The 109,274-nt window shown below is 69.3% G+C and carries 115 protein-coding genes (2 of these 115 running past the window's edge); 47 read left to right on the top strand and 68 right to left on the bottom strand.

Translation table 11 applies throughout. The annotated features are described in order from the left end of the window. The 8 genes from rpsG to QY917_RS15195 all read right to left on the bottom strand — a co-directional run. Positions 1-254 carry the 5' portion of a 30S ribosomal protein S7 gene (gene rpsG / locus QY917_RS15230; protein WP_011803739.1) on the bottom strand. It extends 220 nt beyond the left edge of the window, so the window shows 254 of its 474 coding nt (coding positions 1-254); the start codon lies at positions 252-254; its stop codon lies beyond the left edge, outside the window. Positions 255-424: 170 nt separating this feature from the next. Then, positions 425-802: a 30S ribosomal protein S12 gene (gene rpsL / locus QY917_RS15225; protein WP_003059441.1), complete on the bottom strand. Its 378-nt coding sequence runs from the start codon at positions 800-802 to the stop codon at positions 425-427. Between the two features lie 150 nt (positions 803-952). Next, positions 953-2,116 (bottom strand): D-alanyl-D-alanine carboxypeptidase family protein, encoded by a 1,164-nt coding sequence (locus QY917_RS15220; RefSeq protein ID WP_123675260.1) that lies wholly within the window; start codon positions 2,114-2,116, stop codon positions 953-955. A gap of 79 nt (positions 2,117-2,195) precedes the next feature. Further along, positions 2,196-2,843 (bottom strand): alpha/beta hydrolase, encoded by a 648-nt coding sequence (locus tag QY917_RS15215; protein WP_123675564.1) that lies wholly within the window; start codon positions 2,841-2,843, stop codon positions 2,196-2,198. 83 nt (positions 2,844-2,926) lie between these two features. Then, positions 2,927-3,268 (bottom strand): ferredoxin, encoded by a 342-nt coding sequence (locus QY917_RS15210; protein WP_011803736.1) that lies wholly within the window; start codon positions 3,266-3,268, stop codon positions 2,927-2,929. A 9-nt stretch (positions 3,269-3,277) separates the two neighbouring features. Beyond that, the gene (locus QY917_RS15205; RefSeq protein ID WP_123675261.1) at positions 3,278-4,375 is read right to left on the bottom strand and encodes a VanZ family protein; all 1,098 of its coding nucleotides are present in this window, start codon (positions 4,373-4,375) and stop codon (positions 3,278-3,280) included. A gap of 97 nt (positions 4,376-4,472) precedes the next feature. Further along, positions 4,473-4,901: a CopD family protein gene (locus tag QY917_RS15200; RefSeq protein ID WP_011803734.1), complete on the bottom strand. Its 429-nt coding sequence runs from the start codon at positions 4,899-4,901 to the stop codon at positions 4,473-4,475. A gap of 233 nt (positions 4,902-5,134) precedes the next feature. Continuing rightward, positions 5,135-5,965, bottom strand: coding sequence for a ligase (locus tag QY917_RS15195; RefSeq protein ID WP_302077788.1), 831 nt, complete (start codon positions 5,963-5,965; stop codon positions 5,135-5,137). Positions 5,966-5,988: 23 nt separating this feature from the next. Here QY917_RS15195 and hemB point away from each other — a divergent pair, with 23 nt between their 5' ends. From hemB to QY917_RS15165, 6 genes are all read left to right on the top strand, one after another. After that, a complete protein-coding gene (gene hemB, locus QY917_RS15190) occupies positions 5,989-6,999 on the top strand; it encodes a porphobilinogen synthase (RefSeq protein WP_123675262.1) in 1,011 nt (336 codons plus the stop codon). A gap of 36 nt (positions 7,000-7,035) precedes the next feature. After that, positions 7,036-8,241 (top strand): magnesium transporter CorA family protein, encoded by a 1,206-nt coding sequence (locus QY917_RS15185; RefSeq protein ID WP_123675263.1) that lies wholly within the window; start codon positions 7,036-7,038, stop codon positions 8,239-8,241. Between the two features lie 103 nt (positions 8,242-8,344). Next, positions 8,345-8,860: a MarR family winged helix-turn-helix transcriptional regulator gene (locus QY917_RS15180; protein ID WP_123675264.1), complete on the top strand. Its 516-nt coding sequence runs from the start codon at positions 8,345-8,347 to the stop codon at positions 8,858-8,860. Between the two features lie 58 nt (positions 8,861-8,918). Beyond that, complete coding sequence (locus tag QY917_RS15175) at positions 8,919-10,472, top strand: efflux transporter outer membrane subunit (RefSeq protein ID WP_123675265.1); 1,554 nt, start codon at positions 8,919-8,921, stop codon at positions 10,470-10,472. Positions 10,473-10,509: 37 nt separating this feature from the next. After that, positions 10,510-11,718 (top strand): efflux RND transporter periplasmic adaptor subunit, encoded by a 1,209-nt coding sequence (locus tag QY917_RS15170; protein WP_123675266.1) that lies wholly within the window; start codon positions 10,510-10,512, stop codon positions 11,716-11,718. A gap of 10 nt (positions 11,719-11,728) precedes the next feature. Next, on the top strand, positions 11,729-13,297 hold the full coding sequence (locus QY917_RS15165) for a DHA2 family efflux MFS transporter permease subunit (RefSeq protein ID WP_088887842.1): 1,569 nt from the start codon (positions 11,729-11,731) through the stop codon (positions 13,295-13,297). An 87-nt stretch (positions 13,298-13,384) separates the two neighbouring features. Here QY917_RS15165 and QY917_RS15160 read toward each other — a convergent pair whose 3' ends face one another. Beyond that, the gene (locus QY917_RS15160; protein WP_011803726.1) at positions 13,385-14,074 is read right to left on the bottom strand and encodes a dienelactone hydrolase family protein; all 690 of its coding nucleotides are present in this window, start codon (positions 14,072-14,074) and stop codon (positions 13,385-13,387) included. 107 nt (positions 14,075-14,181) lie between these two features. Here QY917_RS15160 and QY917_RS15155 point away from each other — a divergent pair, with 107 nt between their 5' ends. Together QY917_RS15155 and QY917_RS15150 are read left to right on the top strand one after the other, a co-directional pair. After that, entirely contained in the window at positions 14,182-14,928 is a 747-nt protein-coding gene (locus QY917_RS15155; protein ID WP_088887843.1) for an SDR family oxidoreductase, read from the top strand. Next, complete coding sequence (locus tag QY917_RS15150) at positions 14,928-15,566, top strand: MarC family protein (RefSeq protein ID WP_011803724.1); 639 nt, start codon at positions 14,928-14,930, stop codon at positions 15,564-15,566. Before QY917_RS15155 ends, QY917_RS15150 begins: the two co-directional genes overlap by 1 nt. A 3-nt stretch (positions 15,567-15,569) precedes the next feature. On the opposite strand, the gene QY917_RS15145 is transcribed toward QY917_RS15150, so the two are convergent. The 8 genes from QY917_RS15145 to QY917_RS15110 all read right to left on the bottom strand — a co-directional run bounded on the left by QY917_RS15145 (position 15,570) and on the right by QY917_RS15110 (position 22,087). After that, positions 15,570-16,502, bottom strand: coding sequence for a sensor domain-containing diguanylate cyclase (locus QY917_RS15145; RefSeq protein ID WP_012655348.1), 933 nt, complete (start codon positions 16,500-16,502; stop codon positions 15,570-15,572). A gap of 179 nt (positions 16,503-16,681) precedes the next feature. Next, entirely contained in the window at positions 16,682-17,188 is a 507-nt protein-coding gene (locus tag QY917_RS15140; RefSeq protein WP_123675267.1) for a hemerythrin domain-containing protein, read from the bottom strand. 148 nt (positions 17,189-17,336) lie between these two features. Continuing rightward, positions 17,337-17,915 carry a hypothetical protein gene (locus QY917_RS15135; protein WP_123675268.1) on the bottom strand — a complete coding sequence of 193 codons (579 nt, stop codon included), beginning with the start codon at positions 17,913-17,915 and terminating at the stop codon, positions 17,337-17,339. Positions 17,916-17,991: 76 nt separating this feature from the next. Further along, positions 17,992-18,207 (bottom strand): CsbD family protein, encoded by a 216-nt coding sequence (locus QY917_RS15130; RefSeq protein ID WP_088887846.1) that lies wholly within the window; start codon positions 18,205-18,207, stop codon positions 17,992-17,994. 244 nt (positions 18,208-18,451) lie between these two features. Further along, positions 18,452-19,129, bottom strand: a complete 678-nt coding sequence (locus tag QY917_RS15125) for an ABC-type transport auxiliary lipoprotein family protein (protein ID WP_088887847.1) — start codon at positions 19,127-19,129, stop codon at positions 18,452-18,454. A gap of 17 nt (positions 19,130-19,146) precedes the next feature. Further along, positions 19,147-20,124, bottom strand: coding sequence for an MlaD family protein (locus QY917_RS15120; RefSeq protein WP_088887848.1), 978 nt, complete (start codon positions 20,122-20,124; stop codon positions 19,147-19,149). Continuing rightward, complete coding sequence (locus tag QY917_RS15115) at positions 20,124-20,966, bottom strand: ABC transporter ATP-binding protein (RefSeq protein ID WP_012655342.1); 843 nt, start codon at positions 20,964-20,966, stop codon at positions 20,124-20,126. The genes QY917_RS15120 and QY917_RS15115 overlap by 1 nt, the downstream gene beginning before the upstream one ends. 2 nt (positions 20,967-20,968) lie before the next feature. Then, positions 20,969-22,087, bottom strand: coding sequence for an ABC transporter permease (locus QY917_RS15110; protein WP_123675269.1), 1,119 nt, complete (start codon positions 22,085-22,087; stop codon positions 20,969-20,971). Positions 22,088-22,421: 334 nt separating this feature from the next. Here QY917_RS15110 and QY917_RS15105 point away from each other — a divergent pair, with 334 nt between their 5' ends. The 7 genes from QY917_RS15105 to QY917_RS15075 all read left to right on the top strand — a co-directional run bounded on the left by QY917_RS15105 (position 22,422) and on the right by QY917_RS15075 (position 29,662). Next, positions 22,422-24,116 (top strand): GMC family oxidoreductase, encoded by a 1,695-nt coding sequence (locus QY917_RS15105; RefSeq protein ID WP_041835849.1) that lies wholly within the window; start codon positions 22,422-22,424, stop codon positions 24,114-24,116. 299 nt (positions 24,117-24,415) lie between these two features. Next, entirely contained in the window at positions 24,416-25,174 is a 759-nt protein-coding gene (locus QY917_RS15100) for a TSUP family transporter (RefSeq protein ID WP_012655339.1), read from the top strand. Between the two features lie 37 nt (positions 25,175-25,211). Beyond that, positions 25,212-26,132 (top strand): arginase, encoded by a 921-nt coding sequence (rocF, locus tag QY917_RS15095; RefSeq protein ID WP_123675270.1) that lies wholly within the window; start codon positions 25,212-25,214, stop codon positions 26,130-26,132. A 165-nt stretch (positions 26,133-26,297) separates the two neighbouring features. Further along, a complete protein-coding gene (locus QY917_RS15090; protein ID WP_012655337.1) occupies positions 26,298-27,059 on the top strand; it encodes an ABC transporter substrate-binding protein in 762 nt (253 codons plus the stop codon). A 39-nt stretch (positions 27,060-27,098) separates the two neighbouring features. Beyond that, positions 27,099-27,881 carry an amino acid ABC transporter permease gene (locus tag QY917_RS15085; protein ID WP_011803711.1) on the top strand — a complete coding sequence of 261 codons (783 nt, stop codon included), beginning with the start codon at positions 27,099-27,101 and terminating at the stop codon, positions 27,879-27,881. Beyond that, complete coding sequence (locus QY917_RS15080) at positions 27,878-28,630, top strand: amino acid ABC transporter ATP-binding protein (RefSeq protein WP_011803710.1); 753 nt, start codon at positions 27,878-27,880, stop codon at positions 28,628-28,630. Before QY917_RS15085 ends, QY917_RS15080 begins: the two co-directional genes overlap by 4 nt. Positions 28,631-28,762: 132 nt before the next feature. After that, complete coding sequence (locus QY917_RS15075; RefSeq protein ID WP_088887852.1) at positions 28,763-29,662, top strand: DMT family transporter; 900 nt, start codon at positions 28,763-28,765, stop codon at positions 29,660-29,662. A gap of 16 nt (positions 29,663-29,678) precedes the next feature. On the opposite strand, the gene mrdA is transcribed toward QY917_RS15075, so the two are convergent. From mrdA to QY917_RS15055, 4 genes are read right to left on the bottom strand one after another with little or no spacing between them, the layout of a single operon-like run. After that, positions 29,679-31,619, bottom strand: coding sequence for a penicillin-binding protein 2 (gene mrdA, locus QY917_RS15070; RefSeq protein ID WP_103736823.1), 1,941 nt, complete (start codon positions 31,617-31,619; stop codon positions 29,679-29,681). 27 nt (positions 31,620-31,646) lie between these two features. Continuing rightward, the gene (gene mreD / locus QY917_RS15065) at positions 31,647-32,168 is read right to left on the bottom strand and encodes a rod shape-determining protein MreD (RefSeq protein WP_011803707.1); all 522 of its coding nucleotides are present in this window, start codon (positions 32,166-32,168) and stop codon (positions 31,647-31,649) included. Continuing rightward, positions 32,165-33,082 carry a rod shape-determining protein MreC gene (mreC, locus tag QY917_RS15060; protein ID WP_123675271.1) on the bottom strand — a complete coding sequence of 306 codons (918 nt, stop codon included), beginning with the start codon at positions 33,080-33,082 and terminating at the stop codon, positions 32,165-32,167. The genes mreD and mreC overlap by 4 nt, the downstream gene beginning before the upstream one ends. Positions 33,083-33,111: 29 nt before the next feature. Further along, positions 33,112-34,155 (bottom strand): rod shape-determining protein, encoded by a 1,044-nt coding sequence (locus tag QY917_RS15055; RefSeq protein ID WP_012655332.1) that lies wholly within the window; start codon positions 34,153-34,155, stop codon positions 33,112-33,114. Between the two features lie 205 nt (positions 34,156-34,360). Between QY917_RS15055 and gatC the strand changes: the two genes are divergently transcribed. The 3 genes from gatC to gatB are packed head-to-tail and all read left to right on the top strand — an operon-like array spanning position 34,361 to position 37,633. Further along, the gene (gatC, locus tag QY917_RS15050) at positions 34,361-34,660 is read left to right on the top strand and encodes an Asp-tRNA(Asn)/Glu-tRNA(Gln) amidotransferase subunit GatC (RefSeq protein WP_012655331.1); all 300 of its coding nucleotides are present in this window, start codon (positions 34,361-34,363) and stop codon (positions 34,658-34,660) included. 10 nt (positions 34,661-34,670) lie between these two features. After that, positions 34,671-36,173, top strand: coding sequence for an Asp-tRNA(Asn)/Glu-tRNA(Gln) amidotransferase subunit GatA (gene gatA, locus QY917_RS15045; RefSeq protein WP_123675272.1), 1,503 nt, complete (start codon positions 34,671-34,673; stop codon positions 36,171-36,173). Between the two features lie 2 nt (positions 36,174-36,175). Then, complete coding sequence (gene gatB, locus QY917_RS15040; RefSeq protein ID WP_123675273.1) at positions 36,176-37,633, top strand: Asp-tRNA(Asn)/Glu-tRNA(Gln) amidotransferase subunit GatB; 1,458 nt, start codon at positions 36,176-36,178, stop codon at positions 37,631-37,633. Positions 37,634-37,703: 70 nt separating this feature from the next. On the opposite strand, the gene QY917_RS15035 is transcribed toward gatB, so the two are convergent. Further along, positions 37,704-38,387, bottom strand: a complete 684-nt coding sequence (locus tag QY917_RS15035) for a hypothetical protein (protein WP_049756442.1) — start codon at positions 38,385-38,387, stop codon at positions 37,704-37,706. Between the two features lie 65 nt (positions 38,388-38,452). Beyond that, a complete protein-coding gene (pyrE, locus tag QY917_RS15030; protein WP_011803700.1) occupies positions 38,453-39,163 on the bottom strand; it encodes an orotate phosphoribosyltransferase in 711 nt (236 codons plus the stop codon). A 10-nt stretch (positions 39,164-39,173) separates the two neighbouring features. On the opposite strand from pyrE, the gene QY917_RS15025 reads away from it, so the two are divergent. Continuing rightward, positions 39,174-39,977 carry an exodeoxyribonuclease III gene (locus tag QY917_RS15025; RefSeq protein ID WP_011803699.1) on the top strand — a complete coding sequence of 268 codons (804 nt, stop codon included), beginning with the start codon at positions 39,174-39,176 and terminating at the stop codon, positions 39,975-39,977. Positions 39,978-40,081: 104 nt separating this feature from the next. Here the strand turns inward: QY917_RS15025 and QY917_RS15020 are convergent, their stop codons facing one another. The 3 genes from QY917_RS15020 to QY917_RS15010 are packed head-to-tail and all read right to left on the bottom strand — an operon-like array spanning position 40,082 to position 43,079. After that, a complete protein-coding gene (locus QY917_RS15020; protein WP_123675274.1) occupies positions 40,082-41,122 on the bottom strand; it encodes a phosphotransferase in 1,041 nt (346 codons plus the stop codon). Then, positions 41,119-41,892, bottom strand: coding sequence for an SDR family NAD(P)-dependent oxidoreductase (locus QY917_RS15015; protein ID WP_123675275.1), 774 nt, complete (start codon positions 41,890-41,892; stop codon positions 41,119-41,121). Before QY917_RS15015 ends, QY917_RS15020 begins: the two co-directional genes overlap by 4 nt. Further along, positions 41,889-43,079, bottom strand: a complete 1,191-nt coding sequence (locus QY917_RS15010) for an acyl-CoA dehydrogenase family protein (RefSeq protein WP_123675566.1) — start codon at positions 43,077-43,079, stop codon at positions 41,889-41,891. The genes QY917_RS15015 and QY917_RS15010 overlap by 4 nt, the downstream gene beginning before the upstream one ends. A gap of 121 nt (positions 43,080-43,200) precedes the next feature. Here QY917_RS15010 and QY917_RS15005 point away from each other — a divergent pair, with 121 nt between their 5' ends. After that, positions 43,201-43,902 (top strand): GntR family transcriptional regulator, encoded by a 702-nt coding sequence (locus QY917_RS15005; protein ID WP_123675276.1) that lies wholly within the window; start codon positions 43,201-43,203, stop codon positions 43,900-43,902. Between the two features lie 28 nt (positions 43,903-43,930). Here the strand turns inward: QY917_RS15005 and QY917_RS15000 are convergent, their stop codons facing one another. The 9 genes from QY917_RS15000 to QY917_RS14960 are packed head-to-tail and all read right to left on the bottom strand — an operon-like array spanning position 43,931 to position 52,332. Beyond that, complete coding sequence (locus QY917_RS15000) at positions 43,931-44,854, bottom strand: SMP-30/gluconolactonase/LRE family protein (protein ID WP_123675277.1); 924 nt, start codon at positions 44,852-44,854, stop codon at positions 43,931-43,933. Positions 44,855-44,866: 12 nt separating this feature from the next. Next, positions 44,867-45,727 carry an amidohydrolase gene (locus tag QY917_RS14995; protein WP_123675278.1) on the bottom strand — a complete coding sequence of 287 codons (861 nt, stop codon included), beginning with the start codon at positions 45,725-45,727 and terminating at the stop codon, positions 44,867-44,869. Continuing rightward, positions 45,724-46,713, bottom strand: coding sequence for a tripartite tricarboxylate transporter substrate binding protein (locus QY917_RS14990; RefSeq protein WP_302077748.1), 990 nt, complete (start codon positions 46,711-46,713; stop codon positions 45,724-45,726). The genes QY917_RS14995 and QY917_RS14990 overlap by 4 nt, the downstream gene beginning before the upstream one ends. 13 nt (positions 46,714-46,726) lie before the next feature. Then, positions 46,727-47,716 carry a tripartite tricarboxylate transporter substrate binding protein gene (locus QY917_RS14985; protein ID WP_123675280.1) on the bottom strand — a complete coding sequence of 330 codons (990 nt, stop codon included), beginning with the start codon at positions 47,714-47,716 and terminating at the stop codon, positions 46,727-46,729. Positions 47,717-47,740: 24 nt separating this feature from the next. Beyond that, complete coding sequence (locus QY917_RS14980) at positions 47,741-48,658, bottom strand: NAD(P)-dependent oxidoreductase (protein WP_123675281.1); 918 nt, start codon at positions 48,656-48,658, stop codon at positions 47,741-47,743. Beyond that, positions 48,655-49,341, bottom strand: coding sequence for an RraA family protein (locus tag QY917_RS14975; RefSeq protein WP_123675282.1), 687 nt, complete (start codon positions 49,339-49,341; stop codon positions 48,655-48,657). The genes QY917_RS14980 and QY917_RS14975 overlap by 4 nt, the downstream gene beginning before the upstream one ends. A gap of 28 nt (positions 49,342-49,369) precedes the next feature. Next, positions 49,370-50,368 (bottom strand): tripartite tricarboxylate transporter substrate binding protein, encoded by a 999-nt coding sequence (locus QY917_RS14970; RefSeq protein WP_123675283.1) that lies wholly within the window; start codon positions 50,366-50,368, stop codon positions 49,370-49,372. Positions 50,369-50,389: 21 nt separating this feature from the next. Beyond that, a complete protein-coding gene (locus QY917_RS14965) occupies positions 50,390-51,277 on the bottom strand; it encodes an amidohydrolase (protein ID WP_123675284.1) in 888 nt (295 codons plus the stop codon). 50 nt (positions 51,278-51,327) lie between these two features. Beyond that, on the bottom strand, positions 51,328-52,332 hold the full coding sequence (locus tag QY917_RS14960; RefSeq protein ID WP_123675285.1) for a tripartite tricarboxylate transporter substrate binding protein: 1,005 nt from the start codon (positions 52,330-52,332) through the stop codon (positions 51,328-51,330). Between the two features lie 137 nt (positions 52,333-52,469). Between QY917_RS14960 and QY917_RS14955 the strand changes: the two genes are divergently transcribed. Further along, positions 52,470-53,288, top strand: coding sequence for an IclR family transcriptional regulator (locus QY917_RS14955; RefSeq protein ID WP_123675286.1), 819 nt, complete (start codon positions 52,470-52,472; stop codon positions 53,286-53,288). A gap of 184 nt (positions 53,289-53,472) precedes the next feature. Here the strand turns inward: QY917_RS14955 and QY917_RS14950 are convergent, their stop codons facing one another. Further along, entirely contained in the window at positions 53,473-53,928 is a 456-nt protein-coding gene (locus tag QY917_RS14950) for a DUF2269 domain-containing protein (protein ID WP_287965259.1), read from the bottom strand. 308 nt (positions 53,929-54,236) lie between these two features. Between QY917_RS14950 and QY917_RS14945 the strand changes: the two genes are divergently transcribed. Further along, positions 54,237-54,587: a KGG domain-containing protein gene (locus QY917_RS14945; RefSeq protein WP_123675287.1), complete on the top strand. Its 351-nt coding sequence runs from the start codon at positions 54,237-54,239 to the stop codon at positions 54,585-54,587. A 249-nt stretch (positions 54,588-54,836) separates the two neighbouring features. Then, a complete protein-coding gene (locus QY917_RS14940; protein ID WP_123675288.1) occupies positions 54,837-55,475 on the top strand; it encodes an MBL fold metallo-hydrolase in 639 nt (212 codons plus the stop codon). A gap of 161 nt (positions 55,476-55,636) precedes the next feature. Here the strand turns inward: QY917_RS14940 and QY917_RS14935 are convergent, their stop codons facing one another. After that, positions 55,637-56,542: an AraC family transcriptional regulator gene (locus tag QY917_RS14935; RefSeq protein ID WP_302077739.1), complete on the bottom strand. Its 906-nt coding sequence runs from the start codon at positions 56,540-56,542 to the stop codon at positions 55,637-55,639. Positions 56,543-56,833: 291 nt separating this feature from the next. On the opposite strand from QY917_RS14935, the gene QY917_RS14930 reads away from it, so the two are divergent. The 9 genes from QY917_RS14930 to QY917_RS14890 all read left to right on the top strand — a co-directional run bounded on the left by QY917_RS14930 (position 56,834) and on the right by QY917_RS14890 (position 65,505). After that, positions 56,834-57,949 (top strand): ABC transporter substrate-binding protein, encoded by a 1,116-nt coding sequence (locus tag QY917_RS14930; protein ID WP_123675567.1) that lies wholly within the window; start codon positions 56,834-56,836, stop codon positions 57,947-57,949. After that, complete coding sequence (locus tag QY917_RS14925) at positions 57,946-58,914, top strand: alpha/beta hydrolase (protein ID WP_123675290.1); 969 nt, start codon at positions 57,946-57,948, stop codon at positions 58,912-58,914. The genes QY917_RS14930 and QY917_RS14925 overlap by 4 nt, the downstream gene beginning before the upstream one ends. Then, positions 58,911-59,948, top strand: a complete 1,038-nt coding sequence (locus tag QY917_RS14920) for an iron ABC transporter permease (RefSeq protein WP_123675291.1) — start codon at positions 58,911-58,913, stop codon at positions 59,946-59,948. The genes QY917_RS14925 and QY917_RS14920 overlap by 4 nt, the downstream gene beginning before the upstream one ends. Continuing rightward, the gene (locus QY917_RS14915) at positions 59,945-60,754 is read left to right on the top strand and encodes an ABC transporter ATP-binding protein (protein ID WP_123675292.1); all 810 of its coding nucleotides are present in this window, start codon (positions 59,945-59,947) and stop codon (positions 60,752-60,754) included. Before QY917_RS14920 ends, QY917_RS14915 begins: the two co-directional genes overlap by 4 nt. After that, a complete protein-coding gene (locus QY917_RS14910; RefSeq protein ID WP_123675293.1) occupies positions 60,751-61,059 on the top strand; it encodes a DUF2218 domain-containing protein in 309 nt (102 codons plus the stop codon). Before QY917_RS14915 ends, QY917_RS14910 begins: the two co-directional genes overlap by 4 nt. 45 nt (positions 61,060-61,104) lie before the next feature. After that, entirely contained in the window at positions 61,105-63,255 is a 2,151-nt protein-coding gene (locus QY917_RS14905; RefSeq protein WP_123675294.1) for a TonB-dependent siderophore receptor, read from the top strand. Positions 63,256-63,324: 69 nt separating this feature from the next. Beyond that, on the top strand, positions 63,325-63,597 hold the full coding sequence (locus QY917_RS14900) for a hypothetical protein (RefSeq protein WP_123675295.1): 273 nt from the start codon (positions 63,325-63,327) through the stop codon (positions 63,595-63,597). Further along, positions 63,578-63,877, top strand: a complete 300-nt coding sequence (locus QY917_RS14895; RefSeq protein ID WP_123675296.1) for a hypothetical protein — start codon at positions 63,578-63,580, stop codon at positions 63,875-63,877. Before QY917_RS14900 ends, QY917_RS14895 begins: the two co-directional genes overlap by 20 nt. Continuing rightward, positions 63,874-65,505, top strand: coding sequence for a PepSY domain-containing protein (locus tag QY917_RS14890; RefSeq protein WP_123675297.1), 1,632 nt, complete (start codon positions 63,874-63,876; stop codon positions 65,503-65,505). Before QY917_RS14895 ends, QY917_RS14890 begins: the two co-directional genes overlap by 4 nt. Positions 65,506-65,559: 54 nt before the next feature. Here QY917_RS14890 and QY917_RS14885 read toward each other — a convergent pair whose 3' ends face one another. From QY917_RS14885 to QY917_RS14870, 4 genes are all read right to left on the bottom strand, one after another. After that, entirely contained in the window at positions 65,560-66,435 is an 876-nt protein-coding gene (locus QY917_RS14885) for a M48 family metallopeptidase (RefSeq protein WP_088888628.1), read from the bottom strand. Positions 66,436-66,520: 85 nt separating this feature from the next. After that, on the bottom strand, positions 66,521-66,856 hold the full coding sequence (locus QY917_RS14880; protein WP_012655318.1) for a hypothetical protein: 336 nt from the start codon (positions 66,854-66,856) through the stop codon (positions 66,521-66,523). A 116-nt stretch (positions 66,857-66,972) separates the two neighbouring features. Beyond that, entirely contained in the window at positions 66,973-67,878 is a 906-nt protein-coding gene (locus tag QY917_RS14875; protein ID WP_123675298.1) for a DMT family transporter, read from the bottom strand. Positions 67,879-67,976: 98 nt separating this feature from the next. Next, positions 67,977-68,678, bottom strand: a complete 702-nt coding sequence (locus tag QY917_RS14870; protein ID WP_012655316.1) for a helix-turn-helix domain-containing protein — start codon at positions 68,676-68,678, stop codon at positions 67,977-67,979. A gap of 61 nt (positions 68,679-68,739) precedes the next feature. Between QY917_RS14870 and QY917_RS14865 the strand changes: the two genes are divergently transcribed. The 5 genes from QY917_RS14865 to QY917_RS14845 all read left to right on the top strand — a co-directional run bounded on the left by QY917_RS14865 (position 68,740) and on the right by QY917_RS14845 (position 73,539). Next, the gene (locus QY917_RS14865) at positions 68,740-70,074 is read left to right on the top strand and encodes an MFS transporter (protein WP_123675299.1); all 1,335 of its coding nucleotides are present in this window, start codon (positions 68,740-68,742) and stop codon (positions 70,072-70,074) included. A 120-nt stretch (positions 70,075-70,194) separates the two neighbouring features. Further along, positions 70,195-70,911: a response regulator transcription factor gene (locus QY917_RS14860; protein WP_047350236.1), complete on the top strand. Its 717-nt coding sequence runs from the start codon at positions 70,195-70,197 to the stop codon at positions 70,909-70,911. A gap of 28 nt (positions 70,912-70,939) precedes the next feature. Further along, positions 70,940-72,166: an ATP-binding protein gene (locus QY917_RS14855; RefSeq protein ID WP_123675300.1), complete on the top strand. Its 1,227-nt coding sequence runs from the start codon at positions 70,940-70,942 to the stop codon at positions 72,164-72,166. 84 nt (positions 72,167-72,250) lie between these two features. Beyond that, on the top strand, positions 72,251-72,814 hold the full coding sequence (locus QY917_RS14850) for a redoxin domain-containing protein (RefSeq protein WP_103736839.1): 564 nt from the start codon (positions 72,251-72,253) through the stop codon (positions 72,812-72,814). Next, positions 72,811-73,539 carry an MOSC domain-containing protein gene (locus tag QY917_RS14845; RefSeq protein WP_123675301.1) on the top strand — a complete coding sequence of 243 codons (729 nt, stop codon included), beginning with the start codon at positions 72,811-72,813 and terminating at the stop codon, positions 73,537-73,539. The genes QY917_RS14850 and QY917_RS14845 overlap by 4 nt, the downstream gene beginning before the upstream one ends. Positions 73,540-73,546: 7 nt before the next feature. On the opposite strand, the gene QY917_RS14840 is transcribed toward QY917_RS14845, so the two are convergent. Then, complete coding sequence (locus QY917_RS14840; protein WP_123675302.1) at positions 73,547-74,815, bottom strand: YbfB/YjiJ family MFS transporter; 1,269 nt, start codon at positions 74,813-74,815, stop codon at positions 73,547-73,549. 79 nt (positions 74,816-74,894) lie between these two features. Here QY917_RS14840 and QY917_RS14835 point away from each other — a divergent pair, with 79 nt between their 5' ends. Beyond that, positions 74,895-75,797 carry a LysR family transcriptional regulator gene (locus tag QY917_RS14835; protein ID WP_123675303.1) on the top strand — a complete coding sequence of 301 codons (903 nt, stop codon included), beginning with the start codon at positions 74,895-74,897 and terminating at the stop codon, positions 75,795-75,797. A gap of 4 nt (positions 75,798-75,801) precedes the next feature. Continuing rightward, positions 75,802-76,866: a nitronate monooxygenase family protein gene (locus tag QY917_RS14830; RefSeq protein ID WP_123675304.1), complete on the top strand. Its 1,065-nt coding sequence runs from the start codon at positions 75,802-75,804 to the stop codon at positions 76,864-76,866. Between the two features lie 68 nt (positions 76,867-76,934). On the opposite strand, the gene QY917_RS14825 is transcribed toward QY917_RS14830, so the two are convergent. The 8 genes from QY917_RS14825 to radA form a co-directional block, all read right to left on the bottom strand. Then, complete coding sequence (locus tag QY917_RS14825) at positions 76,935-77,921, bottom strand: glycosyltransferase family 32 protein (protein ID WP_123675305.1); 987 nt, start codon at positions 77,919-77,921, stop codon at positions 76,935-76,937. Positions 77,922-77,924: 3 nt separating this feature from the next. Then, on the bottom strand, positions 77,925-78,992 hold the full coding sequence (locus QY917_RS14820; RefSeq protein ID WP_123675568.1) for a glycosyltransferase family 2 protein: 1,068 nt from the start codon (positions 78,990-78,992) through the stop codon (positions 77,925-77,927). Positions 78,993-79,000: 8 nt separating this feature from the next. After that, positions 79,001-80,158 (bottom strand): glycosyltransferase, encoded by a 1,158-nt coding sequence (locus QY917_RS14815; RefSeq protein WP_123675306.1) that lies wholly within the window; start codon positions 80,156-80,158, stop codon positions 79,001-79,003. A 9-nt stretch (positions 80,159-80,167) separates the two neighbouring features. Next, the gene (locus QY917_RS14810) at positions 80,168-81,475 is read right to left on the bottom strand and encodes an O-antigen ligase (protein WP_123675307.1); all 1,308 of its coding nucleotides are present in this window, start codon (positions 81,473-81,475) and stop codon (positions 80,168-80,170) included. Between the two features lie 102 nt (positions 81,476-81,577). After that, on the bottom strand, positions 81,578-81,784 hold the full coding sequence (locus QY917_RS14805; RefSeq protein ID WP_123675308.1) for a zinc-finger domain-containing protein: 207 nt from the start codon (positions 81,782-81,784) through the stop codon (positions 81,578-81,580). A 4-nt stretch (positions 81,785-81,788) separates the two neighbouring features. Next, the gene (locus QY917_RS14800; protein WP_123675309.1) at positions 81,789-82,727 is read right to left on the bottom strand and encodes a branched-chain amino acid transaminase; all 939 of its coding nucleotides are present in this window, start codon (positions 82,725-82,727) and stop codon (positions 81,789-81,791) included. Positions 82,728-82,773: 46 nt separating this feature from the next. Next, a complete protein-coding gene (locus tag QY917_RS14795) occupies positions 82,774-83,214 on the bottom strand; it encodes a glycerate kinase (protein ID WP_088887885.1) in 441 nt (146 codons plus the stop codon). Positions 83,215-83,283: 69 nt separating this feature from the next. Next, complete coding sequence (gene radA / locus QY917_RS14790; RefSeq protein WP_011803649.1) at positions 83,284-84,666, bottom strand: DNA repair protein RadA; 1,383 nt, start codon at positions 84,664-84,666, stop codon at positions 83,284-83,286. A gap of 109 nt (positions 84,667-84,775) precedes the next feature. On the opposite strand from radA, the gene QY917_RS14785 reads away from it, so the two are divergent. Continuing rightward, entirely contained in the window at positions 84,776-84,958 is a 183-nt protein-coding gene (locus QY917_RS14785) for a hypothetical protein (protein WP_012655300.1), read from the top strand. A 147-nt stretch (positions 84,959-85,105) separates the two neighbouring features. After that, complete coding sequence (locus QY917_RS14780) at positions 85,106-85,720, top strand: glutathione S-transferase family protein (RefSeq protein WP_123675310.1); 615 nt, start codon at positions 85,106-85,108, stop codon at positions 85,718-85,720. 106 nt (positions 85,721-85,826) lie between these two features. Here the strand turns inward: QY917_RS14780 and QY917_RS14775 are convergent, their stop codons facing one another. From QY917_RS14775 to alr, 3 genes are all read right to left on the bottom strand, one after another. Further along, positions 85,827-86,846, bottom strand: coding sequence for a cytochrome-c peroxidase (locus QY917_RS14775; RefSeq protein ID WP_123675311.1), 1,020 nt, complete (start codon positions 86,844-86,846; stop codon positions 85,827-85,829). A 237-nt stretch (positions 86,847-87,083) separates the two neighbouring features. Beyond that, a complete protein-coding gene (locus QY917_RS14770) occupies positions 87,084-87,908 on the bottom strand; it encodes a hypothetical protein (RefSeq protein WP_123675312.1) in 825 nt (274 codons plus the stop codon). An 8-nt stretch (positions 87,909-87,916) separates the two neighbouring features. After that, entirely contained in the window at positions 87,917-89,014 is a 1,098-nt protein-coding gene (gene alr / locus QY917_RS14765; RefSeq protein WP_123675313.1) for an alanine racemase, read from the bottom strand. A gap of 140 nt (positions 89,015-89,154) precedes the next feature. Between alr and lplT the strand changes: the two genes are divergently transcribed. From lplT to QY917_RS14750, 3 genes are all read left to right on the top strand, one after another. Beyond that, the gene (lplT, locus tag QY917_RS14760; RefSeq protein ID WP_088887891.1) at positions 89,155-90,432 is read left to right on the top strand and encodes a lysophospholipid transporter LplT; all 1,278 of its coding nucleotides are present in this window, start codon (positions 89,155-89,157) and stop codon (positions 90,430-90,432) included. A 151-nt stretch (positions 90,433-90,583) separates the two neighbouring features. After that, entirely contained in the window at positions 90,584-91,525 is a 942-nt protein-coding gene (locus tag QY917_RS14755) for a DMT family transporter (protein ID WP_123675314.1), read from the top strand. Continuing rightward, positions 91,522-92,007, top strand: coding sequence for a glutathione peroxidase (locus QY917_RS14750; protein ID WP_123675315.1), 486 nt, complete (start codon positions 91,522-91,524; stop codon positions 92,005-92,007). Before QY917_RS14755 ends, QY917_RS14750 begins: the two co-directional genes overlap by 4 nt. 263 nt (positions 92,008-92,270) lie before the next feature. On the opposite strand, the gene QY917_RS14745 is transcribed toward QY917_RS14750, so the two are convergent. The 11 genes from QY917_RS14745 to QY917_RS14695 all read right to left on the bottom strand — a co-directional run bounded on the left by QY917_RS14745 (position 92,271) and on the right by QY917_RS14695 (position 101,991). Beyond that, the gene (locus QY917_RS14745) at positions 92,271-92,999 is read right to left on the bottom strand and encodes a YafY family protein (RefSeq protein ID WP_123675316.1); all 729 of its coding nucleotides are present in this window, start codon (positions 92,997-92,999) and stop codon (positions 92,271-92,273) included. A gap of 77 nt (positions 93,000-93,076) precedes the next feature. Next, positions 93,077-93,547 carry a GyrI-like domain-containing protein gene (locus QY917_RS14740; RefSeq protein WP_123675317.1) on the bottom strand — a complete coding sequence of 157 codons (471 nt, stop codon included), beginning with the start codon at positions 93,545-93,547 and terminating at the stop codon, positions 93,077-93,079. 92 nt (positions 93,548-93,639) lie between these two features. After that, on the bottom strand, positions 93,640-94,029 hold the full coding sequence (locus QY917_RS14735; RefSeq protein ID WP_162844524.1) for a VOC family protein: 390 nt from the start codon (positions 94,027-94,029) through the stop codon (positions 93,640-93,642). A gap of 99 nt (positions 94,030-94,128) precedes the next feature. Next, the gene (locus tag QY917_RS14730) at positions 94,129-94,998 is read right to left on the bottom strand and encodes a ProQ/FINO family protein (RefSeq protein ID WP_123675319.1); all 870 of its coding nucleotides are present in this window, start codon (positions 94,996-94,998) and stop codon (positions 94,129-94,131) included. 61 nt (positions 94,999-95,059) lie between these two features. Further along, entirely contained in the window at positions 95,060-96,298 is a 1,239-nt protein-coding gene (glcF, locus tag QY917_RS14725) for a glycolate oxidase subunit GlcF (RefSeq protein WP_123675320.1), read from the bottom strand. Positions 96,299-96,323: 25 nt separating this feature from the next. Beyond that, entirely contained in the window at positions 96,324-97,121 is a 798-nt protein-coding gene (locus QY917_RS14720) for a YoaK family protein (RefSeq protein ID WP_123675321.1), read from the bottom strand. A gap of 2 nt (positions 97,122-97,123) precedes the next feature. After that, positions 97,124-98,233, bottom strand: coding sequence for a glycolate oxidase subunit GlcE (glcE, locus tag QY917_RS14715; RefSeq protein ID WP_123675322.1), 1,110 nt, complete (start codon positions 98,231-98,233; stop codon positions 97,124-97,126). Between the two features lie 103 nt (positions 98,234-98,336). Further along, positions 98,337-99,287, bottom strand: coding sequence for an SMP-30/gluconolactonase/LRE family protein (locus QY917_RS14710; RefSeq protein WP_123675323.1), 951 nt, complete (start codon positions 99,285-99,287; stop codon positions 98,337-98,339). Between the two features lie 139 nt (positions 99,288-99,426). Then, positions 99,427-100,854 carry an ammonium transporter gene (locus QY917_RS14705; protein ID WP_123675324.1) on the bottom strand — a complete coding sequence of 476 codons (1,428 nt, stop codon included), beginning with the start codon at positions 100,852-100,854 and terminating at the stop codon, positions 99,427-99,429. 46 nt (positions 100,855-100,900) lie between these two features. After that, complete coding sequence (glnK, locus tag QY917_RS14700; protein WP_011803632.1) at positions 100,901-101,239, bottom strand: P-II family nitrogen regulator; 339 nt, start codon at positions 101,237-101,239, stop codon at positions 100,901-100,903. A gap of 20 nt (positions 101,240-101,259) precedes the next feature. Continuing rightward, on the bottom strand, positions 101,260-101,991 hold the full coding sequence (locus tag QY917_RS14695; RefSeq protein ID WP_088887901.1) for a TorF family putative porin: 732 nt from the start codon (positions 101,989-101,991) through the stop codon (positions 101,260-101,262). Between the two features lie 219 nt (positions 101,992-102,210). Here QY917_RS14695 and QY917_RS14690 point away from each other — a divergent pair, with 219 nt between their 5' ends. Continuing rightward, on the top strand, positions 102,211-103,749 hold the full coding sequence (locus tag QY917_RS14690) for a YifB family Mg chelatase-like AAA ATPase (protein ID WP_123675325.1): 1,539 nt from the start codon (positions 102,211-102,213) through the stop codon (positions 103,747-103,749). Between the two features lie 45 nt (positions 103,750-103,794). Continuing rightward, a complete protein-coding gene (locus QY917_RS14685; protein WP_088887903.1) occupies positions 103,795-105,528 on the top strand; it encodes a methyl-accepting chemotaxis protein in 1,734 nt (577 codons plus the stop codon). 128 nt (positions 105,529-105,656) lie between these two features. Here QY917_RS14685 and QY917_RS14680 read toward each other — a convergent pair whose 3' ends face one another. Further along, on the bottom strand, positions 105,657-106,466 hold the full coding sequence (locus tag QY917_RS14680; RefSeq protein WP_123675326.1) for an SDR family NAD(P)-dependent oxidoreductase: 810 nt from the start codon (positions 106,464-106,466) through the stop codon (positions 105,657-105,659). A gap of 108 nt (positions 106,467-106,574) precedes the next feature. Here QY917_RS14680 and QY917_RS14675 point away from each other — a divergent pair, with 108 nt between their 5' ends. Next, on the top strand, positions 106,575-107,492 hold the full coding sequence (locus tag QY917_RS14675; RefSeq protein ID WP_123675327.1) for a LysR family transcriptional regulator: 918 nt from the start codon (positions 106,575-106,577) through the stop codon (positions 107,490-107,492). 30 nt (positions 107,493-107,522) lie between these two features. Here QY917_RS14675 and QY917_RS14670 read toward each other — a convergent pair whose 3' ends face one another. The 3 genes in view from QY917_RS14670 to QY917_RS14660 are tightly spaced (each overlapping or abutting the next) and all read right to left on the bottom strand, a layout consistent with a single transcriptional unit that may run on beyond the window. After that, a complete protein-coding gene (locus QY917_RS14670) occupies positions 107,523-108,302 on the bottom strand; it encodes an ABC transporter ATP-binding protein (protein ID WP_123675328.1) in 780 nt (259 codons plus the stop codon). Next, positions 108,299-109,057, bottom strand: coding sequence for an ABC transporter ATP-binding protein (locus QY917_RS14665; RefSeq protein WP_123675329.1), 759 nt, complete (start codon positions 109,055-109,057; stop codon positions 108,299-108,301). The genes QY917_RS14670 and QY917_RS14665 overlap by 4 nt, the downstream gene beginning before the upstream one ends. Then, positions 109,054-109,274, bottom strand: the 3' end of a protein-coding gene (locus QY917_RS14660; RefSeq protein WP_123675330.1) for an ABC transporter permease. The gene runs 1,687 nt beyond the window's last position; 221 of the gene's 1,908 nt are visible here — the last part of the coding sequence; its start codon lies off the right edge, out of view; it ends in the stop codon at positions 109,054-109,056. Before QY917_RS14660 ends, QY917_RS14665 begins: the two co-directional genes overlap by 4 nt.

The following is a 109,274-nucleotide window of genomic DNA, read 5'->3' as shown; positions in this document are numbered from 1 at the left end:
TTCGCACCGCCCACACGGCGGGACTTCACTTCGACCATCGGCTTCACGTTGTTGATGGCCGTGACGAACACTTCCAGAGCATCCTTTTCAGGCTGCTTCTGGGAGATCAGATCCAGGGCGCCATAAATGATGCGCTCTGCAACTGCTTTCTTGCCGCCTTCCATGATCACGTTCATGAATTTGGACAGCTCGACATTGCCGAACTTGGGATCCGGCAGGATTTCACGTTTGGGGACTTCGCGACGACGTGGCATTTTTTACCTCTATCTTTGCTTCAGTTGGCACCGTTCCCGGCACCGCGAGAGCCATTCAGGACTCCCACTTACTCGACCCGCGCAGAACACCTGCGTTTAGGGTCACTACGCTGTGTCACCGCGCCACGCGGGAACAGCACCGAAAAATCTCAGACCGAAAGGTCCAAGGCTTACTTAGCCTTGGGCTTCTTCGCGCCGTACTTGGAGCGGGCCTGCTTGCGATCCTTGACGCCTTGCAGGTCAAGCGAACCGCGCACGATGTGGTAACGCACACCGGGCAAGTCCTTCACACGACCGCCGCGCACCAGCACCACGCTGTGCTCTTGCAGGTTGTGGCCTTCACCGCCGATGTAGGAGATCACCTCGAAACCGTTGGTCAGGCGCACCTTGGCGACCTTACGCAGAGCGGAGTTAGGCTTCTTCGGCGTCGTGGTGTACACACGGGTGCACACGCCACGGCGCTGGGGGCAGTTTTCCATAGCAGGGCTTTTGGATTTGACAACTTCGACCGTGCGGCCCTGACGCACGAGTTGGTTAATGGTTGGCATTAATACGTCCCTAAACGTGAATTGCTATAAAAAGCGAAAACGTGAAACCCTTCGGAAATTCCGAAAAGCCTTCTAATGTACCAGTTTGGAAGCGGACAGGCAATCCGGGGACGATGAACCCCCGGCTGAGCCGCCTCCAAAGCGTGGCGATTACTTGATCCAGAGGCGAATGGCGTCCCAGGCGCGGCCGAAGATGCCGGCCTGTGCCACATCCTCCAGCGCCACCAGGGACACCTCGGCCACCTGCTGCTCACCCAACTTCACCTTCAGCGTGCCGATGGCCTGTCCCTTGGTGAAGGGTGCGACCAGCGGGTCCTTGCGCACGATCTCGGTCGTGACCTTGCCCGCGCTGCCCGAAGGCACGGTGATCAAGATGGCTTCGGGGCGGCCGATCTTGAGGGTGCTCTGCGTGCCCTTCCACACGGCGGGCGTGGCGGCGGCCTGGCCAGCGTCGAACAGCTTCACCGAATCGAACGCCGTGTAGCCCCAGTTCAGCAGCTTCTGGCTCTCGTTGGCGCGGGCGTTCTCACTCGCGGCCCCCAGCACGATGGACAGCAGGCGGCGCTGCCCCACATTAGGAAACTCGCGCTTGGACGTGGCGACCAGGCAATAGCCCGCGGCGGCGGTATGGCCGGTCTTCAGGCCGTCCACCGATGGATCGCGGAACAGCAGCATGTTGCGGTTGTTGCTGTTGGAGGCGGGCGTGCCCTCGTAGCGGTACTGCTTGGTCGAGTAGTAGTGCATGTACTCGGGGAAGTCCTGCATCAGCCGGGTGGCCAGCGTGGCCAGGTCGCGCGCGGTGGTGGTGTGGCCGGGCTCCGTCAACCCCTCGGGGTTCTTGTAGGCAGTGTTCGTCATGCCCAGCGCCTTGGCCTGCTCGTTCATCAGGCGCACGAAGTTCTCCACCGTACCGCCCACACCTTCGGCCAGGGCCACGGTGGCGTCGTTACCCGACTGCACGATCATGCCCTTGAGCAGGTCGTCCACCGGAACCTGCATCTTGGGATCGATGAACATGCGCGAACCCGGCATCTTCCAAGCACGCTCGCTCACCGGCAGGCGCTGCTCCAGCGTGATCTTCTTGGCGCGCAGTGCGTCAAAGACCAGATAGCCCGTCATGAGCTTGGTCAGCGAAGCCTGCTCCACCGGCGCGTCGATGTCCTTGGTCGCCAGCACCTGGCCGGCCGTCACGTCCACCAGCATGTAATTGCGGGCGGCGATCTCCGGCGGTTGGGGCACCTGCGCCCAGAGGATGGCGGGGGCCATCAGGGCGGCGCAGGCAAAGGTTCGCAGGGAGGACAAAAGAGACTTCATGGTGGGAACAGGCACTCGGGAAACGGGAGAAGAAACGGCCCGACCGCATGGCCGGGACAAGAGAAATGGTGCCGCGCCGTCAGGGCGCGGATTGCAGGTGGCGCATGACCAGGCCCTTGAGCAGCGGCAATTGTCCGTGAAAGAAATGACCGCCCCCAGGCACAACCGTAACCGGCAGTGTCTGCGGGCGCGCCCAATCCATCACAGCGGACAAGGGCACGGTGTCATCGGCTTCGCCGTGCACGACCAGGGTGCGCAGATGGGCCTCGGCGGGTACGTCGGCCACGTTGAACCGGCTGGCCGCCGTGCCCACGAGCACGGCGCGCTCCACCGGGCGCTCGGGCCACAGGCGTGCCAGCGCGTGGCTGGTGACGAAGGCGCCGAAGGAGAAACCCGCGAGGGCAATCGGCACGGCGCCAGGCCCCTCGGGCGCCACCTGGCGGATGACGGCCAGCAGATCCTCCAGTTCACCGCGCCCTTCGTCATGCACGCCAGCGGTACCGCCGACGCCGCGGAAGTTGAAACGCACGGCCGTCCAGCCGCAGGCCACGAAGGCCCGCGCCAGGGTCTGGACCACCTTGTTGTCCATGGTGCCGCCGAAGAGCGGGTGGGGATGGGCGATCACCGCCACGCCGCGCGGCGGTACGCCGTCGGCCGCGGCATCGCGCGCAGCCTCGATGGCGCCCGCGGCGCCCGCGAGGGTCAGGCGTTCGGTCTGGGCATTCACGTTGCTATCCAATCAAGAGCTGCCCGCGCTGGATGGGAAAGCGCTGGAGCCCAAAACACTACAAAGAGGATAGTGAGCGCAAATCAGCGGCCAAGTTCCGGCGGCGTGAGCAAGCGCTCGACCACCACGCCGTTCTTGAGGTGCGACTCCACGATCTCGTCGATGTCGCTCTCATCCACGTAGGTGTACCAAGTCCCTTCGGGATAGACCACGGCGATGGGGCCGCCGGCGCAGCGGTCCAGGCAGCCCGCCTTGTTCACGCGCACCTTGCCGGGGCCCATCAGGCCTTGCTGCTTGACCAGCATCTTGCAGCGGTCAAACGCCTGCTGGGCGCCATGGTGGGCGCAGCAGTTCTCGCCGTTCGTGCGCTCGTTCAGGCAAAAGAAGATGTGGCGCTGGTAGTACTGGGGGGTGGTGTCGCTCATGGCACGATTCTAGGAGTCGCCATCGCGGCGCGACACCCGCAATACCACATAGACGAGTGCCCCATAGGGCCAGAGCCAGCCCAGCCACTGCCCCAGGCCGTAGAAGCGGATGAAGCGCCCCTGCTCCCAGGCCTGCAGCGTCTGTGCGAAGTAGGCGCTGGTGGGCGCCTGGTTGAGCAGGTTCAGGTGCAGCATCAGCGCCAGCAGCAGCAACGCCGCGCAGCCGCGCCGCGGCACGGCCGCCATCGCCAGGGCCGCCCCCAGGGCAACAAGCACGCCCATGCGGGCCGGCAGCGTGAGCCACTCCCAAGCGTGCGTGGGCCCGTAGCTCAGCAGCGACGATAGCGCCGTCACGCCCACGCCCACGGCGGCCGTCGCCAGTGCAAAGGCCATGCGGCGCCCCGCATGGCGCATGACGCAGTAGCCCAGCAGGCAGGGGATCAGCAGCCCCAGCGCGACGGCCATGAGCTCGGCGCCCGGCGACAGGGGCTCCAGCGGCGCCTCGCGCACGGGCAGCCACTGCAGAAACGGCGTGTCCTGCAGCGCCTCAATGAGCGCGGCCTCCAGCCGCTCCCACATCTGCCCCAGGCCAAAGGGCAGCGCCGCCGGGAACAGCAGGGCCCAGGGCCACAGCGCCAACAGCACCAGCGCGCCGCGCGCATGCGGAACGAACCAGCGCTCGCGAAAGCGGCTCCAGCGCGCAATGGCCCCGAAGCGCTCCAGCAGCGCGGCCACCAACGCTCCCAGCAGCGCACCGGTCGCGTTGAGCGCGAAGTCCATGTTGGACGGCACCCGCCGCGGCAGGAAGATCTGCAGGTATTCCATGCTCAGCGACAGCAGCGCACCCGCCAGTGCCGCCAACGGCACGGCCGCGCGCGGCCAGCCAGAACGCAGGCCCGCCAAGGCCAGCAGGAACCCCAGCGGGGCATAGCCCGCGATGTTCATGTTGACGTCGAACCAGGTCCAGTACGGCGGCGGGATGCGCGCCGAGAAGAACACCCAGGGCGAGATTCCCTGCTCGCGCCACCCGTCGAACGGGAACAGGCTGGCGAAGACGATCAGCGCCGCGTAGATGAGCGCCAGAGGCCAGGCGGACGTCTTGTGCATGCCCTCTCAATCACCTCGCGCCGTGGCCGCTGCCGCCCGCCACGCGCCGCCCCCATTGCGAGGGAACGAAGCCGGGCAACGCTGCAGCCGCTGCATCTCAGAACGGCTTGACGACCACCAACACCACGGCGACCAGCAGCAGCAGCACCGGCACCTCGTTGAACCAGCGGAACCAGCGGTGGCTGTGCTGGTCCGCGTTGGAAGCCAGCCTGCGCAGCAGTACGGCGCAGGCGTGGTGGTAGCCCACCACCAGCAGCACCACGGCCAGTTTGGCGTGCAGCCAGCCGTTGCCCGGCCCCTTACCGATGCCGTAGCCCAGCCACAGCCACAGGCCCAGCGCGATGGCGGGGACCGACAGCAGCGTGGTGAAGCGCAGCAGCTTGCGCGCCATGAGCAGCAGGCGCTCCCGCTCGGCCACCGACCCGGGCGCCACCATGGCCAGGTTGACGAAGATGCGCGGCAGGTAAAACAGGCCAGCAAACCAGCTGGCGACGAAAACGATGTGAAAGGCTTTGACCCAGAGCATCGGCGCAGTGTACGTGGCGGTGCCGGTGCTGCATTACCCGGTCGGGACACGGAACCGCCATGAGGCAAAAAAATGCCCGGAAATCCGGGCGGAAAACCCCGCCGCGTCGCAGGCAGCGGGGCCCGCTCAGGGAGGTGAAGCGGGGGGCGGAGGGGCCGCCCAGGGCCAATCTAGCACCCACCGCCAGGGTACGCAAGATGGAGCGTCCGCTAGGGACGGTTCGGCGCCGTTGCCTAGCGCGCGGAGTCGTCCGCCGCCTCGCCCGCGCCGTCGCCCGCTTCTTCACCCAGCGTCTGTGTCAGCGCCACGCGCAAGGCGCTGGCCATCTGCTGCGCATCCGGCGCACGGGCAATGAGTTCGGCGCACGAAACGGTGCGTGCGCGCAGTGCAGCTTCGTCGCCCTGCTGGTCCAGCGCCTGGCACAGCAGCGCCCAGTCCGGGGGCGTGACCAGGGTGCCCGCCACCAGCAGCACGCCGGCGCGCTGGCGCCGCTGGGCCAGGCCGACCAGCTTGCGGCCGGCCGCATCCACCACTTCCCACGGTGCAAGGCTGCCGTAGCAGGCCCAGGGCACCACCGGCCCGCCGCGGGCGTTGGCAGCGGCAACCTGATCGGGCGGCAGCGCCCGCGCCGCCACACCCCACGGAGCCAGTACCTGCGCATGCAATTGGCCCAGCCCCTGGTAGCTGTCGGGCAGGCGGCCCTGCACCCAAGGGTGCGATGGCGGCAGCACCACCGAACAACTCACCATCCACGGGCCGCACAGCACCGCACCGCCGCCCGAGGGGCGCTGCAACAGCTCCATGCCGGGCGCCAGGCGCGCGCGGGCGCTGTCCAGATAGGCTCGCTGCGAGCAGCCCAGCACCACGGCGGGCGTTTCGTAGGTCCACACGCGCCAATAGGGACGCGTCACTGCGGTTTGCATGTGCCGCTGGTTCCAGCGGTGCTCCTGTGCTGCGGTGGTGATGGCGCACTCCTGGCGAGATGGCAAGTGGCACAGGCTACCACCAGCGGCCACGGGCAGGCCCGCGCAAGGATGGGCGGGCGCAGGGGTGGAGCCCGGCATGGGAGTGAAGGACAATCGACGCCATGCATCTGTCCAGCCCCACCCCCTTTCCCGCCAATCGCCCGCGCCGCCTGCGCCGCGATGCATTCACCCGCAACCTGGTGCGTGAGACCATGCTCACGCCGCACGACTTCATCTACCCGGTGTTCGTGCACGAGGGCTCCAACCTGCGCGTACCCGTGGCGTCCATGCCCGGAGTGGAGCGCCTGAGCCTGGACCTGCTGTTGCCCGTGGCTGAAGAGTGCGTGAAGCTTGGCATCCCGGTGCTCGCGCTGTTTCCGTCGATCGATGCGGCGCTCAAGACGCCCGACGGCAAGGAGGCGCTCAACCCCGACGGCCTGATCCCGCGCGTGGTACGCAAGCTCAAGGCCGAGTTCCCCGACCTCGGCGTGATGACCGACGTGGCGCTGGACCCCTACACCAGCCACGGCCAGGACGGCCTGCTGGACGACACCGGCTACATCCTGAACGACGAGACCGTGGAACTGCTGGTAGGCCAGGCCCTGACCCATGCCCAGGCCGGCGTGGACATGGTCGCGCCCAGCGACATGATGGACGGGCGCATCGGCGCCATCCGCGAGGCGCTGGAGGCCCACGGCCAGATCTACACCCGCATCATGGCCTACAGCGCCAAGTACGCCAGCGCCTTCTACGGCCCGTTCCGCGACGCGGTGGGCTCGGCCGCCAACCTGGGGCGCAGCAACAAGAACGTCTACCAGATGGACCCGGCCAACACCGACGAGGCCCTGCGCGAGGTGGCGCTGGACCTGGCCGAGGGCGCCGACATGGTCATGGTCAAGCCCGGCATGCCCTACCTGGACGTGGTGCGCCGCGTGAAGGACGAGTTCAAGGTGCCCACCTTCGCCTACCAGGTCAGCGGCGAGTACGCCATGCTCAAGGCCGCCGCCGCCAACGGCTGGCTGGACCACGACAAGGTGATGATGGAGTCGCTGCTGGCCTTCAAGCGCGCGGGTGCCGACGGCGTGCTGACCTACTTCGCGCTGGATGCCGCGCGTTTGCTATTAAAACAATAGCTGCTTGCGCTTGATCCATAAGCGCTGGAGGCCGATTTGACCACAACCCCGCAGGCGATCCGCATCTTCCACCTGCAGCCCGGCGCCCAAGCGCGGGAACTGCCCGAGCTGCCCACCCAGCCGCCCGCGCGGGGGTTTCACTGGATCGCCTGCACACGTGCGGCGTTCAGCACCGAACTGCCGCGCCTGCAGGGCGTGCTGCAGGCGCTGACGGGCCAGCAGCTGGTGGACCTGCACGTGTCCGACCTGCTCAACGCCCAGCTGCCCTCGCATTACGACTACACCTCGCAGTACGACATGCTGGTGGTGCGCCGCCTGAGCGCATCGCTCGCCCCCGCGGCCGCCCCGCTCATGCCGGCGGCGGCGCGCGGCGGCCCGCCCGTACTGCGGCGCATCGACACCAGCCCCGTGGGCTTCGCGGTGTTCGACCAGGTGCTGCTGTCGGTGCACCCGGCCGACTGCTCCGTGCGCGATGCCTACGCGGCGCGCCTGATCACCCCGCCGGCTCCGACGACGACGCCCCCGCCCGAGGCGCCCAACGGCAACGCGCTGCCCACCACGCCCGCCGAAGCCGTGGTGCGCGAACTGCGCACCGGCCCTGTGGCCGGCACGCGCCTGCCCGCCAGCCCGGCCGACCTGATGCTGCGCATGGTCAACCAGATCGTGGACAACTACCTGGACCTGCGCCGCGAGCTGTCGCGCCAGCTCGACCACTGGCAGGCCGAGCTGCTGCAGCCGCGCACACGCTTCAACAACTGGCGCGCCCTGATGGACGCGCGCCTGACGCTGCACCAGCTCGACGAGATCTGCGAAGACCAGCGTGCCGCCGTGCAGGCCTGGTGCGCGGTGCTGGAGACCTGGGCCCCCTCGTCGGACACGCCGGCGGCCCTGCGCGAACTGGACCTGCTCAAGGTGCGCAGCCGCGACGTGCTGGAGCACATCGAGCGCGTGGTGCATCACGTGCGCCGGCTGGAGCAAAGCACCGAGGCCACGGTGCAGATGCACTTCTCGGCGCAGAGCAACCGCACCAACGACATCATGCGCACGCTCACGGCGCTCACCGCCGTGTTCCTGCCGCTGAACCTGATCGCCGGCATCTTCGGCATGAACTTCGAGTTCATCCCCTTGGTGCACAAGCAGGACGGCTTCTGGTGGGCCATGGGCAGCATGACCGCCACGGCCGTCGGCCTCACGCTGTTCTTCTGGCGCAAGCGCTACCTGGCGCGCACCGGCCAGGGCTGACCCCTTCCCGCACGCGCGGCCGCACGGCCACGCCGCCCCGGCTTCCAGCAGGGTTTTGTTTTACTGCTTTGACAATAATTGATCAGTCAACTATTGTCACGGCATGAATTCACCTTCCATTCCGCCCCCCCTGTCGGCGGATGCCGCCTGCCCGCTGTCCGACCCGGAGTTGCCGGTGCCGTTCGAGATCGAGCGCAGCATCGGCTTTCAGATGCGGCGCATCACCACCCTGCTGGGGTATGAGGTGGAGCGTCGCATGGAGCCCCTGGGCCTGACCGACGCGCAGTGGAAACCCCTGCTGCGCCTGCTGCTGGACCCGCCCGGCACCGCCGCGGCCCTGGCGCGCATGTGCCACCTGGACGCGGGCGGCCTCACGCGCCTGCTGGACCGGCTGGAGGCCAAGGGCCTGTGCCAGCGCGAGCGATCGCAGGAAGACCGCCGCGTGGTGCATGTCGCGCTCACTTCGGAGGGCCAGGCCGTCGCCGCCCAGCTGCCTGCCCTCCTGGGCGAGGTGCAGGACCAACTGCTGCAGGGTTTCTCCGCCGAGGAAGAGGCGCATTTGCGCGACTTCCTGAAACGCATCTACACCAACGTACGCCCTCCAGAAGGCGGGCCATAGGCACCAGCGCCTGGGCCTTGCAGCCCGCCCCGTTTGCCCTTTGCCGAGAGACCACAACATGAAAAACCACCTCTCACCCTCCAGCGCCCCGGCGCTTATTCCTGCGACCGCGCCCCGCGGCAGTGCGCTGCTGTATGGCGCCACGCTGGCCGTCGCGCTGCTGGCCCTGCCTCTGCTGTCGGGCTGCGCCGACATGGCGGGTATCGACTCCCACGCCCGGATGCGCGACCCTGCCTCCCTGGGCCTGGCCGCTGCGCCCTCATCCAGCGCAGATGCTGCTGTGCAGCCGCAGACTGCGGTCTCCGCCGACTGGTGGCGCAGCTTTGGCGATGCGCAGCTGGATGCGCTCATCACCCAGGCCCTGCAAGGCAACCCCGGGCTGCAGCAGGCCGCCGCCCGCATCGCGCGCGCCGAGGCCTTTGCCGACACCGCCCGCGCGGCCCAGAGCCCGCAGGTCAACGGCAGCCTGGACGCCACGCGCCAGCGCTACAGCGCCAACGGACCCTACCCCCCCGGCCAGGCCGGCGCCGTTCGTAGCGTGGAAACCGCCCGCCTGTCGGGCAGCTGGGAGCTGGACTTCTTCGGCAAACACCGTGCCGCCCTCGCCGCCGCACTGGGCGAGGCCCAGGCCGCGCGCGCCGACGCCGAGGCCGCGCGCCTGCTGCTCGCGAGCCGCGTGGCGCAGGGCTACTTTCAGCTGGCACGCTTGCAGGCCCAGCGCGCCGTGGCCGAGCGCACGCTGCAGCAGCGCACCGAAATGCTGCAACTGGTGCAGCGGCGCGTGCAGGCCGGGCTGGACACCCAGCTGGAGCTGCGCCAAAGCGAAGGCGCCCTGCCCGAAGCGCGCCAGCAGATCGAGGCGTTGCGCGAGCAGGAAGCCCTGGCACGCAACGCGCTGGGCGCGCTGATTGCAGACCCCCAGACGGCCCAGACGCTGACCCCACAAGCGCTGACAGCTATCCATTTTTCAGAAACCCCCGCCGCCGTGCCCGCCGACCTGCTGGGCCGCCGCCCCGACGTGGCGGCCGCGCGCTGGCGCGTGGAAGCCGCCACCCAGGACATGGGCGTGGCGCGGGCGCAGTTTTATCCCAACGTGAGCCTGACCGCCTTCGTGGGCCTGGCCAGCGTGGGGCTGGACCGTTTCATCGAGGCCGGCAGCCGTGAATGGGGCGTGGGCCCGGCGCTGCGACTGCCGATCTTCGATGCCGGCCGCCTGCGCGCCAACCTGCGCGGCAAGGCGGCCGACCGGGACGCCGCCGTCGAAAGCTACAACGCCGCCCTGCTGGAAGCGGTGCGCGACGCGGCCGACCAGCTGGCCAGCAGCAGCTCGATCGCACGGCAGATCGCGGAGCAGCGCCAGGCCGGCGAATCCGCGCAAGCCGCCTATGGCATTGCGCGGCGCCGCTATGAGGCCGGCCTGGGCACTTACCTGCAAGTGCTGTCGGCCGAAAGCCAGGTGCTGGCCCAGCGCCGCCTGGCCGTGGACCTGGCCGCGCGGCGGCTGGACAACCAGGTGGGCGTGATGCGCGCCCTGGGCGGCGGCTATGCAGCCACGCCGCCGCCCACGGCGCAAGCCCCGCAAGCTGCCCCCACGGTGGCAGCCGCCCGCTGAATTCGCCCCCATTCCCCCTTTTTTGCCCTTGTCCACCATGACCGCAACTCCCTCCACCCCTTCCACCGCGTCGAAGGCGGCCCGCCGCAAGGCGCTGTTCACCCTGGCTGGCGTCGTCGTGCTCGCCGGCTGCGCCTGGGGCCTGTACGACTGGCTGGTCGCCAGCCACTATGAGCACACCGACAACGCCTACGTGCAGGGCAACGTCATCCAGATCACGCCGCAGACCGGCGGCACGGTGATGTCCATCCTGGCCGACGACACCGACTTCGTGCGCGCTGGCGCTGCGCTGGTGCAGTTGGACCCAGCCGACGCGCGCGTGGCGCTGCAGCAGGCCGAGGCCAACCTGGCGCAGGCCGTGCGGCAGACACGCACGCTGTACGCCAACAACAGCGCCCTGGCCGCACAGGTGCGCCTGCGCGAGGCCGAGGCCGCACGCGCCCAGGCCGAGATCGCGCGCGCCGAGGACGACCTGCGCCGCCGCCAGGCCCTGACCGGCGAGGGCGCCGTCTCGCAGGAGGAACTGCGCCACGCGCAGAGCCAGCTGCAGACCGCGCGCACGCAGTTGGCCGCTGCGCAGGCGGGCGTGGCCGCCGCGCGCGAGCAGCTCGCCAGCAATCAGTCGCTCACCCAGGGCGTGGCCGTGGCGCAGCACCCCAGCGTGCAGGCCGCAGCCGCCAAGGTGCGCGAGGCCTACCTGGCCGATCGCCGCACCGCCCTGCCCGCACCCGTGGACGGCTACGTTGCGCGGCGCACGGTACAGCTGGGCCAGCGCGTGGCCGCGGGCACGCCGCTGATGACCATCGTGCCGCTGCGCGAGGTCTGGGTGGACGCCAATTTCAAGGAGAACCAGCTGCGCAACCTGCGCCTGGGCCAGCGCGCCACGCTCGTCGCCGACCTGTACGGCAAGAAAGTGGAATACACCGGCACCGTGGCCGGGCTGGGCGTGGGCACGGGCGCTGCCTTCGCGCTGCTGCCGGCGCAGAACGCCACCGGCAACTGGATCAAGGTGGTGCAGCGGGTGCCCGTGCGCATCGCGCTGGATGCCGGGCAGCTGGCCGAGCACCCGCTGCGCGTGGGCCTGTCGATGAACGTGAGCGTGGACACGCAGGACCGCAGCGGCCCGGCGCTGGCCGATGCGCCGCGCAAGGAAGCGGTGGCCAGTACGGCCGTGTACGACGCGCTGGACAAGGGCGCCGATGCCGACGTGGCGCGCATCATCCGCGCCAACCTGGGCACGCTCTGAACCGACGCGCATGACCGCACCCGCACACACACCGCCGCTGCCGCCACCACCCCTCACGGGCAGCGCCCGGCTGTGGGGCACGCTGGCCCTGTCGGCGGCCACCTTCATGAACGTGCTGGACACGTCGATCGCCAACGTGTCCCTGCCCGCCATCGCGGGCGACCTGGGCGTGAGCCCTACCCAGGGCACCTGGGTGATCACCAGCTTTGCCGTGGCCAACGCCATCGCGGTGCCGCTCACGGGTTGGCTGTCGCAGCGCTTCGGGCAGGTGCGCCTGTTCGTGGCGAGCGTGGCGCTGTTCGTGATCGCGTCGCTGCTGTGCGGCCTGGCGCCCAACATGACGCTGCTCATCGCCGCGCGCGCGCTGCAGGGCTTCGTGGCGGGGCCGATGATCCCGTTGTCGCAGTCGCTGCTGCTGTCCAGCTACCCGCGCGCGCTGGCGGGGCTGGCCATGGCCATGTGGTCCATGACCACGCTGATCGCGCCGGTCATGGGGCCGCTGCTGGGCGGTTGGATCACCGACAACATGACCTGGCCGTGGATCTTCTACATCAACGTGCCCGTGGGAATCGCCGCCGTGGTGGTCACCTGGGGCATCTTCCACCAGCGCGAGACCGAGCGGCGCGCGCTGCCCATCGACTCCATCGGCCTCGCGCTGCTCGTGATCTGGGTGGGTGCCATGCAGGTCATGCTGGACATCGGCAAGGAGCACGACTGGTTCGAGTCGCCCTGGGTGGTGGCCTGCGGCCTGGTCGCGCTCGTGGGCCTGGTGGCGTTCGTGGTCTGGGAGCGTGGCGAGGACCACCCCGTGGTGGACCTGGCGCTGTTTCGCATCCGCAATTTCTGGGCCGGTGCGCTGGCCACCTCCGTGGGCTACGGGCTGTTCTTCGGCAACGTGGTGCTGCTGCCGCTGTGGCTGCAGCAGTACATGGGCTACACCGCCACGCAGGCCGGCGAGGTGATGGCGCCCGTGGGGCTGCTGGCCATGGTGCTGTCGCCCCTGGTGGGCAAGAACATCGCCAAGGTGGACCCGCGCCGCTTTGCCACGCTGGCCTTCCTGGTGTTTGCGCTGGTGCTGTGGATGCGCTCCAATTTCAACACCCAGGCAGACCTCGCCACCATCATGGTGCCCACCATCATCCAGGGCGTGGCGATGGCGTTCTTCTTCATCCCGCTGGTCACGATCACGCTGTCGGGCATTGCGCCCGACCGCATCCCGGCGGCCTCGGGGCTGTCGAACTTCATGCGCATCACGGCCGGCGCGGTGGGTACGTCCGTCACCACCACGCTGTGGGAGCGGCGCGCCAGCCTGCACCATGCCCAGCTGACCGAAGGCCTGCACCAGGGCCACCTGCCCTTCACGCAGGCGCTGCAGGGCCTGCAGGCTGGGGGTCTCACGCCCGAGCAGGCACTGGCCCAGGTGGAGCGGCTGGTGAACCAGCAGGCCTTCATGCTCGCGGCCAACGACATCTTCTATGCCTCGGCCCTGCTGTTCCTGCTGCTGATCCCGCTGGTGTGGCTGGCCCACCCCACGCGCGCTGCCAGCGGCAGCGCCGACGCCGCGGCCGGTGCGCATTGAGCGGCGATATCGATGCGAAAACGCTATCAATAATCTAGCTGCTAGCGCTTACCAGGTGGGCGCTAGCAGTGATTTTCTCTATAAATTTCAGCCGACGTGCCGTGCCAGGAAGGCGAGCGTGCGGTCGCGCGCGGTCATGGCGGCGGCCTCGTCGTAGCTGGCGCGCTGGTCACAGTTGAAGCCGTGGTCCGCCGCGTACACGTGCACCTGCGCCTCGGGGTGCGCGCGCGCAAAGGCCTGCACGCTGTCCAGCGGGATCCACTGGTCGCGCTCGCCAAAGTGCGCCAGCACCGGCACGCGCGGCTGGCGCGCCACCTCGGCGGGCGTGGTCATGCCGCCGCCGTAGTAGGGCACGGCCGCGGACAGCCCCTGCAGCATGCAGGCCGCGCGCCAGGTGAGCAGCCCGCCCCAGCAAAAGCCCACCACGCCGACCTTGCAGTCGCTGTGCCGCGCGGCATAGTCGATGGCGGCCTGGATGTCGGGCATCACGCCCGGCGCGGGCAACCCCTCCACGGCGGCCTTGAGTGCCCGGCCGGCCTTCATGTCGGCATCGCTGTAGCCCAGGTCCACGCCCTTTTGCACCCGCGCGAAGGTGGACGGCGCCACCGCCAGGTAGCCGCGCATGGCCAGCCGGTCGGTCACGGCGCGGATGTGGGCGTTGACGCCGAAGATCTCCTGCAGCACCACCACCGCGCCGCGCGGCGCGCCGTCGGTGCGCGCCACCCAGGCGGGGGCCGTGAATCCGTCGCTGGCAGTAAGGTCCACCCACTGTCCCATGTCGTGTCTCCCGAGGCGTTGAGCGAAGGGAATGCAGGCGCGTGGACGATACGCGTCAGCGCCGCAAACCTGTTCCAATGCGCCATTCTTGCAGGAGTCACCCGTACATGGACAAGATTGTTCTGATCACCGGCGGCAGCCGGGGCATCGGCGCTGCCGCCGCCGTACTGGCCGCGCAGCGCGGCTGGGCCGTGGCCATCAACTACCTGCGCCACGCCGAAGCCGCGAACGGCGTGGTGCGCCAGATCGAGGCCGCGGGCGGGCGCGCCATCGCGGTGCAGGCCGATGTGGCGGTGGAGGCCGACGTGGTGACTCTGTTCGAGACCGTGGACCACCGCCTGGGGCGCCTCACGGCACTGGTGAACAACGCGGGCGTGGTGGACCGCCCTGCCCGCGTGGACGAGATGCACGGCGAGCGCCTGCGGCGCATGTTCAGCATCAACGTGCTGGGCGCCTTCTACTGCGTGCGCGAGGCGGTGCTGCGCATGAGCACGCGCCATGGCGGCGCCGGCGGCAGCATCGTCAACGTGTCCAGCATCGCGGCCCGGCTGGGTGCGCCCCATCAATACGTGGACTATGCGGCGTCCAAGGGCGCGCTGGACACGCTCACCATAGGCCTGGCGCACGAGGTGGGCGGCGAGGGCATCCGCGTGAATGCCGTGCGCCCCGGCCTGATCGACACCGATATCCACGCCAGCGGCGGCCTGCCCCACCGCGTGCGCGACCTGGCAGGCCAGGTGCCCATGGGGCGCGGCGGCACGCCCGAGGAAGTGGCCGAGGCCATCGTGTGGCTGATGTCGGACGCGGCCAGCTACACCTCGGCCACGCTCATGGACATTGCCGGGGGCCGCTGATGGACTTGAAGCCGCTCATCACGCTGCTGGCCATCGTGAATCCATTGGCCATCGTGCCGTTCTTCATCCACTACACCAGCGGTTTCAACGCCGCGCAGCGCCGGCGCACCGTCCAGGTGGCGGCGTTCAGCGCGTTTTGCGTGATCGCGGCCTGCGCGCTCGTCGGCCTGCAGATCCTGGACTTCTTCAACATCTCGCTGCAGAGCTTCCAGGTGGGCGGGGGCATGCTGCTGCTGATCAGCGCCATGAACATGCTCAATGCGCAGCCGGCCGAGGCCAAGCCGCACACCCACGAGCTGGAGCAGGGCGCTGAGAAGGCGGCCGCGGGCAGCAGCATCGCCGTGGTGCCGCTGACCATCCCGCTGCTCACGGGGCCGGCGGCCATGTCCACCGTGGTGATCTACGCCGACCGCGCGCAGAGCATCTGGCAGCACCTGGCGCTGGTGGGCTACGGCGTGGTGGTGGGCGCGGCCACGGCGCTGTGCTTTGCACTGGCCGAGCCCATCGAGCGCGTGCTCGGCAAGACGGGCATCAACGTGATGACGCGGCTCATGGGGCTGATCCTCGCGGCGCTGGCCGTAGAGGTGATGGCCGACGGGCTGAGCAAGCTGTTCCCGGTGCTGGCCGCGCGTTCATAGCGGTCAGGCCGTGGCCTCGATGCGGTTGCGCCCCGCGTGCTTGGCACGGTAAAGGCAGCGGTCCACCGTTTCCAGGAACCGCTTGGAGTCATCCTGCGTGCCGGGCAGGGCCGTGCCCATGCCCACGCTCACCGTGAGCTGCTGGCCCAGGGGCGAAGCCGCATGGACGATACCGGCGTGGGCCACCTCCTGCATGCAGCGCTGCGCCACCGCGCGCGCGGAAGATGCATCCGCGCCGGGCAGCAGCAGCACGAACTCCTCGCCGCCGTAGCGCGCCAGGCAGTCGCGCGGGCGGTGGGCGGCCTGCTGCAGCGCGCGGGCCACGCGCCGCAGGCACTCGTCGCCCTCCACGTGGCCGTACTGGTCGTTGTAGCTCTTGAAGAAATCCACGTCGAACATCAGCAGCGACAGCGGCTCGCCGGTGCGCTGCGCCTCCTGCCATTCGCGCTCGTACACCGCGTCGAACTTGCGGCGGTTGTTCACGCCCGTGAGCCCGTCGCGGAATGACAACTCCTGCAGCTCCTGCTGCAGTTGCAGCAACTGGTGTTCGTTCTGCTTGCGCTCGGTGATGTCGAACATGAAGCCCACGAGCGACACCACATTGCCCTGCAAGTCGCGCACCACATGCACCACGTCGCGGATCCACACGTAATCCCCGCCTGTGGTGAGCGCGCGGTAGTCCGCCTCGTGGTCCACGCCCGACTGGGATTGCGAAATGCAGAAGTTGACCACCCGGTCCCGGTCGTCGGGGTGCATGCGGTCGGCCCAATCCTGCACGGTGCGCCAGCTGGTGGGCGCCCAGCCCAGCAGGTCCTCGATCTGCGGCCCGATGTAGGCAAAGGTCGCCGTGGCCCAGTCGATCTTCCACGGAATGGCGCGCGTGGATTCGAGCAGGGTGCGATAGAGCGCGCTTTCGGGTGGTTCATGCGGCGTCATGGGGGCTCCGGCTGGCCGTGAAAACGCAGCAAGCTTAGCAGGGCGACGCGACAGCAACCGTGGCGGGCGCCGGACACCACGCCGCGCCACTCCGGCACAACCTGTCGCCAAGCGCCACACGCACTCGGCGCGGCGCCGCACCGCCCCAGTTTTGCAGTTCTGCTGAGCTGGCCGATCGTTCAAGCCGCGGCGGCGGGCTGGGCGGATGTGTCATCACCCGAAGAGCAGGCCCCACCGCAGCCATGGATCAGATCGTCGGGCAGCGCGCCCGGCGTCTGCACGCTGCCCGTGGCGGGATCGAAGCCCACGCGGCGCAGGTGCTGGGCGAGGGACGCGTCCATGGCGTCCGTATGCTGGGGAAACCATACGGCCAGCTCTGCAGCCATCTCGCGCAGGACATGCAGCTCGCCCTGGCGCGCGCGGTCGGTGCCCTCGCGCATGATCTTGAGCACCACTTGGTGCTGCGTGCTGTGGCAGTTGCCCGCGGCAAAGCGGGTGGCCTGCATCCAGCGGTCCTCCTGGGCGAAGTGGGCGTCGGTGTGCGCCACCAGGTCTTCCCAGGCACCGATAAGCGCCGCGTCATCGGCGCTCTCCACGGCCTGCAGCAGTGCCACGAATTCCTGGTGCGTGTGGTCCATCTGCGGCAGATCCAGTGCGAGTTCCTCGGACCATTGCAATGCGGCCATGGGCGGTCTTTCCTTCCTGTGCGGCGTTGTGAAGCGGCGCGAGCTTAAGAAAAACCGCCACCGGCGGTATTGACACATGTCATGTCGGCGCCGCTGGTGGGGGACAAAAAAAGCCCCGCCAGAGGCGGGGCTGCACATGTTTGCCGGTTTATTGGCCGTGGGTGCGCTTGGCATCGGCCACGCACTTGTCCTTGGCGTCACCGCTCATGGTGTCGCAGCGCTCCTTGGCGGCCTTGTAGTTGGCTTCGCGCTGGGCCTCTGCGGCGTCCTTCTTGGCCTCTGCGACATCGGCGCGCTTCTCGGCGGTGGAGTCGGCGGGCTTGGCCTGCGCGCGCTGCACCTTGGCATTTTCCTTGGCGGCCACATGGGCGGCCTTGGCGTCCTTCACGCAAATGTCCTTGGCGTCGCCCTTCTGGTCGTCGCATTTTTCCTTGGCCACTTCATAGTCAGCATCGGCACGGGCCTCGTTCACGTTGTAGGTGGCCTTGTCGCTGGGCTTGTACTGGGCTTCCAGCTCGGCCTTGGCCACCTTCTCGCGGCCCTTGGCCTCCTTCATGCAGACGTCCTTGGCGTTGTCCTTCAGGGTGTCGCACTGCGCCTTGGCGGCCTTGTAGTCAGCGCCGATGCGGTCCTTGCCGGCGTTGTATTCCTCCTTGGTCATGGCCATGCCCGAAGTGGCCATCAGGGCAGCGGCCGCCAGGGCCAGCAGATTGCGTGCGTTTTTCATGGAATGTCCTCCAGATGAATGTGATGGAAATTGGATCCCGCAGGGCGCGCGAGTCGTGCCCCTGCGGCGCGTTGCGTCAGTCGTAGCGGAAGTCGGGGTTGCGCTGTTCCCAGCCCTTGAGCTGTTCCTCGGCTGCGTCCCGGGCCAGCCCGTGGCGCTCCTGCAGCTTGCCCAGCAGCTGGTCGCGCTTGCCGGCGATGACGTCCAGGTCGTCGTCGGTCAGCTTGCCCCATTGCTCCTTCACTTTGCCCTTGAACTGCTTCCAATTGCCTTCAATGCGGTCTTCGTTCATACGTCACTCTCCTGTGGCGGTTGTTGAGGGATCGCCTGCCTGGCCCCTGTACGGCGCCGGGCATTGCGAGGCGATGAATGGACTCTAGGCAGGTGCCCGGAGGCAGCGCGTCGGTGCGCGCACGCAAGCCGCGTCAGCCCAGGGCGACAGCGGCATGTAGGCCGCCGCCCCGTCGCCGGTGCGCGGCGGGCAAAAAAAAGAGACATGCGCAGCATGTCTCTGGGGGTGGGAAGGGCGCAGGCGCTCAGCGGCCGGACTGCTCCACCCATGCGGCCAGCTCCTCGGCCACCTGGGCCGCCGCATCGGCCAGGGCCTTGGCGCCGCCGGCGGCATCGGGCGTGGCGGCATCGCGCCGCGCCACGAACACCCGCTGCGTGACCAGCGTCTCACCCGCGGTGCTCGCGTCGGCCAGCACGGCGCGCACACGCACCAGGCCGGCGCTCGCCTGGGGCGCGCCGAACACATGGCTGAACTCCTCCAGCTCCAGGCGCAGCACGCTGGGCATGCGGCCGCGCTCCAGCAACACGGCCATGCCGTCGTCGCCAGAGAGCACCGCGCGGCGCTGGCCCAGGCGCTCGCGCACCGCCTGGTGCAGCAGCACGGCGGGTGGCAGGCTCCAGCGCGCCTGGGTGTAGGGGCGCAGTTGCTGGGCGTTGGTATAGGCCAGCCGGTACAGCAGCGCGGTGCTGCCCTCGGGCAGGCCGGTGGCGGTCACCTCGGCCAGCGCGATCGGCGGCAGCGGCGCGCTGGCCGCGGGGCCCGGCGCCTGCAAGGGGCCGGGGCCGAAGTCGTACACATCGGCGCGCACCGGTGGCTCGGGGAGGATGGAGCAGCCCGCCATCAGCGCCATAAATGTGAAGCCAAAAATGGCTTTAGCGCTTATCTGGCGAGCGCCAACAGCTATCTTTTTAATAGTCATCATAGGGTCCTTGCAATGCGTCAGGGCTGCGCTGCGGGAGCGGTGAAACCAGGCTCGCCGGGCCCCGCGGCCGAGCGGCCTGGTCCATAGATGAGCGACTGCGGGTTGTCGTTGATGCCCGAGGCCGTGCGGCCCAGGCGGCGCGCGGCGCGCGCGGTTTCGTCGGCCGCATGGTTGATGCGCGGCAGCGTGACGCGGCCGAAGCGGTCGGCCGCGCCGGCCAGCGACTTGGCGCCCGCGGCGATCTCGTCGAGCGCGCCGCCCTCGGCCTGCAGCGTGCGGATGGCCTGGCTGACGTCGTTGGCGGCCGTGGCCGCGCTGCTGCCCGCCTGGCGCAGCGCCTGCAGGGTCTGCTGCGTGTCCTGCACCAGCGGCGGCACGCCCGCCAGCGCGGGGTCCAGCCGGGTGGTCACGGTGTTGTCCAGGCGGCGCGCGAGCTGGTCGATGCTGCCCGCCGCATCGCCCAACTGCTTCAGTGCTGTGGAAAAGCGCTGCTGGTTCTCGTCGCCCAGCAGGGTGTTGATGCGCTGCGTGGCCTCCTGCACCTGGCCCAGGATGGCCGGACCCTGCTCGGCCAGTTGGCTGAACGAGGAGCTGTGCAGCGGCAGGCGCGGCAGGCCGCTGGCGCCCGGCGGCGGCGCGGGCAGCGGCGCCTCCGCGTCGTCCAGCTGCACATGGGCCAGGCCCGTCACGCCCTGGTAGCCCAGCGTGGCGAAGGTGGTGGGGCTGATGGGCGCGTCCGCATTCACGGCGATACGGATCAGCACGTTGCCCGAGACCTGCGGGTCAAAACCGATGTGCGTGACCTTGCCTACGGCCACGCCCTTGTAGCGCACGGCTGCCTGGGGCTGCAGGCCGCTCACGCTGTCCTTGCTGGACAGCTCGTAGAGCTGGTAATCGGTCTGGTCGCGCGTGAGCCACATGCCGAGGCCGGCCAGCAGCGCCGCCACGGCGATCACGAAAATGCCTGCGGCCAGGGCATGGGACTTGTTTTCCATCAGGCTTCCTTGGACGAAGAGGCGGCGGGCGGCTGGGCCATGGCACGGCGGCCGCGTTCTCCGAGAAAAAAGTGGTGAATGAAGGGATGGTCGAAGCGCGCGACCTCCTGCGGCGTGCCGGTGACGATGACGCGCCGGTCGGCCAGCACGGCCACGCGCGTGGACAGGGCGTACAGGGTATCCAGGTCGTGCGTGACCATGATCACCGTGAGGCCCAGCGCCGCATGCAGCTCGCGCAGCAGCGCGCAGAACTCGTCGGAACTGCTCGGGTCCAGCCCCGCCGTGGGTTCGTCCAGCAGCAGCAGCGGCGGGTCCATGATGAGCGCGCGCGCCAGGGCCACGCGCTTGATCATGCCGCCCGAGAGGTCCGCCGGCATGCGCGTGGCGTGCTCGGGCTTGAGCCCCGCCAGGCGCAGCTTGACCATGGCCGCGTCGTTGACCAGCGCGGGCGGCAGCGTGCCCAGCTCGCGCAGCGCGAAAGCAATGTTGTCCAGCACGTTGAAGGCCGAGAACAGCGCCCCGTGCTGGAACAGCATGCCCACGCGGCTGCTGGCGCGCTCGCCGCCGACCAGCTCAGCCGCCGAGCGGCCCAGCACCTCCACGCTGCCGCGCGTGGGCCGCGTGAGCCCCAGGATGTGGCGCAGCAACACCGTCTTGCCGGTGCCCGAGCCCCCAACGAGCGAGAGGATCTCGCCGCGCTGCACGGTGAGCTGCAGGTCGTCGTGCACCGTGAAGGCTTCGTCACCCCGGCCGAACACCGTGGCCAGGCCGCGGATGTCCACCACCGGCGGCTCAACCACGGCCCTGGTGTCGGCGTCTGCGGCGGGGCGGGTGGCATCCATGGCTAGAAACCCACGTTCTTGAAGGCGACGGCGAACAGCGCGTCCACGATGATCACCATGGTGATGGCGCTCACCACCGAGGCCGTGGTGCCTTCGCCCAGGCTCTGGGTGTTGGGCTTGACGCGCAGCCCCCAGTGGCAGCCGATGAGCGCGATGAACACGCCGAAAACCACCGACTTGGACATCGCCAGCCACAGGTTGGACACATTCACGGCGGCAGGCAGGGCCTGCGCAAAGTAGGCCGACGAGATGCCCATGGTCAGGTCCGCAGCCAGCATGCCGCCCGCCAGCGCCGCCAGCGTGGTCCACAGGGCCACCAGCGGCATGGCCAGCGCCAGCGCCAGCGCGCGCGGCATCACCAGGCGAAAACCGTGCGGTATGCCCATGACGCGCATGGCGTCCAGCTCCTCGGTGACGCGCATCACGCCAATCTGCGCGGTGATGGCCGAGCCCGATCGCCCCGCCACGAGGATGGCGCCCAGCATGGGCCCCAGCTCGCGGATCAGCGAGATGCCCAGGATGTTCACGATAAACGCTTCGGCGCCGAACTGCCGCAACTGCAGCGACATGAGATAGGCCAGCACCACGCCGATCAGGAAGCCCACCAGCGCCGTAATGGGCAGCGCCGTGGCGCCCATGCGGTACAGGTGGCCCGAGATGTCGCGCCAGGGCCCGCGCCGCGGGTTGCGCAGCAGGCGCAGCACGTCCAGCACCAGCTGGCCCACCAGTATCACCAGATGGCGCACATGGTCCAGCGCGTGCAGCACCAGCACGCCCAGGCGGTCCACCTGGTCGCCCAGGCGCCAGGGCGCGGGGGGCTCGCAGGGGGTGGTGTACTGCGCCACGCGCTCCAGCATCTCACGCTGGTTCTCGGTCAGTTCCAGCTGCTCGGGCCAGGCGCGGCCCCAGTGGTTCCACAGGATCTGCGCGCCCACGTGGTCCAGGCGCTGCACGCCTTGCAGGCTCCAGGCAACGCCGGGACCGCACTCCTTGAGCTGCGCCGCCACCCGCCGCCAGGCCCGGCGGTCGGCAAAGGCCGCAGCCACCCACTCGCCCTGCGGCTGGGCAAGGGGCCTGGCAGCGTGGTCCTGCACGACCGATGGAGGGTGGGTGACGGGCATGGTGGTCGGGAAAGAGGCCGGGCGACCGGCTGGCGCCGGCGCCACTGGCGGCGCCCGCAGTTTTGCATATTCCGGCGGCCGCGCCGCGCACGGGCTGACGCGGCGCATCATTCCACAGATTGGCGCGTGGCAAAAGCGAGGCCCGCCGGCGCTTGAAAAAACATCAAAAACCGGCCGTGACGCACCCGCAGCGCGCGCTGCCACTATCAAAAAACGTAGCGCAGCGGGGTTTCCCTCTCGACACCCGAGTGCCGAATCGCACAATCGATTGCTGCACTGCGGCAGCCCCGGCGCTGGCGCGTTGCGCTCCTTCCCTGACGTGCGATCGGCATCCATGAGCGACACCACTTTCGACTACATCATCATCGGCGGCGGCACCGCCGGCGCCCTGCTGGCCAACCGGCTCAGCGCAGACCCCAAGAACCGTGTGCTGCTCGTGGAGGCCGGCCGCAGGGACGACTACCACTGGATCCACATTCCCGTGGGCTACCTGTATTGCATCGGCAACCCGCGCACCGACTGGCTCTATCACACTGAGGCCGACACCGGCCTGAACGGCCGCAGCCTGCGCTACCCGCGCGGCAAGGTGCTGGGCGGCTGCAGCAGCATCAACGGCATGATCTACATGCGCGGCCAGGCGCGCGACTACGACCAGTGGGCCCAGATCACGGGCGACGACGCCTGGCGCTGGGACAACGTGCTGCCGGCCTTTCGCCGCCACGAGGACCACTGGCGCCTGGACCAGCCCGAGGGCGTGAACGAGAACTTCAAGCGCCTGCACGGCAGCAAGTCCACGGGCAGCTCGGGCGAATGGCGCGTGGAAAAGCAACGCCTGCGCTGGGACATCCTCGACGCCTTCGCCCAGGCCGCGCAGCAGGCCGGCATTCCCGCCACCGACGACTTCAACCGCGGCACCAACGAGGGCGTGGGCTATTTCGAGGTCAACCAGAAGAACGGCTGGCGCTGGAACACGGCCAAGGCCTTCCTGCGCCCCACCTGCTACGGGCGGCCCAATTTCGAGATGTGGACCTCGGCCCAGGTGACGCGCCTGGTACTGGACCGTCAGCCGGACGGCAGCCTGCGCTGCACCGGCGTGCAGGTGTGGACCGGCGAGGAGATGGTCACGGCCCACGCGCAGCAGGAGGTGATCCTGAGCGCCGGCGCGGTGAACTCGCCACAGATTCTGCAGCTCTCGGGCATCGGCCCCGGCGCGTTGCTGCAGCGGCACGGTATCGACATACAGGCCGACCTGCCCGGCGTGGGCGCCAACCTGCAGGACCACCTGCAGATCCGCGCCGTGTACAAGGTGCAGGGCGTGCCCACACTGAACATGCTGGCGGGCAACCTGCTGGGCAAGGCCAGGATCGGCCTGGAATACGCCTTCAAGCGCAGCGGCCCGATGAGCATGGCACCGTCGCAACTGGGCGCCTTCACACGCAGCCAGCCGGACCTGCCGCACCCCAACCTTGAGTACCACGTGCAGCCCCTGTCGCTGGAGGCCTTCGGCGAGCCGCTGCACCGCTTCCCGGCCTTCACGGCCAGCGTGTGCAACCTGAACCCCACCAGCCGCGGAACCATCCAGATCAAGAGCCCGGACTTCCGCACCGCGCCGGCCATCGCTCCCAACTACCTGTCCACGCCCGAGGACCGCCAGGTGGCCGCCGACAGTCTGCGCGTCACGCGCCGCATCGTGGCCCAGCCCGCACTGGCTCCCTACCAGCCCGAGGAATACAAGCCCGGCCCGCAGTACCAGAGCGACGAAGACCTCGCCCGGCTGGCGGGCGATATCGCCACCACCATCTTCCACCCCGTGGGCACTACGCGCATGGGCCGGCTGGACGATCCGCAGGCCGTGCTGGATGCGCGCCTGCGCGTGCGCGACGGCCGCGGCGGCGTGGTGGCCGGCCTGCGCGTGGTGGACGCGGGCGCCATGCCCACCATCACCAGCGGCAATACCAATGCACCCACGCTGATGATGGCTGAGATGGCCGCCCAATGGATTCGCAGCGAGGCGCGTGCCCCAGTTTGAACCAGTGGCAGCAGGTGCGGGAAACCACCAATGCACCACCGGGGTGCGTTTTATTACAGTCCATGCACTCGAAGCGCGCCTCGGCACGCCAACCGAGGGGACCGAGGAGACAACAGCCCTAACACAAGAACATCAACCATCAAATCAGGCATCCGCAACGAGATGCCCCTTCACAAGGCACCCGCAACCCGGGTGCCTTTTTATTTGTCGAGACTTTCAGCAAAAGTGGCCCCAGCGCCCGCAGGGTGGGCGCAAGCAGCTACTGATTCCGTAGCGGTAGCGGTGCGACAATCGCGCCCATGGAATGGATCATCGTCTCGCTGGCCTCGCTGCTGGCCGGCTTCGTGGACGCAATCGTCGGCGGGGGCGGCCTGATCCTGCTGCCCGCCCTGTTCGCCACGTTTCCCACCGCGCCGCCGGCCACGCTGATGGGCACCAACAAGAGTGCCGCCATCTGGGGCACGGGCATCGCCACCTGGCAGTACAGCCGCCGCGTGCAGATGCGCTGGCGTGCCATGCTGCCGGCGGCGCTCGCGGGATTCGTCGGCGCGTTCGCCGGCGCCTGGGTGGTGACGCTGATCTCCGCCGATTTCCTGCGCAAGCTGCTGCCGCTGGTGCTGGTGGCGCTGCTGATCTACACCCTGGCGCGCAAGGACTTGGGGCGCCACCACGCGCCGCGCCTGGCTGCAGGGCGTGAAACCCTGGCGGCCTGCGCAATCGGAGTGACCATCGGTTTCTACGACGGCTTCTTCGGCCCCGGCACGGGCAGTTTCTTCGTGTTTCTCTTCGTGCGCGTGCTGGGCTACGATTTCCTGAACGCGTCGGTGTCCGCCAAGCTGCTGAACCTGGCCACCAACGTGGCCGCGCTGATCCTGTTCACGGCCAAGGGCCATGTCTGGTGGCACTTTGCGCTGCCGCTGGCCGTGGCCAACGTGGTGGGCAGCCTGCTCGGCGCCCACCTGGCGCTGAAGCACGGCGCGGGCTTCGTGCGCGGCATCTTCATCCTGGTGGTGGGCATGCTGATCCTGAAGACCGGCTACGACGCGTTCCTGCGCTGACCCGATCCACCCGCATTCACTGGCAAGGAGAGACCCGATGACGACCCTGACCCTGATCGGCGCCCCCACCGACGTGGGCGCCAGCGTGCTGGGCGCCAGCATGGGCCCCGACGCGCTGCGCATCGCGGGCATTGCGCGGGCCATGCAGGCACGCGGCTTCGACGTGCGCGACCAGGGCAACCTGGCCGGCCCCGGCAACCCGCAGGCCGAGCCCGCCAGCGGCTTTCGCCACCTGGCCGAGGTCGCGGCCTGGAACCGGGCGGTGTACGAAGCCACGCACGCTGCGCTGCAGGCGGGCCAGTTGCCGCTGCTCATGGGCGGCGACCACTGCCTGGCCATCGGCTCCATCAGCGCCGTGGCGCAGCACTGCCGCGCGCGCGGGCGGCGGCTGAAGGTGCTGTGGTTCGACGCGCACGCGGACGCCAACACCCCCGAGTCCTCCCCCAGCGGCAACCTGCACGGCATGCCTGTGGCGTGCCTGCTGGGCCACGGCCCGGCGCAGCTCACGCGCCTGGCCGGCCCCGAGGCGCCACCGGCGCTCCAGTCCGGGCAGATCACGCTGATCGGCGTGCGCAGCGTGGACGCCACCGAGAAGCGCTTCGTCAACGAGCACGGCATCGAGGTGTACGACATGCGCACCATCGACGAGTTGGGCATGCGCGCGGTGATGCAGGCCGCGCTGGCCGACGTGGACCAGGACACGCACCTGCACGTGAGCTTCGACATGGATTGCCTGGACCCGTCGGTGGCCCCGGGCGTGGGCACCGGCGTGCGCGGCGGCCCGACCTACCGCGAAACCCAGCTGTGCATGGAGATGCTGGCCGACTGCGGTGCGCTCGGCTCGGCGGACCTGGTGGAGCTGAACCCTGCGCTGGACGTGCGCAACCAGACGGCCGAGCTGGCCGTGGACCTGCTGGAGAGCCTGTTCGGCAAGTCCACGCTGATGCGCCCGCAATGACCCTGGCCCCCGGGTTTGCGTCAATGCGGCGCACCAGGGGCCGCTCTCTATAATGTGACCGCCTCGTGACGCCGCCCTTACCCGGGCTTCTTGCGCAGGCGTTGGTTTCCGGCTTGTGATCCGCAATGCCGGATTTTTTGTACCTGAAGCAAGCAGGAACTCCCTATGAAGATGTTCAAGACCCTGGCCACTGCTGTGGCGCTGTGCGCCGCCGTTGTCGTGCAGGCGCGTCCCCTGGAAGAAATCCAGAAGAGCGGCACCATCATCCTCGGCTCCGAGGGGCAGTACGCGCCGTTCAACTTCTTCAAGGGCAAGCAGCTCACGGGCTACGAGATCGAAGTGGCCGAGGCCGTGGTCAAGAAGATGGGCCTGAAGTACGAGTGGAAGACCGTCGGCTTCGACGCGCTGCTGACCGGCCTGGCCCAGGACCGCTGGGACCTGGTGATCGCCTCGCACGCCATCACCGACGAGCGCTCCAAGGCCGTGACCTTCACGCTGCCGCACTACTGCTCGGGCGGCATCATCGTGTCGATGAAGCCCGAGGTGGCCAAGGCCGCTGACCTGAACGGCAAGGTGGTGGCCGTGCAGACCGGCACGACCTACCTGGACGCCGTGAAGAAGGTGCCCGGCGTGAAGGACGTGAAGAACTTCCCCACCGACGAAGCCGCGCGTAACGCCCTGGCTTCCAAGCGCGTGGACGCCTGGGTGACCGACCGCTTCGTGGCCAAGGAAATGCTGGCCAAGGCGCCCAAGGCGGGCTTCCGCACGGGCGACATGCTGTTCGTGGAGCAGGTGGCCTCCGCTGTCTCCAAGGGCAACCAGGGCCTGGCCGACGCCTGGAACAAGGCGCTGAAGGAAGCGATCGCCGACGGCACTGTGGGCAAGATCTCCCAAAAGTACTTCCAAGAAGACGTCACCTGCAAGTAACCGACTGCGCCGGGCCTGCGGGTCCGGCCCGCTTTGCCCATGCTTCTCGCTCTCTGGCCCGCACACTGGAGCCGCACCCAGCGCAGCAATGCAACGCTGGTGGCGGCTTTGGTGTTGATGGCGCTGGTCCTCGCCCTGCTCGGCCAGTTCCTCTCCTTCTTTCCTGAGCCCATCGGCTCCAACGCGGAGCTCTTCTCCGAAGGCGCGCTCACCACGCTGTACCTGACGCTGGTCAGCGGCACCGTGGGCCTGCTGCTGGGCACGGCTGCGGCGCTGGCGCGCACCTCGCGCCTGGCCTGGCTGCGCTGGGTGGCCAGCTTCTACATCTGGGCGATCCGCGGCACGCCGCTGCTGGTGCAGATCCTGTTCGTGTACTTCGCGCTGCCCGTGCTGGTGCCGGGCCTGAACCTGCCCGACTTCGCCGCCGCCGTGGTGGCGCTGGGCCTGAACGTGGGCGCCTACAACGCCGAGGCCATCCGCGCCGGCCTGCTGGCCGTGCCGCGCGGGCAGACCGAGGCCGCGCGTGCGCTCGGCCTGTCGCGCACGCACGTGTTCTTCGACGTCGTGTTCCCCCAGGCCTTCAAGATCGCGCTGCCGCCGCTGGTGAGCAACTTCGTGGCGTTGCTCAAGGACTCGTCGCTCGCCTACGCCATCGGCGTGGTGGAGCTGACCAACGTGGGCAACCGCATCCAGTCCGCCACCTTCCAGCCCGTGGCCACGCTGACCACGGTGGCCATCACCTACCTGATCCTGACCACGCTGGTGACGCAGGTCACGCATGCCATCGAGTACCGCTTTGACGTCGAAGGGCGTGTGAAATGAGCCACGCCGCTTCCGCCAATCCCTACATCGTGTGCAAGGACGTGCGCAAGGCCTTCGGCAGCCACGAGGTGCTCAAGGGCGTGTCCACCGTGTTCCGCACAGGCGAGGTCACCGTGATCATCGGCGCCTCGGGCTCGGGCAAGTCCACGCTGCTGCGCGCCATCAACCGCCTGGAGCCGCACGACAGCGGCAGCATCACCATCGACGGCGTGGAGGTCACCGACGACCCGCGCACGCTGCAGCTGCAGCGCAGCGAGGTGGGCATGGTGTTCCAGCAGTTCAACCTGTTCGGCCACATGACGGTGCTGGACAACGTGACGCTGGCGCCGCGCCGCATCCGACACACGTCGCGCCGCGAGGCCAACGACAAGGCCATGGCCCTGCTCAAGCGCGTGGGCATGCAGGACCATGCGCACAAGTACCCCTGGCAGTTGTCGGGCGGCCAGCAGCAGCGCGTGGCGATTGCGCGCGCGCTGGCCATGGCACCGAAGGTGATGCTGTTCGACGAGCCCACCAGTGCCCTTGATCCCGAGATGGTGCAGGAGGTGCTGGACGTGATGCGCGAGCTGGCGCGCGGCGGCATGACGATGATCGTGGTCACGCACGAGATGGGCTTTGCGCGCGAGGTGGCCGACCGCGTGATGTTCTTCGACCAGGGCTGCATTGCCCACGATGCGCCGCCGGCCGAGTTCTTCTCCAACCCGGCCAACGACCGCATCCGCTCCTTCATCGGGCGCATGAGCCACTGACCCGCGGGGCGGCACGGTGCGGCCGCTTATAAAACCATAGCTGCCAGCGCTTGATGTACTTGGGTTTCGATATAAAAACATATCGAAATCCTTTTAATACAAGCGCCACCAGCTCTCATTTTTGAAGAAACCATGCGTTCCGAACGCCAGGGCCTGCTGGCCCTCCTGCTGGTGGTCGCCGTCTGGGGCACCACCTTCCCCGCGATGAAGATGATGTCCGCGCACCTGGATGCGCTGCAGATCATCTGGGCCCGCTTCGCCATTGCGCTGCTGGTGCTGGCGCCGCTGTGGCGCGGTCTGCGGCGCACGGAACTGCGCTGGGGTCTGCTGCTGGGCGCCCTGCTGTTCCTCGCGTTCTGGCTGCAAATCGAGGGGCTGGCGCGCACCAGCAGCAACCGCAATGCGTTCGTCACCGGGCTGAACGTGCTGGTGGTGCCGCTGTTGGCCATGGCCGTGCTGGGCCGGCGCTATGGCGCCGCGCTGTGGGCGGCCTGCGCCATGGCGTTGGCCGGCATGGTGCTGATGTTCCACGAGAACGAGCCCTGGAACCTGGGCGACACGCTGACGCTCGCCAGCACGCTGTTCTATGCCATCTACATCCTCACGCTGGAGGAATGCGCGCGCCGCACCGCGGCCCAGCCGCTGCGCGCCACACGCATGGCGGCGGTGCAGGCGCTGGTGATGTTCGCCGCGGCCAGCGTGCTGCTGCTCGCGCGCCATGGCGAGGTCGCCACGTCGCTGCAGGCCCTGGCGGACCTGCCGGCGCACGCGCTGACGGCACTGGCCTACCTGGGCGTGGTGGCCAGCGTGCTGGTGGTGACGCTGCAGGCCTGGGGCCAGCAGCGCGTGGATGCCATGCGCAGCGCCATCGTCTTCGGGCTGGAGCCGGTGTTTGCCGCCGCCACGGCCTGGGTGCTGATCGGCGAGCGCCTGGGCGCGGCCGGCCTGGCGGGCGCGGCGCTGATCGTGGCCGCCCTGGTGGTGAGCCAGTTGCCGCCGCCGCGCGCACTGGCGCGTCCTTCCGCACCCTGACCGGGCGGAAGAGCCCTCAGGGCATCGCGAGCGGCACGTCCGCCGCGTTGCGCGGCGTGCCCATGGGAGCACCGGCCTGCCCCTTGGAGACGGCCGCCAGGTCTTGCTCGCTCGGGTACTGGCCCAGCAGCCAGTAGTCGAACACGCGGCGCACGATGGGCGCCGCCGCCGCCGCGCCAAAACCCGCGTTCTCCACGATCACGGCCACGGCGATGCGGGGCTCCTCCACGGGTGCGAACGCGGCAAACAGGGAGTGGTCGCGCTGGTGCTCCTCCAGCAGCTTGGCGTTGTACCGCACGTTCTGCCCCAGGCTCACCGCCTGCGCCGTACCGGTTTTGCCCGCCGAGGTGTAGGGCGCGCCCGCGAACACGCGCCGCCCCGTGCCCGCCTGGTTCACGGCCATTAGCGCGTTGTTCACGATCGCCACATGCTTGGGGTTGTAGCCCAGACGCTCGCCGGGGGGCTGCTGCACCTCGGTCACCTGCCCGCCCACCTGGTCTTTCACGGCCTTGATCAGGTGCGGACGGTGGCGGGTGCCGCCGTTGGCCAGCGTGGCCTCGGCCACGGCCAGCTGCAGCATGGTGAAGTTGTTGTAGCCCTGGCCGATGCCCAGCGACACTGTCTCGCCCGAGTACCAGCGCTTGGCCTCCGGGCGTTTGTAGGTGTTGCGCTTCCACTCGGTGCTGGGCAGCACGCCGCGCACTTCGCCCCCGAGGTCGATGCCGGTGATCTGCCCGAAGCCCAACGGCTTCATGAAGTCGTGGATGGCGTCCACCCCCATCTCCACGGCCAGCGAATAGAAGTAGGTGTTGCTCGAATACTGGATGGCGCGGTGCATGTCCACGCCGCCCAGGCCGCCTTCGTGGCTGCGGAAGGTGCGCCCGCCATAGTTGTAATAGCCCGGGTCGTTGAACACCTGCCCCGCCGTGCGCTTGCCCAGCTCCAGCGCGGCCAGCGCCATGAAGGGCTTGTAGGTGGAGCCGGGAGGGTAGGTGCCGCGCAGCGCGCGGTTGAGCAGCGGCTTGTTGATGGACTCGTTGAGCGCCTGCCAGTTTTCCTGGTCGATGCCCTCGACGAACAGGTTGGGGTCGAACGTGGGTTTGGACACCAGCGCCAGCACCTCGCCGTTGCGCGGGTCCAGCGCTACCAGAGCGCCGCGGCGCTCGCCGAACATATCTTCGATCAGCTTTTGCAGCTTGATGTCCAGCGACAGCATCACCGTGTTGCCCGGCGTCGCCGGGTGGCTGTTCAGGCGCCGCACGGCATGCCCGCCGGCCGAGGTCTCCATGCGCTCGAACCCCGTCTGGCCGTGGAGCGTGGATTCGAAGCTCTGCTCCACCCCCAGCTTGCCGATGTAGTCCGTGCCGCGGTAGTTGGCCGCATCGTCCGAGTCCTCGATGCGCTCCTTTTCGCGCTGGTTGATGCGGCCGATGTAGCCGATGGCGTGGCTCGCCACCTCGCCCAGCGGGTAGTTGCGAAACAGCCGCGCCTTGATGTCCACGCCGGGGAAGCGGTAGCGCTGCGCCGCAAAGCGCGCCACCTCTTCGTCCGACAGCCGTGTGCGAATGGGCAGGGAGTCGAAGCTGCGCGACTCCTCGCGCAGACGCTTGAAGCGGCGCCGGTCGCGCGGCTGGATGTCCACGACCTCGGCCAGCGCGTCGATCGTCGCCTCCAGGTCCATGGTCCGCGAGGGCGTGATCTCCAGCGTGTATGCCGAGTAGTTGGTGGCCAGCACCACGCCGTTGCGGTCCAGGATGAGGCCGCGGTTGGGCACGATGGGCACGACCGCCGTGCGGTTGCTCTCGGCCTGGTCCGCGAGGTCCTCGTGGCGCACCACCTGCAGCACCACCAGGCGCGCGACGATCAGCAGGAATGCCAGCAGCACCACCACGCCCACGACGAACACGCGCAGGCGAAAGTGCCAGACATCGGCCTCGGCATTGCGCAGTTCGGTCATCCGCGGCGGCCCTTCACCCCTGCGCGCTCACAGCGGCCGGTTTTCATCGCGGTCGGGCGGGCGGCGCTGGGGCGCCAGCAGCACCCAGCTGGCCAGCGGCCAGAGGGCGGCCTCCAGCAGCGGTGCCACCAGGCCTTCGAAACCCGGCAGGATGCCCCCGCCGATGGCTACGCGCAGCAGCAGTTCGAGCGCATGGGCCGCAAAGAACAGCGGCAGCAGTTGCAGCGCCTGCAGCAGCGGGCCGAACCACAGCAGGCGGCGGTGCGTGTATTGCGCGCCGAACATCAGCAGGCAGTACACCAGCGCATGCTGGCCCAGCAGGGCAGACTGGTACACATCCAGGCACAGCCCCATGAGGAAAGCCACCCCCAGCCCCACGCGCTGCGGCTGGTGCATGCCCCAGAACACGAGCAGCACCATGACCCAGTCGGGCGTCCAGACCACGCGGCCCAGTGGCAGCATGTTCAGCGCCAGCGCGGCCACCAGGCTGGCAGCGATGAAGACCGGGTTCACGGGCAGCAGCAGCTGCTGGCCCTTGGGCATGATCATTTGCGGCCTCCGCGCTTGGGCGCCGCCGGCGCAGGTTCGGGGCGCGGTGGCAGGTCGGCCACCACCGGCTTGAGCACCATCACATGGCGCGCTCCGTACATCTGCGCCACGGGAGCGCAGTAGATGCGCGCAAAGGCGGAGTCGGCACGCCGCTCCACGCGCAGCACGCGCGCAACCGGCAGGCCCGCAGGGTACAGGCCGTCCACGCCGCTGGTGGTGAGCAGGTCGCCTTCCTGCACATCCGCATTGCCCGGCGTGAAGCGCAGCTCCATGCCTCCGCCATGCCCGGCCACCGGGTCGCCGTAGGCCACGCTGCGTGCACCGGTGCGCAGGTTGAGCACAGGAATGGCCTGGTCGCGGTCGATGAGCAGCGTGACTTCGCTGAGCATGGGGAACACGCGCGTGACCTGCCCCAGCACCCCCGAGGCATCCATCACCGGCGAGCCCGGCTCCACGCCTGCCAGCTGCCCACGGTCCACCATCACACGCCGCGTATACGGGTCTGCCGTGTCATAAATCACTTGCGCGGCCGTGGCCTCGGTGGTCAGGCGCTCGCGCAGTGCCAGCAACTGGCGCAGCTCGGCGTTCTCGCGCAGCAGCTGCTCGGCCTCGCCGGCGCGCACCGCCATTTGCGCCATGGTGCGCTGCGCGTCGTCCATGCCCTGCTGTGCGGCCTGCAGCGACTGGAAGTATCCAGCCCCCTTGTCCGCGAATTCCACCGGCTGCAGCATCAGCCATTGCAGCGGGTACAGCGCCGTAGAGACGGCCTTGCGCAGCGGCTCGGTCAGGTGAAAGCGTGCGTCCGCCACCATCAAAAACAGCGCCAGGGCGCTGTAGAGGGTGAGGCGGGAGAGCGGCGATGGCCCCTGCTTGAACAGCGTCGGCGCCGAACGGTCCAGGGTTCCCAGTGGCATGCGGACAGCTCGTCAGGCGCGGTTCGGGCTCAGTCGCTGGTGAAGATGCTGCCCTGGCGGTCCATGCGCTCCAGCGCGATGCCGCAGCCGCGCACCACGCAGGTCAGGGGCTCCTCGGCCACCAATACGGGCAGGCCGGTTTCCTCAGCCAGCAAACGGTCCAGGTCGCGCAGCAGCGCGCCGCCGCCGGTGAGCATCATGCCGCGCTCGGCAATGTCGGCGCCCAGCTCCGGCGGGGTCTGCTCCAGCGCGTTCTTGACGGCGGAGACGATCTGGTTGAGCGGCTCGGTCAGGGCCTCCAGCACCTCGTTGGACGAGATGGTGAAGCTGCGCGGCACGCCCTCGGAGAGGTTGCGGCCCTTGACCTCCATCTCCTTGACCTCGGAGCCAGGGAAGGCAGAGCCGATGTTCTTCTTGATGGCCTCGGCCGTCGGCTCGCCGATCAGCATGCCGTAGTTGCGGCGGATGTAATTGATGATGGATTCGTCGAACTTGTCGCCACCCACGCGCACGCTGCCCTTGTAGACCATGCCGCCCAGCGAGATCACGCCGACCTCGGTGGTGCCGCCGCCGATGTCCACCACCATGGAGCCAGAGGCCTCGGATACCGGCAGGCCCGCGCCGATGCCGGCGGCCATGGGCTCTTCGATCAGGTACACGGCGGTGGCGCCGGCCGCTTCGGCCGCGTCCTTGATGGCCCGGCGCTCCACCTGGGTGGAGCCGCAGGGCACGCAGATGATGATGCGCGGACTGGGCGTGAGCACCGAGCGGGGATGCACCATCTTGATGAACTGCTTGATCATCTGCTCGGTGATCACGAAATCGGCAATCACGCCGTCCTTCATCGGGCGGATGGCCTCGATGTTGCCAGGCACTTTGCCCAGCATAGCCTTGGCCTCGTGGCCCACGGCCTGGATCACTTTCTTGCCGTGCGGGCCGCCCTCGTGGCGGATGGCGACGACGGAGGGCTCATCGAGCACGATGCCCTTGTCGCGGGCGAAGATCAGGGTGTTGGCTGTGCCAAGGTCAATGGCCAGGTCGGTGGAGAAGTACCGACGGAAAGCTCCGAACATGCAAGGGTCCTCTCAGGCACGGCATGCACGTCGGCCTGCCGTCGCCGGATATTACGGGGTGTTTGTTGGCTTTTTTCGCACAATGACCGGCAATATGGAGGTCTAGCGGCAAAGCCGGGATAATAACGCATCCCCTGTGAATAACTCCCCCTGGCGGAGCCCGGAAAGCCGCTTTACATCTGGTTTCCGCCCGTCCCTCTTCCCTATGGCACTGACACCCCAGGATATCGGCCGCATCGCCAATCTGGCCCGGCTCGAACTGAGCCCCGGCGAAAGTGAGCGCATGCTCACACAACTCAACGGTTTTTTCGGCATCGTCGAGAAGATGCAGGCTGTGGATACCCATGGCATCGCCCCCCTGTCGCACCCGGTGGCGGTGGTGCGGGATGTGCAGCTGCGCCTGCGCGAGGACGTGGCCAGCGAGCCCGACCAGCGCGAGGCCAACCAGCGCAGCGCGCCGGCCGTCGAGCGCGGCCTGTTCCTGGTGCCCAAGGTCATCGAATGAGGACAACAGCATGAGCAACACCCCCTCCTCCGAACTCCACGACCTGGGCATCGCACAGCTGACCAGCGCACTGCGCAGCAAACAGGTCTCGGCCGTCGAGGCCGCGCAGCATTTCCTGGCCCGCGCACACCAGCACCAGAACCTGGGCGCCTACGTCGCCATGAACGAGGACACCACCCTGGCGCAGGCCCGCGCGCAGGACGCGGCCCTCGCCGCCGGCACGGCTGCCCCCCTGGCCGGCGTGCCGATCGCGCACAAGGACATCTTCGTCACCCGCGACTTCCCCAGCACCGCCGGCTCGAAGATGCTGGCCGGTTACCAGTCGCCGTTCGACGCCACTGTGGTCACTCGTCTGGCCGATGCCGGCTGCGTGACCCTGGGCAAGCTCAACTGCGACGAGTTCGCCATGGGCTCGGCCAACGAAAACTCCGCCGTGGCGCCCGTGGGCTGCGACGCCCCCGCACCGGTGCGCAACCCCTGGGATACCAGCCGCATCCCCGGCGGCTCCTCGGGCGGCAGCGCCGTGGCCGTGGCCGCGCGCCTGGCGCCGGCCGTCACCGGCACGGACACCGGCGGTTCCATCCGCCAGCCGGCATCGTTTTGCGGCGTCACCGGCATCAAGCCCACCTACGGCCGCGCCAGCCGCTACGGCATGATCGCCTTCGCCTCCAGCCTGGACCAGGCTGGCCCGATGGCCCGCTCGGCCGAGGACTGCGCGCTGCTGCTGTCGGCCATGTGCGGCCCCGACCCCGACCGCGACTCCACCAGCCTGGACGTGCCAGCCGAGGATTTCAGCGCCAAGCTGAATGACTCCATCGACGGCCTGCGCATCGGCATCCCGGCCGAGTTCTTCGGCGACGGCCTGGCGGGCGACGTGCGTGCCGCCGTCGATGCGGCACTCAAGGAGTACGAGAAGCTGGGCGCAAAGCTGGTGCCCATCAGCCTGCCGCGCACGGAGCTGTCGATCCCCGTGTACTACATCATTGCGCCGGCCGAGGCGTCGTCCAACCTCTCGCGCTTTGACGGCGTGAAGTTCGGCCACCGCGCCAAGGACTACGCCGACCTCGTGGACATGTACAAGAAGACCCGCGCCGAAGGCTTCGGCGACGAGGTCAAGCGCCGCATCATGATCGGCACCTACGTGCTCTCGCACGGCTACTACGACGCCTACTACCTGCAGGCGCAGAAGATCCGCCGCATGATCGCGGACGACTTCCAGAATGCCTTCAAGGATTGCGACCTGATCGCCGGCCCCGTGGCGCCCAGCGTGGCCTGGAAGCTCGGCGAGCACGGCAACGACCCGCTGGCCGACTACCTGGCCGACATCTTCACCCTGCCCGCGTCGCTGGCCGGCCTGCCCGGCATGAGCGTGCCCGCCGGCTTTGGCGCGGGCGGCATGCCCGTGGGCCTGCAGCTCATCGGCAACTACTTCCAGGAGGGCCGCCTGCTGAACGCCGCGCACCGCCTGCAGCAGGCGACCGACTTCCACCTCCGTGCGCCGGAGGGCATCTGACCATGACCGCGAAACTCATCCAGGGCTACGAAGTCGTCATCGGCTTCGAGACCCACACCCAGCTCGCCACCCGCAGCAAGATCTTCAGCCGCGCCAGCACCGCCTTTGGCGCCGAGCCCAACACCCAGGCCTGCGCCGTGGACCTGGCGCTACCCGGCACCCTGCCGGTGATGAACCGCGAGGCCGTGGCCTGCGCTATCAAATTGGGACTGGCCCTTGGCTCCCACATTGCGCCAGAGAGCATTTTTGCGCGCAAGAACTACTTCTACCCGGATCTGCCCAAGGGCTACCAGATCAGCCAGTTCGAGATCCCGGTGGTGCAAGGCGGCGAAGTCTCCTTCTATCTGGGCAACGAGAAGAAGACCGTGCGCCTGGTGCGCGCCCACCTGGAGGAAGACGCGGGCAAGTCGCTGCACGAGGACTCCTCATTGGGTGGAGGGGGCCAGTCGGGCATCGACCTGAACCGCGCCGGCACGCCGCTGCTGGAGATCGTGACCGAGCCCGACATCCGCAGCAGCGAAGAAGCCGTGGCCTACGCCAAGGAACTGCACAAGATCGTGACCTGGATCGGCATCTGCGACGGCAACATGCAGGAAGGCAGCTTCCGCTGCGACGCCAACGTCTCGGTGCGCAAGCCCGGCCAGCCCCTGGGCACGCGCCGTGAGATCAAGAACCTCAACAGCTTCAAGAGCATGCAGCAGGCGATCGACTACGAGATCCGCTGGCAGATCGAGGAGATCGAGGATGGCCGCGCGATCCAGCAGGCCACCGTGCTGTTCGACCCCGACACGGGCGAGACGCGCGCCATGCGCACCAAGGAAGACGCGGCCGACTACCGCTACTTTCCCGACCCCGATCTGCCGCCGCTGCGCATCGCCGCGCCGTGGATCGATGACATCAAGGCCCAGATGCCCGAGCTGCCGCGCGCGATGGCCGCGCGTTTCGTGCAGCAGTACGGCCTGCCCGAGTACGACGCCACCACGCTCACGCAGAGCCAGGCCATGGCGGCCTATTTCGAGGACGCCGCCAAGGGCTGCGGCCAGCCCAAGCTCGCCTCCAACTGGGTGATGGGCGAGATCTCGCGCCGCCTGAATGCCGAGGAGATCGGTGTGGAGCAGGCCAAGGTGCACAGCGCCCAACTGGCGGCGCTCATCGGCCGCATCAACGACGGCACCATCAGCAACAACGCCGCTCGCCAGGTATTCGAAGCCTTGTGGAGCGGCGAAGGCCATGACGTGGACGCCGTGATCGAGGCCAAGGGCCTCAAGCAGATGAACGACTCCGGCGCGCTGGAGAAGATCATCGACGAAGTGATCGCCGCCAACGCCGCCAACGTGGAACAGTACAAGGCCGGCAAGGACAAGGCCTTCAACGCCCTCGTAGGCCAGGTGATGAAGGCCAGCAAGGGCAAGGCGAATCCCCAGCAGGTCAACGACTTGCTGAAGGCCAAATTGGCCTGAAACACTGGCCAGTCAAGCGTTGGCAGCTATCAAAAAAGGCTCCCGTTGGAGCCTTTTTTTGTGTGCCGTCTCAGCGCGAGGCGCCAGGCGATACGAGCGTGGACTGCGGCGGCACCAGTTGCGACGCCGCCGCGCGCTGGGCCGCCCATAACTGGCGCAGCTGGGCCAGTTCGGCGTCGAAGCGCTGGTGGATGCGGCGCTTTTCCTGGTCCTGCGCGGTCAAAAAGCGCTGCTGCTCGGCCACGGCCTCATCGTTCTCGGCGATCTGGCGCTGCAGCTTCATCGGCGCCTTGAGCGGGTCGCGGCGGTAGAACTCCATCTCGCCGTCAATGCGCTTGCGCTCGACCTGCAGTTCCTGGATGCGCTTGCGCGCTACGGCCATGACCTCGTCCACCTGCACGAGGGCGGCCTCGCGCTCAACCTGGTGGGCCGCCTCGTCGGGGTAGCGCGCCATCAGCACGCGCTCGCGGCGGCGCTCTTCGGCAATGCGCGCGCGCTCCTGCGCCTCCTTGCGGCGCTGCACTTCCAACGCGGCACGCTCGTGTTCGGTCAGCGTGGGGCCGATGCGGCGCCGCTCGGCACCGGTGTGGTCCAGGATGCGCTGCTCACGGTCCACGCAGTCGGCGATGGGGCGGTCGGCGGTAATGCGCCTGCCGGTTTTGTCGATACAGGTGTACACCTCTTGCGGCGGCTTCGGCTGCGCCCAGGCGACCGGGGACAACAGGCCCAGCGCTGCGGCGGTTGCTCCGGCCATGAACCAGCCCGCGTGTCGTGTGCCTGCTTTCAAAACCCCTGCCCTCCTGGCTGCTGCCGTTGTTTTCAGTCGTTCACGCCGTAGCGCTGGCGATAGGCCAGCACCCGCTCGTGGTGCTCGCGCATCTGCGTATCGCCGCCACCCGCCGATAGGTATTGCAATAAGTCTGCCAGCTTGGCGATAGCGCAAACCTGCATGCCCAGTTCACGGCGCACGTACTGCACGGCGCTGTGGTCCACGTCCTGCCCATTCTCGGTGGCCTTCTCCTGGCGGTCGAGGGCAATCGCAATCGCATGCGGCGTGGCACCCGCGTCGCGGATCAGCGCGATGGACTCGCGCGCGGCGGTGCCGGCGCTCATCACGTCGTCGATGATGAGCACCTTGCCCTGAAGCGGCGCGCCCACCAGCGTGCCGCCCTCGCCATGGTCCTTGGCCTCTTTGCGGTTGTAGGCAAAGGGGACGTTCTTGCCCAGGCGCGCCAGCTCCACGGCCACCGTGGCGGCCAGCGGAATGCCTTTGTAGGCGGGGCCGAAGACCATGTCGAACTCGACGCCGCTGGCCAGCAGGGCTTGTGCATAGAATTGCGCCAGCCGCCCGAGCTTGGCGCCGTCGTCGAACAGACCGGCGTTGAAGAAATACGGGCTCATGCGGCCTGCCTTGGTCTTGAATTCACCAAAGCGCAGCACCCCTGAATCCACAGCAAACCGCACGAAATCCTGCGCCAGGCGGGTTTGGCTCGCCCCTTGTTCCACCGTCTGCGCGCTGTCTGTCACCATGGATGCATCCTTGTTCAAATTAACCAGTCTCAACCTCAACGGCATCCGCTCGGCCACGTCCAAAGGGGTCGAGGCATGGATTGCCCAAAGCCGGCCGGATTGTATTTGCGTACAGGAAATCAAGGCCCAGTCTGCGGACATGCAGGGGCGTTTCGAGGAGCTGGCCGGCCTGAAGGGCTACTTCCATTTTGCGGTGAAGAAGGGCTACTCCGGCGTGGGCATCTATGCGCGCCACGAGCCCAGCGACGTGGTCATCGGCTACGGCTCCAGCGAGTTCGACACCGAGGGGCGCTACGTGGAACTGCGCTTTGACACGCCCGCGCGGCGCCTGTCCATCATCAGCGCCTACTTCCCCAGCGGCTCCTCGGGCGAGGAGCGCCAGTTGGCCAAGTTCCGCTTCCTGGAGGAATTCCATCCGCACCTCATGCGGCTGAAGGCCGAGCGGGAGTTCATCCTGTGCGGCGACATCAACATTGCCCACCAGCAGATCGACCTGAAGAACTGGCGCAGCAACCAGAAGAACAGCGGCTTTTTACCCGAGGAGCGCGCCTGGATGACAAAGTTGTTGCACATCTCTGACCCCGCGGGCGGGCTGGTGGACGTTTACCGTCAGTTACAGCCTGAGACCACGGACGCTTGCTACACGTGGTGGAGCAACCGCGGCCAGGCCTATGCCAACAACGTGGGGTGGCGCCTGGACTACCACCTGGCGACGCCCGCCATCGCGGCGCTCGCGCGTACCGAGGAAATCTACAAGGCGCAGAAGTTCAGCGACCACGCGCCCATCACCGTCGGGTACGAGCTGTCGCTCTGAATTCAGGAGCTATTCGCGCCGGGTTTTCAGCGTTTTCCGTGCGCTTTCGCATGGAAAAGCTTACATATCCAGCGCGAACAGCTTCTATTTCCATAGCGACCTGCTTACTGGCGCCCGGCCATGTAACGCTGCGCCGCCTCCCAGCCCAGTTCGGCCAGCGGTCCGGCCTTGGCGCCCGTCTCCACCGCATCGGCGGCCGCGGCATTGCCGTCCTGCGCCCGCTGGGCGATGCCGTGCAGGATGGCCGCCATGCGGAACAGGTTGTAGGCCAGGTAGAAATCCCAGTGCTCCGCCGCCTGGCGTCCGGTGACCTGCTCGTACCAGCCCATGTACTCGCTTTCCTGAGGGATGCCCAGCGCCGCGAGATCGAGCCCGCCGATGCCGCGCCACAGGGTGGGCGGGATGCGCCAGGCCATGCACTGGTAGGCCAGGTCGGCCAGCGGGTGGCCCAGCGTGGACAGTTCCCAGTCCAGCACGCCGATCACGCGCGGCTCGCTGGGGTGGAACACGAGGTTGTCCAAGCGGTAGTCGCCATGCACCAGCGTGGTCTCGTCGTCCTGCGGCAGGTGCTGGGGCAACCAGTCCATGAGCCGCTCCATCGCCGGCGTGACGGGCACCGTGGCCTCGCGGCACTGGCGCGACCAGCGCGCGACCTGGCGGCCCACGTAGTTGCCAGGTTTGCCGTAGTCGGCCAGGCCCACGGCGGCGTAGTCCACGGCGTGCAGTGCGGCGATCACGCGGTTCATCTCGCGGTAGATGGCGGTGCGCTCGGCCGGTTCCACGCCGGGCAGCGACTGGTCCATGAGCACTCGGCCCTGCAGAAACTCCATCACGTAGAACGGCGTGCCCAGCAGCGCCGCATCGTCGCAATAGGCCAGCATGCGCGGCACGGGCACGGCCGTGTCCTGCAGCGCGCGCATCACGCGGTACTCGCGGTCGATGGCGTGGGCCGATGCGATCAGCGCCCCCGGGGGCTTCTTGCGCAGCACGTAATTGCGGCCTTCCGCCGTGGTGATGCGAAAGGTGGGGTTGGACTGCCCGCCCGCCAGTACCGTGGCCGCGAGCGGCCCCGTGCCCGCCAGACCCTGCGCGCGCAGGTAGTCGCCCAGCGCGTCCAGCGGCAAAGAAGTGGATGCCCCGCTCATAGCGAACTCACCAGGTGCGCGCCGTCGACCGCCACGGTGGCGCCCGACATGGCGGCGCCGGCGTCGGACGCCAGCAACAGCAGCGGCCCGTCCAGGTCCGTCAGCTCGCCAAAGCGCCGGCTGGGGATGCGGCTGCGCAGCTTGTCGCCCGCCTCGCTGGTGAGGAAGTCGCGGTTCAGGTCGGTCACCACGTAGCCGGGCAGCAGCGCGTTCACGCGGATGCGGTGGCGCGCCAGCTCCAGCGCCATGGCCTTGGTGGCCTGGACCACGCCGGCCTTGGAGATCGCATACGGCGCCACGCCGCCCGCCACGCGCTCGCCCAGGATGGAAGCCACATTGACAATCGCGCCGCCCTTGCCCGCGGCCACCATGCGGCGCGCGGCCTCGGTGGCAACAAGCCAGCAGCCCTTGAGGTTGGTGTCCAGCACTTGGTCGAAGTCTTCTTCGGTCTGCTCCAGCAGCGGGCGCGTCACCGTGATGCCCGCGTTGTTGATGACCACATCGGGCACGCCCCAGGCGCCCACGGCGTCCAGGCACGCGCGCACGCTGGCGGCATCCGTCACGTCCAGCGTGAACGCCCGCGCCTCGCCGCCCGCGGCGGCGATGTCATCCACCACGCCCTGCAGCTTGTCGGCCCGGCGCGCGGCGACGGCTATGCGAGCGCCCACCGAAGCCAACAGCCGCGCGAAATGCTGGCCCAGGCCACTCGATGCGCCGATGACCAGCACCACGCGGCCGTCCAGGCGAAAGGGCGTCAATGCATCGCTCATGCCACCTCCTTGGCTGTGGCGGCCTTTTCGGCCATGTGCACGAGCTTGCGCGCCATGCTCCAGCGGTGCACCTCGCTCGGGCCGTCGTAGATGCGAAAGGCCCGCATGTCGGTGAAGATGCGCATCACCGGCGTCTCGCCCGTCACGCCCTGCCCGCCCAGGATCTGCACGCTGCGGTCCACCACGCGCCACTCGGCCTCGGAACACACCACCTTGGCGCGGCTGGACTCGAAGTTGCACTTCTCGCCCTGGTCCAGCATCCATGCGGTGTGCCAGATGTGCAAGCGCGCGGTGTGCAGGTCCATGTCGTTGTCGGCCAGCATGTAGCCCACGCCCTCGTGCTCGGCCAGCGGCTTGCCGAAGGCGTGGCGCTTGCGCGCGTATTCCAGCGCCGTATCGTGCGCGCGGCGCGCCTGGCCCAGCCAGCGCATGCAGTGCGTGAGGCGCGCGGGCGCCAGGCGCACCTGGGCGTAGCGAAAGCCCTTGCCCACCTCGCCCAGCACATCGGCTGCGGGCACGCGCAGGTTGTCGAAACGCAGCACACCGTGCCCGCCGGTGAAGCAGGCGTCCATGGCGTCCATGTTGCGCTCCAGCACGATGCCGGGCTTGTCCATGTCGGTCAGGAACATGGTGGCCGAACCGTCCTCCATGCGCGCCATGACGATGGCGTAGTGCGCGCCTTCTGCGCCGGTGATGAACCACTTGCAGCCGTTGATCACGTAATCGTCGCCATCCCGCACGGCCGTGGTGTCCAGCATGGACGGGTCCGCCCCCGCGCCGGGCGCGGGCTCGGTCATGGCGAAGCACGAGCGCCAGTCACCAGCCACCTGGCCGCGCAGCCAGCGCTCCTTCTGCGCGGGCGTGGCCACCTCTTCCATCAGGTGGATGTTGCCCTCGTCCGGCGCGTGAATGTTGAGTGCCGTGGGGCCCAGCCAGGAGTAGCCGGCCTCCTCGAACACCACGGCCTTTTCCACATGCGTGAGGCCCATGCCACCCATGGCGCGCGACGCATGGGGCGTGAGCAGCCCTGCCGCCTTGCCGCGCGCCACCAGCTCGTCACGCAACGCCTCGCTCGGGCCGTGGTGGGACTGGCGCTCGTCGTTTTCCAGGGGGATTACCTGTTCGGCGATGAATTGCCGCACCTTGTCGCGCAATGCGCGCAGTTCAGGGGAGAGAGAAAAGTCCATGCGGGCCTCGTAGAAGGTCAACCAGAATACCTGGCATATTGCGGATGATATTGTTGAACAATTTTGAAAACAATACCCCTGCCGTTGTGCTAACGTTTGCGCGCAATCTCCTCGCCCGCTCATGCCCTCCATCGCCCAGCCCTTACCCGATTCGCCCGATACCGGGGCCGACACCCCGCAGAGCGCCGCCGACGCGGTGTTCCACGGCATCGTGCAGGGGCTGGCGCAGCAGCGCTTCGTGCCCGGCCAGCGGCTGGTGGAGGTGGACCTGGCCGCGCAGTTCGGCGTGAGCCGCAACTCGGTGCGCGAGGCGCTCCAGCGCCTGGCGGCCCAGGGACTGGTGGACCTCTTTCGCAACAAGGGGGCGGCCATACGCACCCTCTCGCCCCAGGAAACGCTGGAGGTGCTGGACGTGGCCGAGCGCATGACCGGCCTGCTCGCGCGCAGCGCGGCGCGCGGCATCGCCCACGGTGCACCCACAGCGCCCATCCAGGCAGCCCTGGCGCAACTGCATGAGGCCGACCGCAGCCAGGACGCCGACGCCTTCGCCAGCGCGCGCCGCGGCATGTACCGCGCGCTGCTGGCCGCCAGCGGCAGCCGCGAACTGCGCCGCCTGCTGCCCTCCATCCACATGCCGATCGTGTACGCACAGCACCGCCCTGCCACGCTGCAGCAGGTGCGCATGCGCGACTACCAGGCGATGTGCGACGCCGTCCTGGCGGGCGACGCCGCCGCGGCCGACGCAGCCGGCATGCAGCACGTGCGCAACGTGCGCGAGGCCATTGCGCGCCGCCTGGGCGCGGTGGGACTGGCCGCCGACTGAGGAAGCGGCGCAGGCCGCGGTCCCGAATTCAGGCAGGCCGGGAGCGGTGCAGCGGCAGCCCGGGCACGTCCAGCGTGGCGCGCAGGATGCGGCCGTGCGTGGAGTCGGTCACATAGCAAACGCGCCGGTCCGCGCCGCCAAAAACCAAGTTGGTGGTGGAACTTCCGGGCGCGCCGCGCAGCACCAGCACCGGCTCGGCCCGGTGGTTGAGCACCCACACATAGCCCAGCCCCGGATTGGCGACCAGCAGGCGGCCCTCGGCATCCACCGCCAGCCCGTCCGGTCCGCTGGGGCCGTAGGACGTGAAGAACTGGCCCACCTTCGCCACGCTGCCGTCGGGCAGCAGCGGCACGCGCCACACGCAGTTGCCGCGCGTGACGGCCAGGTACAGCACGCGCTCGTCGGGCGACAGCGCCACGCCGTTCGGGCTGGGCACATTGGCCAGCAGCAGGTCGAGCTGGCCGTTCGGGCGCAGGCGGTACAGGCGCCCGCTCGGGTCGTGCAGGCCGCTTTGCCCCTGGTCGGTGAAGTACAGGTTGCCCGCGCTGTCGAAGACCAGGTCGTTCACGCCCTTGAAGCGCTCGCTGTTGCGCCGCTCCAGGAAAGGAGTGACGCGGCCTGTGGCTACGTCCAGGCGCATCAGGCCATTCTTGTAGTCGGTGATGAACAGCGTGCCGGCATCGAGGAATTTCATGCCGTTGGGCTCGCCGTCGTACTCGGCCACCAGGGTCCAGGCGCCCTGTGGGTCGATGCGCAAGATGCGCCCCCAGGGGATGTCGGTGACGTAGAGGTTGCCGGCGTCGTCAAACACCGGGCCTTCGAGGAACGAGTCGGCCACCGCGCCGCCGCGGTTGGCGTCGGCCCAGGCGCTGCGCTGGCGGCGGCGCAGCGGCTCGGGCATGGAGGTGAACAGCTCCAGTTCGCGGACTTCCGGGGCTTGCAGCAGAAACATGAGGGAGTCCTTTCAAAAGCCGTAGAGGCGCGTCGGGTTGTCCACCAGGATGCGCTCCATCACTGCGTCCGATCCGGCCCAGGCGCGCAGCAGGTCCACGAGGTCGGCATCGTTCACCGTGCCTGGCGCCTCGGTGGTGTGCGGCCAGTCGCTGCCCCATACCAGGCGCTCGGGCACGGCCCGCACCAGTGCCTGGGCGAGCGGCAGCGTATCCGCATACGTGGGCGCGGTCGAGCGCATGTAGGCGCCCGAGAGCTTGACCCAGGTGTTGCCGCCGTCGAGCAGCCGGCGCAGCACCCCATAGGCCTCGGCGGCAGGACCCTCGGCCGGGGCTATGCGGCCCAGGTGGTCCACCACCAGCGGCACGGGCAGCGCGGCGAGCACGGTTTCCAATGCCACGAGCTGCTCCGGGTGCATGAAGACCTGGATATGCCAGCCCGGCTGGCGCGCCACCTTGCGCGCCAGCGTGGTCAGCATCTGCGGCGTGGTCTCACCCCAGGATTGCGGTGTGACGAAGTTCACGCGCAGCCCGCGCACGCGGCGCGCGGCCAGGCGGTCAAGCTCGGCATCGCCCACGTCCTGCGCCACCACGGCCACGCCGCGCGCGCCGTCCCCAAGCTGGTCCAGCGCATCGAGTGTGCAGGCGTTGTCGGTGCCGTAGGTCGATGGCGTGACCACCACCGTGCGCTGCGTGCCCAGGCGCTGCTGCAGCTGCCGGTAGGCGGCCACGGGCGCATCGGGCGGCTGGCGCTTCCAGTGCGGCGACGCGGCGAAGCGCGTGTCGAAGATGTGCATGTGGCTGTCGCACGCCAGCGGCGGCAGCGCGCGCGCGGGCCGGTTCAGGCCCACGGAATGCGGCACGGCAGCGGTCATTGCTTTTCGACGCCGACCTTGGCGGCCACGGCCTCCCAGAGTTGCGCGTCGGCCTTGAGCTTGTCGGCAAAGGCCGGACCGCTCACCACGCCGGGCACTGCGCCCAGGTCGTCCGCGAAGGCCTGCACATCGGCGCTGGCCATGGCCTTAACAACCTCCTTGCGCAGCGTCTCCAGCACGGCCTCGGGCGTGCCCTTGGGCGCCCACAGGCCGGTGAAGTTGACCACCTTGTAGCCGGGCGCGCCCGCCTGCGCGAACGTGGGCACGTTGGGCAAGGCCTTCAGGCGCTGCTCGCCGCTCACGGCCAGCAGGCGCACCTTGCCGCCGCGCACCTGCCCCATGACGCCGGGGGTCGAGGCGATCTGGAAGTCGATGGTGCCACCCAGCAGCGCCAGTGTGGCCTCGCCCGCGCCCTTGAACGGCACGTGCGTGGCCTTCAGGCCACTGGCGCCCTGCAATGCCTCGGTGGCGAAGTGCGGCATGGTGCCCGCGCCGCCCGTACCGTAGTTGAGCTTGCCGGGGTTGGCCTGCGAATAGGCCACCATGTCGCCCAGCGTCTTGAACGGCGAGTTGGCCGCCACCACGACGGCCGTGGGCGCGAAGTTGAAGCCCGCCACGGGCACCAGGTCCTGCGCGTAGTCCCACGGCAGCTTCTTGAAGACCTGCGGCAGGATGGAGTAGGTGGTGTCGTTAGCCAGGAGCGTGTAGCCGTCGCCCGGCGAGCGGGCCACCTGCATCGCGCCGATGGTGCCGGTGGCGCCGGCCTTGTTCTCGACGAAGAAGCTCTGGCCGGTCTGCTCGGTCAGCTTTTGCGCGATGCGCCGCGTCACCTGGTCCACCGCGCCGCCCGGCGGGTACGGCACGACTATCTTGACGGGCTTGGCCGGGTAAGCGGCCTGCGCCTGCACGGCTGCGGCCGCAACTATCAAAACAGTAGCTGCCAGCGCCTGCCCAGCAAGCGCCAGAGGCCGATTTAACTTGAACATGGTGAATCTCCTTTCAATCCATTCGGATGCCGCTCGTGCGGATCACGCCGGCCCACTTCGCGGTTTCGGATTGCACGAAGGACTTGAACTCCTGCGCGCTCGAACCCACGCCTTGCACGCCCAGTTCGGCGAAGCGCTTCTTCATCTCGGGGCTGGCGACGATGGCGCGCGTTTCGGTCTCCAGGCGCTGCAGGACGGGCTGCGGCGTGCCCGCGGGCGCGAACAGGCCGTTCCACTCGTTGACCTGGAAGCCCGGCAGGCCCGATTCGGCCACCGTAGGTACCTGTTCCCAGCCCGGCGTGTGCTGGGCCGAGCTGATGGCGAGCGCGCGCAGCTTGCCGCTTTTCACGAACGGGCCGCTGGCCGTGGTGGCGCTGAACATCAGGTCCACCTGCCCGCCGATCAGATCGGTGAGCGCGGGCGCGCCGCCGCGGTAGGGGATGTGCGTCATCGACACCTTGGCGCCCTGCTTGAACAGTTCGCCCGCCAAGTGCTGCGCGCCGCCATTGCCGGCCGACGCGTAGGTGAGCCGCCCGGGCTTGGACTTGGCGGCCTGCACCACGTCGGCCACGGTCTTGAACGGCGACGCGGCGGGCACCACCAGCAGCAGCGGCGCCTGCATGACAAGCGAGATGGGCGCGAAGTCCTTGGCCGCGTCGAACGGCAGCTGGGCGAACAGGCTGGGGTTGACGGTGAAGGCCGTCGCGTCCAGCAGCAGCGTGTAGCCATCCGCCGGAGCCTTGGCGACGGCCGCCGCGCCGATGGTGCCGCTGCCGCCGGGGCGGTTGTCCACCACCACCTGCTGGCCCAGGCGGCCGGACAGTTGCGTGGCCAGCAGGCGCGCCGTGTTGTCGGCATTGCCACCGGCCGGGTACGGCACGACGAGCTTGATAGGGCGCTCGGGCCAGTTCTGCGCTTGTACCGGCAGGCCGATTGCTACCAAAAAGATAGCTGCCAGCGCTTTCTGCATAAGCACTAGACGGCGTTTTTTATCGAATTTCATGCTTGTCTCCTTGAATCGCGACGGTCAGCCGTTCAACACCGCTAGCGCGTTGCGCGCCGCACCCAGACCCATATTCACGTAGGCATCGCTCGTCACGCCGCCGATGTGCGGGCTCAGGATGAAGCCCGGCTGGTGCTGGAACGGGTGACCGGCGGTCATAGGCTCGACGGCGAAGCTGTCCAGGCCGGCCATGCGCACCTGGCCGCTTTGCACGGCGGCGAGCAGCGCGGCCTCGTCGATCAGGCCGCCGCGCGCGGTATTCACCACGATCACGCCCTGCTTGCAGCGCGCCAGCGTGTCGGCGTTGAGCAAGCCGCGGTTGTCGTCAGTCAGCGGGCAGTGCAGCGAAATCGCATCGCTCTCGCTCCAGATCGTTTCCAGATCGGCGAGCTGCACGAAGTCCGGCAGGTTCTTGGCGAACGGATCGAAGCCCAGCACGCGCATGCCCAGCGCGTCGGCCATCTTCGCAAAGCGCAGGCCGATGGCGCCCAGGCCGATGAGGCCGATGGTGCGCCCGCCCAGCTCCAGGCTCTTGTGCGTGGCCTTGTCCCAGTGGCCGGCGTGCATACGCTCGTTGAGCTGCGGAACCGACTTGGCGCAGGCCAGCAGCAGCGCCAGCGCCTGCTCGGCCACAGCTGCGGCGTTGGCGCCCACGGCGGCCACCACCTCGATGCCGCGCGCCTTGGCCGCCACCTTGTCGATGGTGTCCGTGCCGCTGCCGTGCTTGGAGACGACCTTGAGCGCGGGCGCCGCGTCCATGGCCGCCGCGCCCACCTTGCTGTAACGCACGATGATGGCCACGGGGTTGTGCTGGCGGCACAGGGCAACGATGTCGTCTTCCGTCGGCGTCTTGCCCGCGTAGACGATCTCGTAGTCGGCCAGCAGCGCCAGCGCCTGCGGCGCGAGGTCGGCCGCGGTGATGAGGATGGCGGGGCGGCTCACAGCTCCTCCCCTTCCTTCAGCACGCCGGCGGCGCGCAGCGCGGCGGGCAGCCACTTGGAGGCCGTGTCGCCGCGGGCGATGGCCTCGATGCGCGCGGCCTCGTCGGCCACCTTCTTGACGGCCAGGGCCAGCATCGCGGGCGCCTTGGCGCGCTCGATCACGACCACGCCGTCGGCATCGCCCACCACCAGGTCACCGGGGTTCACCGTGGCGCCGCCGCAGGAGATGGGGTGGTTGATGCGGCCGGGCACGAACTTGGTGGGCCCGGCCGGGTTGAAGCCGGCGCTGAACACGGGGAAGTCCAGCTCCAGCAGCTCCAGCTTGTCGCGGATGGCGCCGTCCACGATCACGCCCGCCAGGCCGCGCTTCTTGCAGGCGCTGAGCATCAGCGTGCCCATGAGGGCGGCCGTCTGGTCGCCCTTGCCGTCGATCACCAGCACATCACCCGGCTGGGCCAGTGCGATGGCGGCGTGGATCATCAGGTTGTCGCCGGGGCGCACCTCGACGGTGAAGGCCGGGCCGGCCAGCTTCATGCGCTCGTGCACGGGCGCCACGCGGGCATGCAGGGTGCCGCGGCGGCCCGCCACGTCGGCGAGGATGGCGGCCTGGAAGGCGGCGGCTTGGCCCACGACGTCGGCGCTCACGCGCTCGATGTCACGGATGATTTCGGGAGGTTGGCTCATGGTGGTTCCTTGGGATCAATAGAAAAACTCAGTCGGCCTTGATGTTTCCGTCGCGGATCACCTTGGCCCATTTGGCGGAATCGGCGCGCTGCAATGCACCGAGCTGCTGCGGCGTGCCGCCCACGAGGGTGATGCCGAGCTTGTCAGCGAGTGCGGTGACGGCGGGGTCTTTCAGCGCCTTGGCAATCTCGCCGTTCAGGCGCTGCACGACGGCGGCGGGGGTCTTGGCGGGCGCGAACACGGCATGCCACTGCTCGACCACGAAGTCCTTGAGGCCCACCTCGCTCATGGTCGGTACCTGGGGCAACGCCGGCAACCGCTGGGCCGAGGTGACGGCCAGCGCGCGCAGCTTGCCCGCCTGCACATGCGGCAGCGCGGCGGCCGCGGGCGCAAACATGAACTGCACCTGTTCACCCAGCGTGTCCTGCAACGCGGGCGTGTCCCCCTTGTAGGGCACGTGGATGTAGCGCGCGCCCGTTTGCTGTTGCAGCAACTCTGCCTGCATCTGCAGAATGGTGCCATTGCCGCCCGAGGCAAAGGCCAGCTTGCCCGGCTGCGCCTTGCCCGCAGCGACGAGGTCGGCGACGCTCTGGAACGGCTGGCCCGTGCCCACCACGAGAATGTGCGGAATCGTGCCGAGGGTGATGACGGGCTCGAAGCCTGCGATGGGGTCGTAGGGCAGTTTGCCCAGAAGGTGCGGCGCGATGGCCTGCGGGCCGACCGTGGTGCCCAGCAGCGTGTAGCCATCTGGCTGCGCTCGCGCGACGAAGGCCGCACCGATGGTGCCTGTGGCGCCGGGCTTGTTGTCCACGATCACGCTGGTGCCCAGGGCCGGGGCCAGGTGCTGCACGATGCTGCGGCCCAGCACGTCGGTACTGCCGCCCGGTGGATACGGCACGACGTAGGTGATGGTCTTGCTGCCGGGCCACTCCTGCGACAACGCGGAGCCGGCAGCAAGGACCGCGCCAGTGGCAGCAAAGACGGCCAACAGGTGGCGGCGCGTGGGAAAAAGGTTCTGTGCGTTCATGGGATCTGTCTCCTGTCGGGTTCAAAGAGGGGAAAAGCCGTAGAGCGCCTGCGGGTTGTCCACCAGCACGCGCCGCGGCGGGACGCCGGCCTGTTGCATCCAATCGTGCAGGCGGTCGATCTGCCGCGCGTCGTCGGGCATGGGCTGCACGCCGGCCGACGCCGTGGCGTGGGGCCAGTCACTGCCCCAGAGCACGCGATCGGGTGCGCAACGCAGGTAGCTGGCAGCCAGCGCGTCGAGCGCGGGGTCTTCCACCGTGCGCTGCGTACTCACGAGGTAGCCCCCAGACAACTTGATCCAGGCCCGTGCGCTCTGCAGCAGGTCCAGCAGCAGCGTGTGGGGCGCCTGCCCTATCGCATCGGGCGCGATGCGGCCGAAGTGGTCGAAGACCAGCGGCACAGGAACTCGGTGCAGCACCGGCCCCAGCGTGACCAGCAGGTCGGCAGGCATGAGCAACTGCAGATGCCAGCCCAGCGGCGCAATGCGGTGCGCCAGCGGCAGGATGGAAGCGGCGGTTCCGGTGACACCCAGCGACAGGTTGAGCCGCACGCCCCGCACGCCCAGCGCGTGCAGGCGGTCCAGCTCCGCCTCGCCTTCGCTGCCATCCAGCACCGCCACGCCCCGTGCCTGCGGCCCCAGCGCCTCCAGCCCAAGGAGCATGCTGCGGTTGTCCGCGCCGTACGTGGACGGCGTGACCAGCACCGTGCGTGTGGTACCGATGCGCCGCTGCAGCGCCCGGTAGTCCGAGACCGAGGCATCGGGCGGCAGCAGCCTTGCACCCGCAGCGGCGGGATAGCGGCTGTCATAGACATGCATGTGGCAGTCGCAGGCGCCGTTGGGCAGCACGGCAAGTGGTGCAGCCGACCCGCAAGAGAACCGTACCGGCGTGGCAGTGCAGTCGCTGGACATAGCGATGGCGGGGGAGGGTCTGGGAGGGTGCGCGTGAACCGTGGGCAGCGTCAGTCCAGGCTGGCGCCCGAGGCCTTGACGATCTGCGCCCAGCGCGGCACGTCGGTACGCAGCAGGTTGCTGAACTTCTCGGGACTGCCACCCAGCACTTCGCCGCCCTCGGAGCGCAGCTTCTCGGCCACGTCGGGCTGCTCCAGCGCGCGGTTGATGGCCTTGTTGAGCTGCTGCACGATGGCCGCCGGCGTGCCCGCGGGGGCCAATACGCCGAACCAGGTCACGGCCTCGAAGCCCTTGTAGCCCGACTCTTCCAGCGTGGGAGTGTCAGGCAACTGGGCAGAGCGCTTCGTCGATGTGAGCACGATGGCGCGCAGCTTGCCGTTGCGCACCTGGCCCAGCAGCGTGGGCACGGACGACATGTACAGGTCGATCTGGCCGCCCACCAGATCCGTCATGGCCTGGGCCGCGCCCTTGTAGGGCACGTGGCGCAGTTGGATGCCGGCGGCGTTCTCGGCCAGCTCGCCCGCCAGGTGGGCGACCGTGCCGTTGCCCGAGAAACCCAGCGTGATGCCGTCGGGCTTGGCCTTGGCGGCGGCCACCACGTCGGCAAAGGTCTTGTAGGGCGACTTGGCCGGCGCGGCCATGACGATGGGAGAGGACGACACCAGCGCCACTGGAACCAGGTCTTTCAGCGGGTCGTAGGGCAGCTTGGCGTACAGCGACGGGTTGATCGCCAGGTTGCTGGTCTGGCCCATGACCAGCGTGTAGCCGTCGGGAGCTGACTTGGCCGCGGCATCCACGCCCAGGTTGCCGCCGGCACCGGGGCGGTTGTCCACCACCACGTTCCACTGGTTCTGGTCGGCCAGCTTCTGCGCCACGGTGCGCGCAATCATGTCCGTGCCGCCGCCGGGCGGGAAGGGCACGATCAGGCGAATGGGCTTGCTGGGGTAGGCCGGTTGCGCCAGTGCGCCCGCGGTGGGCACGGCGATGGCCGCGAGGCCAAGGATGGCGGCGACGGCACGTGGGGCCAGGGCGCGCGAAAGCGTTTGAAAGGGCATGGCGTGTCTCCGTATAGGTCTTGGTGATGACGGCCCGCCAGGCGGGGGGGCCGTCTGGGCGCGACTTTAGGAAAACGTTGCAACCCATACAATATCGTTGCGTACAGCGAAACATATACCACCGTAAGCAACCTCTCATGCCCCGCTCCACGCCGCCCTCCAGCCCCGCGTCAAAGGCCGCCGTGCCCATCGCCCCCAAGCACACCACCGATGGCGCACCCTCCACGCCGGGGCGCGACGGCGGTGTGATTGCAGTGACCCGCGCGTTGCAGGTGTTGGAGGCCTTCGCCGTCGGCGAGTCCCACCTGTCGCTGGCCGAGTTGAGCCGGCGCTGCCAGTTGCACAAGACCACGGTGCTGCGGCTGGCGCGCACGCTGGCGCTGTCGGGCTACCTGGTGCAGCGCGAAGACGGCGACTGGCGGCTGGGCCCTGCCGCGGGCTGGCTGGGCGCGCGCTACAAGGCGGGCTTCGACGTGCAGAACGTGTTGGAGCCCGTGCTGCGCGCCCTGACCCAGGCGACCGGCGAGAGCGCCGCGTTCTACGTGCGCGAGGGCAATATGCGCACCTGCCTCGTGCGCGTGGAAGGTCCGCAGGCGCTGCGCCACCACGCCCGCATGGGCGAAGGGCTGCCGCTGGAGAAAGGCTCACCGGGCCGGGTCATCCTGGCGTTTTCCGGCGAGCCAGGCGAGGACTACGAGGCGATCCGCCGGCGCGGCTACCACTGGTCCATCGGCGAACGGGAACAGGGCGTGGCCACGGTGTCCGCCCCGGTGTTCGGGCGCAACTGGCGGCTGCTGGGCTGCGTGTGCATCTCAGGGCCGGAGACCCGCCTGCCCGCGGCCAGGCTGCAGGCGCTGGCGCAGACGATCATGCAGGCGGCCAACCAGCTGTCGTATGCCCTGGCGGGCAGGGCCGCGAGCACGGCTGCGCAGGCCCCAGGGGTCTGGCATCCTTGAAAACCAATTCCCTGAATGTTCGCCAGGCGGAGAAAGCCTCGCGCCCAGACGTGCGCGGCAGGCCATGCGGCTGAACAGGGTACGGGACGCAGCGGCGATACAGCGTTTTGCCCTTGCGACCGTACCCGAAGCGGCACCGGGTAAAGCCATGGGCAAGCCCTGAAGACGCCGAGCGTTTTCCCGCCTAGGGCGATGGCTTGGCCACCATCAGCCAGAAGCTCGCCACGAAGGCCAGGAACACTGGCACCCCCAGCACCACCCAGGCTATGAACAGCACGCGGAATGCGCACGGTGTACCCCCACCCTGCTGCGCCGCCTCCTGGGCCAGGTCGCGCATACGCAACTGCAGCCACACCACCGCAAGCCAGCAGGCCATCGCCACGCCATACAGCGCGAGCGACCACGCCACCCAGCCGGTCTGCAGCGGAATGCCCATCAACCGCACCAGCCAGAGGCCCGTGAGCGGCTGCACGAGGGCGGTCGTGGCGGTGAACAGCCAGTCGACGCGCACAACCCAACGCGCGACATGCGCCACCGTGCGCATGCCGGCGCTCAGCGCCGTGACCAGCAGGTAGAACGCCGAACCGACCCCCGTGCCGAAGAGCACGGTGGACGACAGGATGTGCAGCCACTTGAGCACGACTTAGTCCATGGCCGGCTTTCAGGGGGGGCAGCGGCAACCGCGCCACCGCCCCGTGCCCGCGTGGTCCTGATGGCGCACTGGCTGCAGCGGCCAGAGCAGGCCGATGAGAGCGGCGAGCGGAAGGTTCTTGGACAGCGGCCCGAACGGGTGCAACCACTATTGCGGCGCTCACACGGCCTTTGACAAGGCGATCCTACGCAGACGTAGGCCCCGGACCACGGCAGTGTCCCATTGCGGGTCAGAAAGTGATTCCACACGCAGCAATTCTTGTTCGTGCACTTTCTCAACCCAACAGGAGCGTTCACATGGCCAACACCAATCCACAGGACAACAATCGCGATAGCAACAACCGCGACACCCAGCAAAACCAGTCTTCGGGCCGCGGCTTCGCGTCGATGGACAAGGACCGTCAGCGCGAGATCGCTGCCGAAGGCGGCCGCGCCTCGCATGCGTCGGGTAATGCACACGAGTTCAATTCGCAGGAGGCACGCGATGCAGGCTCCAAGAGCCATGGCGGGCAGGGCTCGAACGCCTCGTCAGGCGGCTCCAGGAATGCCGGCGATTCCGACAACTCCCCATCGGGCAGCACCCGTGGCGGCACCAGCGAGCAACACGCACGCGCAGGCAGCCAGAGCCACAAGAACGACAACCGCTGAGGCGACGCCGCACCGGTCGCCGCGATGGCACGCGCCCTGAGGGGCTGCAAGGCGCAACCGCCGCGATGGCTGTCGCCATTGCGAGGACCTGCAGCACCGCAGACCGCCCCAACAGGGATGCGCGCCACGCGCGGGACTTGTTCATCGGTGCTTTAAGCACCGCGCGCCGTCCCAGCCACAAGCAAGTGTGCCCCGCTTTGTGCGGGGCACTTTTTGTTGACCCCAGCGGCATGCCGCGACAATGGACGGATGCTTCACTACCGCACCCTCCCCGTCACCGCGTTCCAGCAAAACAGCTCCATCGTCTGGTGCGATGAAACGATGGACGCCGCGGTCATCGACCCCGGGGGCGACCTGGATGCCCTGGTGGCAGAAGTGCAGCACCTGGGCCTGCAACTGAAGGCCATCTGGCTTACGCACGCGCACATCGACCACGCCGGTGGTACGGGCGAGCTGGCCGAGCGGCTGTCCCTGCCCATCATCGGACCGCATACGGGCGACCAGTACTGGATCAATGCGTTGCCGCAGCAAAGCGCCATGTTCGGCTTTCCGCCCGCGCGGCAGTTCACGCCCACGCGCTGGCTGCAGGACGGCGACACGGTCACCATCGGCCGCGAAACATTGCACGTGCGCCACTGTCCCGGCCACACGCCCGGCCACGTGGTGTTCCATGCACCGCAGATCGACCGCGCCTTCGTGGGCGACGTGTTGTTCGCGGGCAGCATCGGCCGCACGGACTTTCCTGGCGGCAACCACCAGCAACTGATCGACAGCATCACCCAGCGCCTGTGGCCCATGGGCGACCAGACGGTGTTCATCCCTGGGCACGGGCCGGAGAGCACCTTCGGGCGCGAGCGCCGCAGCAATCCTTATGTGGGCAATACGTGATTTGGCTATCTATTTTGTAGCTGATAGCGCTTTCCCAATAAGCTTTGCAAGCACTTGTGACTCATAGTTAACCTGCCCCTTGGCGTCGAGCGGCCCGCTGGACCTACGGACCTCCACCAGCGGCGCCAAGCAGGCGCTGGTGTCGTGATGGCGCCCGTTGGCTACACCCGCGAACGGGCCAGCTTAGGAGGGTGGCCAAAGCGCCGCCGGTACGCGGTGGCGAAGTTGGCCGCACTGGTGTAGCCCGCCACCCCCGCCGCCTGCCCCACGGTGAGACCCTCATGCTCCAGCGCATGGCGTGCGCGCTGCAGGCGGCAATCGCGCAGATGGTCGAACACGGTGGTGCCGTAGACGGCGCGGAACTGTCGCTGCAGCGTGTTGGCGTTCACGCCCGCGTGGCGCGCAATCTCGTCGAGAGACAGGCCGTCGGCCTGGCCCGAGCCCAGGAATGCATGCAGTTCGCGCAGGCGCTGGTGTTCGCGCGGACGCAGCGCGGCCGGTGCAGGCGCAGGCGGTGCAGTGGGGTGCTGGTGGAGCGTGCCCAGCGCCTCGCCCGCCAGTTCCAGCGCGCGGCTCTCCAGGTAGATGCTCTGCAGCAGCGGCTCCAGCTGCGGCGGATGCACGATCTGCTCGGCGATCGCCACGGCGCGCGGGGACACCTGCCAGGGCCGCGTCTCGAGATGTCGGTGCATGAAGTCGTCCAGCACGCCTGGAAACGCGCCGCATTGCGCCAGCCAGTTGTGCCCCAGGCCCAGATTGACCCGGCGCGAATACACGCCCCGTCGCGTGCGGCGCGTGAGCTGCTCCTGCTCGGCCACCGCTACCAGCACGGCGCTGGCCCCGCCGCGTGCGCTGGCCAGCGCCACGCGTTGGGCGCCATAGGAGACATCCACCGCGCCTTCGAGCAGCAGCACGATGCGCAGACCCGCTTCGATCTCGGCCTGCACGGTGAGATCCCCCGCCTCCGGCGCATCCTCCCAGTGCAGCAGCAGGCCTGGCCGCAACTCGCGCAGGCGCGCCAGGTGATCGCGCAGCGCAGGCTCGGCGGGCGGATTGCCGGGCGTCACAACGCAGCAAGGGGAGGCGCTGGCGGACGGTGAGCATGGGAAATGGCCGTGCATGGCGAACTGCGAGCCTCGAAGGAAAAAGACGACGGTAAAGCGCACCGAACCCCAGGGCAAGCAAACATCTTTGTTGGCGCGGCAAACAAAGGCAACGGCGGCATGTGGGATGCTAGCAGTCTCAATTCGCCAATGCAAATCATTCTCAATAAAATTAGCGATTCGCAACCCGCAGCACTGCTGATCGCTGCCTTGGATCTCCGCAACATGCCTTCCCCTTTCCGCTGCCTGCGCTGGATGCTCACCAGCGCATTGATCTCGCTGTGCGCTCTCTTCGCGGCCCATGCCCAGAGCACCTTGACGGTGACCGACCTTGCGGGCCGCACGGTGCGCATACCCGCCAAGGTCGAGCGCATTCTGCTCGGCGAAGGGCGCCTGCTGCCAGCACTGGCCGTATTCGACAAGGACGATCCCCTGCGTCGGCTGGTCGGCATGATGGGGGAGTTCGAGAAGCTTGACGAGGCCGGCTACGCGCAATGGAAGCGCCGCTTCCCGCAGATCGACCAGGTACCCCGCGTGGGCCGCACGAGCAGCGGCAGTTTCAGCGACGAGCAAGCCATCGCGCTGCGGCCGCAGGTGGCGATCTTGGGGCTCGCGGGCGGCCACGGCCCGAGCGAGCGCGACCGCGAGACCCTGGCGCGCCTGGAAGCCGCGGGTATCGCGGTGGTGTTCATCGACCTGCGTCACGAGCCCCTTGCCAACACACCACGCAGCATGCTGCTGCTGGGCGAAGTGCTGGGCAACAAGCGCGAGGCCGAAGCGTTCGTGCAATTCTGGCGCACACAGCTCGCGGTGGTCACCGACCGCCTCGCCCAGGCACGTCACACTGCCCCCACGGTGTTCCTGGAAAACCGCGTGGGCCTGTCCGAAGGCTGCTGCGACACCATGGTGGGCCTGGTCGGCAAACTGCTGGACGCGGCCGGCGCACACAACGTAGCCCGCGGACTGGTGCCGGGAGAATTCGGCACGTTGAACCCCGAGTTCCTGATCGCGCGACAGCCGCGCGTGTACATCGGCACGGGCATCGGCACGCTGGCCGCGGCCCGGCAAACGCCGCTGCGCGTCGTACTCGGCGCCGACGCCACGCCCGAGGCAGCGCGTGCCTCGCTCGCGCGCGCCATGCAGCGCCGCGGCATCGCGCAGTTGCAGGCCGTCCGGGAAGGCCGCGCCTACGCCATGTGGCACCACTTCTACAACTCGCCGTTCAACGTGGTGGCCGTGCAGGTGTTCGCCCAGTGGCTGCACCCCACGCTGTTCGCCGACCTCGACCCGCGTGCCACGCTGCAGACGATGTACGCGCGTTTCCAGCCGATTGCACTGGAAGGCGTCTACTGGACGGCGCTCACGCCATGAGCCTTGCCGCGCAGCTCCCAGAAACGCACGCCACAGCCCCGGGCGCAAGTGCTTCCGTCTCGCTCACCTACACCCGCCGCACCCTACTGGGCCTGGGCGCCCTGTCGGTCCTACCCGGCTGCGCCCGGCTGACGCTGGAGCAGGCGCCCCCCGTCGCGCTGCCGGGCACGCGCTGCATCGACGTCGCCTCCGGCGACCACACGCACCGCATCATGCTAGCGGTGCCGCCCGCGGCTCCGCCCCCGCAGGGTTGGCCCGTGCTCTACGTGCTGGATGGCGACCTGGTGTTCGCGCTTGCCGCGCAACTCATGCGCAATCGCTTCGCGCGCGGCCCCGGCACCCCGGCGCAGGGCGCCGTGGTGGTGGGCCTGGGTTATGCCGGCGACCGGGTGCTGGACCTGGACGCGCGCACCTACGACTACACGCCATCCGCACCCGGCCCTGCCACGGACGGGCGCGGCCGCCGCGAGGGCGGAGCCGACGGGTTCCTCGATTTCATCCACGCCACGGTGCGTCCGCAGGTGGAGCGGGCCGTGCGCACTGACATGGCGCGGCAGACCCTCTTCGGCCATTCCTATGGTGGCCTGTGCGTGTTGCACGCGCTGTTCACACGGCCCGGTGGCTTTCAGAACTACGTGGCCGCAAGCCCGTCCGTGTGGTGGCGCGACGGCTTCATCCTGCAGGAACAGGCAGGCTTTCGCGCCGCACGCCGCGGCGATGCGGCCCCTGTGCGCCTGCTCGTCACCCTGGGCGAGCGCGAGGCACAGCGGCCCGACGACCCCGCCCGCGCCGCCATCGCACGCGAGCGGCGCAGCGCCGAGCACCTGCACACGCTGCTCGACGGCCTGCGCGGTACGCCGGGACTGGACTGGCGCTTCCTGTCTTTCCCCGGCGCCGGCCATGGGGACAGCATGGCGCCCGCCGTGCAGCAGGCGCTGGCGCTCGCCATCGGAGACGGCGCATGACCGCGCTGGCCGCGCGCTATCGCCGCTTTGCCGCGCTGCGCCTGTGGCTGCTGGCAGCCATGGCCGTGGTGCTCTGCCTCACGCTCGCGCTCGATCTCGCCACCGGCCCTTCCGGCCTGCCGTTCACCGACGTAGCGGCCGGGCTGCTGCAACCCGGCAGCCTGTCCCTGGAGCAGCGCGTAATCCTCTGGGAGGTGCGCCTGCCCTACGCGGTGATGGCATTGCTGGTGGGCGCGTCCCTGGGCCTGGCGGGCGCTGAGATGCAGACCGCACTCAACAACCCGCTGGCCAGCCCCTTCACGCTGGGCCTGTCGGCAGCAGCGGCCGTCGGCGCATCCATCGCCGTCGTGGGCGGCTTCACACTCATGGCCTTCGGCGAGAACCTGGCCGTCCCGCTCTCGGCCTTCGTCTGCGCGGCGGCGGCCACGCTGCTGATCCAGTTGCTTGCGTGGCGCTACGGCGCCACGGTGGACACGGTGGTGCTGTTCGGCATCGCGCTGCTGTTCAGCTTCGAGGCGCTGCTGTGGCTCATGCAGTTCATCGCCGACAGCAATGCGCTGCAGCAGATCGTTTTCTGGACCATGGGCAGTCTCGCGCGCGCCACCTGGAACAAGATCGCCCTCGTGGCCGCCGTGCTGTTGCTGTGCGCGGTCTGGTCCGCCAGGAATGCCTGGCCGCTCACCGCGCTGCGCGCTGGCGAGGACCAGGCCCGCAGCTTCGGCATCGCGGTCGAGCGGCTGCGCCTCATCACGTTGTTGCGCGTGAGCCTGCTCGCAGGCACGGCGCTCTCGTTCGTGGGAACAATTGGCTTCGTGGGCCTGGTGGGGCCGCACATCGCGCGGTTGCTGCTGGGCGAGGACCACCGCTACTACCTGCCAGGGGCTGCACTTGCGGGCGCGCTCATGCTCTCGGGCGCCTCCATCCTCAGCAAGGTGCTGGTGCCCGGCGTGGTCCTGCCCATCGGCATCATCACCGCGCTGGTGGGCGTGCCCATGTTCCTGGCCCTGGTGCTGGGCCGCCGGAGGGGCGCATGAGCGCGGGGCTGGAGCTGCGCCGCCTGAGCGTGGGCTACCCGCGCCGGCCCGTATTCGAAGGGCTGGACCTGGAATGCGTCGCCCCAGGCGCGCTCGTGGCGCTCGTCGGCCCGAACGCCGTGGGCAAGTCCACGCTGCTTAAGGCGATCGCCGGGCTGCGGCCGGCACGCGGACAGGTGCTGCTGGACGGCACCGACCTCGCCACCCTGCCCCCGCGCGCACGCCTGCGCCGCGTGGGCTACCTGCCCCAGGCACTGCCCCAGGCCACCTCGCTCGTGGCTTACGAGGCCATGCTGAGCGCGCTGCGCGCGAGCCGCCCCGAACTGGGCCGCGAACCGGCCGAGGCCGCCATCGCCGGCGTGTTCGCCGCGCTGGAACTCGATGCGCTGGCCCTGCGCCCCCTGGCCGAACTCTCCGGCGGGCAGCGTCAGATGGTCGGTCTGGCCCAGGTGCTGGTGCGTGCGCCGCGCCTGATGCTGCTGGACGAGCCCACCAGCGCGCTCGACCTGCGTTGGCAACTAAGGGTGCTGCACGCCGTGCGCGCCCTGGTAGCCGAAGGGCGAACGCTCGCCGTGATCGCATTGCACGATCTGAACCTGGCCTTGCGTTTTTGCGACCACATCGTGGTGCTGGGCCAGGGCCACCCGCACAACCGCCTCCTCGCCGCCGGCCGCCCGGCCGAGGTCCTCACGCCCCCGCTGCTGCAAGCCGCCTACGGCGTGCGCGCGCGCGTGGAACGCTGCAGCCTGGGCCACCCCCTGGTGCTGGCCGACGAAGCGAGCTCCCCCACACACGACGTCCCATGATCCACGCCCGCGGCCATGTGCGCACCCCCGAGGCCAGCCGCTGGCTGCAGCGCCTGTGCCACCACTTCAGTCGAAAGATCGCCGTGCGCTATGACGAGCACGAGGGCCACGCCGAGTTCCCCTGGGGCCTGTGCGACATGCACGCCGACGACACCGCGCTGCACTTCGCATGCCGTGCGCAGGACGCGCAGCAGTTGGCGCGCGTGCGCTTCGCCATCGACGAGCACGTGAAGTTGTTCTCGCGCAAGCACCCGCTGGCGGTGCAGTGGCACGCATGCACACCTGCAGCCGACGGCACGCCGTAGCGCCCATCCACCAGACATCGTTTTTTTGTGCTTGAGGATAGAACTATGCAGAACCCTTCGATCCGCCAACCGCGGCTCCATTCCATCGCGCTGGCGTTGCTGGCAACCGGGGCCGGCTCGGCGGCCCTGGCCCAGGCGGCAGCGCCCGCCGCAGGTGAGGCCGCCGCCCTGCCGCAAGTCACCGTGCGCAGCAAATACGAGCGCGAGGACCTGCCCGTGCGTGCGCCCGGCCACAAGGCCGCCTCGGGCGCGCGCCTGGGCATCCTGGGGGCCACCTCCATCATGGAGGCGCCCGTGCACGTCAACGCCTACACCCGCGAACTCGCCGAGGACTGGTCGGCCCTCACGCTGCAGGACGTGCTGGAGAACGACGCGGCCGTGGTCTTCACCACCAACAAGAACCACATGCTGCAGAACTTCAACCTGCGCGGCCTGGACATGAACGCGATGGACATCGCCACCAATGGCCTGTACGGCATCGCGCCGTCCAACTCGGTGCCGATCGAAATGTTCGAGCGCGTGGAGGTGCTGCGCGGGCCGAACGTGCTGCTCTCCGGCATGCCGCCCCTGTCCAGCGTGGCAGGCACCGTGAACATGGTGACCAAGCGTGCGCTGGCCCAACCCATTGCGGACCTGACGCTGACTTATGGCACGCACTCCTACTTCCAGGCCCACGCCGACGTGGGCAAACGCTTCGGTGATGAAAAGCGCCTGGGCGTGCGCTTCAATGGTGTTTATGGCGATGGCGAGATGGGCGCCAAGGACGAGAGCCAGACCCGCCGCGTCGGCGCGCTGGGACTGGACTACCTGGGCGACCGCTCCCGCTTCTCGCTGGACCTGTACAACAGCGTCAACAAGATCGACAACGGCAGCCCCGGCATCTTCAACTTCCTGGGCAATGCGTCGATCCGCGGCGTCGGCTACCTGCTGGAGGCGCCCTCCGGTGACACCAACATGTTCCGAGGCACCCATGGCAAGTACGACAACAGCGGCGCGCTGGCCCGCGCGGAGTTCGACTTCACACAGGACTGGCAGGGTTACTTCGCGCTGGGCGGCTCCGAAGCCGAGGGCAAGGGCTTGCTGTTCGGCACCCGCGCCTTCGTCACCGGCGCGGACGGCACCACCCGCGGCGCGATCTACCACGTGCACACCCAGTCCGAGCGCCGCACGGCCGAGGCCGGGGTGATCGGCAAGTTCGAGACGGGCGCTGTCCGCCACCGCTTGCAGTTGTCTGCCAATCTCCTCAAGCACAAGGAAGGGAGCGTGAACACGGCCTGCAACTACTGCTACACCACGAACATGTACGAGCCGTTGGTCCCCAGCTTCCCGGCGGCGCCGGTGTGGAAGGGCTACACCACCGAGACCGAGTTCCGCTCGCTGGCCGTGGCCGACACCCTCGCCTTCGCCGGCGAGAAGCTGCTGCTGACCGTGGGCGGGCGCCACCAGACGGTGAAGACGCCGCTGGTGAACGGCGTGGCCAGCGACTACAGCAAGAGCCGCTTCTCGCCCATGGTGGCCGCCGTCGTGCGCCCCTGGGGTGACGATATTGCCCTGTTCGGCAACTACACCGAGGGGCTGGAGCCCGGCCAGACCGTGGGTGTAGGCTATGCCAACGCGGGCGAATCGCTCGCCCCCCGCGTCACCAAGCAGGCGGAGCTCGGCGTGAAGCTGCAAACGGGTGCGCTGACGCACACCTTCAGCGCCTACCAGATCAAGCGCCCCTCGTTCACCGGCGTTGCCCCCGCCGCCCTGGTGGAGGACGGCGAGCAGCGCCTGCGCGGTCTGGAGTGGAGCCTGTACGGCATGCTGACCGAGAACCTGTCGCTGCTGGGCGGTATCACGCGCATCGAGTCCGAGCAGCGCAACACCGGCCGGGAAACCTTTGGCGTGCCGGAATGGCGGCTGCGCATCGGCGCCGACTGGCAGACCCCTGTGCAGGGCCTGAAGGTGGGGGGCCGCGTGATCCACACCGGCTCACAATGGGCCGACTCCGGCAACCGCATCCGCGTACCGTCGTGGAACCGCCTGGACCTGAACGCCAGCTACGCCGCCACTTTCGGCGCCACCCCCGTGCGCTTCAACGCCAGCGTGGAGAACGTGACCGACAAGAACTACTGGATCGGCACGTTCGGCGATGGCTTCGTGATGCCTGGCGCACCACGCACCTTCAAGGTGTCCGCAACGGTCTCGTTCTGACGAGGCTCAGCGCGCCCCGCCGGCCGCATGCATGCGGCCGGGACCGCTGCCCAATGCCCGACGCACGCCATGCCCGTCTTCACCCTCCTCGGCCTGGCCGCCAGCACGCTGGCCTGCCTGTGCCTCTACGCCGCCTCGCCCCACCAGCGCCTGTGGGCGGCGCCCTGGCCGCTCCGCCCCGCACGCATCGCGGGCGCGGCGCTGCTGCTGCTCTCCTGGCTGGCGCTGGTGCAGGACCTGCACCGCCTGGCCGCCGCCTTCGTCCTGGGCACCACGCTGATGCTGGCGCTCGCCGTACTGCCCTATGCAGGAGCACTGATCCATGCCCGCCGCACGCCATGACCCCATCCGGCCCGACTGGGTCTCCAAAACCCTGGCCGGCTTGGTGCTGGGCCTTTGCCTGGCCCTTATCGCCTCAGCCCTGCTGATGACGCAACTGCGCGACATGCCGCTTGCGGTGGGCGGGCAGCTCGCCATGTGGCTGGTGCCCCCGGTGTGGCTGGGCGTGCTGTCCGGCGTGTATTTCTTCAGAAGCGGCCGGCACGCCTGGGCCTGGCTGCTGGGCGCCAATGCCGTGGGCCTGGGCCTGTGGTGGCTGCTGTGGCAAGGGGGCGCGGCATGAGGGCCGACCACGTTCGCATCTACAAGTCCGTTCATACCTGGACGGGCATCCTGAGCGGCCTGGCGCTGTTCATCGCGTTCTACGCCGGGGCGCTCACGGTGTTCAAGGAGCCCTTGCGCCAATGGTCCACGCCGCCCGCGGCCGGCATGCAGCCCGTGCCGATGGACGAGGCACAGCCGCTCATCGCGCAAGCCCTGGCCACCGTGCCCCCCTCCGTGCGCGCCACGGTGCTCTCGCTGCGGGGCGATGGCGCTATTCCGCGCCTGGAATGGCAGGTACGCGCGCCCGGCGCCGACGACCACGACGAGGGCGCCGCCCGCCACTACTCCGCCACGCTGGGCGCGGACGGCAGCTTGCAGGTGCGCGAACAACCACCATCACGGCTGGTGGAGTTCATCGACGTGCTGCACCGCGTCGTCGGACTGCCCGTGGATTCGGACCCGAACCGCTGGGTCATGGGGGCGGTCTCGGCGCTGTACTTCGTGGCGCTGGTCTCCGGCGTCGTGGTGCTGCTGCCCTCGCTGGCCAAGGATTTCTTCGCACTGCGCGTGGGCAAGAACACCAAGCGCATGTGGCTGGACGCGCACAACGTGGTGGGCATCGTCAGCCTGCCGTTTCACATGGTCATGGCACTGAGCGCCGTGGTGTTCGCCTACCACGACCAGATCTACGCCCTGCAGGACAGGCTGCTGCACCAGGGCCGGTGGTCGCAGTCCTCCGCCAGGCCCCCGGCGCTGCCCGGCGCCGCGTCAGCGCGCGACCCCGCCGACATGCTCCTGCCATCGCAGCTCGTGCGTATCGCCAGGCAAGCGGCGCCGGGCTTCGAGCCCACCGCCCTGCACTACGCGCAAGTGACGGGCCCGCGGCCCCTGGTGCGTGTGTGGGGCAAACACCCCCAGGACATCGCGCCGCGCGCCATGGGCGGGTTTGCCGCGATCGATCCGTACAGCGGCAAGCTCCTGTCGGCCGACTACCTCCCGGGCGCGCAGAGTACGCCCAACCTGCTCATCAGCAGCTTCTTCGCGCTGCACATGGCCTCGTTCGGTGGCACGGCCGTGCTGTGGCTGTACTTCCTGCTGGGGCTGGCGGGCGCATGGCTGTTCTACAGCGGCAATCTGCTGTGGGTCGAGACACGGCGCAAGGCCCAGCGCAAGGGCGTGGGCACCAGCGGCGCCCTGCCCGAGCAGCGGCGCGACACGGCCCTGATGGCCGCCGCCACGGTGGGCGTGTGCATCGGCTGCGTGGCCGGCCTGTCGCTGACCCTGGCCGCGGCCAAGTGGCTGCCGGGGCGCGTGCAGGACATGGCCGCCTGGCACGTGGGCATTTATTACGCGGTGTTTTTCGCCAGCGTGGTCTGGGCCTTCTTTCGTGGCGCGGCGCGCGCGGCCGCGCCGCTGCTGTGGCTGGCAGTGGCCTGCACGCTGGCCATCCCCGCCTCCAGCCTGCTGGGCTGGTTGGCACCAGGCGCCGGTGCCTGGGCGGATGGCGCGCTGCTGGGCGTGGACCTCACTGCGCTCGCAGGGGCGCTGGCACTGGCGTGGATGGCGCGCGCCACGGCGCGGCGCGTACGCAGCGGGCCACGGGACAGCGTCTGGTCCGCGCCCATGCGCAGGAAAGAATCCGAATAAAAACAAGCTCCATCGCTTATCCCATAAGCGCTGACAGCTATATTTTCCATAGCATTATCCGCGCCGCGATGCCTGGTACAGCCCCTGCACCTTGGGCACGTTCTGCTCCAGCTCGCGGATGCGGTCGGGCCCCGACGGGTGGGTGGACAGGAACGCGATGCCGCCGTTGCCCGTGGCCTCGCCCATCTTGCGCCACAGGCTCACGGCGGCCTGGGGGTTGTAGCCCGCGCGGGCGGCCAGCTCCAGGCCGACCAGGTCCGCGTCGGTCTCGTCGGAGCGGCTGAACTTGAGCGTGAGCAGCTGCGTCCCCAGGTTGGCGGCTGCATTGCCCAGGTCGCCCAGGCCCAGCAGCTGCGCGCCCAGCGACAGGCCGATGCTGGTGGCCTGGCTCTTGGCCACGCGCGAGCGCGCATGCTCGCGCAGCGCGTGGGCCATCTCATGGCCCATGACCATGGCGATCTCGTCGTCGGTCAGCTTGAGCTGGTCCAGGATGCCCGTGTAGAACGCAATCTTGCCGCCGGGCATGCAGAAGGCGTTGATCTGCTTGCTGCCGATCAGGTTGACCTCCCAGCGCCACTGCGCGGCGCGGCTGTTCCACTGCGCGGCGTACGGAATGATCTGCCGCGCGATCGCGCGCAGCTTGAGCAGCTGGGGGTGGTTGTCCGGCGCCAGTGCGCGCTTGGCCTTGGCCTGCGCCAGCAACTGGCTGTACTGCTGGACAGCGGAGTCTTCCAGCGTCTCGGCCGGCACCAGCCGGCGCATGCCCGAGGCCGACCCCACCTCCACCTGCGCCGCGACCGGCAGCACGAGCGTGCCAGCCGCCGCCAGCACGAAGGCGCGGCGCGCCTGCCAGGTGCCGCCCCGCGCGGCACAGCAACGGCAGCCCGCATCCACGGGCAACGGGGGCACAGAGACGGTGGGGCTGTTCATGGGCAGCAGTCTAGCGGCGCGCGTCACCGCCTGCATGTAGGCGGGCAGGCACTGCGCCACGACGGCAGCGGGAACCATGCGCGGGTCAATCGTCGTTGTCTTCCCATTCGCGGCGCCAGCGCTTGTATGCCTTCTTCTGCTCCTTGTGATGGCGTTTGCGCCACTTCTTCCATTCGTCGTGGTCATCGTCATCGTCGCGCCAGTGGGGCGCGTACACGGGCTGTGGCACGACCATCACGGGGCGCGGCGCATAGACGGGGCGGGGCACGACGTAGGCGGGTGGCGGCGCCACATACACCGGGGCCGGCTCGGCATAGATGGGGCCTGGAAGGCCGATGCCCACGCTCACGTTCACTTCGGCTTGGGCACAGGCGGCCGCCAGGCCCAGGAGGGCCGCGACCGCGCGCTGGCGATGGTTCATGGGTTGTCCTTTACGCACCGGCCGACGCGGATGCGCCGGCCCTGGCCTTTCAGGCAACGGCAGCCTGCCCGGCCGGGTTGACCGCCGGCTGTAACCAAACGCCAGCAAGTGCAAGCTCAGGCAGCGGCGGCGCCCGCAGCAGGCCGGGTTGTGCGCAGTTCCGCCCAGATCACCAGCAACAGGCCCGCCAACACCGCCGCCAGCCCGCCATAGGCCATGGCGGAAGGTGACTCGCCCACCACCGCCACGGCCAACGCAAAGGCGGTCACCGGCTCGGCCAGCGCCAGCGTCACGCCGGTGGCGCCGCTGATGTGGCGCAGCGCCGTGCTGAACAGCAGGTAGGCCACGCCCGTGGCCACCAGGCCCAGGTACAGCACGATGCCCAGCGCCCCCGGCGCCACCGTGGGCGCGCCGCCCAGCAGCAACGCCACGGGCAGCGACAGCAGGCCCGCCGTGCCGAACACGGCCAGGTTCACGACGGCCGCGCCGGCCTGCGCCACCAGGCGCTTGTTGGTCAGCGCATACATGGCGTACGCCAGCCCCGCCAGCAGGCACAGGGCGATGCCGGTCCAGGGGGCGCGCACCGTGCTGCCGCCGTCCAGCGCCATGGCCGCGCCGCCCGCCACGCCCAGCAGCGTGCCCAGCCACCATACGGGGGCCGGCAGCCGCCGCTGCGCCACGGTCTGCAGCAGGCCCGCCCAGATCGGGCCGCTACCGATGGCCAGGGCCGTGCCCAGGGCCACGCCGGCGGACTTCACGCCCGCGAAGAAGCTCAGGTTGTACGTGGCCACGCAGGCGCCCGCCAGCAGCACCGGTCCCCAGCGCAGGCCGCCGCCGCGGCGCACGCGCCAGGCGGGCCAGGCCAGCAGGGCGAAGAAGGCGCTGGCGATCACCAGGCGCAAAGCGCCCACCCAGTAGGGCGACAGCCCCGCGGGCGCCAGGCTTTGCGCCGTGCCGGTGGTGCCCCAGAGCATGGCGGCCAGCAGCACCATGGCAATGCTGCGAATCGATGCGGTGTTCATGCCTGCGATGGTGCCCGCACGCCGCAGGGCAACTATCGAGCAACGCGCGTGGTGCCGCGCGCTTTACTTCATTATTGATAGCTGCTTGCGCTTATCCATCAAGCGCTGGATGCCGTTTTGGCTTGTATCCGCAGCGCCCGCGCCCCCAAGCCCCGCTCGCGCCGCAGCGCATAGGCCAGGGCGCTGGCGCTGGCGTAGCCGCAGCGCAGGGCCGTGGCCTCCAGCGACTGGCCGCGGGCCAGGGCGCGCTCGGCCAGGTCCAGCCGCCGCGCGCGCAGCCACTGCTGGGGCGTGTCGCCCGTCAGCTCCAGCAGCCGCGCGTGAAAGCGCGCCGCGCTCAGGTGGAACAGCCGCGCCATGCGGGCGGTGGGCCAGTCCTCGTGCAGGGCCGCGTCCACGGCGGCACACAGGGCGGCCAGGTCCAGCCCGCGGCGCGCCAGCACGCGCGGGGCCTGCAGCAGCAGCGCCAGGCGCGCGGCCGCGCCACCGGGCTCGGGCACGGTGCGCGCCGCCGCGGGCACGGCGAAGCGGCGCACGCGGTCCACCGCGGCCTGCGCCGGCACGTCGATCACCAAGATGCGCGTGTCCGGGCGGGCCAGGTAGCCATGCTCGGTGCCCGCGGGCACCACCATGCCGCAGGCCGTGTCCACGAAGGCGGCGCGGCCGGCCACCTCCAGCTCCATGCGCCCCTGCAGCGCGTACAGCACCTGCGCATGGGCGTGCGCATGGGCCTGGTGCTCGCCACCATAGTGGCGCACCGAAGCGACGGGGTGCAGCAGCGCGGATGCGGAACGGGCCATGCTCAAATACTAGGGCAATGCCGCTCTGGCTTTTTCACGACCGCGCCTCTTTTCCGCATCCATGCCGCCTGACGCCCCCGCATCCGCCGCCGCCCGCCGCTCCTGGCGCCAGGCCTGGCTCGTCTACCTGGAGCCCGCGAGCCTGCGCATGCTGGCCCTGGGCTTTTCAGCAGGCCTGCCGCTGCTGCTGGTACTGGGCACGCTGAGCTTTCGGCTGCGCGAGGCGGGCATCGACCGCACGACCATCGGCTACCTGTCGTGGGTGGGGCTGGCCTATGCGTTCAAGTGGGTCTGGTCGCCGCTGGTGGACCGCCTGCCGCTGCCGCTGCTCACGCGCTGGCTGGGGCGGCGGCGCAGCTGGCTGCTGCTGGCGCAAGGTGTGGTGGCCGCGGGCCTCGTCGGTATGGCGCTGGCCGACCCGCGCCAGGGGCTGGACGCCATGGTGTGGTGCGCACTGCTGGTGGCCATTGGCTCGGCCACGCAGGACATTGCGCTGGATGCGTTCCGCATAGAGTCTGCCGACACCGACCACCAGGCCGCGCTGGCCGCCACTTACCAGACGGGCTACCGCCTGGCCATGATCTGGGCCGGCGCGGGCGTGCTGTGGGTGGCTGCCCGCGCGGAGGACGCCAGCCTAAGCGGCTACCAGGCCGGCGCCTGGACCACGGCCTACCTCGTCATGGCCGCATCCATGCTGGTGGGGGTGGTGACGGTGCTGCTGTCGCCCGAGCCCACGCCGCGCCCACTGCCGCCCGCGCGCAACCTGGGCGAGTGGCTGCATGGCGCGGTGGTGGCGCCGTTTGCCGACTTCATCCGGCGCTACCGCTGGCAGGCGGCGCTGATCCTGGCGCTGATCGCCGTGTACCGCATCAGCGACGTGGTCATGGGCATCATGGCCAACCCGTTCTACGTGGACATGGGTTACACCAAGGACGAGGTGGCCGCCGTGACCAAGGTCTTCGGCGTGGTGATGACGCTGGCCGGCGCCTTCGTGGGCGGCGTGCTATCCATGCGCCTGGGGGTAATGCGCGTGCTGATGCTGGGCGCGGTGCTCAGCGCCCTGAGCAACCTGCTGTTCGCCTGGCTGGGACAGCGCGGGCACGATGTCACCGGCCTGGTGCTGGTGGTCTCGGCCGACAACCTCGCGGGCGGCATCGCCTCGGCCGCGTTCATCGCCTACCTGTCCAGCCTGACCAACGTGCAGTACTCGGCCACGCAGTACGCGCTGTTCAGCTCCATGATGCTGTTGCTGCCCAAATGGCTCGCGGGCTTCTCGGGCCAGTTCGTGGACGCGCAGGGCTACAGCGCGTTCTTCACGGGCACGGCCCTGCTGGGCCTGCCGGTGCTGCTGCTGGTGGCGCTGGCGTCCAGAGCCCAATCACCCTCCAGCGCTTGATGGACAAGCGCGGGCAGCTATCAAAACGATACCCACAACGGTTTACCTAACTTTACCCGGCCGACAACCCTGCGAGATGCCGCGCGGGGAACATGGCAGTCCAGAAAGGCCCACCCACCCATGAGTTCGCAACTGCTGATGATCGAAGACGACCACCGCCTCGCGCAGATGGTGGGCGAGTACCTCGGCCAGTCCGGGCTGCAGGTCACGCACATGGCCGACGGCGCCAGCGGCCTGGCGCGGCTGCAGGCGCCCGAGGGCGGACAACTGCCCGACCTGGTGATCCTGGACCTGATGCTGCCCGACATCGACGGCCTGGAGGTGTGCCGGCGCATCCGCGCGCTGCCGGGCGCCGCCGCCCAGGTGCCGGTGCTGATGCTCACGGCCAAGGGCGACCCCATGGACCGCGTGATCGGACTGGAGATAGGCGCCGACGACTACCTGCCCAAGCCCTTCGAGCCGCGCGAGCTGCTGGCGCGCATCCGCGCCATCCTGCGCCGGCGCGAGAGCGGCGCCCAGCCGGCCACGCAGGTGCTGCGCTTCGGCTCGCTGGAGATCGACCGCGACGCGCGCACCGTCAGCGTGCACGGCCAACCGGCGGAGCTGACCTCCTACCAGTTCGACCTGCTGGTGACCATGGCCGAGCGCGCGGGTCGCGTGCTCACGCGCGACCAAATCATGGAGGCCGTGCGCGGGCGCGAGCTGGAGGCGTTCGACCGCTCCATCGACGTGCACATGGGCCGCATCCGCGCGGCCATCGAGGCGGACCCCAAGAACCCGCGCCGCATCCTCACCGTGCGCGGCGTGGGCTATGTCTTCGCCAAGCAGCAGGACTGACCTGCCTCTTTTGAAAAGCCCCGCACGCATGTCCCTCATCAGCCCCTTCTCCCGCCGCCTGTACCTGCGCATCTGGCTGGCCGTGGTCGGGGGCGTGCTGGTGTTCGCCTTCGCCGTGGGCATGGCCTGGCGCTGGGCGGCCGAGCAGAACCAGCAGCAGCCGCCCTCGCGCGAGATCCGCATCACGGACGCCGCGGGCCGCACGCTGGTGGATGGCGTGGGCCTGCGCCAGCGGCGCGACCCCAGCGAAGGCGTGCTCTACCGCATCGAGAGCGCCACGGGCGAGGTGTTCGAGATGCACCTGTCCCCGCGCCCGCCCCGCCCGCGCCCCGACGAGCGCGGTCCCGCCGCGTGGTTCCGCCCGCCCTTCGGCTTTCTGTGGATGCTCGCGCTGGTGGGCATTGCCGTGACCGTGGGGGTGTTCCCCATCATCCGCCGGCTGATGCAGCGGCTGGAGCAACTGCAGCGCAGCGTGCAACGCTTCGGCGAGGGCGACCTGTCGGTGCGCGTGGCCGAGCAGGGCCATGACGAGGTGGCGGCGCTGGCGCGCCAGTTCAACGCCGCCGCCGCGCGCATCGAGACGCTGGTGCAGTCGCACAAATCGCTGCTGGCGAATGCCTCGCACGAGTTGCGCTCGCCGCTCACGCGCATCCGCATGGGGCTGGAGCTGATGCAGGGCGGCACGCCCTCGCCCGCATTCCGCGCCGAGATTGAACGCAACATCGCCGAACTGGACCAGTTGGTGGACGAGATCCTGCTGGCCAGCCGCCTGGATTCCGGCGCCGCCGATGTGGGCACGGTCGAGCCCGTGGACCTGGTGGGCCTGGCCGTGGAGGAATGCGTGCGCGTGGACGCCGAACTGCACGTAGGCTCCGGCGATGGTGCAGACGCCATGACGGCGCCCGTCGAAGTACCGGGCGTGTCCAAGCTGCTGCGCCGCGCGGTGCGCAACCTGCTGGAGAACGCGCGGCGCCACAGCCAGGGCAAGATCACCCTCACCCTCACGCGCGAAGGGCACGACGCCGTGCTGCGCGTGTGCGACCACGGCCCGGGCGTGCCGCCCGCGCAGCGCGAACGCATCTTCGAGCCCTTCTACCGCTTGCCGGGCGCCAGCGAACGCTCGGGCGGTGTGGGCCTGGGCCTGGCGCTGGTGCGCTCCATCGCGGCGCGCCATGGCGGCAGCGTGGTGTGCGAGGACCGACCCGATGGCGCGGCGGGCGCCTGCTTCACCCTGCGCCTGCCGGTCACACGCTGAGCGTCGGCGCACACGCCCTTGCCTCAGCAGGCACATTCGCCCATGTTGTAGGGTGGCGCTATTCCCGTTCCGCAAGGCCTGCCCATGACCGCCGCCGCGCCCTTCTTTGCACCTGCGCCGCCGCTGCAGGTGGCGCACTGGTTCAACACCCCCGAGCCGCTCACGCTGGACAGCCTGCGCGGGCGCGTGGTGGTGCTGCACGCTTTTCAGATGCTGTGCCCTGGCTGCGTGGAGCACGGCATCCCGCAGGCGCGGCGCGTGCATGAGGCGTTTGCGCCGGATCAACTCGTCGTGATCGGCCTGCACACGGTGTTCGAGCACCACGCCGTGCAGGGCACGCCAGAGGCGCTGCAGGCCTTCATCCACGAATACCGGCTGCGCTTTCCCATCGGCCTGGACCAGCCCGATGCGCCGCGCAGCATTCCACGGACCATGCAGAGCCTGTCGCTCAGCGGAACGCCCAGCCTGGTGGTGCTGGACCCGCAGGGCCGCGTGCGCCTGCACCACTTCGGCCATCTGGACGATCTGCGGCTGGGCGCGCTGCTGGGCCGGCTGCTGGCAGAACCCACGCCAGCCGCCCCGGCGACCGTGCCCGCCACGGGCTGCGACGATGGCGGCTGCCCACTGCCCGATCAGCCCCGCCCATGAACATGACCCCCTTGCCTTCCCAACCCACGGCCCTGGGCACGCTGCGCGCCGTGCTCACCGGCCGCGCGCAACCCTACACCCGCCCCGGCAGCCGCAGCGCCATTGCCAAGCAGGCACGCAGCGGCCCCGTCGCCGTAGGCGCGGAGGGACTGGACGGTGACGAGCAGGGCGACCTGCGCGTGCATGGCGGCCCCGACAAGGCCGTGCACTGCTATGCATGGCCGCAGTACACGCCCTGGCGCGAGGAGCTGGCGGGCCACGCCGCGGCGCAGGCGCTGCTCGCGCAGCCCGGTGCCTTTGGCGAGAACTTCAGCCTGGACGGCGTGCAGGAGGCCCAGGTGTGCATTGCGGACCAGTGGCACATCGGCAGCGCCGTTTTCGAGGTCAGCCAGGGCCGCCAGCCCTGCTGGAAGCTGAACGACCGCTTCCAGGTGCCCGACATGGCGCTGCGCGTGCAACGCAGCCTGCGGGCGGGTTGGTATCTGCGTGTTCTGCAACCCGGGACGGTGCAGGCGGGCGACACTGTCTGGCTGCTCGCGCGGCCACAGCCCGCGTGGCCCATCGCACGGCTGCTGGAGGTGATCGACCGGCGCGACTGCACACCCGCCACGCTGCGCGACATCCTCGCTCTGCCGCTGCCGCCGTCATGGCAGCGGCTGTTCCAGCGGCGCCTGGACAGCGGACAGAGCGAGGCCTGGGACGCGCGCCTGCAAGGGCAGCACTGACGGCCTGTCAGGCGCGCTGCGGCCAGCGCCAGGCCGACCAGCCGTACATCGCCGCGCCGGCCACCAGTGCCCCCGCCGCCAGCGCCAGCCCCCGGGCAAAGCCCTGTCCGGCATCGGCGTGCGCGAGCAGCCACGCCACCAGCGGCGGACCCGCGATCTGGCCCAGGCCGTAGACGGCCGTGACCAGGCTCGCAAAGCTGTCGGCAGACTGCGGCCACAGGCGCCGCGCCTCCTGCAGGCCGTAGAAGGTGATGGCCGTGAACGGCAGGCCCACCAACGCGCTGCTGAGTGCAAAGCCCGCCGGCGTGGGCCAGAGCAGCCCCAGCACGATGCCCAGCGCCTGCAGCGCATACGCCGCCAGCAGCAGCCAGCGCCGGTCCCAGGCGCTGGGCGCGCGCGTGCTGAGCGCCGCGCCCACGGCCACGCCCGCGCCGAACATCGGCCAGAACAGGTCGGGCCAAGGCGAGCCAGGCGGTAACGCGGCACGCGCGATCACGGGCAGGAAGGTGGCGGTCACGATGTAGCCCAGCCCCGCCAGGCCGTACGCCACGGCGTGCACGCCGCGCGCCGCCAGGGTGCCGGCGTTTCCCCCCTGCGCGGCCGCGCGGGGCTGGGCACCGGCGTCGGCCTTGACTGCGCGGCCGCGCACCACGGGCCACACGCCCACGCACAGCAGCACCGAGAGCACCCCGAAGACCACCCAGCCCGAGGCCGCACGCCACTGCGCTGCCACCATCGCGCTGGCGGCCAGCCCCGTGAGCACGATGCCCACGCCCGGCCCGCAGAAGATCAGCCCGCCCATGGCCGGGCGGCCCAGCACCGCCAGGCGCACCATGCACCAGGCCGCCACGTTCAGCAGCACGAAGGCGCTGGCGGCCCCGGCCGCAAAGCGCAGCGCCGGCCAGGCGACGGCCACGGGCAGCGCCATCGCCAGCGTGAGCAGCACCGTGGCCACCAGCCCGGCACGCGCCAGCCGCGCCGGATGCCAGCGCGCATAGAAGCCCGGTGCCACCCAGGGCAGTGCCATGCAGGCCAGCGCCCCCAGCAGGTAACCCACGTAATTGGCCGTGGCCAGCCAGCTGCCCTCGGTGAGGGTCAGCACCCCGTCGTGCAGCATCATGGGCAGCAGCGGGGTGAACGCGAACCGCCCCACGCCCATGGCCACCGCCAGCGCCAGCATGCCGGCCAGGGCCACAGCATGGGGCCGCTCGCTCCAGTGCAGGGCGGGCCCGCGGGGCGCGGGCGCAGCAATCGACGGGGTGGCTTGTGGTTCCATGGCGCGGTCTCCGGCGGTATGATCGCCATCAATCTTTTTTTAAGATGATTTTTTGACAAATCATCTCACAAACATATCCATGGACCTGGTGGCACTGGAGATTTTTCGCACGGTGGCCCATGAGGGCAGCGTGACGCGGGCGGCCGAGCGGCTGGGCCGCGCCCAGTCCAACGTGACCACGCGCGTGCAGCAGCTGGAGGAGCAACTGGGCGCCGCCCTGTTCCTGCGCGAGGGGCGGCGCATGGTGCTCACGCCCGCGGGCGCCACGCTGCAAGGTTATGCCGAGCGCCTGCTGGCGCTGGCCGAGGAGGCGCGACAGGCCCTGCACCCGGGCACTCCCGCCGGCCACCTGCGCATCGGCGCCATGGAAAGCACGGCCGCCGCGCGCCTGCCCGCGCCCCTGGCGCAACTGCACGCGCGCTGGCCCGCGCTGGTGCTGGAGCTGCGCACCGCTCCCTCACGCCAACTCGTGGAGCAGGTGCTGGCCCACGAACTCGACTGCGCCCTGGTGGCCTGGCCGCCGCCGGGCCTGGACGAGGAGGCCCCGGTGCAGCGCACGCCCGTCTGGACGGAATCACTGCTGCTGGCCCTGCCGGCCAGCCACCCGCCTGTCGAAACACCTGCCGACCTGCGCGTGCACACCCTGGCTGCGTTTGCGCACGGCTGCACCTACCGCCGCATCGGCGAAGACTGGATGCGCCAGGCCACGGGCCAGGCGCCGCAGGTACTGGAGCTCGCGTCCTACCCGGCCATCCTGGCCTGCGTGGCCGGGGGCCGTTGCGCCGGCGTGGTGCCTGAGGCGATGGTCGATCTGCTGCACACGCCGCCCGCGCTGCGCTGGGTGCCGCTGGGCCCCTGCGACACGGTGCTGGTGCACCGCAGGGGCTATGCCACGCCCGCGCTGGCCGCGCTGCAAGCAGCGCTACACGGCGCCCAGGACACCCCCTCTGTCCTCGCCCCCGATTCTTCTTTGCGGAGCTGACCCCATGAATGCCTTGCTGCAACGCCTGCAGATCGACCTGCCCCTCTTCCAGGGGCCCATGACGGGCTCGGACACGCCCCAGTTGGCCGCCGCCGTCTCCCAGGCCGGCGGCCTGGGCTTTCTGGGCTGCGGCATGCGGTCGCCTCAGGCCATGCGCGAGGCCGCTGCCGCCGTGCGTGCGGCCACCGCCAAGCCCTTCGGCATGAACCTGTTCGTGCTGGAGCAGCCCACGCCCGATGCGGCCACGGTGCAGGCCGCCATTGACCGCCTGGCGCCGCTGTACGCCGACCTCGGCCTGCCCCCACCCGAGGCGCCAGCGCGCTGGTGCGAGGACTTCCTCGCGCAGTTCGAGGCGCTGCTGGAGGCACGCCCCGCCGTGGCCAGCTTCACCTTCGGCATCCTGAGCGCCGCGCAGGTGCGCCGCCTCCAGGACGAGGCCGGCTGCTACGTGATCGGCACAGCCACCACGCTGGCCGAGGCGCAGGCATGGGCCGCCGTGGGTGCGGACGCCGTCGTCGCCAGCGGCATGGAGGCCGGCGGCCACCGCGGCACCTTCCTGGGCGACTTCGAGGCCAGCATGGTCGGCACCCTGGCGCTGGTGCCGCAGTGCGTGGATGCGCTCTCCATCCCGGTGATTGCCGCCGGCGGCATCATGGACGGGCGCGGCATTGCGGCTGCCCAGGCGCTGGGCGCGCAGGGGGTGCAGTTGGGTACGGCCTTCCTCGCCTGCCCCGAGTCCGCCATCGGCACTGCGCAGCGCGCCGCCATGGCCGACGCACAGGCCACGCACACGCGCGTCACGCGCATCTACTCCGGCCGACCCGCCCGCGGCATCGTCAACACGCTGATGCAGCAACTGGCACCGCACGAGGCCGCCGTGCCCGCCTACCCGGTGCAGAACGCGCTGACCGGCCCGCTGCGCAAGGCCGCCGCCAGCCGGGGACGCGCGGACTACCTGTCCCTGTGGGCAGGCCAGGGCGTGGCCGCCGCGCGCGCGCTGCCGGCACAGCAGCTGGTGGCGCTGCTGGCGCAGGAATGGCAGGCCGCACTGCGGCGCCTGAAGTTTTAAGTCTTTTTGGGCTCCAGCGCTTTCCCATCAAGCGCCAGCAGCTATTCAATATATAGCAAAGCAGAGAATTATCGGAGGGCGGTGCGATCCCCATCCAGCCACTGTCCCGCCACGCTGTCCGGCAGGTACAGGCCCTGGGCCAGGTAGTCGTCCAGCCGCCGGCGGTCGGGCGAACGCAGCTTGATCAGCGGCGGCAGCGGCCCGCGCACGCGCATGAACAGCAGCCGCAGCTTGAGCGCCGCGCGGCGCCAGCGGCCCTGCACGTGCAGGAAGTACGGCCCCGACTCCGCCGGGGACAGGCCCAGTCGGTAGCTGCCGCCGCGCAGCAGGATCACCTGCAGCGCCAGGTGCATGGTCAGGTAGGCGGGCATGTCGATGCGCTGCAGCGCCTGCGCGTACAGGCCCTGGGCCTGCAGGTGGGCGATGTACTGCTCGCCGGTGCGGGCGATGACCTCCTGCGTGAATTCACGCTGCAGATCCTCGATGAAGGGGCTGCCGGGCGGCGCGGCCATGAACCAGTTCTCCACCACCGGCCGGTCCGGGACGCTGGTGTACTGCTGCAGGTAGTAGCCCACGAAGTCGGCACCCGTGCGCGCCTGCTCCTGCAGAACCCAGTCCAGCGGCTGGGTGAGGATGGTGCTCGCGTCCAGCCAGATGCCGCCGTGACGGCGCAGCAGCTCCAGGCGGATCCAGTCGGCACGCTTGGCCGCCGATGCGCCGTCAAGTGCAGCAGGGATGGCCGGCAGGTACCGCAGCACGCCACGCTCGTCCAGGATGCGGATCTCGAAATGCGGATGCAGGCGCCGCCAGTGGTCGAAGCAGCGCTGCACCAGCAGCGGCGGTGTGCCGCCCTGCCAGTAGCTCCAGAGAATGCGGGGAATGGCCGTGCGCGCGGCCGGCGCCGCGGCTGCGGTGCCCGTGGCGTGCAGCGTGAACACGGGCGCTGGAGCGGCCTCCAGGTCGCGCGGGCACCGGCGGTACCAGCGCTTCAGCCAGCCCGCCAGCCACAGTTCGCCCCGGTGCTTCCAGTGGGTGGAGGATGGCGCATGCGACATGGGTCAGCCCTTTGCTTCGACCGCCACGACACCCCAGGCACGGCGCAGCCGCAGCGCGCGCAGCCACCAGCCGCGCCGCACGTAGGCGCGCAGCAAGGCCTGCGCCGACAACGGCGATGCCGCGATGAAGTCGTCACGCAATCGCTGCGCTGCGACTCGGCGTTCGGCCACGGGCAGATCGGCCCGCTCCAGGAAGCGCGCCGCGCCGGCAAGGTTGCGCGCACTCTGGTGGGCCAGGGCGAAATGCAGCGCCGCGCTGGCAGGCAAGGCCCCTTCGGCCTCGGCCGTGCGCAGCGCCTGGGCAAACGCGCCCAATGCCCGTGACTGATCGAGCGCCTTGGGCAAGGTCATCGTCGCCAGGATGCTGCTGCCGCGCTGGCGGTAGGCCACCCAGGGCTGGGGCATGTAGCAATAGCTGCGCGCGCGCAGCAGGGCCAGCGGCATGGCGGCCATGTCCTCGAAGTAGCGGCCCGCGGGAAAGCGCAGGTCTGCGCCCCACAGCGCGCGCCGCGTGACCTTGGACCAGGCATGCAACTGCCCAGTCATCAACACGCCCGTCAGCAGCGCAGCGCCGTCGCGCTGAAGCCCCCCCGCCGGGCCGGCAAAGGTGGCGCGATGGCCCTCGCCGCGCAGCAGGTGCTTGAGTTGCGTACGCTCGCGCCACACCATGAAGTCGCACAGCACCGCATCCGGGGCATGGCGCTGCACGGTGGCCTGCAAACCGGCCAGCGCGCCGGGCAGCAGCTTGTCGTCGGAGTCCAGGAACCAGAGGTATTCACCGCGGGCGGCGCCGATCATGGTGTTGCGCGCGGCGCTCAGGCCCTGGTTGACCGCGTGGCGCATCAGGGTCAGCCGGCCGGGCCAGCGCTGCGCCAATTGCTGCATCAGTGCACGCGAACCATCGGTGGAACAGTCGTCGAGCACCAGCACCTCCACGCCTGCCCCCCCCTCCACGGCAAGCGGCAGTTGCGCCACCTGCTCCACCACGGAGGTGAGACACGCTTCCAGATAGTCCCGCACGTTGTAGACCGGCACCAGGATGCTGAGCCAGGGCGCAGCCGGCGCGCGCACGGCGCCGCTCACTGAGCAACCTCCAACCCCCGCAGCAGCAGGTCCTCGTACCGCTTCGTCATGGTCTGCAGGCTGTACAGGTGCCGGGCGTCTTCCTGCGCGGCCTGGGCCATGCGCTGCGCCTCGTCATCGCGCACTAGCAGCCGCTCCAGTGCGTCGGCCAGCGATGCGGGATCGGCATGCGCGGCCAGCAGGCCATTGCGGCCGTCATCGATGATTTCCTGCACGCCCACCACACGGCTGCCCACCACCGCACAGCCTGCGGCCATGCCCTCGATCAGCGACAGGGGCATGCCCTCGTAGTGCGTGGCCAGCACGCAGATGCGGTGGCCCATGAGCAGTCCCGGCACATCGCCGCAATGGCCCAGGAATTCCACCTGCCCGTCCAACCCTAGGGCCGTGCACAGCTTGCGCGCCGCCCGCTGCGCCGCCGCCTTGCCGCCGCCGGCCAGTTTGACGGGCGGCGTGAGGCCGCGATCGCGCAGCAGCGCGACGGCGCGCAGCAGCGTGGCATGGTCCTTCTGGCGCGCAAAGCGCGCGGCCATGACGATGCCCGGCACACGGTCGGCCCAAGCGGGATGGCGCGCCAGCTCATACGGCCCCAGCGCGATGCCGTTGGGAATGGCCACGGTCTTGGCGGCGGGGAAGCCACGCGCGAGCAGGCTCTGGCGCACGCCTTCGGAGACGCCCACGATGAGGTCGGTGCGCTCAGCCAGCCACAGGGCTTGGCGCAGCCGCCAGGCGGTGTAGCGCTCGCGGGAGTTGTGCTCTACATGCACCAGGTGGGGCACGCCAGCGATCAATCCGGCATAGCGGCCCCATAAATGCTCGCTGAACCCATGGGCCACCAGCACATCGGGTTGGAAACGCCGGCAGAGCGCGACCAGCTGCCAGATGGTGGCCACGTGCGCCCAGCCGGCCACGGTTTCCACAGCCAGCCCCTGGTCCCGCAGGGCCTGCACGCGTTCGTTGCGCGTGTGCCGCTTGCGGCGCAGCACCAGCAAGGCCTCGCAGCGGCCCGAAGCCGCGTGCGCTCGTACCAGATCCACGGCCACCTGCGTGGCACCGGAAAACCCGCCCGTCACGAAATGCAGCACCCGCGGCCGGCGCACGGCCGGGGTGCCGGCCGCGCCGGGAAGGCCAGGGGCAGACGCCGCAGACACCATGGCTTGGCCTTATGCCGCAGCCGCCGCGGACCCCTTGCCCGCGTACAGCGCGTCCATGCCGCGCACCGCCGACCAGGTGGTCATCACCATGAACAGGTAGAACATGATCCCGCTGTTGTGTGCAAAGAAGACCTGCGTCATCCCGAATCCCGCATACAGCAACGGAATGCACACGCCCGCCATGCGCAGCGCCAGCACCTGCGCACGCACCTCGGCCGCTTGCCCCGCGTAGGCGGCCATGCGCGCACGGGTGGGCCAGAACATGCCCAGCGGCACCGCATAGAACAGCAGCAGCAACAGCACGCCCACAAGGCCCGCCTTGATGAACATATCCAGGGGTTCGTTGTGGGTGTAGATGTACTCAAGGATGGAGGGCTCGTACTGCCCCGCCGCCACCCGCTTTTCCTTTTCGGCCAGATACCCGCGCATGCCCCAACCGAGGAGAGGCTTCTCCAGCCCCACCTCCCAGGCAAAGCGCCAATGCTCCAGCCGCTGACCCACGGAGGTGTCGGCCGCGCGTTCGGTGCCGTAGATCAGCACTTCCTGCTCCATGATGTCCCAGCGCTCTGCCAGCACCGCATGATTGGCTGCGCCCAGCACCAGCAGCGCAATGGCAGCACCCGCCAGGGTGCGCCACAGTTCGCGGCAGAAAAAGCGCCACAGCAGATACAGACCCCACGGCGCCGCCAGCAACAGCGCCAGCCAGCCGCCACGCGACTGTGAGAGAACAGAAGCGTTGAATGCCAACAGCACGGCGATACATGCCAGTGCTACATCCCGACGGTTGAGATGCTCGCGCAACGCAATGGTCTGCACAGCCAGCATGGTGCCCAGCAGCAGTGCCAGATTGCCCCACTGAATGGCATTGGTCCTGCCTGTCGGGAAACCCGAGGCACGCGGAGCCCCTTCCACGTACACCTGCCACAGCGCGACGGCGCCGGCGCCCGCACAACCTGCCACCAACCCCCAGAACTGGGCGCGCGGCGGAGGCCCTACAGGGCTCACAAACAACAGGCAGGCAATACCCAGAGCGAATTTGGACGGTCGGTCCCATCCTCCCAGTCCCTCCAGGGGATTGGCCAATACCAACCAGAGGATGCCCATGCCGAGCATGATGGCCGCAAAGCTCCAGGTCCAGCGATCCTGCGGCAGACGAGGCCATCGGTGCGCAGAGCACAGCGCACCAACCAGCAGCAGCACGGCGCCATAGGAGTAGCCTGACTGCACCGTCAACGCCAGCGCAGGCAGCAGGAACAAGGCCGCCGTGGCGACCCGGCGAGGCCAGGGGCCTGGGCCCAGAAGGTTTTCAAGGGTCATGAACAGTACGCAGCCCAGAGCCTGCGGATCAGCCCTGCAGTGATCAACGCACCACCGCCAACGCGACGGGGGTGCCAACACAGGCGTGGCGCGAACGCCGCATCAATGCCCGGCGTGGACAACCTCGCCCGCCTTCAGGCGGTACACGGTGCCGCAGTAGGGGCACTTGGCCTCGCCCGTGTGGGCCACGTCCAGGTAGACCTTGGGGTGGCTGTTCCAGAGCTTCATGCCGGCCTTGGGGCTGGGGCAATACACGCCGCCCTGGAGGTTGAGATCCTTGGCCAGCAGTTCAACGATGGCTTGTGACATGGGTTCAGACCTTGGTGAGCCAGTGGGCGTACTTGGGATTGCGGCCGTTCACGATGTCGAAGAAGGCCGATTGGATCTTCTCGGTCAGCGGGCCGCGGCTGCCGCTGCCGATCTGCACGCGGTCCAGTTCGCGGATCGGGGTGATCTCGGCGGCCGTTCCGCTGAAGAAAGCCTCGTCGGCGATGTACACCTCATCGCGCGTGATGCGCTTTTGCACCAGCTCCAGGCCCAGGTCCTTGCAGATGTGGAACACGGTGTTGCGCGTGATGCCGTTGAGCGCGCCGGCCGACAGGTCGGGGGTGTACACCACGGCGTCCTTGATGATGAACACGTTCTCGCCCGAGCCTTCGGACACGAAGCCGGCGCTGTCCAGCAGCAGGGCTTCGTCGTAGCCATCGTCGGTGGCCTCCATGTTGGCCAGGATGGAGTTGGTGTAGTTGCTCGACGCCTTGGCCTGCGTCATGGTGATGTTGACGTGGTGGCGCGTGAAGCTGCTGGTCTTCACGCGGATGCCGCGTTGCATGCCTTCCTCGCCCAGGTACGCGCCCCAGGCCCAGGCGGCGACGATCAGGTGAATCTTGTTGCCCTTGGGCGAGACGCCCAGTTTTTCCGAGCCGATCCACGTCAGCGGACGCAGGTAGCAGGATTCGAGCTGGTTTTCGCGCACCACGGCCTTCTGTGCCTCATTCACCTCGTCCTTGGTGAAGGGGATCGTCATGCGCAGGATCTTGGCGCTGTTGAACAGGCGGTTGGTGTGCTCTTCCAGGCGGAAGATGGCCGTGCCCTGCTCCGTCTTGTAGGCGCGCACGCCTTCGAAGGCGCCGCAGCCGTAGTGCAGCGAATGGGTCAGCACGTGGATCTTGGCGTCGCGCCAATCCACCATCTGGCCATCCATCCAGATCTTGCCGTCACGGTCGGCCATGGAGGGAACAACGGGGCTCATGGAGATCCTTTTCGAGAGAACTGCGTGGGTCGCAAAGCAGGCAATTCTACGATTCGTCCGCCGGGTTGGCGGCGGCAGGGGGGCCGGCGTCCTCCTGCGGGGCGGGTCGCACCAACTCCCAGCGCACCAGGCGACCGTTGACGAACTCGCAGGTCACGTGCGACTGCGTGCCGTCGGTCCAGCGGTAGAGCTCAGGCTGCTGGCCGTCCGCCGACAGCTGCTGGCCCAGCGCGCGCGTCATGGCGACCACGTGCAGCAGGTTCACACCGGCTTTCAGCTTGGCATTGAGCATTACCGCGCTGCCTACGTAGCCGATCGGGTGGTTACGCGCCTTCTGCATCACGTTCATGAGCCGCGTGTAATGCAGCAGCCCCCACATGACCAGCCCTCCGCTCACGGTGAGGATACCCTGCGGGCCATAGGCGCGGTAGGCGGCGATGACCAGGACGACGATGCCCGCCGGGATCAATATCTTGCGCAGATTCATGGCCGCATTGTCCTACGCAGCACCACCAGCGCCGCTGTGGAAGCTGCGTAGCCCCTGCGACACGACGCGTCAGTCCAGCCCGCGCACGGCAGTCATGGCCTCGTCCACGCGCTCCACTGCGTGGATCTCCAACCCGGCGATCGGCTTCTTGGGTGCATTGGCTTTGGGCACCACGGCCACCGTGAAGCCCAGCTTGGCCGCTTCCTTCAGGCGCTCCTGGCCACGCGGCGCGGGGCGCACCTCGCCAGCCAGGCCCACCTCGCCAAACGCGATGAAGCCCTTGGGCAACGCCTTGCCGCGCAGGCTGCTGGTGATGGCCAGCATCACGGCCAGGTCGGCCGCGGGTTCGCTGATGCGCACGCCCCCAACGGCATTGACGAATACGTCCTGGTCGGCGCAGGCCACGCCCGCGTGGCGGTGCAGCACGGCCAGCAGCATGGCCAGGCGGTCGCGCTCCAGGCCCACCGACAGGCGCCGTGGGCTGGGGCCGCCGCCGTCGACCAGCGCCTGGATCTCCACCAGCATGGGCCGCGTGCCCTCCAGCGTGACCAGCACGCAGCTGCCGGGCACCGGCTCGCTGTGCTGGCTCAAAAAAATGGCACTGGGGTTCGCCACACCCTTGAGGCCCTTCTCGGTCATGGCGAACACGCCGATCTCGTTCACGGCGCCAAAGCGGTTCTTGATGGCGCGCACCAAACGGAAGCTGCTGTGCGTGTCGCCCTCGAAGTACAGCACCGTGTCCACCATGTGCTCCAGCACGCGCGGGCCGGCCAGCGCACCCTCCTTGGTCACGTGGCCCACCAGGATGACGGCGATGCCCGTGGCCTTGGCCATGCGCGTGAGGTGGGCCGCGCACTCGCGCACCTGGGCCACCGAGCCCGGGGCGCTGGTGAGCTGGTCGGAATAGACGGTCTGGATGGAGTCGATGACGCACACCGCGGGCTGCGTGGCCTCCACGGTGGCGAGGATTTTTTCGAGTTGGATCTCGGCCAACACGTTCACCTGGCTCGCATCCAGCCCCAGCCGGCGCGAACGCAACGCCACCTGGGCGCCGCTCTCCTCGCCCGTCACGTACAGCGTGGGCAGGCCCGCGCGCTGCAGCGCGTCCATCGCCTGCAAGAGCAGCGTGGACTTGCCGATGCCCGGGTCGCCGCCGATGAGCACCACCCCGCCCTCGACCACGCCACCACCCAGCACGCGGTCCAGTTCCTCGATGCCGCTCGCCGTGCGCGCCACCTCGGTCGCCTCGATGGCGGCCAGCGGCATCACCGCCTGCGCCTGGGCCAGGCCCGCGTACTGGCCGGCCCCGCTCAGGCGGTTCTTGCCCGGTCCAGCGTCGGGCACGGATTCGATCAGGGTGTTCCACGCACCGCAGGAGGGGCATTTGCCCAGCCAGCGCGGACTGGTGCCACCGCATTCGGTGCAGGAGAAGATGGTTTTTTCTTTGGCCATGGTGGCAGGACGCAGCGTAGGCCGGCGGTGGGCCGGCGCGGGGGATCTGTCCTATCCTAACGGGCAGTGCCGCCCCGCCGGGCGAACACCGACTCAGGAAGGACCCGCCATGCCCCTGCCGACACTTCGCCCCCTGGCCGCGCCGCTGCTGACCGCCTGCGCACTGGCGCTGGCCGCGTGCGACAAGAAGCCCGCCGATCCGCCGCACCTGCCCTCGGTACCCGCCGTGCCCAAGCCCTCGGCGCCCGCCGCGCCCCTGCCCGGCGCGCAGCCGGCCAGCGTGGGCTCCTGAGTTCCTGGTGCATCAAAAAAAGGAGCTGTCAGCGCTTGCCACAAGCCACACCCAGGTACTTATTGCATCGAAATGGCCTGGGATTGAGCGCAAGCCGCTCCTCTTTTTATAAATACGATCATCCATCCTCCAACACGCCCGCCGTCCATGACCTCTCTCACCCTCTACTTCACCCCCGGTACCTGCGCACAGGCCGTGCGCATCGCGCTGGAGGAAGCGCAAGCACCCTATACCCTGGTCCGCGTGGACTTCGCCAGCCAGCAGCAGCGCTCGCCCGAGTACCTCGCGGTCAATCCCAAGGGCCGCGTGCCCGCGCTGGTGACCGAGCAGGGAACGCTCACCGAGACCCCCGCCCTGCTGGCCTACGTGGCGCAGCGCTTCGCGGATGCGCGCCTGGCGCCCGCCGACCCCTTCGGCTTCGCGCGCATGCAGGAATTCCACAGCTACCTGGCCTCCACCGTGCACATCGCCCACGCCCACCGTCCGCGCGCCAGCCGCTGGGCCGACGAGCCCGAGGCCCAGGCCGCCATGCAGCGCAAGGTGCCCGCCAACATGACCGAGTGCTTCACGCTGATCGAGCGCCACTACCTGGGCGACGGCCCGTGGGTGCTGGGCGAGCAGTACTCGGTGGCCGACGGCTACCTCTTCACCGTTGCGGGCTGGCTCAAGAGCGACGGCGTGGACATCGCGCAGTTTCCCAAGGTGCACGCGCACTCCCACCGCATGGCGCAGCGCCCCGCGGTGCAGCGCGCCCTGGCCTGACGCCCAGGCGGGACATACCCGCCCCCCAAAAAAAGGCCGGCGCCCCTTGCGAGGCCCCGGCCTGTAAAGGCCCGCAAGCGGGCCGGCTTTCATCCGTGACGGCGCATCAGTCGAAGGGCTGGGGGCGCTTGGTCGCATCGCTGGAGGGCGGCAGGATCGGCAGGGCGATTTGCGGCTGATCGCCCGTGAGCGTCTTGAGGAAGGCCACGATGTCGGCGTTCTCCTGCGCGGTGAACTTCTTGCCCAACTGGATGCGGCCCATGGTGTCCACGGCCTCGGCCAGCGTGTCGGCAGCGCCGTCGTGGAAGTAGGGGTAGGTCAGTTCCACGTTGCGCAGTGTGGGCACCTTGAAGTTGAAGCGCTCGGCATCGTTGCCCGTGACGGCGGAGCGGCCCTCGGCCGGGTTGTCCGTCTTGTATGCCTCGACCAGGCCCATCTTCTGGAAGGAGTTGCCGCCCAGGTTGGGGCCGTTGTGGCAGGCCACGCAGCCGCTGGTCTTGAAGATCTGGTAGCCGCGCAGTTCCTGCGCCGTGATGGCCTTCTTGTCGCCCTTGAGCCATTGGTCGAAGCGCGCGTTGGGAGTCACCAGCGTTTCCTCGAACGCGGCAATGGCGGCCGTCACCTCGTCGATGGTGAGCTTGTCATGCCCGAAGACCCGCTTGAACTCCGCCACATACTGGGGAATGGAGCGCAGCATGTCTACCGCGAGGTCATGCGAGAAGGCCATCTCGCCCGGGTTGGCGATGGGACCGCCCGCCTGCTCTTTCAGGTCCTTCGCGCGGCCGTCCCAGAACTGGGCCAGGTTGAGGCTGGAGTTCAACACCGTGGGCGAGTTGATCGGGCCTTTCTGCCACTTGTCGCCGATGGAGGTCTTGAGGTTGTCCGAGCCGCCCATGCTCAGGTTGTGGCACGAGTTGCACGAGATGAAGCCCGAGCGCGACAGGCGCGGATCGAACCACAGCTTCTTGCCCAGCGTGACCTGGGCGGGGTTGGTCACCTTGTGGGGCGCGATGGGCTGCACGGGCTCCTGTGCGCCGGCGCTGCCCATGGACAGCAGGGCCGCAGCCGAGACGATGCCCAGGAAGAACCGCGCGGCGGGACGGGAGGAGGGGGACTGGCTTTGCATAGGGGACTCCACTTCTTGTTCAGCGAACGTTCAAAGCGCTGCACGCCCGAGCACCCGGGGCGCCCCTGCGGGCCGCACAGCAGGTGTTCGCTGTGAGAGTCATTCTTCGGGAAGACCCTGAGTAATGGCTTGATGCAAAACAAAGCCAAAAACATTTTCAGCAAAATGGTCTTTCAGCAACCCAGCGCCATCACCAAGGCTTGCCGCATGGGCCGCAGGGCCCCGCCAGAGGCAAGGTCAACGGCCCCGCAGCAGTTGCACCGCGTGTGGCAGCGAGCGCGCCTGCGGCAGCCAATGGTCCAGCGCCGCGCCCAGGGCCACCGCGCACAGCAGGGCGCCAAGCAAGGGCTTGCCCGTCAGGCGCCAGGCCGCGCCAAGCCAGCCCGCGCGCTCCGCGCCCATCAGCGCCCGTGCCGAGGCCACGGAGAACGCCAGTTCGACGGCCACGGCCAGCAGCACCTCGCTGCCAAAGTACAGCCACGCCAGCGCACCCGCCCCCCCCAGCAGCGCCACGCCCACCACGAAGATCGCCACCACCGGCACGACCACCACGGCGGCTTCGTCGGCGCTTCCCGCGGCCTCCAGCGCGCCCGAGGCCGCGTCGCTCAGATCACCGCCCCATCCGGTGCCGCCAGCGCCATCTGCGGCCGGCGCGTCCCACTGCCCAGTCGCGCCCGCCCCGCCAAAGTCGCCGCCACCGCCGTTCAAGGGTGGCGCGGGGCCCTGCGGCCCCGGGCCGGCGGGCCAGCCCGCATCGGGTAGCAGGTCCAGCCCGTCGGGCGCATCGCTGCGCCGGCGCAGCAGCCATGCGGCCCACAGGCGCAGCACCAACAGATAGACCCCATATCCCACGCCCAGCGTGACCAGGTAGCGCAGCGCCAGCGACGGCACGCCCAGCGCCATCTGCGCATGGGACACCGCCCACATCACACCCAGGATCAGACTGCCGATGCACCAGCCGTGCAGCCGCAGGGCATGGCGCTGGCGCAGGCCCTCCTGCAGCCGCTGCGGCAGGCGCATGCCGCGCCACGAGGCGCCCGTGCGGCCGCGCACCCGGACCATGGAGGGAATCAGTCCTGCACCACCACGGGCACGCGCGGTGCCAGCGCGCACATCAGCTCGTAGCCGATGGTGCCGCCCGCTTGCGCTACCTCGTCGATGGGCAGCACGGCGCCGTTGGCGGCGCGGCCCCAGAGCGTGACCTCGGCCCCCAGCCCCGCGCCGGGCACGGGCGTGAGGTCCACGGCCAGCATGTCCATGCTCACGCGCCCGATGGTGCGCGTGCGCACCCCGTTCACCAGCACGGGCGTGCCGGTATCGCAGTGGCGCGGATAGCCGTCGGCATAGCCGCAGGCCACGATGCCGATGCCCAGCGGCCCCTGCGCCGTGAAGCGCGAGCCGTAGCCCACGGTGTCGCCCGCCTGCAGCTGCTGCACGCCGATGATGCGCGAAGCCAGCGTCATAGTGGGCTGCAGGTCCCAGTCGGCCGCGCGGCGCTCGGGATGGTCGGGCGCGCTGCCATACAGCACGATGCCCGCGCGCACCCAGTCCAGCCGCACCTGCGCATCACCGCCGTGGCGCAGCAGCGCGGCGCTGTTGGCGATGCAACGCTCGCCCGGCAGGTCCTGCGTGGCGGTCTGGAACGCCTGCACCTGGTGCGCGATGCCGCGCGGGCCGTCGGCGTCGCTGAAGTGGGTCATGCACGAGATTTCGTCCACCTGGGGCAGCGCGTTCAGGCGCGCCCAGGCGCTGCGGTAGCGCTCGGGCGTGAAGCCCAGGCGGTTCATGCCGGAGTTCATCTTGAGGAACACGCGGTGCGGCACCTGCGTCTTGTGCGCGGCCAGCCAGTCGATCTGCGCATCGCAGTGCACGGCATGCCACAGACCCAGGCGCGAGCACAGCTCCAGGTCGCGCGGCTCGAACACGCCCTCCAGCAGCAGGACCGGGCCGCGCCAGCCGAGAGCGCGCACGCGCTCGGCCTCGGCCAGGTCCAGCAAAGCGAAACCGTCGGCGGCGCGCAGGCCTTCGAACACGCGCTCGATGCCGTGGCCGTAGGCGTTGGCCTTGACCACCGCCCACACGCGCGCATCGGGCGCGGCACGGCGCGCGCGCTCCAGGTTGTGGTGCACGGCTGCGGGGTGGATGGTCGCAAGAATGGGGCGCGGCATGGGGGTGTTTCTACGGACTGGACGGGGGCCATTCTGGCACTGGGCGCGCAGGGTCGCGTGATATAACCGCCCGTCGCTCCTCGGAGTGTTTCGAATTTTCACAGGCCATCATTCCCGCTGATGGAGCCACCAGCCACCCGATGAAGCGCGGTTTCTACACCATCATGTCGGCGCAGTTTTTCAGCTCGCTGGCCGACAACGCATTGTTCGTGACCGCGGTGGAACTGCTGCGTACGAGCGGCGCGCCGGAGTGGCAGCGCGCGGCGCTGGTGCCCATGTTCGCGTTGTTCTACGTGGTGCTGGCGCCGTGGGTGGGCGCATTCGCCGACTCCATGCCCAAGGGGCGGGTGATGTTCATCAGCAATGCCATCAAGGTGGTGGGCTGCCTGATGATGCTGTTCGGCCACCACCCGCTGCTGGCCTACGCCGTGGTGGGCCTCGGTGCGGCGGCGTATTCGCCGGCCAAGTACGGCATCCTCACCGAGCTACTGCCCGCGTCGCAGCTGGTCAAGGCCAACGGCTGGATCGAGGGGCTGACCATCGCCTCCATCATCCTGGGCGTGCTCGTGGGCGGCCAATTGGTCGCACCCCACATCGCCGGCCACCTGCTGGCGCTGGACATGCCGGGCATCGATCTGGGCATCGACCTCGCGGCCGAAGCCGCCATCCTGGCGCTGGTGCCGGTGTACATGCTGGCGGCGTGGTTTAACCTGCGCATCCCGCACACGGGCGTGGAGATGCGCCCCCTGCCACCCAACCCGCTGGCGCTGTTGCCCGACTTCTGGACCTGCAACGGGCGCCTGTGGCGCGACAAGCTCGGGCAGATCTCGCTGTCCACCACCACGCTGTTCTGGGGGGTGTCGGGCAACCTGCGCTACATCGTGCTGGCCTGGAGCGCCGCGGCCCTGGGCTACAGCACCACGCAGGCCTCGGCCCTCGTGGGCGTGGTGGCCATCGGCACGGCCGCGGGCGCGGTGGCGGCGTCCCTGCACATGCGCCTGGACATGGCCACGCGCGTGATCCCGATGGGCATCGCCATGGGCCTGCTGGTGATCCTGATGAATGTCATCAGCAACATCTGGCTGGCCATTCCGTTCCTGATCCTGCTGGGCGGGCTGGGGGGCTTCCTGGTCGTGCCCATGAACGCGCTGCTGCAGCACCGCGGCCATAACCTGATGGGCGCGGGCCGCTCCATTGCCGTGCAGAACTTCAACGAGCAGGCCGCCATCCTGGGCATGGGGGCTTTCTACAGCCTGTCCACCAAGTTCGGGCTGTCGGCCTTCGGTGCCATCACGGCCTTCGGCATGCTGGTGGCGGGCGTGATGTGGCTGATCGGCCGCTGGCACGCGCACAACGTGCGCAGCCATCCCGAGGAAGTGGAGCACCTGCTCTCCATCGCCCGGCACGACCACCACTGAACCGGTGCGTGGGGCTACCCCTGCGCAGCCCCGCGCGCCCGCCGTCGCGCCGGCACAATGCGCCGCAAAGGCTGGGCGTCTTCGCGCCTTCACCACTCTGTTTTTGATAGCTGTTTGCGCTTGCCAGATAAGCGCTACGGCCACTTTTTGCATGCAATCTCCGCTTCCCGCCCTGGCCTTGCTGTTCAACGCCTTCATCTGGGGACTGTCCTGGTGGCCTTTCCGGCAGATGCACGGCGCGGGACTGCACCCGCTGTGGGCCACGGCGCTCATGTATGGGGCCATCCTCCTTGTGCTGCTGGCGCTGCGGCCGGGCATTTCCGCGCAGCTGCGGCAGCACCGGGCTCTGTGGTTGCTGGCGCTGTGCTCGGGCCTGAACAATGTGGCCTTCAACTGGGCCATCACCATTGGCGACGTGGTCCGCGTGATCCTGCTGTTCTATCTGATGCCAGCCTGGAGCGTGCTGCTGGCCTGGCGCTTCCTGGGCGAGCGGCCCACGCCGCAGGCGCTGGCGCGGCTGCTGCTGGCCTTCAGCGGCGTGCTGCTGGTGCTGTGGCCCGCCGAGGGCGGCCTGCCGCGTCTGCTCGCCGCCCTGACGCTGGCCGATCTGCTCGCGATCCTCGGCGGCTTCACGTTTGCCGTGACCAACGTCACCCTGCGCCGCCTGCACGCCGTCCCGGGCCAGGCGCGCATGGTCGCCATGTTCGGCGGCTGCATGCTCATGGCGCTGCTGGCGGCCCAGTTGGGCCGATCCCTGGGCGTGGTGCCGCCCTTTCCACCACTGAACGCCACCTGGGCCTGGGTGGCGGCGCTTCTGGCGGTCGTGCTGCTGGCCGGCAACTGGGCGCTGCAGTTTGGCGCCGCGCGCCTGGCGGCAGGGACGACGGCGATCATCATGCTGTCGGAGGTGGTGTTCGCCAGCGGCTCCTCGACGCTGCTGGGCGCTGCACAGCTGACGGGCGGGACCCTCGCCGGCGGCGCGCTGATCCTGCTGGCGGCCGGCTGGTCGGTCTGGCGGCCACGGGTGCATGCAGCAGGCACACCCCATGCCCCCAGTGATAAGGTGACGGACACACGACCGGAGGCCCCATGACCACTGCGTATGACTTCGACGCGACACGCATCGACGGCGCGCCCCAGCCACTGAGCGACTTCCGCGGTCAGGTGCTGCTCATCGTCAACACCGCCAGCGCCTGCGGCTTCACGCCGCAGTTCACCGGCCTGCAGGCGCTGCACGAACGCTATGGGCCGCGCGGGCTGGTAGTGCTCGGCTTTCCGTGCAACCAGTTCGGCCACCAGGACCCGGGCAGCAACGACGCCATCGCGGGCTTTTGCCAGCGCAACTATGGCGTGCAGTTTCCCATGATGTCCAAGATCGACGTCAACGGCAGCGACGCGCACCCGCTGTACCGCTGGCTCACCGCCGAAGCGCCCGGCGTGCTGGGCACCAAGGCGATCAAGTGGAACTTCACCAAGTTCCTGGTCGGCCGGGACGGCCAGGTGATCCGCCGCTACGCGCCGCAGGAGGCTCCCGAGAAGCTCACGGTCGACATCGAGGCAGCGCTGACGGCCTGAAGCCAAGCGGTTTTCACAAGCGGTCCAGCGCGACATACACGCTCCACAAAGGCCGCGGCAAGTACAGCCCCGATACCGGCCTCCGGGCCTGCCAAGACCAGCCAAGGCAGCAAGCGGGCCACGGCCCGCGATTCTCACCGTGCCATGCTGCGTGGGTACGCCGTGGGGCAGGTTTGCAGCGCGTGCAGGCCCGGCGCTGGACTGCGGCCGGCGGTCAGGACGGCCCATGGCAATCCATCCCCGCAGCGGAGGAGCAAAAAAGGTCAGGAGGAGAACGCGGCGCCTTCCAGCCCCTCGGCCGGGCAGTCACGCATCCGGGCCTCGACCTGGCGCAGCAGGTCGGCCAGAGTCTTGCCGGGCTCCTGGCGAAAGCGCTCGTCCAGCACCTTGAAGGCCGCGATGCGGTCGATGCGAAAGCCCCGGAAGTCATCGCGCAGCTCGCACCAGGCCGACAGCGTCCACACCTTGCCCCAGTAGAAGCAGCCCAGCGGCCGCACGCGCCGCAGGCTGGGCCGGCCCTGCACGTCGGCGTAGTCAAGCCGCACCACGTGGCAGGACTGCACGGCCTCGCGCAGCGCCTGCAGCGCGGCCTGGGCGCGCGTATCCAGCCCAGAGCCCGGCGCGTAGAGCGCTTGCGCCTCGGCCGCCGCGCGCGCGGCGGGCGGCAGCACCGAGAGGATCTTGCCAAGCGCACCCTCGATCTCGCGCGCCATGCCGCCATCGACCCAGGTCTGCGCAAGCCGCGCGGCGGCCACGAGGGCGTTGGCCTCGCCCTGGCTGAACATCAGCGGCGGCAGCTCGAAGCCCGCGCCCAGGCGGTAGCCCACGCCGGCCTCGCCTTCAATGGGTATGCCCTGGTGCTGCAGGTCGGCCACGTCGCGGTAAATGGTGCGCAGCGACACTTCCAGCCGCCCGGCGAGAAAGGCGGCCGTGGACAGGCGCCGGCCCCGGATGAGCTGGACGATCTGGAACAGGCGGTCGGCACGGCGCATGGAATCTCAGGCCACGGAAGGAATGGTCCGCATGGTACGGTGCCGGGTGCCAGGCAGGACAGCGCCTGGGCCTGCACTCAGAGCAGCACGCCGATGTGCAGGGCGACGCACTCGGGCCCCTCGTAGCATTCGAAGTCGGTGTCGAAGCGGCGCAGCACCTCGGGATGTTCCTCGAAGTAGCGCCACGCGGCGGCCCAGGCGTCGAGCACCATCTGCGGCATGGACCCCTCGCAGTGGAACACCAGATAGCTGCCCGGCTGCACCTCGATGCGGGCCGCGCCCACCGGCGGATCGGCCTGCACGGCGGCCGACACGCCGGCCGTCACGTCGAAGGCGCCATGCTGATCGGACTCATAGGCACTGTAGACGCCGTAGAGGCGCCCGTCGGCCCCGGGGCCGGGCAACTGGCGCGCCCAGCTTTCGGTGAAGAATTGGTCCCACAGTGCGCCTATGCGCGCCCGTTCGGGTTGGGCCTCGTCTCGGTTGCAGGTGCGCACGGCAACGCCCGCCACGCTGAACGCCGGCACCTGGACGGTGATTGGGGTCATGGAAATCTCTCCTCAACGGAATCCAAGAACGCGCCGATGCTGCCGCCACCCTGCTGACAACGGGGTGTCAGCAGGCTGTGCGAGCCGGCGCCTCAGCGCGCCATGGCGTGCAGGCCGATGGTGTTGCCCTCGGTATCGCGCACGTGGGCGATGTACCCCATGCCCTGGGGCAGCTGCGTGCAGGCATCCACGACCTGGCCACCGGCAGGCACTACACGGGCCAAAGCCGCCTCCACGCTGGGTTCGCAGTCCAGGTAGATGCGCACGCCCGCGTCAGGCGCCGCGCGGCGCTGCGGGCCCGCCACCAGGCAGCCGCCCGTCGCGGGATCGTCCTTGGAGAACAGGGCCATGGGTTCGCCGCCGAAGTCTTCGCGGCGCATGGAGCGGTCCAGCATGCGCTCGTAAAAGGACTGCGCACGGCCGAGATCGGCGCACGGGATCTCGAACCAGTTGATGGCCTGGCTGGATGAGGGGGTGGTCATGGAGGGGCTCCTTGAAAGCATGTTGCGAAGGACTCCATGCTGCGGGGAAGCTGCTGACAGCGTCGTGTCAGCAGCCTGTCACCACCCCTCGCGCCGCGCTCAGGCGCCCGGTGCGCGGCGCTGGCGTGCCCGCTCGAGCATCTGCGCAGCCTGCCGAGCGGGCAGGCCGTACATGTCGGCAAAGGCCTCGGGGGTCTGGCCGCTGGCCTCGAAGGCACGCAGCAGCGCCTCGGCCTTGGCATCGCGCTCGGCCACCTCGGCAAAGGCCTCATCGAGCAGGGCGTTGGCCTTCTCGTCGCGGCCGCGCACCAGCGCGTCATAGGCCTCGCGCGTGAGGCCGCTGGCCTCGAACGCCTGGGCAATGCGCCGGCGCAGCTTGGCCGTCAGATCATCGCCGTCCTGCGGCTTGCGCCGGCGGAACACCTCCAGCAGCGCGTGGTGCACATGCTCGGGCGCCATGTCCTCCACAGGCTGGCCCTGCAGGTCGTGCCGCTTCATACCCTGGGCCACGGCATTCAGGTAGCGCGTGGAGCGTGTGTGGATGGACAGGGCGAGCTTGAGCGCGTCCTTGTCGATGGCTTCGCCATGCGCGGCCAGCAGGTCCTGGAAGATGCCGCGCTTGAGCGGCAGGAACTGCGCACCGAACAGGTGCGGATACCAGCCCGCCAACTGCTCCAGCAGCGGGTGCGTACGGCGGGGTGCACCCGCCGCGGGGCCGCCCTTGGCGCCGGCCTGGGGCGCATCGCCTGCGGCCTGCGCTCCCGGCTCACGCCGCCCCCCCGCGCGGCCACGGCCGCCGCGGCGATTGGCCCTGGGCGCGCCTGCGGCGCCGCTGTCAGCGGCAGGTGCCGGGCTGGCCGACGCGGGGCTCTCCGGTGTCGCATGGCCTTCGGCCGCGGGGACCGCAGCAGCGATGGGTGGCACGCCTTCTTCGTGGATCGGAGCGGGTGCGTTCACGGTGTCGTTCATGGCTCGAAAGCGCGCGGCCGGGCCCCGAAAGCCCGCCCCGCGCGGCGGTCAAAACCCGCCATCATGCCAGCAATGCGGCGTCCAGCACCTCCACCCAGTGCTTCACGGGAATGCCCGTGCCGCTTTGCAGGTGGGTGATGCAGCCCATGTTGGCAGAGAGGATGGCCGCAGGCGGCTGCTCGGTGAAGGCCTCGCCCAGCGCGCCCAGCTTGCGGTCGCGCAGCTGGTACGACAGTTCCGGGTTGAGCACCGAGTAGGTGCCGGCCGAGCCGCAGCACAGGTGCGACTCGGTGCGCGCCACGCGCAGCTCGAAGCCCAGCGCCGCCAGGTGCCGCTCCACCCCGCCGCGCAGCTTCTGCCCGTGCTGCAGGGTGCAGGGCGGGTGGTAGGCCAGCGGGGCCGCGGGAGGCTGGACGCGCCCGCGAAGGCGCTCCACCAGATCGGGCAGCAGTTCCGACAGATCGCGCGTGAGGGCGCTCACCCGCGCCGCCTTCTCGGCGTACTGCGCGTCGTTGCGCAGCAGGTGGCCGTATTCCTTCACGGTGACGCCGCAGCCCGAGGCATTCATGACGATGGCCTCCACCTCGCCGCGTTCCACATAGGGCCACCAGGCGTCGATGTTGGCGCGCATCTGGGCGAGGCCCCCTTCCTGATCGTTCAGGTGGAACTTGACCGCGCCGCAGCAGCCCGCCTCGCGCGCCACCACGGTCTGTATGCCTGCAGCATCCAGCACGCGCGCCGTGGCATTGTTGATGTTGGGCGCCATGGACGGCTGCACGCAGCCCTCCAGCAGCAGCACCTTGCGCGCATGGCTGCGCGTGGGCCAAGCACCCGCGTCCTGGCGCGGCGGCACCTTGGCGCGCAGGCGCTCGGGCAGCAGGCCGCGCACGGCCTGGCCCACCTTCATTGCCGGGCCGAACAGCGGGGACGGTAACCCTTCCTTGAGCATCCAGCGGGCCGCCGCCTCGCCGCGCGGGCGCGGCACCTTTTCCTCGACGATGCGCCGGCCGATGTCCACCAGATGCCCGTACTGCACGCCGCTCGGGCAGGTGCTCTCGCAGTTGCGGCAGGTCAGGCACCGGTCCAGGTGCAACTGCGTCTTGCGCGTGGGCTCGGCCCCTTCCAGCACCTGCTTGATGAGGTAGATGCGCCCGCGCGGTCCGTCCAGCTCATCGCCCAGCAACTGGTAGGTGGGGCAGGTGGCAGTGCAAAAGCCGCAGTGCACGCATTTGCGCAGGATGGCCTCGGCCTCCTGCCCTTCGGGCGTGCCCTGGTACTGGGGTGCGAGCTGGGTCTGCATGGTGTGTCGTGGAGATCGTGGAGGGTTAGCGGCGCGCGGGGGCGTCTTCGGCGGGTGCGGGGGCGCAGCGCGCGCGCCACAGCTGGGCCAGGCGCTGGCGATCGGCGGCGAGGGGGGGCAGCGACAGCGCCAGCAGGATGGACGCCAGCGGCACCACCCAGATGAAGCCCACGTACTTGAAGCCCGCCGCGCCGACCACGCCGCCGGCGGTGAACATGCCCAGCAGGCTGGCGAACATGCGCAGGCGCGTCTTGTTGGCATGCACCTGCGACTCGCGCGGCGTGCCGCTGCGGTTCCAGTACAGGGCCTTGCCCATCTCGATGCCGAGGTCGGTGACGATGCCCGTCATGTGCGTGGTGCGGATCTGGGCCGAGGACATCTTGGTCACCACCGCGTTCTGCAGCCCCATGATGTAGGCCAGCAGCAGCACCGTGAGGGGCACGGCGAACGGCGTACGCCAGCCCAGCGTGATGGCCCCCATCAGGCCGAACAACAGCATCAGCACCGCCTCCAGCAAGAGCGGCAGCGCAAAGCCGCTGCGCAGGTGCTGGTGGCGCGCCCAATTGACGAGGATCGCCGTGGAGCCCGCGCCCGACATGAACGCCCACAGCGTGCCGATGGCGCTGAGCACCAGCGTCATGTTGCCCAGCACCAGGTTGTCGGCCACCAGCGAAAGGAAGCCCGTCATGTGCGAGGTGTACATGTGCACGACCAGAAAGCCCCCCGCGTTGATCGCTCCCGCGTTGAACGCCAGCAGCAGGCCCAGCGTGCGGTTGGTGACCGTGGTGCGGTGCCGCCCGGTCAGGTGGCGCAGCAGGCGCATGGCTAGACGAGGCGCCCGGGGTTGAAGATGCCGGCCGGGTCGAACGCCTGCTTGAGCCGCTGGTGGATCGCAGCGAGCGCCGCAGAATTTGCATCAAAAATGGCTCTAGCGCTTATCCCATCTGCGCTAGCAGCTATGAATAGAGAAGCACTACCCCCCACCTCGGCGGCCAGTGCTTGCAGCGCATCGCCGTGCTGCGGCAGCGCCTGCACCCAGCGCAGACCGCCGTGCCACTCCACCAGCGGGGGCGCCACGCCCGCGGGCAATGCCAGCACGGGCGCGGTCTGGGGAACCGACAGGCGCCACAGCGCATGGTCCGCCGCGCGCGCGGCGAACCAGGGCAGGCGCTGGTCGCGGCAAGCCTGCCAGTCGTCCGGCACGGTGGGAGCGTCTTGCAACTCACCTCCCATGCTGCGGCAGGCGGCCTGCACCGCCGCCTGCGCGCCACGCAGGCGCACGTAGAGCTGGCCGCGGCCCGCATCCTCGACCCAGCAGCTGGCGTTGAGCGGCAGCGGCTGGCCGCCCCAGGCGTTGAGGCGGCGCAGCGCCTCGGCCTGGTCGCAGTCAAAGCGCAGCGTGGCCTCCGCCGGCGGCACCGGCAGCACCTTCAGGCTGACCTCGGTGATCACGCCGAGCTGCCCCCAGGCCCCGGCCATGAGGCGCGAGACGTCATAGCCCGCCACGTTCTTCATCACCTGCCCGCCAAAGCGCAGCAGCTCGCCGCGCCCGTTGATGATCTCCACGCCCAGCACGTAGTCGCGCACCGCACCCACGCTGGCGCGCGCCGGCCCCGACAGGCCGGCCGCCACCATGCCCCCCACGGTGCCGCCTTCGGCAAAGCGTGGCGGCTCAAACGGCAGGCTCTGGCCATGGCGCGCGAGCAGCGCCTCCAGCTCTGCCAGCGGCGTGCCGGCGAGCGCGGTCACCACCAGTTCGCTGGGCTCGTAGCTCACGATGCCGGCCAGGGGCCGCATGTCCAGCGGCTCGCCGGCATGCTGCGGCGCGCCCGGGCCATGGAAGTCTTTGGTGCCTCCGCCGCAGATGCGCACGGCGCTGCGGCGGTCTGCGCTGTCGCGCACGCGGTCGATGATCTGGCGAAGGGCTGCGTCCATCCGGCGATGGTACTGCCCTGCCCTTTCAGGCGGCCGTGGCGCAGGTTTGATTTTTTTGAACGCGCGGCGTGAATGGCGCTGGCAGCCATGCGCGCCGCAGGGGTCAGCGCTGGCCGACCTCGCACCAGGCCACGGGCAACCCCGCCACGGCCACGCGGGTGGACAGCACCTGCCCCGACTGAGGCCAGCGCGCCAGCTCATCGGCACTGCGGCCCTTGCGTGCAGAGGTGACGAACAGCGTGTGTCCGTCCGGCCCACCGACGCAGGGCATGGTGGGGCAGGACAGCGGCGTGGGCAGCTCGGCCAGCACCTCACCGCGCGGCGACAAGCGCAGCACGCGCGCGCCCTCGTACAGCGCGCACCAGTAGGCGCCTTCGACATCCACAGCGGCACCGTCCGGGCGGCCGCCATAGGGGACTGCCTCATCGCGCGTCGCAAAGCGGTGCAACACACGCGGCGCCCCGATGGGCTCCAACTGCGCGTTGCAGTCCCAGGCGCGGATGGTGTGCGAGGGCGTGTCGCTCCAATACAGCGTGCGCCCGTCCGGCGACCAGGCTAGGCCGTTGGCGGTGGCCACGCCGTCCAGCATGCGGCGCACCGTGGGAGCATCGGGGCCGGCCTGGTCCCGGCCGCGCAGGTCGATGCAGTACAGCGCAGCGACGGGCTGGCGCGGGCCCTGGGCGGGCTCATGCACCGTGCCCACCCACAGGCGCCCGAGCGCGTCGCACTTGCCGTCGTTGGCACGCTCGGTCGCCGGGTCGATGGGCAAGTGCGCCAGCGTGAGGAGCGGCCCGCCCCAGCGCGGCGCGTGGCAGATGCGGTCGCGCAGCGCCACCACCAGGCCTGCGGGTGTGCCCCCTTGGCGCGCCGGCGCGATGCAGCCGGGCTCGGCCGGCAGGGGCCAGCATTGCGCATCGCTTCCGTGCGCGCCGCTGCGCCACAGCGCGCGGCCAGCGATGTCCACCCAGTACAGACGGGACTCCAGGGGGTGCCAGAAGGGAGATTCGCCGAGTTGCGCGGGCGCGGCGGCCAGGGGTGTCCAGGCAGTGTTCATGCAGGCATTATTGGCCCCGGGCCTGCGCGCCGCCCAAAGAAAAGGCCCGCCAAGGGCGGGCCCAAAAACGGGACAGGGAGTTGCTCGCTTGTCATCGGGGGCGCCGCGCCACCACGCGGCGCCCGCCGTTCAACGCCGCTCAGCGGTGGTAGGCCGTCTCGCCATGGGAGGTGATGTCCAGGCCCTCGCGCTCGGCTTCCTCGCTCACGCGCAGGCCCACCAGCAGGTCGGCGACCTTGTAGGCGATGAAGGACACCACGCCCGACCACACGATGGTGAACAGCACGCTCTTGACCTGCACCCACACCTGCGCGCCCATGCTGAAGGTGTCGGGCGTCAGGCCGCCGGTGCCGCCCAGGCCCTGGGCCGCGAACACGCCGGTGAGGATGGCGCCCACGATGCCGCCCACGCCATGCACGCCGAACACGTCAAAGGCATCGTCCACGTTCAGCATCTTCTTCAGGCCGCCCACACCCCACAGGCAGACCAGGCCGGCGATCAGGCCGATCGCGATGGAGCCCATGGGGCCCACGAAGCCCGCGGCGGGCGTGACCGCCACCAGGCCGGCCACCGCGCCCGAGGCCGCGCCCAGCATGGAGGCCTTGCCCTTGTGCAGCGCTTCGCCGGCGATCCACGACAGCGTGGCGGCCGAGGTGGCCAGAACGGTGTTCACGAAGGCCAGGCCCGCAACGGCGTTGGCGGCCCCTGCAGAGCCGGCGTTGAAGCCGAACCAGCCCACCCACAGCAGCGAGGCGCCCACCATGGTCAGCGTGAGCGAGTGCGGAGTGAACGCTTCGCGGCCAAAGCCGATGCGCTTGCCCACCATGTAGGCACCCACCAGGCCCGCGATACCGGCATTGATGTGCACCACGGTGCCGCCCGCAAAATCGAGCGCGCCGTCGGCCGCCAGTAGGCCGCCACCCCACACGATGTGGGCCATGGGCACGTAGCTGAAGGTGAACCACAGCAGCGCGAAGATGAGCACGGCCGCAAAACGCATGCGTTCCGCAAAGGAGCCCACGATCAGCGCCACGGTGATGGCCGCGAACGTGCCCTGGAAGGCGATGAACACGTATTCAGGAATGGTCGCCAGCGCACCAAAGGTTTCCTGGCTCACGCCCTTCAGGAAAAGCTTGGACAGGTCGCCCACGAATTGGCCCTCGCCGGAGAACGCGAGGCTGTAGCCATAGATGGACCACAGCAGCGACACCAGGGCAAAGATCACGAACACCTGCATCAGCACGGACAGCATGTTCTTGGTGCGGCCCAGCCCCCCGTAGAACAAGGCCAGGCCCGGGATGATCATCAGGATCACGAGCAGCGTGGAGGTCAGCATCCAGGCGGTGTCGCCCGAGTCCACCTTGGGCGCGGCGGGCGCCTCTGCCGCTGCCGCGGGTGCGGGTGCCGCAGCAGGTGCTGCGACGGGCTCGGCAGCGGGCGCAGGCGCGGGGGCGACGGCCACGGGCTCCGAAGCCGCCGCGGCCGCGTCGGGTGTCTGGGCCAGCGCGCCGGCGCCACCGGCCAGCAGGCTTGCACCGATCAGTAGGGAAGCAAATAGTTTTTTCATGGCAGATCTCTGGGTCGGGAGGGACGAATGCCTGTGCGGCGCGCGCTCACAGGGCTTCCTGGCCGGTCTCGCCGGTGCGAATGCGCACCACCTGCTCCAGGTGCGCCACGAAGATCTTGCCGTCGCCGATCTTGCCGGTGCGGGCCGCGCCTTCGATGGCCTCAATGACGCGTTCCACCAGCTCGTCGGCCACGGCGGCCTCGATCTTCACCTTGGGCAGGAAGTCCACGACGTACTCGGCGCCGCGGTACAGCTCGGTATGGCCCTTCTGGCGGCCAAAGCCCTTCACCTCGGTCACGGTGATGCCCTGCACGCCGATGTCCGACAGGGACTCGCGCACCTCGTCGAGCTTGAAGGGTTTGATGATGGCGGTGACCATTTTCATGATCGATTCCTTGTCGAGAGTTAGAGGGTCTTGGTGAGGGAGACGATCAGGCGGGCCTTGTTGGCATCGCCGAAGAAGCCCTTCTTGTTGGCTCCGGCAACCGCCGCGGACAACGACAGGCCGGCGCCGAAGTCGTAGGCGCCGCCCACGCTATAGTCCACGTAGTTGGGCACGCCCAGATCCTTGATATCGCTGGCAAAGCGCGTGTAGCCCACGGACGCCTTCAGCGTGACGCTGGGCGCAACCTCCTGCGCAAACGCCAGGTTCAGGTAGCCCGTGTTGCGCCCACGGTTGCTGGAGGTCTTGGCGCCCGCCCAGCCGAAGTAATCCTTGGACACGGTGTGCGAGTACTTGGCCGTGAACGGGCCGTACGTGGCCGCACCGTACAGCTCGGTGGTGTTGCCGTTGGTGTTGCCCGGGTACACATACGTGAGCGCGCCCACATCCAGGTCCACCTCACCGGCCTTGAACTTGTAGCCGCCGTAGAAGTCGGCCTCGATGGAGTTGCCGGACAGCCAGTCCACGCTGGAGTTCCAGTTGCCCACGTAGAAGCCGCTGTCGCCAAAGCTGTAGTCGAACCCGCCCTGGATGGCCGGGTTCACGGCCTTGATGCGGTTCACGTCCTGGTCCTGGCCGCGGAACTTGTAGTTGCTGGTCAGCGACACATTGGCCGTGAGCTGGGCGCTGGCAAGGCCCGGTACGGCGACGGCCGCAAAAGCGAGGGCCAGGGTCTTGAGGGAAAAGCGGTGCATGGTTCCTCCAGTGTTGGGCGACGGTTGACACCCCCTCAATGCATGGACCGTGCCACCCCGAAATCCGCCCCGCGACGGCCTGCCGGGTACCATCCTGAGGCATACGTGCAGTCACAGGGGTTGCAGCCCGGCGCATTTCGCACCAGCCTGGTGCAGGGCGGCCCCCCTTGCGCATCCGTCGCCATGGTTGCACGCACATGCCTGGGGAGATCCGTTGCGATGAGTCTTGCTTTGGTGCAAAGCCGCGCCCTGCTGGGCCTGCACGCGCCCGCCGTTACTGTGGAAGTACACCTGGCCAACGGGTTGCCCAGCTTCGCGCTGGTGGGCCTGGCCGATGTCGAGGTCAAGGAGGCGCGCGAGCGCGTGCGCTCCGCGCTGCAGAACGCCGGGCTGGAATTCCCGGCCAACAAGAAGATCACCGTGAACCTGGCGCCGGCCGATCTGCCCAAAGACTCCGGCCGCTTCGACCTGCCGATCGCGCTGGGCATCCTGGCCGCGAGCGGGCAGATCGACGCGGCCCGGTTGGACGGCTGGGAGTTCGCCGGCGAGCTATCGCTGTCGGGCCTGCTGCGCCCGGTGCGCGGCGCCCTGGCGACCAGCTTGGCGCTGCGCGCGCTGGCGCAGCCCGTGCGCACGGTGCTTCCCCCCGGCAGCGCCGAAGAAGCTGCGCTGGTGCCGGGCACCGAGATCTACCGCGCGCACCACCTGTTGGACGTGGTACGCCAGTTCGTGCCCGTGCCCCCGCCGAACGATGATGGCGCGGACGACGGCGGTTGGCAGCGGCTGCAACCCGCGCCGCCGGCCCCGGCCACCGATGGCCCGGACCTGGCCGACGTGAAGGGGCAGGCCGCGGCCAAGCGCGCACTGGAGATCGCTGCCGCAGGCGGGCACGGGCTGCTGCTCGTGGGGCCTCCGGGCTCGGGCAAGTCCATGCTGGCCCAGCGTTTTGCCGGGCTGCTGCCCCCGATGGGGGTGGAGCAAGCGCTGGAGAGCGCGGCCATTGCCAGCCTGGCCGGGCGCTTCAGCCCCGCACAGTGGATGCAGCGCACCACAGCCAGCCCGCACCACAGCTGCAGCGCGATCGCGCTGGTGGGCGGGGGCTCGCCGCCGCGCCCGGGCGAGATCTCGCTCGCGCACGAAGGCGTGCTGTTCCTCGATGAATTCCCCGAATTCGCCCGCAGCGCCCTGGAAGCGCTGCGCGAGCCGCTGGAGAGCGGGCGCATCACCATTGCCCGGGCGGCGCAGCGCGCCGAGTTCCCGGCGCGCTTTCAGCTCGTGGCGGCCATGAACCCCTGCCCCTGTGGTTTTGCGGGCTCGCACCAGCGCGCCTGCCGCTGCACACCCGACCAGATCGCGCGCTACCAGGGCAAGCTCAGCGGCCCGCTGCTGGACCGCATCGACCTGCATGTGGAGGTGCCCGCGCTGCCGCCCGAGGAACTGCTGGGCGCCCCGCCCGGCGAACCCAGCGGCGCCGTGCGCGAACGCGTGGCCCGCGCGCACGAACGAGCGCTCCAGCGCCAGGGCAAGGCCAACCAGGCATTGCAGGGCCAGGAGCTGGAACAGATGGCGGCGCTGGACACCGCGGCCGCGCGGTTCCTGCAGGCCGCGGCGGCGCGCCTGGCGTGGTCGGCGCGCAGCACGCACCGGGCCCTCAAGGTTGCACGTACTATTGCCGATCTATCGGGCTGCGGGACCGTGGGCGCCGCCCATGTGGCCGAAGCCGTGCAATACCGGCGCGCCCTGCGCGCACCGGCGTGACGCTCCACCGCTGCCCTTCCTTGTTTGAATCCTCCTGAAAATCCTATGAAAAACCTCAGCATCGGCACCCGCCTGGGAGGCGGCTTCGCCCTTGTCCTGCTGCTGATGGCCCTGATGACGGCCTTTGGCGTATGGCGCCTGCAGACCGTGGCGCAAGCCACCAACGAGATGACGCAGCAACCCCTGGCGGTGGAGCGCATGATCAGCGACTGGTACCGCTATGTGTACAGCGCGGCGCGGCGCACCTCGGCCATCGTCAAGAGCACGGACCCTTCGCTCGGCCAGTTCTTCGCGGCAGACACCGCCACCTCCACGCGCGAATCGGCCGAGCTGCAAAAGCGTATCGAGACGCTGCTCACCAGCGACGAGGAAAAGGCCCTGTGGGCCGACATTCAGAAGGCGCGCGTGACCTACCTGTCCTCGCGCGACCAGGCCGTGAAGGCCAAGGCCGAGGGCCAGCTGGAGGAGGCCGAACGCCTGCTCACCCAGGTGTACCTGCCCGCCACCGACCAGTACGTGGCGCTGATCCAGCGCCTGCTGGACATGCAACGCTCCCGCATCGACGCCACGGCGCAGGGGATCAATGTCACCTATGGGCAAAGCCGGCTGTGGCTGATCGTGCTGGGCGTGCTCGGCCTGGGCGCAGGCGCCCTGTGCGCATGGTGGCTCACACGCGGCATCACGCGGCCGCTGGCGCAGGCCGTGCAGGTGGCGCGCGCCGTGGCGGCCAACGACCTCACCAGCCGCGTGCAGGTCGATTCGCGCGACGAGACCGGCCAGCTGCTGCAGGCGCTGCAGGAGATGAACGCCAGCCTGTCGCAGGTGGTGGCGCGCGTGCGCTCGGGCACCGACGGCATCGCCACGGCGTCCAGCCAGCTCGACGCAGGCAACCAGGACCTGTCCTCGCGCACCGAGGAGCAGGCCAGCTCGCTGCAGGAAACCGCCGCCTCGATGGAGCAGCTGACCAGCACCGTGCGCCAGAACGCCGACAACGCGCGCCAGGCCAACCAGTTGGCCTCCTCCGCCGCGCAGACGGCCACGCAGGGCGGCCAGGTGGTGGCCGGCGTGGTGCAGACCATGGGCGCCATCAACGCCAGCAGCCGCAAGATCAGCGACATCATCGGCGTGATCGACTCGATCGCCTTCCAGACCAACATCCTGGCGCTGAACGCCGCGGTGGAGGCCGCACGCGCCGGCGAGCAGGGCCGCGGCTTTGCCGTGGTGGCCGGCGAGGTGCGTGCACTGGCACAGCGCAGCGCGGCTGCCGCCAAGGACATCAAGGGCCTGATCGGCGACTCGGTCGCCAAGGTGGAGGAAGGCTCCCACCAGGTCGAGGAAGCCGGCCGCACCATGGACGCCATCGTGCAGAGCGTGCAGCGCGTGAGCGACCTGGTGGCCGAGATCACCGCCGCCAGCCAGGAGCAGAGCGCGGGCATCGAGCAGGTGCACCAGGCCATCACGCAGATGGACCAGGTCACGCAGCAGAACGCCGCACTGGTGGAGGAAGCCACCGCCGCCACGGGCTCGCTCAAGGCCCAGGCTGGCCAGTTGGCCCAGGCAGTGAGCGTGTTCCGCGTGGAAGGCCTGCAGGCCGCCCAGACGGCAACGGCAGCGGCAGCGCCCGCCCCCCTCCGCCGGCCCGCACCGGCCACAACGACCACAACGACCAAGCCCCCCGCAGCAGCGCGCACGCTGGCGGCGCCCGCCCGCCCACCGGCAGCGGCCAAGGCGGCCCCGGCCGCCGCGCGCCACAGCGACGACGATTGGGAAGCCTTCTGAGCGCCCCGGGCGGGGATAACCCACCCGCCTCGTTTTGCTACGTTATTTATAGCTGCTAGCGCTTATATAACAAGCACTACAGCCCAAAAATGCAGTAAAGCAACCAGGCGCAGCCCCGATGCCGGGCGTCAAACGAACATGCCGCCCGATGCCTCGATGCGCTGTGCGTTCACCCAGCCCGTGCCCGGCTGCAGCAGCGCAGCGATCACGCCACCGATGTCGTCCGGCAGGCCCACGCGGCCCAGCGCGGTCTGGCCGGCGATGAAGGCGTTGAGCTGCGCGTTGTCGCGCACGGCGCCGCCGCCAAAATCCGTCTCGATCGCGCCAGGCGCAACCACGTTCACGGCAATGCCGCGCGCGCCCAGTTCCTTGGCCAGGTAGCGCGTCAGCACCTCCACCCCGCCCTTCATCGCCGCATAGGCCGCGTAGCCCGGTAGCGCGAACCGCGCCAGGCCCGACGACACGTTCAGGATGCGCCCGCCGTCGTTCATCAGCGGCAGCAGCTTCTGTGTGAGGAAAAACACGCCCTTGAGGTGGATGTTGACCATGTCGTCGAACTGCGCCTCGGTGGTCTCCATGAAGCTGGCATACACGCCCACGCCCGCGTTGTTCACGAGGAAGTCGAAGCGCTCGCGCTGCCAGTGCCGCACCAGCACGTCGCGCACCTGGCCTGCGAAAGCGGTGAAGGTGGCGCTGGCCGCCACGTCCAGGGGCAGCGCCACGGCGCGGCGGCCGAGGGCCTCGATCTCTGCGACGACGGCCTGCGCCTCGGCGGCCTGGCTGCGGTAGGTCAGGATCACATCGGTGCCGGACCGCGCCACGTGCAACGCGGCATTGCGGCCCAGTCCCCGGCTGCCGCCGGTGATGAGGGCGATGGCCGGACGGGCGGCCATGCCGGCGGTGGCCGTAGAGGAGGAAGAAGATGCGGCGTGGGTCATGGCGGGAACCTTTCAGTGAGGAGTGAGAAGCAGTGAGCGGACTCTATTGATCCGCGCTGCATCCATAAATCACTGAAAATTGATCGCATCGTTCTTTGGATACGAACAATGAGCCCGTTTGACCGCATGCACATCTTCGTCCGCGTGGCCGAGCTGGCCAGCTTCACGCAGGCCGCCGAAGCGCTGGGCATCCCCAAGGCAAGCGCCTCCACCGCCGTGCAGCAACTCGAAACCCAGCTCGGCACGCGCCTGCTGCACCGCACCACCCGGCGCGTCCAGCTCACGCAGGACGGGCAGGCCTATTACGAGCGGTGCAAGGATCTGCTAGCGGACGTGGACGAACTGCAGTCCATGTTCCAGCACCTCGACGGCGCCGGCCTGAGAGGACGCGTGCGCATCGACATGTCCACCGGCATGGCGCGCAACGTGGTGGTGCCCCGCCTGCCCGAACTGCTGGCGCGCCACCCCGGTCTGGAGATGGAGCTGAGCAGCACCGAGCGCCGCGTGGACGTGGTGCGCGAGGGCTTCGACTGCGTGCTGCGCACGGGCGCCGTGGTGGACAGCAGCCTGGTCGCGCGCCCGCTGGGGCTGGCGCGGCTGGTCAACTGCGCCAGCCCGGCCTATCTGCGCGCGCATGGCACGCCACGCTCGCTCGCCGACCTGCCGGGCCACCGGCTGGTGCATTTCGTGAACACGCTGGGCGCCCGCTCTGCAGGCTTCGAGGCCGTGGTGGATGGCGCACTCGTGCTCACCCCCATGCAGGGCGCCCTCACGGTGAACAATGCCGAGGCCTACATGGCCGGCTGCCTGGCGGGGCTGGGCCTGATCCAGGTGCCGCACCTGGGCGTGGTGGACCTGCTGGCGCGCGGCGATCTGGTCGAAGTGCTGCCGCAACTGGCCGCCCCGCCGATGCCGCTCACGCTGATGTACGCCAACCGCCGCAACCTGCCGCGGCGCGTGCGCACGGTGATGGACTGGCTGGCGCAGGTGGTGGCGGAGCATCTGGCGCAGGTGGCCGCCGCCTGAACGGCCTGGCCCCCACGTGTCCCTGGGCCGCTAGACGCCCAGGTACTGCCGCCGCGCCGCGGCGTCGCCCGCGAGCTGCGCCATCCCGGCGCTGTACACGATGCGGCCCTGCTCCAGCACGCAGGCGCGGTCGGCCACGGCCTCGGCGAAGGGCAGGTTTTGCTCGCTCAGCAGGATGCCGATGCCCTGGGCCTTCAGCGCGCGGATGGTGCGCGCCATCTGCTGCACGATGACCGGCGCCACGCCCTCCGAGGGCTCGTCCAGCAGCACCAGCAGCGGCTGGCCCATGAGGGTGCGCGCCACGGTCAGCATCTGCTGCTCTCCGCCGCTCATGCGCCCGCCGGGGCGGTCGGGCATTTCGCCCAGGTTGGGGAACAGCGTGAACAGCCGCTCGGGCGTCCACAGCGGCGCGGGCGTGCCGTCCGGCCAGTGGCGGGGTTTTTGGCGGCCCACCTCCAGGTTCTCCAGCACCGTGAGGTCGGTGAAGATGCGCCGGTCCTCGGGCACGTAGCCCAGGCCGCGCCGCGCGATGGCGTGCGGCGGCTGGCGGTCGATGCGCTGGCCCAGGAATTCGATGCGCCCGCTGCGCCGCTCCAGCAGGCCGGCAATGCCCTTGAGCGTGGTGGACTTGCCCGCGCCGTTGCGCCCCATCAGGGCCACCACCTCGCCGGGCCCCACGCTCAGCGATACGCCGTGCAGGATGTGGGCCGCGCCGTACCAGGCGTGCAGGTCTGCCACCTCCAGCAAGGGTGTTTTTGCTTCTAGAACTTTGCTGGGCAAGTGCAAGGCGCTATCGTTTTGATTCGTCATGCCGACTCCAGTGCCAGCCCCGTGCCCAGGTAGGCGGCCTGCACCCGCGCGTCGTCCTGGATCTGCTGCGGCGTGCCTTCGGCCAGCAGCTGGCCGCGCACCAGCACGGCCACGCGGTCGGCCAGGCCGAAGACCACGTCCATGCTGTGCTCGGTGAACAGCACGCCCATGTGCCGTTCGCGCGCGATGCGCTGCACCAGCTGCATGAGCGCCAGGCGCTCGGCCGGTGCCATGCCGGCGGTGGGCTCGTCCATCAGCAGCAGCGCCGGGGCGTGCGCCAGCGCCATGGCCAGCTCCACGCGCTTGACGTCGCCGTAGGCCAGCGTGCTGCACGGGCGCTGCGCCTGGGCAGCCATGCCCACCTGCTCCAGCAGCGCCAGGGCATCCTGCGGGCGGTGCGCATCGGCACGGCGCCACCAGCGCCAGGCGTGCCGGTCGTGCGACAGCAGCGCCATCTGCACGTTCTGCAGCACGGTGAAGCTGGCGAAGGTCTGCGCGATTTGGAAGGTGCGGCCCACGCCGCGCCGCCAGACGGCGCGCGGCGCCAGGCCGGTGATGTCCTGCCCCTGCAGCAGCACGCGCCCATCGTCCGGGGGGAGCTGCCCGCCCACCAGGTTGAAGGTGGTGCTCTTGCCCGCACCATTGGGGCCGATCAGCGCCAGCAGCTCGCCGGCCTGCAGCGCGAACGACACGCCCTGCACGGCCTGCACGCCGCCGAAGGACTTGCGCAACCCCTGGACCTGCAGCAGGCTCATGGCGCGCCCTCCTGCGCTTTGTTTTTGATAGCTGCTCGCGCTTGCCACATCTGCGCAAAACCCGAGATTCCTTGAGGAAACAGCAGCACCAGCAGCAGCATGATGCCGCCCAGCAGCGCGCGCCAGTAGTCAGTACTGCGCGCTACGGTGTCATGCAGCCAGGTGAACACACCCGCGCCCACCACCGGCCCGGCCAGCTGCTGCATGCCGCCCAGCA

It is taken from the genome of Diaphorobacter sp. C33 (assembly GCF_030503915.1).
GTDB classification, from domain to species: Bacteria; Pseudomonadota; Gammaproteobacteria; order Burkholderiales; family Burkholderiaceae_C; genus Diaphorobacter; species Diaphorobacter nitroreducens.
This window is presented reverse-complemented; position numbering and strand designations above follow the sequence as displayed.

Excerpts from the sequence above, each read along its gene's own strand:
- rpsL (WP_003059441.1), bottom strand. The coding sequence starts at position 802 with ATGCCAACCATTAACCAACTCGTGCGTCAGGGCCGCACGGTCGAAGTT.
- QY917_RS15220 (WP_123675260.1), bottom strand. The coding sequence starts at position 2,116 with ATGAAGTCTCTTTTGTCCTCCCTGCGAACCTTTGCCTGCGCCGCCCTG.
- QY917_RS15210 (WP_011803736.1), bottom strand. The coding sequence starts at position 3,268 with ATGAGCGACACCACCCCCCAGTACTACCAGCGCCACATCTTCTTTTGC.
- QY917_RS15205 (WP_123675261.1), bottom strand. The coding sequence starts at position 4,375 with ATGCACAAGACGTCCGCCTGGCCTCTGGCGCTCATCTACGCGGCGCTG.
- QY917_RS15200 (WP_011803734.1), bottom strand. The coding sequence starts at position 4,901 with ATGCTCTGGGTCAAAGCCTTTCACATCGTTTTCGTCGCCAGCTGGTTT.
- QY917_RS15195 (WP_302077788.1), bottom strand. The coding sequence starts at position 5,965 with ATGCCGGGCTCCACCCCTGCGCCCGCCCATCCTTGCGCGGGCCTGCCC.
- hemB (WP_123675262.1), top strand. The coding sequence starts at position 5,989 with ATGCATCTGTCCAGCCCCACCCCCTTTCCCGCCAATCGCCCGCGCCGC.
- QY917_RS15180 (WP_123675264.1), top strand. The coding sequence starts at position 8,345 with ATGAATTCACCTTCCATTCCGCCCCCCCTGTCGGCGGATGCCGCCTGC.
- QY917_RS15175 (WP_123675265.1), top strand. The coding sequence starts at position 8,919 with ATGAAAAACCACCTCTCACCCTCCAGCGCCCCGGCGCTTATTCCTGCG.
- QY917_RS15170 (WP_123675266.1), top strand. The coding sequence starts at position 10,510 with ATGACCGCAACTCCCTCCACCCCTTCCACCGCGTCGAAGGCGGCCCGC.
- QY917_RS15165 (WP_088887842.1), top strand. The coding sequence starts at position 11,729 with ATGACCGCACCCGCACACACACCGCCGCTGCCGCCACCACCCCTCACG.
- QY917_RS15160 (WP_011803726.1), bottom strand. The coding sequence starts at position 14,074 with ATGGGACAGTGGGTGGACCTTACTGCCAGCGACGGATTCACGGCCCCC.
- QY917_RS15155 (WP_088887843.1), top strand. The coding sequence starts at position 14,182 with ATGGACAAGATTGTTCTGATCACCGGCGGCAGCCGGGGCATCGGCGCT.
- QY917_RS15150 (WP_011803724.1), top strand. The coding sequence starts at position 14,928 with ATGGACTTGAAGCCGCTCATCACGCTGCTGGCCATCGTGAATCCATTG.
- QY917_RS15145 (WP_012655348.1), bottom strand. The coding sequence starts at position 16,502 with ATGACGCCGCATGAACCACCCGAAAGCGCGCTCTATCGCACCCTGCTC.
- QY917_RS15140 (WP_123675267.1), bottom strand. The coding sequence starts at position 17,188 with ATGGCCGCATTGCAATGGTCCGAGGAACTCGCACTGGATCTGCCGCAG.
- QY917_RS15135 (WP_123675268.1), bottom strand. The coding sequence starts at position 17,915 with ATGAAAAACGCACGCAATCTGCTGGCCCTGGCGGCCGCTGCCCTGATG.
- QY917_RS15130 (WP_088887846.1), bottom strand. The coding sequence starts at position 18,207 with ATGAACGAAGACCGCATTGAAGGCAATTGGAAGCAGTTCAAGGGCAAA.
- QY917_RS15125 (WP_088887847.1), bottom strand. The coding sequence starts at position 19,129 with ATGATGACTATTAAAAAGATAGCTGTTGGCGCTCGCCAGATAAGCGCT.
- QY917_RS15120 (WP_088887848.1), bottom strand. The coding sequence starts at position 20,124 with ATGGAAAACAAGTCCCATGCCCTGGCCGCAGGCATTTTCGTGATCGCC.
- QY917_RS15115 (WP_012655342.1), bottom strand. The coding sequence starts at position 20,966 with ATGGATGCCACCCGCCCCGCCGCAGACGCCGACACCAGGGCCGTGGTT.
- QY917_RS15110 (WP_123675269.1), bottom strand. The coding sequence starts at position 22,087 with ATGCCCGTCACCCACCCTCCATCGGTCGTGCAGGACCACGCTGCCAGG.
- QY917_RS15105 (WP_041835849.1), top strand. The coding sequence starts at position 22,422 with ATGAGCGACACCACTTTCGACTACATCATCATCGGCGGCGGCACCGCC.
- QY917_RS15100 (WP_012655339.1), top strand. The coding sequence starts at position 24,416 with ATGGAATGGATCATCGTCTCGCTGGCCTCGCTGCTGGCCGGCTTCGTG.
- rocF (WP_123675270.1), top strand. The coding sequence starts at position 25,212 with ATGACGACCCTGACCCTGATCGGCGCCCCCACCGACGTGGGCGCCAGC.
- QY917_RS15090 (WP_012655337.1), top strand. The coding sequence starts at position 26,298 with ATGAAGATGTTCAAGACCCTGGCCACTGCTGTGGCGCTGTGCGCCGCC.
- QY917_RS15085 (WP_011803711.1), top strand. The coding sequence starts at position 27,099 with ATGCTTCTCGCTCTCTGGCCCGCACACTGGAGCCGCACCCAGCGCAGC.
- QY917_RS15080 (WP_011803710.1), top strand. The coding sequence starts at position 27,878 with ATGAGCCACGCCGCTTCCGCCAATCCCTACATCGTGTGCAAGGACGTG.
- QY917_RS15075 (WP_088887852.1), top strand. The coding sequence starts at position 28,763 with ATGCGTTCCGAACGCCAGGGCCTGCTGGCCCTCCTGCTGGTGGTCGCC.
- mrdA (WP_103736823.1), bottom strand. The coding sequence starts at position 31,619 with ATGACCGAACTGCGCAATGCCGAGGCCGATGTCTGGCACTTTCGCCTG.
- mreD (WP_011803707.1), bottom strand. The coding sequence starts at position 32,168 with ATGATCATGCCCAAGGGCCAGCAGCTGCTGCTGCCCGTGAACCCGGTC.
- mreC (WP_123675271.1), bottom strand. The coding sequence starts at position 33,082 with ATGCCACTGGGAACCCTGGACCGTTCGGCGCCGACGCTGTTCAAGCAG.
- QY917_RS15055 (WP_012655332.1), bottom strand. The coding sequence starts at position 34,155 with ATGTTCGGAGCTTTCCGTCGGTACTTCTCCACCGACCTGGCCATTGAC.
- gatC (WP_012655331.1), top strand. The coding sequence starts at position 34,361 with ATGGCACTGACACCCCAGGATATCGGCCGCATCGCCAATCTGGCCCGG.
- gatA (WP_123675272.1), top strand. The coding sequence starts at position 34,671 with ATGAGCAACACCCCCTCCTCCGAACTCCACGACCTGGGCATCGCACAG.
- gatB (WP_123675273.1), top strand. The coding sequence starts at position 36,176 with ATGACCGCGAAACTCATCCAGGGCTACGAAGTCGTCATCGGCTTCGAG.
- QY917_RS15035 (WP_049756442.1), bottom strand. The coding sequence starts at position 38,387 with ATGGCCGGAGCAACCGCCGCAGCGCTGGGCCTGTTGTCCCCGGTCGCC.
- pyrE (WP_011803700.1), bottom strand. The coding sequence starts at position 39,163 with ATGGTGACAGACAGCGCGCAGACGGTGGAACAAGGGGCGAGCCAAACC.
- QY917_RS15020 (WP_123675274.1), bottom strand. The coding sequence starts at position 41,122 with ATGAGCGGGGCATCCACTTCTTTGCCGCTGGACGCGCTGGGCGACTAC.
- QY917_RS15015 (WP_123675275.1), bottom strand. The coding sequence starts at position 41,892 with ATGAGCGATGCATTGACGCCCTTTCGCCTGGACGGCCGCGTGGTGCTG.
- QY917_RS15010 (WP_123675566.1), bottom strand. The coding sequence starts at position 43,079 with ATGGACTTTTCTCTCTCCCCTGAACTGCGCGCATTGCGCGACAAGGTG.
- QY917_RS15005 (WP_123675276.1), top strand. The coding sequence starts at position 43,201 with ATGCCCTCCATCGCCCAGCCCTTACCCGATTCGCCCGATACCGGGGCC.
- QY917_RS15000 (WP_123675277.1), bottom strand. The coding sequence starts at position 44,854 with ATGTTTCTGCTGCAAGCCCCGGAAGTCCGCGAACTGGAGCTGTTCACC.
- QY917_RS14995 (WP_123675278.1), bottom strand. The coding sequence starts at position 45,727 with ATGACCGCTGCCGTGCCGCATTCCGTGGGCCTGAACCGGCCCGCGCGC.
- QY917_RS14990 (WP_302077748.1), bottom strand. The coding sequence starts at position 46,713 with ATGTTCAAGTTAAATCGGCCTCTGGCGCTTGCTGGGCAGGCGCTGGCA.
- QY917_RS14985 (WP_123675280.1), bottom strand. The coding sequence starts at position 47,716 with ATGAAATTCGATAAAAAACGCCGTCTAGTGCTTATGCAGAAAGCGCTG.
- QY917_RS14975 (WP_123675282.1), bottom strand. The coding sequence starts at position 49,341 with ATGAGCCAACCTCCCGAAATCATCCGTGACATCGAGCGCGTGAGCGCC.
- QY917_RS14970 (WP_123675283.1), bottom strand. The coding sequence starts at position 50,368 with ATGAACGCACAGAACCTTTTTCCCACGCGCCGCCACCTGTTGGCCGTC.
- QY917_RS14965 (WP_123675284.1), bottom strand. The coding sequence starts at position 51,277 with ATGTCCAGCGACTGCACTGCCACGCCGGTACGGTTCTCTTGCGGGTCG.
- QY917_RS14960 (WP_123675285.1), bottom strand. The coding sequence starts at position 52,332 with ATGCCCTTTCAAACGCTTTCGCGCGCCCTGGCCCCACGTGCCGTCGCC.
- QY917_RS14955 (WP_123675286.1), top strand. The coding sequence starts at position 52,470 with ATGCCCCGCTCCACGCCGCCCTCCAGCCCCGCGTCAAAGGCCGCCGTG.
- QY917_RS14945 (WP_123675287.1), top strand. The coding sequence starts at position 54,237 with ATGGCCAACACCAATCCACAGGACAACAATCGCGATAGCAACAACCGC.
- QY917_RS14940 (WP_123675288.1), top strand. The coding sequence starts at position 54,837 with ATGCTTCACTACCGCACCCTCCCCGTCACCGCGTTCCAGCAAAACAGC.
- QY917_RS14930 (WP_123675567.1), top strand. The coding sequence starts at position 56,834 with ATGCTCACCAGCGCATTGATCTCGCTGTGCGCTCTCTTCGCGGCCCAT.
- QY917_RS14925 (WP_123675290.1), top strand. The coding sequence starts at position 57,946 with ATGAGCCTTGCCGCGCAGCTCCCAGAAACGCACGCCACAGCCCCGGGC.
- QY917_RS14920 (WP_123675291.1), top strand. The coding sequence starts at position 58,911 with ATGACCGCGCTGGCCGCGCGCTATCGCCGCTTTGCCGCGCTGCGCCTG.
- QY917_RS14915 (WP_123675292.1), top strand. The coding sequence starts at position 59,945 with ATGAGCGCGGGGCTGGAGCTGCGCCGCCTGAGCGTGGGCTACCCGCGC.
- QY917_RS14910 (WP_123675293.1), top strand. The coding sequence starts at position 60,751 with ATGATCCACGCCCGCGGCCATGTGCGCACCCCCGAGGCCAGCCGCTGG.
- QY917_RS14905 (WP_123675294.1), top strand. The coding sequence starts at position 61,105 with ATGCAGAACCCTTCGATCCGCCAACCGCGGCTCCATTCCATCGCGCTG.
- QY917_RS14900 (WP_123675295.1), top strand. The coding sequence starts at position 63,325 with ATGCCCGTCTTCACCCTCCTCGGCCTGGCCGCCAGCACGCTGGCCTGC.
- QY917_RS14895 (WP_123675296.1), top strand. The coding sequence starts at position 63,578 with ATGCCCGCCGCACGCCATGACCCCATCCGGCCCGACTGGGTCTCCAAA.
- QY917_RS14890 (WP_123675297.1), top strand. The coding sequence starts at position 63,874 with ATGAGGGCCGACCACGTTCGCATCTACAAGTCCGTTCATACCTGGACG.
- QY917_RS14885 (WP_088888628.1), bottom strand. The coding sequence starts at position 66,435 with ATGAACAGCCCCACCGTCTCTGTGCCCCCGTTGCCCGTGGATGCGGGC.
- QY917_RS14880 (WP_012655318.1), bottom strand. The coding sequence starts at position 66,856 with ATGAACCATCGCCAGCGCGCGGTCGCGGCCCTCCTGGGCCTGGCGGCC.
- QY917_RS14875 (WP_123675298.1), bottom strand. The coding sequence starts at position 67,878 with ATGAACACCGCATCGATTCGCAGCATTGCCATGGTGCTGCTGGCCGCC.
- QY917_RS14870 (WP_012655316.1), bottom strand. The coding sequence starts at position 68,678 with ATGGCCCGTTCCGCATCCGCGCTGCTGCACCCCGTCGCTTCGGTGCGC.
- QY917_RS14865 (WP_123675299.1), top strand. The coding sequence starts at position 68,740 with ATGCCGCCTGACGCCCCCGCATCCGCCGCCGCCCGCCGCTCCTGGCGC.
- QY917_RS14860 (WP_047350236.1), top strand. The coding sequence starts at position 70,195 with ATGAGTTCGCAACTGCTGATGATCGAAGACGACCACCGCCTCGCGCAG.
- QY917_RS14855 (WP_123675300.1), top strand. The coding sequence starts at position 70,940 with ATGTCCCTCATCAGCCCCTTCTCCCGCCGCCTGTACCTGCGCATCTGG.
- QY917_RS14850 (WP_103736839.1), top strand. The coding sequence starts at position 72,251 with ATGACCGCCGCCGCGCCCTTCTTTGCACCTGCGCCGCCGCTGCAGGTG.
- QY917_RS14845 (WP_123675301.1), top strand. The coding sequence starts at position 72,811 with ATGAACATGACCCCCTTGCCTTCCCAACCCACGGCCCTGGGCACGCTG.
- QY917_RS14840 (WP_123675302.1), bottom strand. The coding sequence starts at position 74,815 with ATGGAACCACAAGCCACCCCGTCGATTGCTGCGCCCGCGCCCCGCGGG.
- QY917_RS14835 (WP_123675303.1), top strand. The coding sequence starts at position 74,895 with ATGGACCTGGTGGCACTGGAGATTTTTCGCACGGTGGCCCATGAGGGC.
- QY917_RS14830 (WP_123675304.1), top strand. The coding sequence starts at position 75,802 with ATGAATGCCTTGCTGCAACGCCTGCAGATCGACCTGCCCCTCTTCCAG.
- QY917_RS14825 (WP_123675305.1), bottom strand. The coding sequence starts at position 77,921 with ATGTCGCATGCGCCATCCTCCACCCACTGGAAGCACCGGGGCGAACTG.
- QY917_RS14815 (WP_123675306.1), bottom strand. The coding sequence starts at position 80,158 with ATGGTGTCTGCGGCGTCTGCCCCTGGCCTTCCCGGCGCGGCCGGCACC.
- QY917_RS14810 (WP_123675307.1), bottom strand. The coding sequence starts at position 81,475 with ATGACCCTTGAAAACCTTCTGGGCCCAGGCCCCTGGCCTCGCCGGGTC.
- QY917_RS14805 (WP_123675308.1), bottom strand. The coding sequence starts at position 81,784 with ATGTCACAAGCCATCGTTGAACTGCTGGCCAAGGATCTCAACCTCCAG.
- QY917_RS14800 (WP_123675309.1), bottom strand. The coding sequence starts at position 82,727 with ATGAGCCCCGTTGTTCCCTCCATGGCCGACCGTGACGGCAAGATCTGG.
- QY917_RS14795 (WP_088887885.1), bottom strand. The coding sequence starts at position 83,214 with ATGAATCTGCGCAAGATATTGATCCCGGCGGGCATCGTCGTCCTGGTC.
- radA (WP_011803649.1), bottom strand. The coding sequence starts at position 84,666 with ATGGCCAAAGAAAAAACCATCTTCTCCTGCACCGAATGCGGTGGCACC.
- QY917_RS14785 (WP_012655300.1), top strand. The coding sequence starts at position 84,776 with ATGCCCCTGCCGACACTTCGCCCCCTGGCCGCGCCGCTGCTGACCGCC.
- QY917_RS14780 (WP_123675310.1), top strand. The coding sequence starts at position 85,106 with ATGACCTCTCTCACCCTCTACTTCACCCCCGGTACCTGCGCACAGGCC.
- QY917_RS14775 (WP_123675311.1), bottom strand. The coding sequence starts at position 86,846 with ATGCAAAGCCAGTCCCCCTCCTCCCGTCCCGCCGCGCGGTTCTTCCTG.
- QY917_RS14770 (WP_123675312.1), bottom strand. The coding sequence starts at position 87,908 with ATGGTCCGGGTGCGCGGCCGCACGGGCGCCTCGTGGCGCGGCATGCGC.
- alr (WP_123675313.1), bottom strand. The coding sequence starts at position 89,014 with ATGCCGCGCCCCATTCTTGCGACCATCCACCCCGCAGCCGTGCACCAC.
- lplT (WP_088887891.1), top strand. The coding sequence starts at position 89,155 with ATGAAGCGCGGTTTCTACACCATCATGTCGGCGCAGTTTTTCAGCTCG.
- QY917_RS14755 (WP_123675314.1), top strand. The coding sequence starts at position 90,584 with ATGCAATCTCCGCTTCCCGCCCTGGCCTTGCTGTTCAACGCCTTCATC.
- QY917_RS14750 (WP_123675315.1), top strand. The coding sequence starts at position 91,522 with ATGACCACTGCGTATGACTTCGACGCGACACGCATCGACGGCGCGCCC.
- QY917_RS14745 (WP_123675316.1), bottom strand. The coding sequence starts at position 92,999 with ATGCGCCGTGCCGACCGCCTGTTCCAGATCGTCCAGCTCATCCGGGGC.
- QY917_RS14740 (WP_123675317.1), bottom strand. The coding sequence starts at position 93,547 with ATGACCCCAATCACCGTCCAGGTGCCGGCGTTCAGCGTGGCGGGCGTT.
- QY917_RS14735 (WP_162844524.1), bottom strand. The coding sequence starts at position 94,029 with ATGACCACCCCCTCATCCAGCCAGGCCATCAACTGGTTCGAGATCCCG.
- QY917_RS14730 (WP_123675319.1), bottom strand. The coding sequence starts at position 94,998 with ATGAACGACACCGTGAACGCACCCGCTCCGATCCACGAAGAAGGCGTG.
- glcF (WP_123675320.1), bottom strand. The coding sequence starts at position 96,298 with ATGCAGACCCAGCTCGCACCCCAGTACCAGGGCACGCCCGAAGGGCAG.
- QY917_RS14720 (WP_123675321.1), bottom strand. The coding sequence starts at position 97,121 with ATGCGCCTGCTGCGCCACCTGACCGGGCGGCACCGCACCACGGTCACC.
- glcE (WP_123675322.1), bottom strand. The coding sequence starts at position 98,233 with ATGGACGCAGCCCTTCGCCAGATCATCGACCGCGTGCGCGACAGCGCA.
- QY917_RS14710 (WP_123675323.1), bottom strand. The coding sequence starts at position 99,287 with ATGAACACTGCCTGGACACCCCTGGCCGCCGCGCCCGCGCAACTCGGC.
- QY917_RS14705 (WP_123675324.1), bottom strand. The coding sequence starts at position 100,854 with ATGAAAAAACTATTTGCTTCCCTACTGATCGGTGCAAGCCTGCTGGCC.
- glnK (WP_011803632.1), bottom strand. The coding sequence starts at position 101,239 with ATGAAAATGGTCACCGCCATCATCAAACCCTTCAAGCTCGACGAGGTG.
- QY917_RS14695 (WP_088887901.1), bottom strand. The coding sequence starts at position 101,991 with ATGCACCGCTTTTCCCTCAAGACCCTGGCCCTCGCTTTTGCGGCCGTC.
- QY917_RS14690 (WP_123675325.1), top strand. The coding sequence starts at position 102,211 with ATGAGTCTTGCTTTGGTGCAAAGCCGCGCCCTGCTGGGCCTGCACGCG.
- QY917_RS14685 (WP_088887903.1), top strand. The coding sequence starts at position 103,795 with ATGAAAAACCTCAGCATCGGCACCCGCCTGGGAGGCGGCTTCGCCCTT.
- QY917_RS14680 (WP_123675326.1), bottom strand. The coding sequence starts at position 106,466 with ATGACCCACGCCGCATCTTCTTCCTCCTCTACGGCCACCGCCGGCATG.
- QY917_RS14675 (WP_123675327.1), top strand. The coding sequence starts at position 106,575 with ATGAGCCCGTTTGACCGCATGCACATCTTCGTCCGCGTGGCCGAGCTG.
- QY917_RS14670 (WP_123675328.1), bottom strand. The coding sequence starts at position 108,302 with ATGACGAATCAAAACGATAGCGCCTTGCACTTGCCCAGCAAAGTTCTA.
- QY917_RS14665 (WP_123675329.1), bottom strand. The coding sequence starts at position 109,057 with ATGAGCCTGCTGCAGGTCCAGGGGTTGCGCAAGTCCTTCGGCGGCGTG.